Here is a 115,343-nt window from a genome sequence, read left to right as displayed (position 1 = left end):
GGACGCCGCAGTTCGCGCAATCACGCGTTCTGGGAGAACTGGTCTCGTACCTCTATCAAACATGTGTCGTTCGCAAACGTGCGGATCTGCCTCACTCGTTCGTCAGCCAAATTCGACGAACCAGAACCGAGATGTATGGCCGTCAATTGGTGTCCACCGACGAAGCATTTCGAAAGATCTACGATTCGAGTGCCGACTATTCGCAGCAGTGGATTCCGATTCGCTTGGCGAACGCAATGATGCGAGGGAATGGTGATGCCTCTGCCCAATGGATCCTGGACAAAACCGGAGCGGTGTCGAAACATGGTGGCAGCCACAATGAATACTTGGCTTTCACGACACCCTTGCAAGGTGACTATGGCATCGAAGTGGATCTGAGGGTCAACGATCCCGGACAAGTCTTAGCGGCGGGAAGGATTGTAGGTCCTAGCTATCGAAACAATCGCTTCCGCAGCGGAATCTTGACTTGGGGAATCGAAGACGTCGAACTGAGCCAACCTTTCACGAAGCTTGATCGATGGATTCACTACCGTTCGACGCTTTCGGGCAACACTCAAACAGTCCATTTGAATGGTCGACACGTCCAACAGGAATCGGTCGCACCCAACGCAGCACCTTGGATCGCAATGCGAAGTTGGCATCAAGCCACCGCAGAGTTCCGGAACGTTCACATTGGAGACACACCGGAAATACCAAGCGAAGTTTCCTTGTTGACCTCGCATGGGCTGTCGGGTTGGACTGACTACTACGGTGGCTCTCTTGCTCAGTACAAAGGCCAATGGAAACGCGTCGACACCGGACGTGGGGACACGATGATCGTGAGCCCGGAACGCGAAGATTTGGATCAGTCGTATCACGAAAGTCTGCTTCGATATTTCCGGCCGCTGATGGCCGGCGATCGAGTGGAGTTCGAATTCTACTATGACCCCGGAAAGGTGAGTGCACATCCGGCGCTCGATCGACTTGCGTTTCTCATCACCAGCGACGGCGTGGCTGAGCACTGGATCACCGACGGTCCCTTCGATCGTAGCAAGCTGCGGCCCGACAACATCACGGTCGTGTCCGACTACCAACGTCACGAAGGAAAACTCCCGCTGAAACCGTCCCAGTGGAATCACCTTGAACTGCAGTTGGTCAACGACGCAGTCCAGATTTCACTGAATGATCAGCTCGTCTACGAACGACCTTTGGACAGTGAAAGCGACCGCACGTTTGGATTGTTTCACTTTGCCGATCGCGAAGAGCTCAGAGCAAAAGCACTGACTCTACGTGGCAACTGGCCGACACAGTTGCCGGAAACGCAGTCACTCGCCGACCCTATCCCTCATCGGCTGCAGATGGAGCTTGCTGATCTGGCCTCCGTGTTCTCGCATGATTTTCGGGACGAAGCGGGCACGAACCGATACTTCAATGCCAAGACGCTTCAAAACAGCGGAAATGCCAACACCACTGGTGAAGGCTTGCGGCTATCGGCTACTTCGCTCGGACCTTGGAAACAGCTCGGCGCAAATCCTCAATTCTCGATGCGTGGTGACTTCGATGTGGTTGCGGAGTTTAGCCAAGCGATCGTTCCTGAGTCGGGTGAGCTCGCGCGTGCTGCGGTCACCATCACGCTCGATGACCCGCTCTCACGAAAACTGATGATGGCGAGTGGGTATTCGATGGATCACGGCAAGAATTTGTTAGGTTCGATCAATCTCAATTACCCGGACGGGACCAGACGTTATTCGTCGGGAAGAAGTTCGTGTGAGTCAAACTCTGGCAAACTCCGAATCGCTCGACGAAAGGAACAGATTTACTTTCTATTTGCGGAAAAAGGCAGCAATACCTGGCGACTAATTCACCAAGAGAAGGGCTCGACCGGAGACGTCCCGCTTGGCGGAATCCAGCTCATTTGCATCATCAAAGGCAAAGCGACCACGTCGGCAACATGGAACAACATTTCGTTGCGAGCCGAGGAAATGATGGTTTCGCCATCGCCTGACCTCAAGCCAGTCCTATCGGTCGTTCGCGTCGACGGAACGGAACTGCGCGATCTGGCCAAACCCTCTGAAGCACTGTTGCACGTCGGATCGCCAGTTTGGTCGCCCGACGGAACACAGATCGCCTACGATCAGCAAGCCGGAACCACACTGACGGCTCGGTTGATGCGAGTTGAAAAGTCGGGCGGCGATCCGGTTGATTTGGGTTTCGGTTCGATGCCGACATTCTCACCCGACGGAACGCAAATTGCCTTTTCGGCTGCTCGACAGGGCGTTGGGATCATGGACGCCGACGGTACCAATCGAACGATCCTTGATCCGAGTGGTTGGGGAATTCAGTGGTCACCAGTTCCGAATCGACTCGCCTACAGCAAAGGAGGCAGCCTGTTCGTTTGGGACCTCAACAAGTCGACGAGCAAGTCCATTCTGCAGGGACCGGATGCCACTCGATACAGCTACGTTTACTGGAACATGAGCTGGTCACCGGACGGGAAAAAGATCGCGATCAAAGGAAGACGTCGCGACAATTCGGGCGATGAGATCGCGGTTGTCACGTTGTCCAGTCCGGCCCGGCTTCGTGTCATCGACACGCCGGCAAAGGTTGGCGGTGACATGAGCTGGTCTTCGGACAGTCGCCACCTGCTGTTTCCAATGCAAGTCATCGAATCGAAGCGGAACCAGTTGCATTTTGTGGACGTGGAATCCCCTGGCGTGCCAAAGATTTGGCCCAATCAACCAATCGATCGACAAATTTCTGGAGTCGATCTTTCACGCGATGGAAAGTGGCTCGCCATCACCGCGAGACCCGACCCACGCGTCGTCCCCTGGCAAAATCAGTCGGAACCTTCATCGAACCCGCTCTCCTCCCGCTGAAGCAAGGCATATTCGTCCTTCGTGGTGACTCGCATCCTGCCCCAAAGTGTCGAGATTCAAGGTCGCGGATCGAGCACAGCAGCTGCGAGGTAGCCCATCCCAGCTGCAACACTTCCGAATACTGGACCAATCGGAAAGATGAATGCCATCGCAGCCATAGCCGGGTTGCCGCATCTCGGTACATTCGAAGGAAGTGTCGCAGCGTACTGAGCGTCAACGTAGAGTCCATATCCACCGAAGCCGACACACGCGAGAAAGACGATCGCAAAACTGGCCAAAGCCCATCGCCGTCGGTTGATGCGTGGCTGAGCAATTTGGTCGAGGCAGTGGCGAGTTGTCTTGTATGGGTTGGTGGAACTCATGTGACTCAATCCTGAACGAGGCTTTGAGAATCGCGGCTGATACGCCAGCCGACCATTCGTCAATTCTATCATCATGCTGCAAGACGAGATGAACCTGAACTGAACAAATTCTCGCGCCTCAAATCTGAGTTCATCCCAATTCATCTGTGGAAAAAGACTTATTGAAGACTGCCAGGAATATTGGCCACAAATGAATGACGATGAACACAGATGACCGACGATGAATTCAACACGCTGACAGAGGGGATCATGTTGTTTCGCAACTCGCGTTTTCGACGTTGTCCTCGTGCCGTTTCCAGGCCGATCTCAGGTATCGTTGCGTCTGTTTGTACAACACCGCAGCGGGCACGGATGTGTACAGACAAGACCAGACCCCCGAGATGAGCTTCGCAAGAAAGTCTTGTGAATCGCCAATCCAGATCAGCGACGCGAAAACAGAGAAGAACACCATCGGGCCGAAAAGCAACCACACACCGACCAAGGTCAAGCGAGTTGGCGGGGCAGACGCGAGAACACTGTATCTTGGAACAAAATTGTCGTGCCAGACGTCTTGGTTGAGACGTTCGCCAATCGGAACGTAGCCTTTCCTAGTGGGCAGTAACGGCAGATCTGCCGCTTCGGTGCTCTCAGTGTCAACGTTCATGAATGCTCTTCGGCCTTTTTTCTGTCTGTCCTGCCCCGCAAAGACCGTTCAATCACTTGCCGCTCTCGGTCCAATTTCAATCTCCAGGCGATAAAGTCCGGCAGCGTCACGATTGCGTAGACTACCACGGTGGACATCAGAATGGCGACCGCCAAATTGCAAGCGAGCCCGATTGAATGGTAGGTGGAATCGTACTCGCAAGGTCCGGTTCTATGACGAGGATGGTTGGTTGATCGATCTGTGCGAGAAAAGACAGGCCAGCCATAGTGGATTGTCTGCGGCTCCCGCAAGCATCGATTCGGCAATGGGCCAAGGTAGCGAACCAACTGATGTACAGGCGATGCAACCTGATTGAGCGCAAGCACGAATGCAGTCAGCGTCGTACACAGCAACAGCATCCGAAGTGAATAGCTTTTTCGCTTCATTCCTCACCCTCGCGAGACTCAAAATTCAGGCGTTCGTTTTCGCGAAGGAATGATCTTAGAATGCTTGCCCAACCCGCAAAGATTCCAAGCAATCCACCGATGTAGCTGGCGTTGTGAAGCGAGGCAGTTCGACGGAACGCGATTGGATCGGTGATCATCGCTTCACGTAGCATTGAGTCAACGTCAGGGTTGGATCCGGCGAAGACAAAGGCTAGGAGCAACCCGAGTGCTCCGACCAGCATTGTCGTTGACAGGACGACTACGAATGAGCGGAGCACCGCGAACACATAGCCAATATCACTGCGGACAAGCATCCCGGCCGGAATCAGAAAGAGTCCGATGAACGCGCCCATCCACCAAGACGCGTGCCATCCAACGATTGCCGCTCCGAGTCGTTCAGGAGTTTCCGGCGAGATGCCAAACTGATCGAATTTGAATTTGGTGAAGTATTCTCCTGAGATGGAATACGAAACCTGATTGTGCAGCATTCCGTAGGCACCTGAAAGCAAGCAGGCCAACAACAGGAACGCCGGCACGGACAGCGATCGAATCACTTTGCCTCCTGCTTCAAGTCGATCGAAACCGACCGATCACCGCGTCCTTTGGGTATCGGAACGAGAGTTCGGAGTGTCTCTCTTTGCCCAAGAGTTGCTACTCGATCGTACTGCAGAACAAGAGTTTCTGGCTGGTGGTAGGTGTCGAAGATTCGAAGAGCACTGGACTTCCCACCGGTCGACACAACGACGATGTCGCGATTTGTCGTGCGCTGCGATGGTGGCTCGAATCCTTCTTTCACTTGGTTGCCAGGCGTGCAGAGCCAGTCGGCGATTTGTTCATCCCAGCATTCCATGTAGACAAGCGATTCCCGTTCGACATCCGGTGGCAATTCAATGTCGATCTGCAGCATGAAGCGACCGCTCCAACGGGCCGATGTAAGCAGAATTGCCGACACGACGAATGTGGCGATGCAAATGAAGCCCGCATTCACGGTCCAGACAAAGAGGCGTCGTCTATCAAATTGGATCATGACGCAAGTAAACGACCGTACGAGAACAGCTCTTCACCGTAAAACAGGAATTGACTGATTCGCGATCGCCATTGAAGTACCTTTCCGACTCATGTTCGGACATCGGACGGAATACAACTCCCGAACCGACAGAGTTTGCGAAACGAAAGTCAGTGGCAAACGGTATGCTGACAATGATAGGAGTTTACACTCGCAAGAACTGCTGGATGAATCGAAACACAAGAACCAAGATTGTGACCGCAGCGACCACGAGCCCCGCAGTCGATCCGAAAAGTAGGTAGGCGATGCCGCCGCTGGCGACCACGACAGTCTGACTCACGTAAGAACGACTGATGTCTCGAAGCAGCATGAGTTTGGTCTTCTTTTCGGCTCGGATAGCGTTTCCTGCAGAGAGGCTCGCATTAGATGTTCATTTTAAGATGTCAGCTCTGCGGGCGTTTGTATTCTACGAAACCTTCGATGGCTTGGTACTGTGCCAATCCGAGTTGATCGTAGGTGCGAGCGGTGGATGCGTTGCGGGCTTCTGCGCGTTGCCAAAACTCACGTGCGTCGGCGCCGGGGAACAAGGCTCGGTCCTTCTGTGATTCGTGCTTGAAAATCGCCGCCCGTTTTCGGTCGACTTCCTGCGGACTCAGTGGCACAGCCATCTCAATTTCGTGCGGTGCCCATTCTTGCCAAGCACCGCGGTACAGCCAAACGACGCAATGGCTCATCCATTCGTCGTCCTGGCATCGCTCGCACGCAGCCAACAAAATCTCGAGGCAGGTTCGATGCGTCCCGTGCGGGTCACTGAGGTCGCCGGCTGCGTAGATTTGATGCGGCTGGACCTCGCGAAGCAGGTCGACCGTGATTTGAATATCAGCGTCGCTAATCGCGCTCTTTCGAACGACACCCGTTTCGTAAAACGGCAACTCCAGGAAGTGCAACCGCTCGGCAGGAACACCGCAAACGATCGCGCCCTCTTCGGCTTCTCCTCGACGGATCAATCCCTTGAGTCGTTGCATTTCGGGGATGTCAACTTCTCCGTGGTCCTTGTCGCCCAGGAACTCGATCATCCGTTTGGTCAGTTCAACCACCGGAGGAGTCAGCAAGTCGAACTCTTTGCAAAACTCACGAGCGAATTTGGCGAAGCGGATTGCGTCGCCGTCGAAGACCGCGATGTTACCGGACGTTTGGTAGGCAACGTGAACCTCGTGACCTTGATCGGCGAGCCGGGTCAGGGTTCCTCCCATTGAAATGACATCGTCATCGGGGTGAGGTGAGAACAGGACAATGCGTTTCGGAAAGACAACATCGGGCTGGTTCGGCTTCCCGGCAGGCCATCCCGTGATCGTGCTTTGCAAATGCCGGAAGACACGGAGATTGATCTCGTAGGCCGATCCATGTTCGGCCAACAAATCTTGCAGACCGTTTTCGTTGTAGTCTCCGTCGACCAGCATCAAGACGGGTTTCTGCAACGCTTGCGAAAGATCGATCACGGCGCGGCGGACCATCGTGTCATCCCAGATGACTTTGTCGACCAGCCATGGTGACTGAATAACCGTCAACTGAGCCGCGGCGGCTCGATCGAGGATCAGTTCTGTGTCGGGGTGCTGCTGCAAAGACGTGGCGGGAACCGAAGGTGCGAGCTCGCCCTCGATCGTACGAGCGATGATCGATGATTTGCCTTCGCCAAACGCCAGCAAGAAAATCTTACGAGCTTGCAGGATCGTGGCGACTCCCATTGTGATGGCGCGTCGCGGCACATTCTCGACACCAAAGAAATGGCTGGCCGAATCGATCCGAGTCATGCCGTCCAGCGTGATCATTCGCGTCCGTGAATCGGTGCCTGATCCGGGTTCATTGAACCCAATGTGCCCGGTCCGACCAATCCCCAGCAATTGAATGTCGATCCCGCCGGCATCCAGCATCTTTTGGTCGTACGCCGAGCAGCTCTCCGCGATGCTTTCGACGGGCTCGGTTCCATCGGGCAGATGAATGTTCTCGGGACGGATGTCGACATGATCAAATAAATGTTCATGCATGAACCGCGAGTGGCTCTGCAAGCAAGCCGGCTGCATCGGGTAGTACTCGTCCAAGTTGAACGTGACCACGTTCGCCAACGACAAGTTCTCTTCTCGATGCAAGCGAATGAGCTCAGCATAAACATTGACCGGAGAGGAACCAGCAACCAGGCCCAACACGGCTGTTTTCGATTCGGCGGCTCGCGAACGGATCAGATCGGCGATCTCACGAGCAACAGCTGCACTCGCGTCAGTTGATTCGGGGTAAACCCGGTAGGCAATTTTGTTCTTGGGCGATTGCGGAACCAGGTGCGTGGCGTCCGTTCCAGACATGATGTTTCTCTTGGTCGATTCAACGAAAGACAATTCGGCGTGGCTATCTTATAGCGGTTCCGGGCCGGGAGGTCTCGTCGGCGACTTGCCGTGCGTAGTGAGCCGCACCCACGATGCCGGCATCGTTCCCCAAGGTTGCGAATTCGATCTTCAGATGCGAGCTGATTTGCACCAACGTGCGAGGAAAGCATTCTTCCCGAATCGATTTTAGGAATTGCTTGCCGGTGTCGGTTCCGGGGCCTCCGAACGTCATCGCGCCACCCAGAAGCACGACGTCGGGATCGACCACGTGGGCGAACATCGCGATCGCTCGACCAATCAGGATCCCGGTTTGCTCGATCACTTCGCTCGCGATCGTGTCACCGTCCGCCGCCGCATTCGCGATCGACAGTGGGGTGAGCGCCTGCATGTTGCGGAGCGAGCTCTGGGCGTCACTCGTTGCCAGCCTATCGTTCGCCGTCAGAATGACACCCGCCGAGCCAGCGTAGGCTTCCAAATGCCCCGGGAATCCGCAACCGCACATGCGAGCGTCAGCGGCAAAGTCGATCGTGGCATGACCGATTTCCCCGCCACATCCGTTCGCTCCACGAATCGGCCGTCCATCTAGAATGACTCCTCCACCCACGCCGGTGCCAAGCGTCAGCAAGACCAGTGAGTTGGCACGGCACAACCCGTGAGCGGCTTCAGCCAGCGCGGCCGCGTCGGCATCGTTCAGTAGCGCAACCGGTTTTTGAAAGACATCCGAGATTTGTTGACGGAAGTTCAGGTGATGCCAACGATGCAAGTTGGCGGTTTCCGCAAGTGCTTCGGCTTTGGGATCGAGCACGCCAGCCATCGCCAATCCGATCGCGTGCAAATCTTCGATTGAGTGCGACGATTCTTTGAGCGTATCTTCGACGCTGTCGCGGCAGGACTGAAACGCAGAGCCGAGCGATTCGAAGTCCGCCGTGCGAAGGTGATTGCGCCAAATCAACTTGTCGCCACGAAACAAGCCGAATTTGATCGTCGTTCCGCCCAAATCGATTCCGAGCACCCAAGAGCCATCGCCCGATTCGTCGCCGTTCTTTTGGTTGGATCCGTTGGTCGACGCGAAGTTCATGGGCAGTGGTGTGAGACCAGACGGAAGACGAGCGGATGAAGTGAGCGAAGCGAATGGAGCGACCTCTTCACGCAACAGTCTAATTGAAGGAGCGGATGGTTCAGAACGTTTTGCGTGGACTACAATCGTGGGCCCCTCCCTTACCCCACCTTTTCATGGAACTTTGATGAGCTTTTTCACTCGATCGTCAGCGTTGTCCCCGCTATTCATGGCCGCCGCCTTCTTGCTGAGTCTGGGATTCGCGTCCCCGAGCTTCGCCGACCAGCATCCGAAGAAGATTCCATTGTGGAAGGATGGTGCACCTGGTTCAGAAGACCGAATGCACGAACCGGAGGTGTTGACTGGAACGAACGTGTCCAACGTCCACCATCCTTCGATCACCCCCTATCTGCCATCCAAGGCGGACTCGACCGGAACAGCGATTTTGATCGCGCCGGGCGGTGGTCACAGCAAACTGTGTCTGGGACACGAAGGTGATACACTCGCTCAGTGGTTTGCCGAACGTGGGATCGCCGCGTTTGTAATGCGTTACCGACTTTGCCGTGAACCGGATTCGGGATACACGCTCGAAGGCCACGCGATGGACGACACTCGGAGAGCCATTCGTATGATTCGGTCCAAAGCAAAGGAGTGGAATCTGGATGCAAACCGCATCGGCATCCTTGGTTTTTCCGCGGGAGGCGAACTGACCGCATACTCCGCCATGCATCCGCAACCGGGCAATGCCAAGTCCGATGATCCGATCGAACAAGTCAGCAGCCGTCCGGATTTTCAGGGGCTGATCTACCCAGGCAAATCGGACACCTTCACCGTATCAGAAGGGATGCCGCCCGCCTTCATCGCGTTTGGATATCACGATCGAGAAGACATCGCAGTTGGAATGGCGAAGGTCTATCTCAAGTACAAGGAGGCCGACGTTCCGTGCGAGATGCATGTCTACAGTGAAGCCGGTCACGGATTCGGTTTTCGCGACAACAGCACCAGCGCCGCAGGGCGATGGCCAGAACGAATGCTGGAGTGGCTTGTCGATCGCGATCTGTTGAATCAGAAATGAGCCCAGTTGTGGTCACTCAGCGAGAGCGTTTCAGTTGGCTAGGCGGAACTCCGTAGACACGCTTGAACGCTCGAGAGAATTGGAACGCGTCAGCGAACTGAAGCATTTCCGCCACATCGCGAACCTTCATTCCTTGCGTGAACAGCAAGTCCGCCGCGTAGTTCATTCGCAATCGCAACAAGTATTGGTACGCACCGCGTGCGGCGTACCGTTTGAACAGACGCGAAACGTAGACGGTTGTGTAGCCGCACTGTTCAGCGACCTGTGCGATCGACGTCAGATCGCGAAAGTTGTCTTCCATGTACTGGCGAATGTCTTCGTAGACTTCAAACGCCTTGGGTGAATCACCCTCGGTCGTTGATTTTCGTTGAGCGATCTTGATGATCATGGCGCGAGTCATCAAAGAAACGATGTCACGCGAACGGAATTGGTCGTCTTTTCCTTCCGTCGAGATGATCGAAAACAAATCGGTCAGTTCTTTCACGTTCCTGACTTGCAGCGGGTAGCCACGAAGCAGATTGGCCTCCAGCAACAGACTTTTTGCGTCGGTTCCGTACATGTCCAAGTAGTACTTGCGCATTCCGGTCTTCGAACTGTTTTCGATTCGGTGCCGAACACCTGGTCCGTAGGCGAAAACGGTGCCGCGTTTAAGGTCAAACCACTCGTTTTCAAGCTGCAATTTGCCTTCGCCTTGATCGACGAATTCCAAACCCCAGAATGGGAAATTGCTGCGTTCGATCACGTAATCCAACGACGTCCGCTCCATTCCGCCACAGACAACTGTGAACCGACTCGCGCGATCTGGATCGAGATCCAAATAGAAATGAGAGGCCTCAACGGTTTGTTTGGAGACGAACTCCGGCGCCTGAATATCTTCCATCACGTTGCCCCAGGATGATCGAGACACTTGCGATTCTTGTGTTTCGCCATCCAACTTGTGTAGAAATTAGGTGTATAGATTTGTCGCAGCTAATTCTTCAATCTTCATTCTGTCCAATCAATCGCAGGGTCTGGGATCAATTGAACGCGAAAACGGATGCCGAAACAACCGGAGCACGAGTTTAATTCCTGCTATCAGAAACCCATCGTAACTGCTCAAACACCGCAATGCTATGCAAGTTTCGTTAGAGGTACAAAAATTCACAGTGGCCAGGGGTTCCAGTATCGCTCGCTGGAGGTGATCCATGCTCAGGCAACACGACAATGAAGCTTTGGCCTCGTAATCCGCCGGGAAATATTGGTCAGACTCTTCAGTCGACCACTCCATCTGACTTGCTCCTAGCAGACTCTGGCTCGCCAAACGATAGCAGAACTTGCTGATGAAAGCAGAGCCGATCGCCCCCACCTCCGTGACCGCCAGTTTAAGAATGTGCCAGGTTAAGAATGTGCACATCGAAACGGCTGTCGGTTCGATCTAACGGGCGATCGCCGGACTCTATGGACACCCAAGAACGGCTTAGTGACCGTAGGCTCTAAGGAATATCTCGAAAGTGTTTAAGAAAAGCTATCTGTGATCAGGATGGCTATGGCCGATTGTTAACTTCAAGGCAGAATAGACCCCGTTGATCGCCGTCTGCCGAGGGTTGCCCGCCTTAAACAGCCCGCAACCGGATGGTGTCGGCCGCCACGCGTTGTCTTGCACGTGGTCGTCCCTGAGCAGCACCCTTTTCCATCTGGATTTGTTTCCAAATCCTCATCCGTTCTCGATTGGAGTATTTCTTCATGCTTAAGTCCCCTTCGCAACGCACAGGCTTCACGCTTGTCGAGCTGCTGGTCGTGATCGCGATCATCGGTGTCCTCGTTGGTTTGTTGCTTCCCGCCGTGCAGGCCGCTCGTGAAGCTGCCCGCCGCATGAGTTGTAGCAACAACTTCAAACAAATCGGTTTGGCGATCCACAATTACCACAGCGCCTACAACCAATTGCCGATTCATGGTGGCGGTACCACCGATCCTCACTCAGCACAAATCTGGCGACCTTCGGAAGTCTCCAACAACGGTCGTTTGAGCTGGTTGGTCGGCTTGACGCCGTTCATCGAACAACAGGGGCTTTGGGAAATGATCTCAAACCCATTGAACGTGGATTCGCGTGGTGCCAGCCCACCAGCCGCAAGCGGCAACGGTGGAGTCAGTGGCGGAGCGACGCGCAATGGTGGTCCATTCAGCGCAATGGGCCCGACTCCCGATGAGATTCTTTACACGCCATGGGTCACGCAAATGCCCACGTTCCGTTGCCCAAGCGATCCAGGTGTTGGCCTGCCGTCGCTCGGACGTACGAACTACGCAGCCAACTTGGGTGATTCCGCCGAACGTGCTCACCAAGGTGATTGGAACAACAGCGCCCCAATCGGGTACGGCAATATCAGCTCCGGTTTGGCGAACGAGATCCAAGGTGCAGGACGTGGATTCTTCACGGTGCACAAGAGCCGACGTTTTCGCGATGTTCTGGACGGCTTGTCCAACACGATTGCCGCTGGTGAGATCGCAACAGACTTGGGCGACAAAGACGCCCGCACCGCTGCCCTCAACCGAGGTTGGTCGTTCGTTCGCAACTACCCACCAAATGACTGCGACAACTTAGTCGATCCGGCTCGTCCTCAATTCTGGGATGCGTCGCAGAACACCGTCAGCGGTGTCGATGGTCGTGGATTCCGTTGGGCTGAACACTTGCCCAACTTCAGCGGATTCTTCACTGCCCAACCACCAAACAGCCCCATCTGCAACGAGCAGAACGCTGGCAACTCGGGTTGGTACTCCGCTTCGAGTCGTCACCAAGGTGGTGTTCATGTCTTGATGGGTGATGGAGCCGTGAAGTTCCTGACCGACTCGATCGAAGCTGGCAATCAAAGCCAACTTGGCATCAACGCTTACCGATCTGCCGGATCGAAGAGCCCCTACGGCGTTTGGGGTGCTTTGGGCACACGTTCGGCGAAGGAAATCATCGAAGACGTCTTTTGATCAAAACTAACCTTCACGTGCGTCCGCTTCAGTTGCAGGCGGACGCACGTTCTTCCAAACATCCTTCCCACAACAGAACCATGAAATATCGATTCGCTTTGTTTGCCTGCCTTGTCGCTTTTTCCCTGACCGTCGGTTGTGACAGCGGTGAACCTACCAACCTCGCCGGCGAAGTGAGCGACAGCGAGATTGAAGAGTACAACCGCATGCTCCAAGAGTCACAAAAGCAAATGGTTGAATCGGACGAAGCAATGAAAAAGGAAATGAAGTCCAAACGCTAACGGAGACTTCTGTTTTGCTGGCCGCTTTCGCCATCACCCCCACATATCGCTCTGAGTTCGGCACCACCGGTGTCGTGCTCAGAGTTTTTTTATGCGTCCTCGGATGTTGTGTCTTCTTCGGTTGCAAACCAACGTCCGAGCCAAGCCCAAACGCTGCGTCATCCACCGCACTTTCGACTGCGAACGACGTTGCAAACACCGAATCAACCGGTCCGCTGAATGGGCCAATCGAACCGGAACAGATTTTGGCCGCCGGTCAACGAAACGGTTGGCCAGCGGCAGAACGATTGGCCTCCGAGGCGTTGATTCAGTCGCCCGGTGAGATGGAGATCTTGGTTGCAACCGCCGAAGTGAAACAACACTTGGGCAAGAGCGACGAAGTGGCGAGTCTTCTGATTGAGGCTACCGTTGTCGACCAATTTGAGAATGAAGCCTTGGTGCTGCGAGCGGTTGCCGGATTGATGTCGAACGGGCAACTCTTCGAGGCCATTGATCTGCTCACCAAAGTCGTCGAGACGCATCCCGAGCGGAGTGAGACGCGTCGGTGGCTGTTTGATTGCTTGGTCAACTCCGAACAAATTGAGACTGCGCTTCCGCATGGTCGCCGTCTGATTCGCGAGCGACACTTCGATTCAGTTCTTTTGTTTTCGATGGGGCAGAACGAACAACGCGATCGGGAGGTTCAATCGCTGACCGTTCTCTCCCAACGGAATCCGGATGACGCTCGACTAAAGGTTGGCTTAGCACGGATCGCGTTGGACCGCGGTGATTTCGCGAAGGCGGGCGAGTTGCTTCAAACGATTTTTCAGCAACACCCCACGTTCACACCCGCTTGGTCGCTGGAAGCAGAACGCTTGTTCTTGGCTGGCGAACCTGACGCTTTGAAGAGTTGGCTGGACGACGTCCCCATTGAGGTCAAACAATCCGCCTGGAAGTACTGGGCGATCGTCGGGAACCTCGCGATGCAGAATGCTCAACCGTCCGTCGCTGCTCACGCCTACTGGGAAGCGGTCCGAAGAAACGACAGCGTCGGAAAGACTCATGCGAAGCTGGCTCGTTCACTGCAGCTCATCGAAGACGAGCATGAATGGATCACGCTGGAACTGCTCGACGATCTGACTTTGCGTGCGGAGTTACTGGAACGATTGGTACAAGAGAAGGATCGCTTCTACCGGTCGGATATGGAGTCAGCGGAAATCTCAACATCGATCGCTGATTTGCTTGCTCAACTCGGTCGCTACTGGGAAGCAGAAGCTTGGCTGGCCAATGCCATTCGCGAATCGAATGGTGACACAGCTAAGGCAACGAAGCTGCGAGCTCAAATTGTCAGCAAACTGCGAACGGACCTTCCTTGGCAAACAAACGTCCGCTCGTTCGGCGTTCTGAAGTCGTATGCCACCGCGAATCTGCCTTCTCCTTCGCTGGATAGCTTTGCCGGTCCGCAAGAAGCAACTGTCTCGCAGCACACGACGATTCTCGGGGATGACCACCGCAATTCTGCTGACTTCTATCGCTTGGTGGACGAGAGCCGCGAGTTCGGCCTTGCTGGGGCTTCGAATGAACCCGTTATGTTGTCGAACGGAATGATACCGCTCCATTCCCAGTTGGGGTCGGGCGGAGCATCCTTGGACTTTGACTTGGATGGTTGGCCGGATGTATTCCTCGCCGGGTCTTATGAAACAGTCAACGACAGCGATCCCGATTTCACCGAAAGTGATTTCTACAGGAACGAATCTGGACAACTGCGGCCTGTGCGATTGGCGGCGGGGCTGATGAATCGCGGTTTCGCTCAAGGCACGGTGACGGGGGATCTGAACGCGGACGGATTTGTGGATCTCGTCCAGCTGAACTACGGCGCCGACCAATTGTTCTTGAACAACGGAGACGGAACCTTCTCAGAATCGAACGATTGGCTGGATCAAAACGAGATGGCTTGGTCGACCAGTGGAGCCATCGCGGATCTGGACGCCGATGGTATCTCGGACATGATCGTTCTTCGATACTGCGAACCCGATGGACCGATTCGACAGAGATGTCGCGGTCCCGACGGAACGGTCCAGTACTGCCCGCCAACCCACTTCAACGCTGACATAGACCAATTTTTTCGAGGGATGCCGGACGGAGGATTCGAAAGTGCGACGGAGCATTGGGGCACGATCCCGACCAATCCAGGACGTGGTCTGGGGTTAATTGTCGGTCAGCTAGATGAGACCCCATCGACCGACATCTTTGTCGCGAATGACATGACCAGCAATCACTTCTGGTCACGTTCATTGGTCGACAAATCAAAGTTCGCCGAGAGTGGAACACTGTGCGGGTTGGCTCTCAATTGGCGTTCGCGACCTCAGGCCAGCATGGGAATCGCCGCGGCTGATTTGGATGGGGATCACGACCTGGATTTCTATGTCACCAACTTTGAGCAGGAACACAACACTCTGTATCTGCAGCAGAGCCCAGGGATCTGGTCCGACCAAACCCATTCCGCCGATTTGTACGACGCAACTTTCGACTCGCTCGGATTTGGGACGGTCGCCATCGACCTCGACAACGACACATCCGACGAGGTGATGGTTTGCAATGGTCATGTCCACCACGACTCGCCGGCAGGCTACACACAACATCCACAACTTTGGAGGCGATCAAAGCGTGGCTTCGAGTTCTTGCCGAGGCGAAAGCTATCAACGTACTTTCAGGAAAAGCACGTCGGGCGAGCTGTTTGGAAGCTGGACGTTGATCGTGATCGGAATGTCGATCTTATTGTCACTCATCAAGGTGAACCGCCGAGCCTGTTGTGCAATCGAACCGACAAAGCTTCGCTCAATCGTTCGTTGAAACTTCGGTTGGTCGGTACCATCTCCGCACGAGACGCGATCGGTTCGGTGGTGACGGTAACTTGTGGATCCTTTTCTCGCACACAGTGGTTGGTGGCGGGTGATGGCTACATGAGCTCCAGCGACAAAGTCTTGTCGTTTGGATTGGGAGCGATCGATGCCGAAGAATCAATCGAACTTTCGATCACCTGGCCTGATGGCACCACGCAATCGGTTCATACCGAACCTGATCTCGAGTTGTTGATGGTGCAGAACCAAACAACCGCCTTTGTGTTGTCGAGTGACTCAGACGCCCCAATGATAGCTCGCTTGACGAACGAATCCCTTGATTTCGATCGTGCCGTCAGCCTGAATGTCCATCACTGAGTATCCGTTGCTTTCCGGGCCAGATCCCTCGACCATTGCCGCCATCGTGCAGTAATGAATTCCGCCGATCTCATTCAGATCGTTCTGGTGGCTGTGGCCTTGAAAAACCGCTTTCACGTTGCCGGACTCTTCAAGTGCTTTCCTGACATCGACGCAGTTCTTGACCCCGTGGTGGTTGCTGACATCGAGCCGCTGATGAGCAAAGACCACTGTCGGTTTGGAGTTCGATTTCAGGTCGCCACGCAACCACTCCATTTCCTCCGCCGAAACGTTCGGGTCGGTCCATTGGAAGTTTCTTCGTTGATAGGGTTCGCCGTCGCTTCGGAAACAGGAATCCAACACGATGAAGTGAATCCCTTCGCGGTCGAAAGAGTAGTAGGAACGTTCTTGACCAACGCCGCCAAGAAACTCTTCTTTCGTCAGCGTGTCGACGCAGTGATTGCCGAGCACATAGTGTCGATCATCGCAAATCGCTGAGAACTGCTTGTTGATGGTCTTCAGATAACCTTGCTCAACATCGACAGAATCCGCCGCGTCAATCAGGTCGCCCAACTCGACGACAAAGTCCGGGCGATCGGCGGCGAATTGCTGACTGGCCGCCTGCAATTTGTCCAGCGTCTCACGATAGTGACGCGAGCCAGCGGGCGATTTGTCGGCGTAGTGTAAGTCGGTGATCAGACCAACGCGAACTGACTTGGCATGTTCGCTGGCTGTTTCATCTGAGAACAGTTGGTGCTTGGTAAGTGCAGCTCCGGCCAATACCAGCGTTCCGTTTCGTAAGAGTGCTCGTCTTCCCACCAACTTCTGCATCAAATCGTTGTTCGGTTGGCTAGTCGTCGTGGGGTGATTTGAAACGCTATTCATGGCCGGCAATTGCTCGTCGAAAGTCGTGATTGGGACTGCTGCGACAATCTACTGATTTTGCGCTTCCGCGAAAGTGAATCTCTGGTCATCCGAAAGAAACTATTCGTTCCTTGTGGAAAACGACCAACGAACCGCTAAGAAACGAAGTGGATTCGATGAAGCGATCCCTCGGCCAGCTGATTGCTTGGATCCGTCAGCACTACTCGTCAAGAACATCCTCAGGATTGATGGGCTCTTCACGGCCTTGGTGCACGTAAACCTCTCCACCCGACTGAGTCACTTCGTTGATTGTCAATTGCCCGGTCCGTCCCCCCGGAACCTCCGCGTCTGCGAAAACTCGATTCACGAATTCGCGGACACTTGTCCACACACGACCGAGCGTGCTTTTGGTCGTCTGCTCCGTTGCTTCATCCAGATAGCGTGTGTTGGTGTCCCGCACATTCTGGCTCAATGACTCCTGAATGATGTCAGTTTGCTCGACAGAACGATAACGCCCAAAATCGACCTGGCCATCAATGTCGCTGACATCAATGGTTCTCCCGTCCACGTTCACGATATCTCGGAATTGATTGTTTGCGTTGGCAAGCAAGATGTCAGCAGGTAAGCCGACGCTTCGAGCGGTGAATGATGCTTCGCCTACTGATTCGATCGTCGTGGAAGCGTCTTGCAAGATCGCACCACCACTCGTCACGACGTCCAATTCTCCGCCAGCCAACAGCTGCCCAAGGTTCAGGTCGCCCGAGTTATCGGTGATGCGGATGTCACGACCCGTTGCCTGAACAATCCCTTGGAAGTCATTGGCAACATTATCAAGGATGACATCAGCAGCAGTTCCCGCGGATTCAGCCACAACGTTGGTCAGCCCACCGGCTTCGATACGCCCGCCAGCGATTTGCGAAATTACCCCGCCAAACGATTGAGCAATGAAGTCAACGATGGACTGAACGTTACCCAACTCCAATCCACCAACTCCGTCTTGCAGTGTCACGGCGAGTGCATTGACGCTGACGCTTCCTCGGAAGTCGTTGCCGGCTTCATCGAGCGTCACCAATGCGTTAGCGTCGAGTGTGGTCGCACCGTCGACAATCAAGGCTGATCCTGCCAGTTGTTCAATGCCTCCATTGTTCGCAATGATATCCAATCCGTTGGAAGCACTCAGAGCTCCAACGTGAACGTTGCCCGTCGTCGAGGTCAAATCAACATGGTTCCCGCTCAGATTATGGATGTTGAGGTCGCCGGTCGTTTGGGTGACGTCGACGTTCCCCACTGCGTCAATCACGCTCCCGATTGTTTGAGTGAAATCACGGAGGACTGACAGCGTACCTCCCAGATTGAGCGTTCCGCCCTGTTGATCCAGGATGTCCGTTGCTAGATTGCCGTCGAGTTGAAGTTGCCCTCCTGTTTGAGCGAGTTGTTCTAACTCCGCATTTTCACGAATCCGTAAGGTACCCGAGTTGACCAACAGGTTGTCTCCGGTGATGGAATCAACATCAACGGGGCCGCCGACCGAGTTGTCAAACGTGGGCGAGACGCCTGCCGGAAGGATGACATTGGCAACGTTGTTCAGATCAGGGATCGCTCCCCCCGCCCAGTTGTTCGGGTCGCTCCAATCACCCGCGGTGCCGCCAACCCACTGGACGCTGTCCAACCGTTCAATCGTGGCTCCAGAGTTCGCGTTGTAGGTGAGGTTGTAGTTTGCTCCACTATTTCCATCGAGAATCGTTGCGTTGGAAATAGCGAGAGTCTTTCCAGTACCGACGTTTTTATTATTAAAGTCCAACGTCACCCAATCAACAAAGTCTCCCGCAACACCGAGTTGTCCGGACAACGCGGACAGTTGATCTTGCGTCGGTGTCAACGACGTGTTTCCGTCATAGGTCTTCGTTCCCGCCGGTGCAGTCAACGAGATATTTTTGGCAGTGATGATTCCATCGGTACCCGACAGCGAACTGCCGCTGGCCAGGAAGTAGTTGCTGGCGTCATCACCCGACAAAGTCAGCCCATCAATCGTATAGGACAATCCGGTGCCCGCATTCTTTGTCAAGTATTCGCCAATTCCGCTGAGTGAGAGCGAATCGCCCGATACGTTGCCGGTCAAACTCATTCCACTGAGGTCGAACGCAACCGTGCCGTCGTAGACTTTGCTGGCGTTCGACAAGGTGGTGTTTAACGGGGCCGCGGCGACCGAGTGGCTGCCCATCACACTGATCTGATCAGAAAAGTTAGCACTGGTTTCGCTAACACTCGAAGCGATCAGGTCGTAGCTACCAACCGTCAACGCCCCACCTGCTCCAAAGGAAGCTGTGCCAGCTGCGATCGTCAATTCGGCGGTCCCGCCTGCTCCATCATCGAACGTGTAGGTGTTTCCGTTCTGGTTGGGAGCTGCTAAGTCATGAATGACGTTGCCCCCGTCCATGTACTGGGCCGAGAGGAAACTGAAATTGTCTGAGTCGCCGTAGACCGACTCGCTGTTTCCAAACCGAACGAGCAATTCTTCCGCTGGAACGATCTTAAAATCACCTGCCTCGTAGCTGATGTCGTAGTTGCCAGACGCGTATCCGCTTGGGGTGAGCACACCTGAATAGTCACCTGCGGATTCGTCCACGCCAACGCCGGTGCGAGAAACCGCCAAGGATCCACTCAGATCCGATGCCGTTTCACCCCCGACAAAACCAATGATATTGACACCCGCGAAGGTAGCCGAATCGGCATTGCCAACGAACTTGGCGTCATGATTTGCCCGAACGGTCAATGGTGCAGCGGAGATACTGCCGGTCAAGCCAACGGGTGATTGCAATTCGTAGTTGTTCGAATCAAGGCCTTGCAGATGAAGACCGCTGACACCGATTGCAATATCGGCCCCTGCGTCTTTGGAGGCGTAGTTTCCGATCGCAGTTCCACTGAGTGTCACATCATCGCCCGTCAGCGTTGTGACGGCCGCGGAGCCATTGAGTATTGCCAGTGTCGTGGCATCATACGTTTTGTCTGATCCCGTCAGCCCCGTCAGGAGAACGGACAATGGAGTGATATTGGCGGTCGCACTGGCCTGATCGGTGATCAGGTAGTTGCCAACATCCGTGCCTCCATAGATCGTGTCGGTCAACAGGACGGACTTTCCGGTGCCAACGTGTTTATTGACAAAGTTGCCGATCGTTCCGCTCGCGGTCAGATTGTCACCGGCAATCATGCCATCAAACGAGAGACCACTGGTGTCGACGGCCGTGTCCGTCTCACTGTCGTAGACTCTGTTGGCGGCGGTGATTCCGGAAACACTGATCGCCAGTGGCGTGATGCTGGCTGTCGTGAACGCTTGGTCAACAAAGCTGTAGTTGCCAACGTCAACTCCACCATAGTTGACTCCCGAGATAGCGACCTGCTTGGCTGTTCCAGCATTTTTGTCGGCGAAGGATCCTGCTGCCGAAGCAATGCTGAGGTCGTCACCGCCGATCATTCCAGCAAACGCCGCCCCCGAAACATCCAGCACAGCCGATGTGGCCCCATCGTAGATCTTGTCAGCAGCGGCGATCCCGCTAACCGTCAAGCCTTTCTGACTGATCGTCGCCAACGCCGATGCTTGATCGGTGATCGCGTAGTTTCCGACGTCAACTCCGTTGTAGCTGCTGCCCGTCAAGTTCACTGTCTTGTTTGCGGCAGCATTCTTGTCGGTGAAAGTGCCGGTGACTGATGCAATGCTCAAGTCATCTCCGCCAACCAAACCGGTGAAGCTGATCCCCGAGGTATCCAACGTTGCGTTGGTCGTCCCGTCATAGACTTTGTCGCCGGCGGTGATTCCACTGACCGACAACGCTTTCGCGGTGATGTCAGCTGCTGCAGTTGCTTGATCAGTGATCGCGTAGTTGCCTACGTCCGAGCCGCCGTAAGTCGTCCCTGAGAGGGCGACGGACTTCGCTGTGCCAGCGTTTTTGTCAGCGAAAGTGCCAACCGTTCCCGAGCCGGTGAGATCATCGCCACCGACCAGACCATTGAATGTCAAACCACTCAGGTCGACAGTTCCGTTTGTTGTTCCGTCGTAGACCTTGTCACCGACTGCGATGCCACTAACCGTGATCGCCTTGGCTGTGATGTCAGCAATTGCGTTGGATTGGTCCGTGATCGCATAGTTGCCGGCGTCCGCTCCACCGAAGGTTGTTCCGGTGATGTTGACTGTTTTGTCCGTGCCGACATTCTTGTTCGTGAATGCACCGCTTGTTCCGGATGTGGTGATTTCATCGCCGGAGATCAATCCAAAGAGAGTCAGGCCGCTGAGGTCCAACGCTGCGTTCGTTGTTCCATCGTAAACCTTGTCAGCAGCGGCGATCCCGCTAACCGTCAAGGCCTTCTGACTGATCGTCGCCAATGCGGACGCCTGATCGGTGATCGCGTAGTTTCCGACGTCAACTCCGTTGTAGCTGCTGCCCGTCAGGTTCACAGTCTTGTTTGCGGCGGCGTTCTTGTCGGTGAACGTGCCTGTGACCGTGGCAATGCTCAGTTCATCTCCGCCAACCAAACCGGTGAAGGTGATCCCCGAGGTATCCAACGTTGCGTTGGTCGTCCCGTCATAGACTTTGTCGCCGGCGGTGATTCCACTGATCGTCAACGCTTTCGCGGTGATGTCAGCTGCTGCAGTTGCTTGATCAGTGATGGCGTAGTTACCTACGTCCGAACCGCCGTAAGTCGTTCCCGAGAGTGCGACGGACTTCGCTGTGCCAACGTTTTTGTCAGCGAATGTACCAACTGTTCCCGATCCGGTGAGATCATCGCCACCGACCAGACCATTGAATGTCAAACCACTCAGGTCGACAGTTCCGGTTGTTGTTCCGTCGTAGACCTTGTCACCGACTGCGATGCCACTAACCGTGATCGCCTTGGCTGTGATGTCTGCAATTGCGTTGGATTGGTCCGTGATCGCATAGTTGCCGGCGTCCGCTCCACCGAAGGTTGTTCCGGTGATGTTGACTGTTTTGTCCGTGCCGACATTCTTGTTCGTGAATGCACCGCTTGTTCCCGATGTGGTGATTTCATCGCCGGAAATCAATCCAAAGAGAGTCAGGCCGCTGAGGTCCAACGCTGCGTTCGTTGTTCCATCGTAAACCTTATCAGCAGCGGAAATTCCGCTGACCGTCAAGGCTTTTTGACTGATCGTCGCCAACGCCGAGGCTTGATCGGTGATCTCGTAGTTTCCGACGTCAACTCCGTTGTAGCTGCTGCCGGTCAAGTTCACTGTCTTGTTTGCGGCGGCATTCTTGTCGGTGAAAGTGCCTGTGACTGAGGCAATGCTCAAGTCATCTCCGCCTACCAAACCGGTGAAGCCGATCCCCGAGGTATCCAACGTTGCGTTGGTCGTCCCGTCATAGACTTTGTCGCCGGCGGTGATTCCACTGACCGACAACGCTTTCGCGGTGATGTCAGCGGTCGAGGCTACTTGATCTGTGATGGCGTAGTTACCTACGTCCGAACCGCCGTAAGTCGTTCCCGAGAGTGCGACGGACTTCGCTGTGCCAACGTTTTTGTCAGCGAAAGTTCCAACCGTTCCCGATCCGGTGAGATCATCGCCACCAACCAGACCATTGAATGTCAAACCACTCAGGTCGACAGTTCCGTTTGTTGTTCCGTCGTAGATCTTGTCACCGACCGCGATGCCACTGACCGTGATCGCCTTGGCTGTGATGTCAGCAATCGCGTTGGATTGGTCCGTGATCGCATAGTTGCCAACGTCCGAACCGCCGAAGGTTGTTCCGGAGAGAGTCACGGTCTTGTTGGTCCCAGCGTGTTTGTCCGCAAAGGTGCCGGTCGTCCCGGATGCAGTCAGATCGTCTCCGGAAATCAGCCCATTGAAAGTGATGCCATTCAAGTCAATGATCGCCGACGTGGTTCCATCATAGACCTTGTCGCCCGATGAGATCCCATTGACGGTCAAACTGCGTGCCGTGATGTCCGCGGAACTGGTGTTCTGATCCGAGATTGCATAGTTGCCGACGTCTGCTCCGCCGTAGACAGCGTCTGTGAGAGTAACCGTTTTGCTTGTTCCAACGTTCTTGTCATTGAACGTTCCGGTGATGCTTGTTACTGAGAGATCGTCTCCGACGACCATTCCATTGAAAACTGCTCCCGCCAGCGGCGTGGTGGCGACGGTTGTGCCGTCGTAGACTTTGTCCGACGATGCCAGCCCGCTCACGCTAATCAATTTTGCAGTGATGTCACCTGTTGTGTTGGCAGTGCTGACACCGCCGAGCGAATAGTTCGTAGCATCAGTTCCGGATAGGGCTAGCCCATTCACCGTGACTGTTTTATTGGTTCCGACATTTTTGTCGCTGAATGAGGCTCCCGTATTGCTCATCGTTACAAGATCCCCGAGCTCAATCCCAGTGAGCACTCCGCTGGCTGCAAGAGCGGAATCCGTCGTGCCGTCATAGACCTTCGTGGATGCGGCGAAGCCACTTGGAGTCAGCAACTTTTGATCCACAGTGATTGCGTCAAGATCGTCGACGACGTTGTATCCGAGTGCAGTGAGCGACGCATCTGTTACGTCATAGCTGCCCGCCTCTAGCTTGCTGGCACCGGAATAGGTCGGTGAAACAATAGCGAGCGTTCCAATTGCGTCGCCGTTTACCAAGCCGGTAGCCGAACCAGTTGGCGTCGGAGCATCGACGCCGTAGGTCGTTGTTGCGTCATTGGCGACGATCGTCGCCGTGGGTTGCTCACGGTAGATCGCCTGCATCCCCGCCGTCAGCGGAGTGCTAAAGTTGGATGCGGATTCATCGCTGTTGTACCGAAAATCACCTGTACCAGATCCGACGAGGCTGGTGAGTCCCGTGCTATCGTCAATGCTTCCGGTAAACAAACTGGCTTGTCCGGCAACTCCAGTTGTGATCGCAGGGGAACTGTTGATGATCAGGTTGCCTCCGGTTGCAGTCCCCGCGTCCGCATCTCGTCCGGCGTTCAAAACGATTGCTGACACCGTGGTGTTGGTCGTTGCAACATCCTGACTGACCGTTAAATCACCTGCGAGCGTCTCCACAGCGACAAGTCCCGAGGCTGTGATTCCATCCGCCAAGACGCTACCGATCTCGACTGCATTGCTGTCCACGTAGTGCAAGTCACCCACGCCGCTGGCGGCGATCGTTGCGACATCGTTCGTCAACTGATTCAATTCGAAATCACCGCCACCGGACAATTCAAGTTCACGTGAAAGCAGAGTTCCGGCGATGTTCTGAGTGACATCATTGGCGGCATGGAGATAGATCGCGTTGTCATTGGAGTTGACACCAGCATGTAAATTCAGGTCGCCACCGAATAAGCTAATATCACCTTGGATCGATAGACTGGACCCAATGGTGATGTTGGCTGTGTTGCCAAGTTTGCCAATGGTCAACCCTGCCAGCGATCCTCCAAATGTCGTTCCCGTTGTATCGAGTGCCGACGAGAAGCTCGTGTTAAGCGGTTCGAGGAAGACCGAACCTGTGCCAATATAGCTGGTCGAGGAAAGACTCAATTGGTCGGTTCGCAAACGTAACGAACCATCAACCGCTGTGGTTCCGGTGTAAGTGTTCAGCCCCGAAAGCACCAGTTCGCCACTGCCTTGTTTGACTAGGTTGCCCGATCCAGAGATCACGCCGGCGAGCGCCCCTGATGAGTTGTCGCCAAATGCGGTCAGTGTGCCGGCACCCAGGGTGATGTTCCCGAATCCACCGAACGAGGTCACGGTTTCATTGAATCCGGCAAGGTCCCAGGCGGCGCCCGAATCAATGGTGACCGCCACCGCGTCATGAATTGCACCACTTTGGTTTTGCGTCAATGTTCCGCCGGAAATCTGCAAAGCACCGGTGAACGAATTGGCCGCTTGCAGTGAGAGCGTTCCGCTGCCCTGTTTGATCAATCCCCCTTCTCCAGTGATGACACTTTGCCAGATTGAAGTTTCATCCAAATTCAGAATCAAAGATCGGGACGCGGCCAGCGACATCGACTGAGTGCTGAGATACCGCAACTGACCGGCGGCATCAATGTTGACATCACCATCCAGCACGCTCATCTCATGGTTTGCGCCCCAAAAGATAGAGTATTGGTCCGCTACGGTTGCCGCGTTTCCGGTCAACGACAAACCACCGAACGCTTGGAGACTGGTGTTGTTTGGCGAGACACCTCCATCGGCCAAGATTCCAAATCGGGTTGTCGTTCCACCCGTGTGCGTCACGCTACCCAGAACATCGATTTGGTTTCCAAACAGCTGGCTGGCATAAAGCAAAACGCCACTTGCATTGTCCGCTCCCGTGTAGGTGCTGATACCACGCAGAGTGATGTCGCCAGCGGTCCCGTCAAGAACACCTGCGATTCGAGTGTCTAGGATCGCGTTGTGCAGTGAAACACCTGAATGGAATCGACCGGAATCATCCACCAAAGCTTGCCCCGAAGCAAAGCCGTCTGGTGTTTGGTCAAAGTTTGAATCCAGACCACCAGCGATCTGCAAGTCTCCACCTTCGGTCGATATAGTCGCACCGGATTGAATGTCGATGTGGCCGACTCCGTCAGCATCACTGTCGGACCAATAGGTCACCTTCCCGCCATCGGTTTCAACATCAACGTTCGCGGATTGCACAATGGCTCCGGTCGATCGGGCGATGAAGTCGCCGCCGTTCGTGTTGACATTGTCTAGCAGCGTGACGTCACCGCCGACCATCTCAGCATCACCGTTGATTATCAAATCGCCATCTAAAGTGATGTTGGCCGTGTTGCCGTCCTTTCCAACTAACAAACCAGTCAGGTTTGTTGAGAGTGTCAATGTTTCTAGTGGCAAGGTGAATGGTGCCGCGAAGGACGTGTTCAGCGGTTCGATGGTCAATTCGCCAGTCGTGTCGATTGACACGGCCTGTGGAAGCGATAGCGAGTCGGTTCGCAATAGGATGTCGCCCGCGAGGTTCGCCGTCAGATCACTCGCAAGAGTCAGTGTGGTTCCTTCCAGGTGAATGTCTCCATCTGCCGACAGACCTGAGCTCGAAATGTTCAGATCCAAAGTGCTGGTCGCGACAAAGCCTGAATCGTAGGTCTGCGTGCCAGTTGTAATCAGCGAGTCACCGCTGATCGTTACTCCGGCACTGGTCACATCCAGCGAGGCGAGTGCCTTTCCAGCCCCGATTCCGCCCATCGTCACCAAACCGGTTGTCCCAGCGTCGATGGTGACAGCGGCGGGCGCCGAGTTCGTTTCTCGAACGTAGCCAAGAACGTCGTAGTCACCGGTTTGGGTCGCGGCAAAAGTGGTGCTGGAACTGAGGTCATTCCAAAGCCCCGAATTGCCGTAGAGTTGCCCGACTGATTCACCCGCAACGGAAGGACCTCCGTTGGGCTCGCCAGGACCAAAGTTCGCAAACGCTCCCGGTTCAGCGGAACCACCCCCAGCGTCAACTTCCGTCCAGAAGTGTTGGCCGGATTCCGGGCCGTCAGCCCATTTCCAATCCAGCGGCGTTGCGGTATCTCGGTACGCACCAATCCACGCACCCTGATATCCCGCTTCGATGCCAGCGATTGCGTTCTCCAATCGAGATGTGATCGTGACGAGGTAGCTTTCACCAAGCAGACTTCCGCCAGCGGTTCCATTCCTCGCGTCGGTACGAGCCCAATCCCAGGAGCCAGCCCCATCGGGGCCATCAACGAAGTCGTATTGGTTCCCCGAATTCAGCAGACCTGAAAAGTCGATGTCTCCGCCTTTCGAGTCGAAGGTGACTCCAGCAACGGACGCGTTGGCGATGATCGTTTCGCCTTGAATCGCGATGTCACCACCATCCGTGTCGAACGTCTGAGCCGCAGCATTGGTGATGTAGATATCGCCCCCGACTTGTACATTCACTCCATTCAGTTCCGCAACGTTTCCATTTCCGGTCGTGAAGTTCCCGCCTGCCGTGACGAGCGATTCTGCCCGAAAGATGTTGATACCATCACCGGAATCATCGGCGTCGGCCCACAACTGGACGTTTTGCGAACCTGCCACCGTGTCGATGTTTCCATCCAAAACGATGTGACGGTCTGCTTTCAAAGTTATGTCGGTGTTTGCACTACCAACGCGAGCGATCAAGCCTCCCAAGTTGATGTCATTTCCACCGGTGATCGTTAAATCACCACCCAGCGTGATTGCACCGTTGATGTTGACGTCAGCTGACGCATCCACCAACAAACTTCCAAGCGAACCAGCGGAACTCAGATCCAATGTCGCACCCGATTCGACCGTGATGTTACGACCGAACAACTCCAATCCACCGTCAATCGCCAGCGAATCGTAAAGCCGTATGTCTTGCGACAAACCCGCCTTCCCAAGAGACAGTCCGCCGAGCAAGTTGAGGTTCGAAATCACCAACCAATCAATGTCCGCGTTGACACCAGTGAAAGTGTTTGCACTCACACTTCCATCAAAGTCCAGTTGTGAACCAATATTGGCCCATATGTCGTTCGGGCAAATTCGCAAATGACCATACAAATCGACATTCAAAGTGCCTCCATCGAAGTCGTCGCCTATGAGCGTGATGTCACCAGCGCCGCCGTTCAACAAGCGGGTCCCGCTAAGTCCAATCCCATCGATGCCTGTATCGAAACCCAAACCAGCCCACAACAGGATGTCTCCACCACCGCTGTTGATGTCGCCAAATAGGTCCAACGCATTGTGGTTGAATCCGCTCGCACCAACCGAGGCTCCGTCACCCACGGTCAACCCATTCCAATCTTGACTGCCTCCGTCGCTACCACTTCCGCCAGCCCAGAAGTGTCCACCACCAGTCGTGATGTTTCCCAAAATGGACGTCCCACCGGATCCGGTGTTGTGATAGTCCGACCAAAGAATCGTATCCAGCAATGCGCCTCCGCTGCTGGTAATGCTTCCAACGACTTGAACGCGACCATCGGCCTGCGCGGTCAGGATCGAACGATCACCACCGGTTTTGTAGATATCACCCAACAACTGAATGGAATTGTTGGTCGCAAGATTGGATTTAAAGAGCAAATCGCCGGTTGAAGTGCTGGTCAGATCGTCGTTAAGAGTCAACTCACCCCCCAAGGCGGAAAAGCCACCAGCAAGCGTGAGAGGGTCATTGAATGTCAGGTTCGCGGTGTTGTTGATCTTGCCAAATACCATCGAACCGAAGGTTGCACCGAAGTTCCAGTCGTCGTCGAACACCATTGCTTTGGTGAAAGAAGAACCCACCGATTCAATCGTTAGTCCACCGAGACCTTGGATTGAGATCGAACCGTTGCCCGCGTTGGTGAAGTGTTGCGAAATCGAGTTGGCTTGGATCAGAATGTCGCCGCTGAACGGGTTGATACCGTCGTATCCGATCGTAATATCACCCGCCACGTTGTCGGCTGCGAAGCGAATTGCATTCTCATCGGCGGCGGCTTCTTGCGAATTGACGCCACGAAGAGTGATATCGCCGGTTTGCGATGTGACCAACAACGCTCCAGCCGAACCAGGTTGCAATTGCAATCCGGAAGAGTCACTTGTCGCGCCGTCACGGAAGGTCGCAGTGCCGTCCAACGTGATGTTTCCACCAACCGTCGCAATGTTGATCTCGTCGGATCCGTTGCTCGTCATCAGTGCCAAACCGTGTCGCCACCCAGAACCGGAGTTGTCGGCACCAATACCAATGATATCGATGTCGCCGTCTCCAGTTGTGATGCTGACATCACCACTGGCGGTCAACACGTTGTCGATCTCTCGCCCAATCCAAACACCTGATCCGTTGACAAATTCGCTCGTATTCGCGAGCTCACCAGTGATCGATATATCTCCGGTAGAACTGGTCAGCGACGAACCGCCTGCCAAGTGAACTCCCACCGCGTTGTCGACGTTGAGCCCAAGCTGATCTTCAACCAAACCATCCAACGTGATGGAACCGGAGCCGGTTGAAATGCTGGTGCCATTCAATTCGATCCCAAACACTTCGTCGAAGATTGACAAGGATCCTGACGAACCAGCGCGAATGAGAACGTTCCCGCCATCGGTATCGATGTCGGTGTTGAGGATCTCAGCTCCGTTTAGCAACCCCAACAGATCTCCAGCCATCGCTCGTCCAGATCCGATTGCGATGTCAGGCTCTCCGTCCGATGGTGTCCATGTCGTGGCTGATCCACCGGTGATTGCCAAGCCGCCACCGTTTGTGTGAATTGTCGTTCCGACAAGACCGCTACCGATTCGAACGGTTCCGGTGCCCGAATTGTCTTGGTCCGCCCAAAGCACCACATTCAGTTTGTTCGCATTCGAATTTTGCGTGGCATCAATGGTGACGCCCGCATCGAGAATGATGTTTTGGTGCGCCTTCAAGCTCAGCGTTGCATCGCCCGACATCGCACCAGTGATCAAATCACTGGTCAGCGTGATGTCGCCCAATTCCAGATCACTGCCCAAGCCGCCTAGTAACGGCAGATCGACGGTTGTATCCACCGTGACATTTGTTCCGGAGTCCAACGCCCCAACCAAAGTGACCGAAGCGGCAAGGTCGATGATGAAGTTGTACGGATCAATCAGCCAATCGCCGCCCTCACCATTGGGAGCCCCCGCGTCGACACGAACTCCGGTCGTGTCGACTTGTGCCCCTGACGTTTCAATCTGCCCGCCACTGCCTGACAACTGTCCGGCTCGAGCGATCAAGTTTCCAAACGCCCGAGTCACAGAATCCTTGTTGAATACATCAGACCAAAGAACGATCGTTCCGCCGTCACCATCCTCGGTTGCCGATGCATCAATCGTTGCTCCCGTCTCCATCGCGACGGATGTCGCCTGCGTCATCGTCCCGGAACCCTGCCATTCACCGCCGACCAGAACGGTGCCGCCGCCATGTGATCCGGTGGCATCGACTACAGAGTTCTCCTGCAACGTGATTCGGTCCGCCTCCAGATGCACCTTTCCACCTTGCTCGCCACTTGCGAGTTGGCTTTCAATGGTTCCATCGTGCAGAATCTCACCACCGGGATTGACCAAGTACACTTCCCCGCCAACCGAAGCTGCACCCGTGGCTCGAATGGTCCCCGTATTCTGAATCAATCCGGCCGCAGGGCTGATGCCGCTTGCGAGAGTGTCCATTGACGCTTGGACATAGGTGACTCCGTTGTCCAAGGTCACCGTTCCACCAGCCGAAAGCGTGATGTTGCCGCCATCCGATGCGATCATTCCATCATTCGCGATTTCGTTCGCAATCAGATGTGCTCCACCGGAACCAGTTTGAATGGAACCTTCGTTGACGATGGATGCATCGCTTCCGTCGTTGGTGAATACAAGCGGTCCACCATTCAAGAAGGATTCATTCGTCACGTCGAACGTTGACGCCGTGAATCCGTTGGTGTTCACCATTCCAGACGAATTGACCATGATGCCTGAAGGATTCACCAGCATCACATTGCCATTCGAATGAATCGCACCTGCGATGGTCGACGGCATGTCAGGTGTCGTCACTCGATTCAAAATCGCAGCACTGGAATTGGGCAGATTGAAATTGGCAACGTTGCCAGCACCGACGTTGAATGAATCCCAATTCACGATGGTGCGAGATGAGGTTGCATTGACATCCATCATTCCCGCGGCCTGGGAGATCGCGGCTTGACCGGCCACGACATTGGCTCCAGTAGGCAACGCGGGTGCCTGAGCAACGATGCTGCTACCATGCCCGGCTACGAGCCCTAAGATTGCCAGTCGCAGTGCGTTGCGGCGTGAACGTGCGGATGTTATTCGGCGGCGCGCAGCCTTCTTCCCAAGAATCATTCTTTTGCCCCAAGTTAGTTCCACCGAAGAAATCTCTGCTCGATGCCCTTGAGCAATTTCTTCGATGGCAGTTTCGTGCCCTTCATTTGGTGCCCGACGCAGCCTCTGCAGCGGGAACCAACCTAGAGAATTTTCGCCGTTTTTTGGTGACTTGCTCAATTTGATAAGCTATGAACCGCAGGAAAACGTTGCCTAACAGGTACTTTGTCCAGCCTGATGCGGTTGCGCGGTCTCTCCTTCGACCGACCGGGGCCCGAACAATCCATACAAACGGATCAATAGCTAGAACACGATCTTGATTTGCAGCGAGCAGCTGTTTCCGAAAGAGAAGGTTGATCCGGTCCTTTCGGTTAATGCGATATCCCTGAAAGAAGGGGAAGTGAGTCGTGGGGGTACACGACTCATAGAACGGGCTATACAAGGAAGTTGCGTTGTGGGGCAAACACAGCATTCCGTGTCGATCGATCGGCGCGCAGTCATTCGGGCAGTTTTCACCGTTAGCATGGTGTTATTTGGTGGCGTTCAATCGTCCGCTCAAAACTACGAACGGTACGCACCGCGTGCAGCAACCGAAGCGGACAATCTGCTTCGGCAGACACCGCCGGCCGAACTGCCAGAGCAAGACGAGCCGGATGTCAAAGGTGATGACCGCGTCCTAGTCCAATCCTGGGATGCGGTCCGGTTCGTCAACTCAGCCGACAAGATCATCAAAGACAAGTCCATCGATTCGCTCGAAGGCATTCACTACGACTTCGATGTCTGTCGATCGGTGTTGTACGGCGAGGGGACTCGCCAAATTGTTCAACGCTATCTCGGCGGCACGATCACACTTCGTAAGCTGAACTTGCTTGCCAAAGACCTCATCCTGCACTATCGCGAATGCAAGTTCCCGATTGTTGATGTGCAAATCCCTGAGCAACGCATCACCGGCGGCACCGTCCATTTGGTAGTCATCGAATCCAGGGTTGGTGACATCAGGATCCAACCCGGTTGCTATTTCGATCGCGAGGAACTCTCCCGATGGATTGAATGCACACGCATTGGCGATCGCATCTATGAGCCGCCGATTGAAAATGACTTGTTGTGGCTCAACCAAAATCCGTTTCGACGTGTCACGGTCGATTTCGACAAAGGGACTCAGCCTGGAACAACCGACGTCATTTTCGAAAGTCATGATGTTCGACCAATCCGCGGATACGTCGGAGCAGATGACACTGGTGTGGAAACGCTGAACTACGGACGGCTCTACACTGGCTTCACCATGGGCAACATGTTCGGCAAAGGCGGCATCTTAGGCTACCAATACACATCCGACCAAGAGTTCCGATACTTGCACGCTCACTCGTTGAGCTACTCTCAACCCATCAGTCGCAGATGGTCCGCGAACACTTTCGGTAGCTTGGCAAATGTTTCGCCAAAGTTGGGCGGTGGCCTCAATCAAGACGGCCAGAGCTGGCAGTTGGGAGGCGGGATCACTCGGCACCTGATTCGAACTCGAAAAGACATCGCCAATCTTCAACTCGGGTTCGACTTCAAGAGCACGGACAATAACTTAGAATTCGCTGGTTCCACAGTCTCTGACTCAGCCGCTGATTTGTTCCAAATCAGCCTGAAGTTCGATCGTATCGTCCGGGGTGAACAACCTGAGGAGTACGCGGTTCTCAGATTGGAGAGCTTTTTTGGTCCCGGCGGAGGAATGTCCGGACCTCACTCCTCAGAAGCGTTCAACACGATCCGTCCGGGCACCTCACCCGACTACGCCTACGGGCGGTTGCGTCTAGAAGAATCTCGTTTTGTGGGACGCAACTACCAATTACTCAGTCGATTGACCGGCCAGGTAGCATCGGAGCGATTGCTATTTAGCGAGATGCTTGGCATCGGTGGCTATGACTCGCTGCGTGGTTTTGATCAACGTGAGTTCAATGCCGATCATGGGTGGATCGCGAACTTCGAGTTCGGTCCGCGTACGAAACGCTGGGGATGCGAACGACAACCACGGATTCTGAGAACGTACGCATTCGCCGACCTGGCCAACGGCTACTTGGTCGATCCAATCGCTGGTGAAAACGCTTACGAATTTGCAATGAGCACCGGCGTTGGAGCACGCTTCCAAATCAGCGACGTCCTGATCGCTCGAGGAGACTACGGCGTTGGATTGGTCGACCTCGACAGTTCAGGCCGCTCCAACCGATTCCATTTCGGCGTGACCTGGGTTCCCGGCCCTCGTCCCTGATTGCAACCTCGACCGACGTTTCAGTCGGCTGATACAGACGTCTCAGCCGGTTGTGCGAGGGTCAATCCCGGCGGCGTACTCGGCATCTCGATGCGTTCATCGGACACATCAAGACGGTACATCAATTGGTTGTAGTTGTACCGGGGAACGGGAACCGTCGTTCCCGAGAATGTATTGACGAACGTTCCTTCAAAGAAAATCGTTCGTCCGCCATCCCGCATCAACTCGGGATGTTGCTTGGGATTGTAGAAGTCCATGTTCTGTCCTGGTCTGGCATGAGTCGCCACCTTCCGGCAATGAACCCACGGACCTTCGGGTGCATTCGCCGTCGCAAACCAGACCTCACCCAAGAAGCTATCACCGCCTTGCTCGCAGAAGAGCATCGTCCAACGCTTCAAGAAAGGATTCCAGGCAACCGACCCATTCGCCACACGAACCGGATTGTTTGAGGCGACGTCTCGCAATGCAAACAGTGCTTCTTCCGGTTCGAGCAATCCTTCGCGAATCAGCGTATCGATCTGCTTTTGCGAGATTGGTTGCTGTCCTCGTTTCCAACTGAAGCGAATCCTCCCACCTTCATCACGTTCGATCGAACCATCGGCAGCGTAGCAAGTCAAACCTTCGTATTCGCTCGGATTTGTCACCGATTCAAAATCAGCGTGCACGCGAACAGTTGGTGGAGCGCCAATGTAAAAGTATTCCGTCCCATTGGCTGTCACTCGTATCGGATGATCTCGAGGGTACAGGCGTGACTCAGTGGGTAGCGGCAAACGACGGTGTTCGACGAAGACATCTTCGGCATCGTCGTAGACCATCAATCCGGTCTGAGCGACTGAGAAATCCTTGCGAGCGGCCACGTAGCGAGCAACCAGCCGCTCCCGTTGGTTGCCGTCACGCACGACCATCAAACCATCGACCCAAATTGGATGGCTGCCATCTTGTTCCACACGAGCCATTGGGTGAACGAATCCGCCAGGCTGACGCAGAAAGTAGGTGAAAGGGATGCCAATGTTCGCATCCAAGTCAGACGGCAATGGCGACGTCGCACCCGTCATGCTGTAATTGCCCAAGGCAAACTTCACTTGGTTCGTGTCCTGCCAGAACCAACGCATTTTGCCGTTATAGATCACGGTCTGGACCGAGTCAGATCCCGCCACTTGCCCGTTGAGCAACGGAACATCCAGGGGCGGCGCTTTGCCAAGCAACATAGTATCTCGGTAGATACCGACTCCGGTTTGTCGGTACAACCGCTCCGCGACATTTGTCCGTTGGAGTTCCACGACGGATTCGCTGCCGGGTGTGGTTGTTAGTGCGACGCCGCTTGTCCCATACGGACCAACCGGACTTTCGTATCCCCAACTGCTGACATCAAACCAAACCTGCTGGCTCATCAAACCAGGTTCACGATACGCGACATAACCGTTGCTATCGGTGAAATATCGAGTCTGGTCCGTCGTTCGCAGTTCGACCAACGGGATGCCGCGACCGGTTTCGCGATCCACAACACGAATGGCGAAATACTTTTCCGGTTCCGCCTGAGCGTTCTGAATCGAGATCAGGCTGAAAAGAACCCACGTCCCGGTGCCCATCATTGCGGCGAAATGGCGAGGCGACGTGAACATCAACTAAAGCTCGGTGACGAACGATTTGAGCTTCTGCAGACGGTCTTCGTTGATGCAGTAACACACCTTCGGGCCATCCACCTCGCCCTGGATCAATCCAGACTCTTTCAGGATCTTTAAATGCTGTGAGACGGTCGACTGTGCAAGTGGCAACTGATTCACAATCTCGCCGCACATACACGCTTCTCGACCGATCAGAAACCGAACGATCTGCACGCGAGCCGGATGAGCGATCGCCCATGCGAGCTTGGCGAAATCCTCCGCCGTGGGATCGCTTTTCAGCTTCACCGGAGTTGAATCGCAGGATTTCTTCTTCGTTGTCTTTGCCAAACCGTTGCCTCACTGTTCTTTATCGTTGATCTGCGATCGATGCTAGCTGGAGCAGCCGCAGCGGTCAACGGTTTGGAGGGCACAAATTGCGTTCAAGCCAAGCTTTCGAGAAAATTCCAACGTGCTTGCTGGATAGAAATGACTACGGAAGATATGGCCAATAGGTGAGCTTTCCATTGTGGTGAGCGACGAATCGAACGTCGCCATCTTGCGAAACCACCACGGCAATCGACTGGTTCAGCCCATTGACCAACCGGTAGGCAGAGCGATGTCGCGTGCCGGCCGAATCGGCTCGTTCAGCAACGGTCTGGTGCCCCTCGATGTCAGTCGCTCGATGAATCGTTTGGACTGGCGTGTCACCAAGGATCTCTCCGCCGAATCCGATCAATCGAAAGCTATGGTCAAGAATCAAAGCTCCATCAACCGTCATCATGTCCGCCAGAAAGTGGCTGAAGTCGATCAACTGATCGTCAAAGCGTCGCAACTCCGCATCGCGGAATTGCTGGTAGTCGCTCCAAGTCAAAATGGCCAGCTGCCGCGTTTTCGCGACCTCCAAAGCTCTTGCCATCAGTCGCACCATCATGCCGTGGTAGAGCAGCGTCGAATCATCGGACTGAAACTGTACGCGAAAACGCAACCATTGCTCGCACGTTCCATCTTCGTGTGCCCCGTTTGGCAGCACGACCATCAATCCGCCGTGCCGTCGATTGCGGACCAATCGAAGCACCCGCCGAACAACACTTTGAGCCAAATCTCGTACAAACGATTCGCAAACCTTGGTGGTGACAGAGTTGTTGACATGGTCCTCCGGAAGCCGACTGAGCATCGCCTCCCGTACGCTTGAGAATCGGCCCGAGATCCATGTCGATCGAAACGGATCAAATCCATCGATCAACAACTGGCCTTGGTTGGTCTCGAGAACTCGCATGTACCCCGAGGATGCAACCAAGTGCCCAGGCCGGATCGCTTGGACAACCAAATTGGGAGGCAGCGAAACACCGTCAAAACGACTGCCTTCAACTCGGTTGACCCATTCGGTTCCGGTCACCACCAAGCCCCAAATCACCAACACGCCCGACTCATCCGTCGTGACGGCGAGCGCGGCACGATAGAAGTCCGCCGCAGCATACAGCTTTCTTAAATTGTGCGGGCTTAGGATCGCTGGTTCCGCAAATGACAACACATGAGGCTGAGGTTCCTGGATCGCCATGCCTCGCAATTGCGTGGGGCTCGCGTAAATCACGCGACAACGAACCGGCGTGTCTTCCTCCCGCAACAAGCTTGCTTGATAGCAAACATCCAACAAAGAAACCATGGACGCTGTCGACGGAAGCAACTCCAACGGGAACCCACGGGATTCCCATTGTTTCGCTAGCACCGCCGCCATTTCGGCGGGGTAAGAAGAGAACTGATCCATGCTTTTCGCGGTCCCCGACAAGACATTTTCAACTGAATGGCATCCATGCTGCTGCGTGCCTTCGTTGACAATGTCCAGATCGACCGAGCTTCCACCGTCAACACGCAGCAAAAGACTGCATCAAACGGAATGGAAAAGTCAGGCCAGTCGCAGCAGGCAGCTTCGTTCGAGGGGGCACAAACGCAGCGATTTGTCACAAGCAATCGCTGGGGCGTCGACTTTCAAGGAAGACAGCGATTTACTCGCAACTCGAAATCGTGCAGGTAGTCTTCCCGCCAACGATTGACCGTTTTCGCACCGCGATGAGGCCCCTCCGAGGCCCCCATGGCTGGGTCGTCCGTCCACCAATTCGGTAAGTCCGCGGATGGTTGATTGGCGAGCTTTGGTGACGGGTTCGCAACCGTGATTGATCCGCGTTGACCGTCCAGCACTGTTGAGTCGCTCTCGATTCGAAAGTCGTATCGATTGGCGGCCTTGGGACAAAACCGAAATCGAACCATCGAGTCATCACCAAGGTGACCTTCCAAACGCTGGTTCTCAACCACCAAGACTGCCCTCGATGGACGATCGCTTGAATCGATCGCTAGCCCCAACTCCAAAACGCCAAAGATCTCCATTCGATCTTCTTCGACTGGCATACGGTCAAGACGAAGCATCGGTCGTTCCCAGGCTCGGACAAAGCGTCCACCCCAACTGGGCCTGGATGGATCAGAAGGATTTCCGTGCAACAACCAAGCGACCGTGGGTGTGTCACCCATTTTGATGTCGGCCATTTGACGCACAAAGAATTCACCGAGCTTTCCTCGGCCTTCGATTTTCGATGCGACGAAGCCTTTGTTGCTCCAGTCACCCGATTGATTCCCGCCGACAAACCAACCTCGGTAAGTCGAGTTCGATTCGATCATCCACAATTGCGGATGGTTGGCAACAATGTACTGGTACGCGTCGGCCGACCACTTCTTATTGGGGCCACCAATCCAGTGCACACGCAACTTCGGCAAGATGTCGGGCGAGTCATGCAGTGCCTGAGCCAGATCTTCCAAACCGCCCCATACCAACACATGCAGCGGACGCGAATCCTCGCGATTTGCACACTTGATGATCCAGCGAGACCCTTCGGTTGACTTCCGGAAACCCGCGTACGGAGCCCGCTCGATTTCACCTTGCTTGGTGATTCCGCGGAGTTGATCTGCCGTCGGATAGCCATCGGAATGCTTCCGCAGATTTCGATAGTCCGCTTCATAGCAATCGATCACTCGCAGGAGATCGCTCTTTCGCCCATCACCAAAAGGCGAAGCAATGAGACCTTCGATGTCCAGCACATCCGCATACAACAACAAGTGCACCATCGACTGAAAGTCATCCGGGTCCGTCCCGCCAATATCAGTCGAAACGATGACTCGATGCCGCTCGCCGACGTCTGACACCAAAGCATCTTGCGCCGCTACAGGCCGACTAACACCGGCCAGGACACACAAAGCAAGCAGACATCTCACCAAACGGTTGGTCATTTCACAACATCCACGATCACACGAGCGTAGCGGGTCAGCCGAGGCGAACCATGATCCGTGACCGCCACGATGAAATGCATGGTACCAGTGCCCGGCGGCATCACTGTTCGCGTCGGAACGGTGAACGAAGCTGTCTCGTTGTCAAAGCCATTGATTGCGACTGGACGAGCATTCGTGCTACTCGAGCAAAGAAAGCTTCCCGCTTCTGGGTAGTAGAACCATTCATACGACAGAAGATCACCATCCGGATCGCTGGATCCCTTCGCACTCAATTCAACGACGTCGCCCTTCTTCGCGGTCAGACGATTCGCGTGCGCCAAATTCACGACCGGAGGATGATTTGCATCTTCCACGGATTTGATCGTCCAGTCCATTCGTGCGGCGAAATCGTTTTGGTAAGCCTCTCGCCATCTCCAGATCGTTTCGTGGTTGCCGCGATGCCAACGGCCGTCCATTCCCAACACTTCGTCCTCGGCGTTGGACCAGAACGGACGAGTCTCGGCCTGCAAAAACCACTTCTGCATTCGCGGTGTGTACAACTCGTAGCGTCCGCCCCATCCACCCCAATCCGGGTGTTCCGATTCGTTCAAACCATTGTCGATCAGATTCAAAAAGGACGGCGTGTCACCCTCCATCAAGTATTCCCAATGCGGGTACTCCTCGCCGAGTGGCCCTTTGCGACGAATGTTCTTGTCGAGCCATTCGTTGGTCACCAACGAGAAATCCGCTCCGTCACAACGGGCGTGAAAGTAGTCACCGCTGATCCCACTCCAAGTCGCATGCTGATAGGCGCCTCCCGGATAGAACCCTGGGCTGGCCACATAGAATAGATCCGGGAACTGCTCGCGGATCCAGGGACCGCTGTCGTCCTGGTCCGAGATTGTATAAACGCGAATTTTCTGGATGAACGCTTTCAGTTCATCGGCGGTGCGGGTTTCTCGAACTTTCCACAATGCCTGAGCTAGCACGCTTGGCCCGCCCCAGGCCGTCACCCAAATTGGACGAGAGTCTTCGCGATCGACGGCCTGAATCAAGTCGTCGGATGCTTCGGAATCCTTGCCCGCACCGACGCCTTGCATGCCATAAACAGCAAGACCTTCCGTCACGCGGTCAAGAAGTTCGTCCGCAGTCGGAAACCCCGGTTCGTGCTTTTCCAAGTTGTCACGAACTTCACCGTAAGCCTTGACGATTCGGCGAATCCGATCCGGTGCCGTCCGCCGTTGCTGGTGCACCGAAGTCGTCGCGGCCAGCCCCTCGATGTCGATCTGGTTGGCGTAGGTCAGCAATCGAACCAACGACATCGCATCGTCGGGCTCATTTTCGATGTCGGTCAAAACATACAGACGAGGCTTGTCTGCATTTGCAACGCCAGCGATCGCGAGGGTCACGCAAAGAACAAGGAAAGAAAGTTGACGGTTTAATCTCGGCACGGGAACGTACTTTCAAATTTGGAGATGGGTGATGAACTATTGACGAAGCGAGGTGTGAACTGCGGTTGGAAAATCCTCTGGAACCTTTTGGGTCACTGTTCCGGTGGCTGCCCACTCCGTGCCACGCTGGAGAGTCGTGATGAACCCGACACACTGCAGCGAGTCGACCGGTTCCGTTTGATTGGGACCGACGTGCGCAAGCGTGGTGTGAAAGACACGGCCCTTTCCGTACTGGATCGTCATCAAGATAGGCTCGTTCTCGCCGGTTCCGTTACGCATCGACGTGACTGCCGACGCGGTCGCCAGCACAGTCAAATCATTCGCGGGTCCGCGAAGTTGCGAATACAGCTCGTCGTTTGCATGCATCCACATTGATGGCAACCCCTTCATGATCGGATGATCCGGTGCACGGGAGACGACAGGAAAGTCATGACGGGACGGGTGCACGGCGGTACCTGAAGACATGTCCAAGACAGTCTTTCCGTCCCGCCAACGAACCTTCGGCCCCCACTCTTCCGTCCGTCCACCCCAGCCGCCCAACCCGGTCATTTCAAGGAAGGCTTGCCACTGAGGGAATGCGTTATTGGTTGCGTGAACGACGACCAAGCCACCTCCCTGTTTCATGTACTCTTCAAACGACTTCTTCGTGGCATCGGGCCAATCGTCGCCTTCGTAGTCCAGCAACACCGCATCGAAGTCGCTCCACACCGGATCAAACCCTGACATGTCTTCGCCTGATGCGGGGGGCGTCAGCGTTTTCACTTCAAACAACCCAGCGTCCTTGAGGATTCGTTCGAATGCCGTGCTTTGGACTTGCCAGTTGTGGTACTTGGACGATTGGCCCGTGATCAACAACACGTCAATCTTCTCTTGCCCAACCGCCGACCTCCCCCACAGCAACGTCACCAACATGCACGAAAGAGTGACGAAACAAAAACGGAATGCTCTGTTCATGATGCGATGACCTGTAGTTGAAAAGGATAGGGAAGAACTGAGAGTAAAATCATCACGCGTTTCGCCAGCGTGATTGCGGTGAGAATCCCAGCATCTCTTTTGCCTTGTCGATGGAATAGAACGTTTCGAATTCACCAAGTTCCCGTCGCTGAGGGACATCGGCGTAGAAATTCTTGATCACTTCGGCGCTCGACATTCCCACCGAAGAATCTTCGTTGGCAACGTTGAATACCTGATACCCAAGTCCATCGGTCGCCAAAGCACGTTCCACAAAGTGGCTCAGGTCACGCGTGTCGATGTACGCGAAGATGTTGCGACGTCGGCATGAAGCATCGCTGTTCCATTGAGGAACCAATTCCTCGTACTCATGAGGTTCAATCATGTTGTTGATTCGCAAGGCATAGATGTCCATACCCGAACGAGCTTGGAAGCTACGACCGCACGCTTCATTGCAAACCTTTGACATTGCGTAAGCGTCGTGCGGCACCGTCGGATGCTGTTCGTCCACCGGAACATAGTTCGGCTTGACTTCGCCCTGAGCGAAGCAGACTCCGTAGGTCGTTTCCGAAGACGCGAACAGAATCTTGGGAATCCCCAACTTCACTGCCGCTTCAAGAACGTTGTAAGCCGAAGTCGTGTTGATCCGGAAACACTCCGAATCAGGACGCAGCAAGATCCGAGCGATCGCAGCAAAATGAATGACCGCATCGAATCGAAGACTTCCCGGATCCGCATCCAAATCGTCCAATTTTGTCAGCCCCGAGAAAGCGGAGAAGACTTGCCCGGCATCGGTTAAGTCAACCGTGATATCAGACACACCGTCGACGTTGGAAGGAACAAGGTCGAGATTCAAAACTCGGTGCCCCTGTTTGACCAAATGAGCAACGACGTGACGTCCGGCTTTGCCCGACCCACCAGTAAACAGAATCCGCATCATTCTCCCTTAGGTTGTAAAACTATATTCATTTGAGAATTCACACGACCAAACGTGAGCTTCCTCGTCAACTCAATTGGCAAGGGGTCCCGAAGGAATGCCTTCCAATCGTTGCACTCACAGCGAAACCAGACGAATCGCCGTGTATGGAATTTCGGTCGTGAATTTGAACTCGCCGCCATCGACTACCTTCTCTGAGACCCGTTTCATGTTCCAGGTGTCAAAGACTTCGAAACGATACTTCTTGCCGGGCGGAAGATCCAATTCAATCGCTTGGCCAGCGTCCTGCGTGTACGCGAGGTAGTGGACGCCCTCTTCACTGAAGACAAACACGTTGTTGTTCAATTCATTCAGGATGCTTCGATCCATCCGATCCGGAATCTCGTCAGGAATCGGTTTCGAACTCAACTTCACCAAACGAGGTGACATCTTGGTGACGGGAGCCTGCTCCATGATCTCGCGAAAGAATGCGATTCGATCCGGGCTTTTTCCTGGCAACGTTCCTCCCTTTGCCCACCAACGGACTTCGGTCTCACTATCGGAATCATTTCGGAATGTGTCGCCGTGCGTGCCATATCCGCCGCTCAATCCGGCTTTCCAAAAGTAGCTCGTCATCTCCTCAGCCGACATGTTGCCCCAACTGCTGGCAACGTCACCTTCGTATCGCATCTCGTCGAACATCAGCGGTTTGCCATACTTCTTTCGCCACGGAATCGCGTTGAAAAAGAAGAACGTTTGCGCACTGACATGGGTCACCCATGGTTGAGAGTGATCGTAAAAGTGACTCTCGGAATAGTACCAGTTGTGGATGCCTCGCAGTCGTTGATGCGGATCCTCTTTCTGCAGCAGAGTTCCGATGCCCTCCCAATCAATGGCATCCTTGATACGTGGAATATCCCATTCATTAGCGAGCGACCACCAAACATTCCGGTACGCAGACAGCCGAGCGATCAAGTAACGGACATACCGTGCGTTGTTCTCAGCACCCATCTCCTGATATCCCCAGCGATCGTAGGGATGAAAGAGAATGACATCGGCCTGGATCCCCAGATCACGAAGTTCGCGTACCCGTTGATCCAAATTCTGAAAAAACTCAACATTTGGCTTTTCAAAGTCTGATTTCGATTCAAAGGGATATTGCCAAGGCTCTGTGTCGTTTCCATAGCTATACGATTTTGGGAAGACGCACATCCGAATTTTGTTAAACGGCGATGTCGCGAGCGTCTCAACCGTCTTCTCTTGGACACTCTGCTTGACGCTGGTCCACTGATAAGCCGTGGTACCAACCAAGTACACGGGTTCGCCATCCGCATATTCAAAGTAGTGCGTGTTGACAATCTTGACCGGACCATGGTTGTCGCCCACGGCTTCTTTGCAATCAAATGCCCCCGTCTGTCCGTTGAGGTCACTTGCACCACTTTTGGTGAGATAGCTCCACTCACCGACTTCATCGGGAGAGAAGCGGATCTTGAAGACGCCATCTCCGTCGTAGAAACCAGGCACCGTGACGCTTCGAGAGCCTTTCGAAAACTCTGCTTCAAATTCGACATCAATGTATGGGTTGCCCGTCGTTGGTCCCTTGAGCTCCAACTCAAACGTGTCCCAGCGTTCGACAGACGGGCGTTCTTGGCCGACGCCTGTGCCGGCAAAGCAGGCGATTTGCAGAACCAACGTCACTGCGGCGATGGCATTCGTAAACGATATTGGAAGGTGATACATGGCTTCCCTCATAGAAATCAGTAATAGTGAGCAGGTTTGAATCGGTCAAAGAAGAGAATTGCAGTGTCGATTTGGATGCACGGCGATTGGTTGGATCTACCAACGCGTCAACTGGAGGACGTTGTCCGCGGTTGTTGGTGGAGCGAACTGGGGCTTACGCCCAGCGGTTAACGTGCTTCCATCTGCACTTTCACCGCCAGATAGTAGGACATACATCAACGCCCTCCTTCACAAGAAACAATCAGGCGTCTGTAACGAGTCAACGACGGTGTTCCGTCATCGGACACGATCAGCAAAACATGGGTTGATGTCCCCGCCGCATCTTCGGGAACGATGAAGTGCGCAGACATTTGGTTTGCGTCCTGGATCTTGATCACACCTCGATAAGTCCCGGCTTCCGGGTAAACGCGCCATTGATACGACAATGCGTCTCCATCGATGTCCGTGCTGCCCGTCGCGTCCAGTTCGACGCGTTCTCCTGGCTTCGCAACAATCTCGATTGCCTTCCGTGAGGCGTCTCCGGAAAGCGTGGGACTGGGGGGATGGTTCGCATCGTCAAATTCCTTCACGCACCAATCCATTCTGGCCTGATAGTCGTTTTGGAAGTGCGGAGCCCAACGACTGATCGTGTGGCCGAGTTGGCTTGGCAATCGGTTCGATGGAATGTCGGCCCATTGCTTGCGCGTGTTCGAGGTTGGACGCAGGCGACCGCCCCATCCGCCCCAGTCAGGATGCTCCATGGCGCTGAGACCGTTTGGAATCAGGCCCAAGAAGGTTTGTGAGTCGGCTTCTCCAAGCTTGCCGTGACGTAGCGGGCAGAGCTCACCAAAGGCACCATGTTGAAACCGGACATGAGTATTGAGCCATTCCGCCGTGTGCAGTTCGGGGGGAGCCGAGTAGACGATGCCGCCCGTTGAAACGAGATAGAACAGGTCTGGAAAGTTCTCCTGTATCCAGAGTCCCGTCGCATCCTGGTGCCCCCAAGTGTAGACGCGGAGCTTCGCAACAAAACGTTTTACGGCATCTTCATCGCGATCATTGCGGACACGCCAAAGAGCCTGTGCCAACTCGGCCGTCCCTCCCCAAACGGGGATCCACACCGGACGAGAATCATCGCGATCGACCACGTCGATGATGAGGCGAGAAGCGTCCGTGTCACAACTCTTCCCAATCAACTCCTCCAGCGGATAGTGCCCGCTGCCCGTGCTGGCTCTCCCCGTCCGAATGTTGAACGGTGCGTCTCGCCCAGTCTTCACGCCCTTGCGGATAACTCGCAACAGATCCTCGGCCGATGGCCACCCAAAACTGTGTTTGAGAAGATTGGGGCGAACCGTCGCATACGCCTGAATCCCCCTCACCAAATACTCCGGTTGCGGATCGCCATCGATCGGTCGATGTGTTTCCTTCGGGAAGATTCGGATGGACGTCGCGATCAGCCCTTCGATATCAAATTGGTCCGCGTACATCATGAACCGCGTGAACGATTGCTCATCGTCGCGATCGCCACCAATGTCGGTTAGCAACACGACTCGATGCTTTTCGTTCGTTTCTAACATCGGGATCTGCGCAACCGCCGAAGAGGTTGAAACGAAGCAACCAAATATGACCACCAAAGATCGCAGTGGCTTCTTCCAATGGTTCATAAGACAAACTTGAGTGCGGAGAAGGATGATTTGGGCCATGATCGACAGATGAGAGCCAGCAACGTTTCACACGACGCAGCCAGTAGGCTGCATCTGAAACGATGTTTGACAACCATCTTCGATCCCTCGAGATCTTTGCCATTCCCTGGCCAATTCAAGTCAGCGATCCGTCCACCTCAAGCTCACAAGAAGTGAGTTCTGGGCGCGACGCTCCAGCCGGCTTTGCAGCCGGTGCGTCAATGCTGAGAGACGTTCATTGGTTCAGACAGATCCTGTCATGAGCCGTACACGGCGTCGCGAAACGCCTTGTGCAATCCAACCTTGTCAAATGGTCTGAGTTGAACGAACAACACCACAGCCAGTTCGTTCTGCGGATCCACCCAGAACAGCGTGCTAGCGGCTCCGTCCCAAAAGAATTCGCCCACCACACCTTTGTTCTCTTCGTTTGAAGCAGGTGGCTGCAAGCGAACCGCCAAATCAATGCCGAACCCAACTTGTCCTTTGCTTGGAAGCCAAGAACGTTCGGTGACTTCGTTTGAAAGCTGGTTCGTCGCCATCGCTTGAACTGTCTCGGCCTTCAAGATTCGAACCCCCTCGAGTTCACCCTCATTCAAAAGCGTGCGAGCGAAACGCATGTAATTGTCGATCGTCGAGGTCAAACCCCAACCGCCTGGTGTCAGTGGCCAGGGTTTCGCATTGAATTCTTCGTCACCCGACTTCTTCGAAAGTTCCCCCGTTTGATTGTCCCGCCAGTAGACCGCTGCCAATCGATCTCGATCCATTTCGGGGACCACGTACCGAGTCTCGTTCATCTTCAGCGGGCGGAGAACATTCTGGTCGAGGTAGTCTGCGAAGTTCATCTCCGACAGTCGTTCCACAATGTGGGCCTGCACATCGACCGATGGTCCGTACGCCCACTGCTCCCCCGGATGAAACATCAAAGGAAGCTGACTGAACTTCTCGACAGCATCGGCCAAGCGGTTGTCACGGTTCAATGGGTCCAGCTCTTTCAACTGCGTTCCGACGATCGGGTGATCAACGCTATTCGCCAGCCCCGATGTATGCCGAGTCAAGTCGCGGATTGTCATGGGACGCTTCGGCGATTCGAGGAGAAAGTCCCCGGAATCGTCCACCCCCGTCGCAACGATCAAATTGCCAAAAGACGGAATGACTTTGGCAACGTCATCGTCCAACTCAAAGAGGCCTCGTTCCTGCAACTGCATCAGCGCCACGCCGGTGATTGGCTTGGTCATCGAAAAGATCTGCACGATCGTATCGCGAGACATCGGCAAACCGGCTTCTTCGTCGGCCATCCCAAAGGCACCGAAATAAACCTCGTCGCCATCCTCGTAGATAAGCGCGGAGACGCCGACAACGGCTCCAGCTTCCACGAACGAATCCAGCGTCACGTTGATACGAGTCACCGCTTCGCCGTCGATCACAGGTTCACTTGCGGTAACCGAAAGGCCCACTACCAAAACGGACGCCAAAGAACAGGCAGCCCTGGATGCAGTCACAAAGAAACGCATGAGCCCTACTCCTTCGAGCCTGACGCGTCCGAACCATCACCTCGTTCAACGCACCAATCGGCTCGTTCTTTGAACTCCGCTTGGTAGTCTTTTCGCCATCGCGAAATACTCGAACCACCGGGACCGTCGACATAGTGGTTTGTTCCCGGCTTACGTTTGTATTGGCCGCCCCAACTGGGCTGCGTTGGGTCTTCGGAATCGTTCAGCCCACGGAGTTCGCTGATCAAGTGCATGAACGCTGGCGAATCACCTTCGCAGACACCCGTGCAGCCCATGCCTTCGTGCGGGTAGACATCGCAGAGTGGTCCGTGGTCATGGCGAATGTGTTTGTTGACCCAATCGAGATTTGAAAGCGGGTCGCGACCTCCAAACATGCCTTGGTACGTCTTGCGAGAATCGATGATGAACAGATCAGGAAACTCGTCCATCAACCAACCGTGCGTCGCGTCTTGATAAGCAATCAGAAAGATCCGAAGCTTGCTGATGAACTTCTTGAGCTCAGCTTCGCTGCGTGTGTTTTTCACGTCCCAGATCGCTTGAGCCACTTCGCGGGGGCCACCCCAAACGCTGATCCAAACCGGCCGCGGATCGGGACGGTCCACGATCTTGATGATCGCGTTGGAAGCCTCGCTATCGAGCCCCTCGCCCATGATGTCTGACCAAGGTTGTTTGTTGCGTCCCCATTTAACGTTGACACCGTGGTTGTTTGCCTTGCCCTCGAACGTGATCGAGCGCAGATGATCAGCGGTTGGGTAGTCGGCATCGTGAGTTTTTAGATTTGCGTAAACTTTTTCGTACTCATCCAGCACCTCAAGTATGTTTTTCTTGTGTGCCTCCATCGCGAACGTGCCAGCGGATGCGATCAGTGCCTCGACTTCCAACTCGTTTGAATACAGCAGGAAACGAACGATCGACTGCATGTCATCAGGATCGCTCTTCATCGTGTTCGGCACGTTGCCGCCTTTGACAACACCGATCGGCGGAAAGTCGGACATCATGACAACGCGTGGCTTTGTCGAATCGACATCTTCATCGTCCACGTCGGCATCGGAAGATTCACCGTGAGGCAAGCAGTTGCCCGCGCCGCGATTCGGGTCAGTGACCAGTCCTTTCACGTCGTTTACATTGTCTGCTTGAAAGACGTAGGCAGGTTTGAAAACAGGAAACTTGTTTTCGATGTAGGTGGGTACCTCGCAACCTTGGAAGGCTAGGTTTTGCCAGCCAATTTCGCCGTCGCTTTCGAGGGCACCGATCTTCTGCTCTCGCCATGGCGTTTTCACTTCTTCAAAACAGGAATTCTCCAGCCGAATGTGGCATTCAAAGCCGGTTCCGATGCAGTATCCGCTGTCTGGACTGTTGTAGTAGTTGTTGTATATGTGAACGTGTCCGAAGCGGACTCTTGGCATCCTCCCTCGCACTCCTTCGGCATACCAATTGTGGTGCATCGTGACGTGCAACTTTCCCCGGTCCGATTCACGGTCGTCGCGGTTGCCGATCAGCCCGCCGAACGCATGACTGTGAGTCTCGTCGAAATAGAATTTGCACCAAGAGATCGTTACGAAGTCGGACTCTCGAACCACGGAACAAAGCTCATCGCTGCTGTCGTGAAATGCGCACTTGGTGATGAAGACGTTCTTAGCCCCCGACACTTCCATGGCGTCACCATCAGACGGCCCAAACGTCAAATTCTGGATGATGACGTTGTCTTCTTTGATCTTCAGTGTTCCGCCAGAAAGCCCAGCGTTCACGTCGGCGCCCATGATCGTTTTGTTTGGCCCAACGTTGACGCTTCCAATTTCGAATTGTCCTTCGACCACGACGACTGCAGGCTTTTCACCTGAGACAGCCGATTTGAATGCTTCAGCGGTCGACACCGTGATCGGTTGCGCCTCGCCACCACCGGTGGTTCCGCCGTTCTGCGTCGCGTAGCCATCGGGCGTCGCAACGGACAATGGAGCTCCGCTCGATTCTTTTGTCGTGTCCTGTGCAGCAAGCGGCATTGCCAAGAATACGATCGCGATGCTGGACGAAGCCAATTGCCGCAACGAAGTTGAAACATTCATGGTAGAAATCTCTTAGTGGGCGAATAGGGACTATTTGACGTTGAGGATCATTCGGCGATATGCGTAGAGGTTTGGCGTTCCGTCGTCGTGAACTTCCAGGATGACATGGATATTTTTGCCACTCGCATCTGCCGGAACGGAGATTCTGGCTGTCGGGTCGGAAGGTCCGTCGATCGCAACGGCGCCCTTGTACGTGGCGGGTTCTTCGTAGATCGACCACGAATAGGTGAGCGAATCGTTGTCGGGATCGTCGGTACCCGCGGCGCTCAGCGAGACTGATTCACCCGACGCGACAGATAGTTTCAGCACGTCTCGTGTCGTGTCACCATTCAGGATGGCGACTGGATGATGGTTTGCTTCGGAGAATTTGCTTGTGATGCTCCAGTCCATGCGAGCAGCGAAATCGTTGTTGTATCCTTTGCTCCAGCGTTTGATCGCCCCCGTTCCGTCGGATGTGTTGCCCCACATTTCGTAGGGATCAAACTTTCGTTCCTCGCCTTTGACTCCGGACATGCTCTTGATGCCGGTCTTCTTTTTGAAGCTGAATCGACCGCCCCAGCCACCTTGGTCGATCTGATCAGGATCGTTCAGGCCGGTTGGGTAGATGTGCATGTACGCCGGCGTGTCACCTTCGGTCGCCCATTTGGTATCGGGGTAGAGAGCACCGAGCGGACCATGACTTTGGATGTCGTTCTTTTGGTAATCGCCGTTCTTGGGTGGTTGCCAGCCGTAGACTTTGGTCGCTCGGATGTAGAACACTTGCGGATAGTTCTTCGCGATCCAAGCACCGGCATCGTCTTGGCCTAGGATGTCGTAGACGCGAAGTTTGGCGAGGAATTTTTCCAGGTCCTCCTTCGACCGAGTCTTGCTGACTGTCCAGATCGCTTGGGCCACATTGTTCGTGCCGCCCCAACCGCCGACCCATATCGGACGCGGGTCGTCCTTATCGGCCGATGCGATAATCATGTCGGAACCGAGTGAGTCTTTGCCGTCGCCCACATCGCTCATGCCATAGCCAAGCTGTCCCATCACGGAAATCGAACGCAAGTATTCGGGCGTTGGAAACCCTTCGGCGTGAACTTTCAAGTTGTCGTAGCATTCGCCGTAGGCATCGACGATCTTGTCCAGCATGTTGGTATTGCTCTGCTTCTTTTTCCAACAGCCCGTCGACACGACTAAGCCTTCGATGTCGAACTCATTCGCACAGACAAGCATCCGCACCAGAGATTGTTCGTCGTCCGGATCGGCTCCCAGGTCCGTGGTGACGATCATTCGCCGTTTCGTGTAAGTGCTTCCAGATGCACTTGAGGCACCGGCATTCGCGGGCGCCGGGTTGGCTTTAGCGCTGGGAGCCGCAAACGGTGATTCGAGACGCGATTCGATGAAGCTGGCGATGTGCTCGTGCGATCCCTTTGGTTGAAATCCGAACACGCAAACCGCGTCGGTTCCGGTGTAAGCTCGTTTGTCTTCGTCGCGACCGAAACTGAAGATCACCATGTTGCTGCCTTGACGCCAGCCTTCGTCGCCGGCCGACTCGGGGCCCGCGTTCTTGACGCCGGCGTACCAAACTTGCGTGTCTTTCGGATCGCTGTCTTCGAGGTAAAAGAACGGTGATGGAAACTTGTTGCCGAACTCCGATTCCAGGTAACCCAATCCCCCTTCTTTGCATTCGCGGTGCTTGCCGTCTTTGAGAACGTAGAAGTCCTTCTCGACCGAAGCATCTTGCTCGCCACCAATCGGACCCTCGTACAGAAACGCGTATTTGTCGGCGGCCTTCAGAACTTTGATCGCGGCGTGCGACGGGAAAAAGTGATACTCAACGTCGTACTTGGCGTTAGACGATCGCATGATCAGGTGATCGCCTTCAAGCTTTTCATCGAATGCGACCGCGTTTCCGCTCGCGTCGACCCACCAAGATTTGGAGCCACTGCTACGTTGCGGGTGATTGAAGTTTCCATTGCCAAAGTTTGGCCAGCCTCGGTACTCGTGTCGTCCGCCGCTCGCGGACGATTTGTTGTAACCACGGTCGGCGTCGTTCCCGATCCAATCGTTGCCAGCTTGGTCAAACGCGCTGCTGAAACCTGTCTTTCCGCCGGCTTCGCCGTTCTCGAAGTACCACGTTCCGCCAGCGGCAGCGATCTTCCAGCACATGTTGTCGAAGTGTTTGACTTTCGTTACGACGACGTTGGAAGGGAAGGGCGAGTAAGGCGTGCCTGCCGAGGGCTCTCCACTGGGTTCTTTCGTTTGCGAGGCTTTCGATGGGACGGGGGTGGATTTCGCATCTCCCGACCAACCCTCGGCGATCGTCTTCGCTACGTCACTCGAATCACCATCGAACTGAATCACGGACAGCCCTTTGCCATCCCATTCTCCCATCGTGGCGGGGTCGTAGCCCGAAATGTAGTAACCGGCTCCCTCGTAGTAGGTGACATTTGGGTTGTCAGCCCAATCTTGTTTCTTGTTGCCTTTTTGCTCGATGAACATCGACTTGCCAGCCGTCAGATTGTGAGCTTCCATGGCCTTCAACGTCGAATCGATATCTGTCCATTCGGTCCAGTTCACGGAGATGCCATTGCCGATTTTTCCTTGCAACCAATAAGTGTGGTCGATCATTTCCGCGTTGGGATACTGCGTCGGAAGGTACTCGTACAACCATTGTTTGAAGGAAACGCTCTCTTTCGCCGGCGCAGGTTTCGGTGCAGCGGCGGAATTGTCTGCTTTCGCTTCCGCCATCTCTGCGACAAACGTGTCCGACTCGCCTGTGAACTGAATGATCGTCCTCTTAGCGACGTCCCATCCGGACATGGCTGAGGCTTCGTAGCCATCGATGTAGTAGCCCACTCCATCGTAGAAAGTCACGTTGGCATGGTCTGCCCAATCGGACGCCTCTGTCTTGTCAACAAAGATGGACTCGCCTTCGGTCAGGCTGTGTGCCTCCACGTCCTTCAATGAAAGAACTTCTTCTTTCCAGTCCGCCCAGCTGACGATCAATTTCGGCTCATCGATCTTTGCCTGGAACCACGCTCCACCACCGTGGGCAATGACTTCGGCATCCGCGTGTTTCTCTGGGATGTAGTTTTTCAGCCAGTCCGCAAGTTTTGTGTCGTCGGATTGCTTGTCTACGCTTTTTGGAACCGGTGCAGTAAACGATCCTTCTGCTTTCGCTTCCGCCATCTCTGCGACAAACGTGTCCGAGTCGCCTGTGAACTGAATGATCGTGCTCTTAGCGACGTCCCATCCGGACATGGCTGAGGCTTCGTAGCCATCGATGTAGTAGCCCACTCCATCGTAGAAAGTCACGTTGGCATGGTCTGCCCAATCGGACGCCTCTGTCTTGTCAACAAAGATGGACTCGCCTTCGGTCAGGCTGTGTGCTTCCACGTCCTTCAAAGAAAGGACTTCTTCTTTCCAGTTCGCCCAGCTGACGATCAATTTCGGCTCATCGATCTTTGCCTGGAACCACGCTCCACCACCGTGGGCAACGATGTCCGTGCCCGGGTAAGCGTCAGGGATGTAGGTTCTCAGCCAGTCGGCAAGCGAAGTGTTTTTCTGGTTGGTGGTCGCAACCATGTCGCCCGTCGGTTGGAAGACGACGCGTCGATAGCTACTCAGGTTGTGAGTCCCATCGTCGGTGACTTCGCAGATGACATGAAAGCTGCGTCCGGCAGCGTCGGCGGGAATCTGGATTGTTGCCGCGCTTGACGTACTGTCGGCGATTTCGATTTCGCCCTCGTAGGTTCCCGCGTCGCTTTGAACCCACCATTTGAATTGCAAGTTGTCTCCGTCGGGATCCGTGGTTTTTGAGGCGTCGAGCGTTACTGAGGAGCCTGGACCAGGCGTCTTTCTTAGGACGTTCAGCCCGGCATCTCCATCGAGAACGAGATTTGGATTGCGGTTGCCTTTGCCTTCCTTTGCCCAGTCCATCCGTGCGGCGAAGTTATTGAATGCCGCCGGATACGTTTGCTCGAAGTTCGACGCACAAGTGCTCGCTTCACGCCACAGCCCGCCGTCCTTCTTCACAAAGTTCCCGCCCCAACTCGATTGCGTTGAATCTTCAGGATCATTGAGCCCGTTGGGCATGAGATACAGGAACGCGGGCGTGTCGCCTTCGACTCCGAACTTGTATTTCGGGTACTGACTGCCAAGGTTGCCGTGACCCTGAATGTGTTTCGCGTACTCGCCCCAATTGCTCTTTCCGATTGAGTTGTGTCCCTTCCAAGCGGCTTCGTCCCAGATGAACAGCAAGTCATCACCGGTTTGTTCGTAGATCCAACCGTGTGAACTCACCTCGAGCCCTTCGCCTTTGTAGTTGCGATCTTGATCCGTGATCGCGTACGCACGCAGTTTGTTCAGGAACGTTTTGGCCTCTTCTGCTGACCGATTTTTTTGGACTTGATAGATCGATTGGGCCAGGGTGTTTCCCCCGCCCCAAATTCCGATCCACAATGGACGATCGTCCTCTTCGTCGGCTTGCGCGATCAGCAACTCACTTCCGGGTGAACCGTTGTCATCGCCGATGAACTTCTTTCCGCGATTCATGCTGCCCAACATGATGCGTTCGCGAAGGTACTGCGCACTTGGCCAGTATCCGATCGCCTGTTTTCCGCCGTCGTGCTCGTGGCCGGTTTGACCGGAACGCTTCATCAGATTGGGCAAGTCCTTTTCGTAGGCATCAACGACGCCACGTGCGATGTCGATGAAGCCGTTCTCAGGTGACTTGTTCAGCGTTTTGACGCTGTAACCGGTCGAGATAACGATCCCTTCGATTTCGAAAAGATCCGCGTGTGCCATCAGGCGATTCAGTGACTCGTGGTCGTCGGTCTCCCACGTGGACACGTCCGTGAGGACAAGCATGCGTGGCTTGAGTTGTTCGGCTTGCGTTTGGGAACTGAGTCCGAAGACCAGAAGAATCGCAAACACTCGAGAAAGTGTGGACTGGTTCATGTGTGTTTTCACTGTGTGGGGAAAGTGGGAAAACTACTTCGATGGCTGAACGGTCACGATGACTCGCTTGTAACGAGTCAACGGCGGCAATCCTTTGTCAGTGACTTTTAAGATGAAGTGCATCGTTTCTGTATCGCTCACCTCTGGAGCAACACGGTTCACTTGGTAGACGTTCTCGGGAAAGATTCCAAAGTCGACTTTGATGTCGGACGACGAACCCGCTTCGGGGTACTGCATCCAGGTGAAGCTCAAGCTGTCACCGTCCGGGTCCGTCGTTCCGCCGGCGTCGAGCCTGAATGCTTCGCCGGAATCAACGGTGAATGTTTCTGGATGAGAGAGCGCAGGGACGGGCGGATGGTTGGCGTCTTCGTAGCTTGATAGACACCAATCCATGCGAGCCGCGAAATCGTTCTGGAAATCGTCGCGCCATCGCCACAAGGTGACCCGATTGCCCGTGTGAGCCTCGTCGTCGGGACGTTCGCCACGCCCGTACTCGCGAAAAACGCGAGGTCGATACGTATCGTCGGCGTTCGTCCAAATCGTTCGTGTTTCTGGATTGATCGGAACGCCGCCCTGAACTTCGCGGCCGACTTGGATTTCTTCATCGGTTGGTTGGGACAGTTCATACCGTCCGCCCCACCCGCCCCAATCCGGCCGCTCGGGAACATTCAGTCCGTTGGGAATCAGGCCGAGATAGGCTGGCGTATCGCCTTCGACTCCCCAAGCGACGTCAGGGTAGGCGGCTCCGAGGGGACCGTGAGATTGCTGGATATTGGTGGCGAACCATTCGTTGCTAATCGTTGTATTGTCGATCCCGTCAATGACTTGATTGATTGCTCCCCAAGTCGAACGCTCGTAACGCCCAGGGCTGACGATGTATTGCAGATTGGGAAATTCGTTCCGCAACCAGATGCCCGAATCGTCTTGATCGGAAATCGTGTACACACGCAACTTCTTCACCAGCCGGACAGTTTGCTCCGGCGAACGTGTTTCGCGAATTCGGAACAATGCCTGAGCCAGCGTATTCGGGCCGCCCCAAACGGAGATCCATAGCGGTCGATCGTCATCTTTATCCAGCAGTTCGATGATGCGGCTCGACCCAGGCGAATCCTTGTCGTCGCCGACGCCCTTCATTCCGTAAAGTGGTAACCCTTCGGTAACCAGGTCGAGCAACGAATGGGCTGTGGGGAAGTCGGCCTCGTGCTTCAACAGGTTGAGTTGGATGTTGGCGTAAGCTTCGATGACGCGCCGAATGGACTCTGGCGCGATGCGATCTTTCTGGTGGACGGAAGTCGTGGCAACGATCGCTTCGATATCGATCAAGTTTGAGTACAACAGCAGACGGACGAGCGACTGAGTGTCATCGGGATCGGCTTCGATGTCGGTCAACACGACCATTCGCGCTTTCGGCGGCGATTCCGCACCGGCAAAGGCACACGGCAATGCAAAGGCGGCGGTAAGGAGGATTCTCAAAGCGATGTTCATTTGGTCTCCTCGGGTTGATTCCAACCATTGACTTCATCGAGCGACGGAAAGGATGTTTGCGTCCCGATGCGTGTCACCGAGATGGCAGCAACGATTGCCGCGCGGCTGGCAGCGTCGGACAAAGGCAAACCTTCGGCGAGCGAGACTGCCAATGCACCGGTGAAGGCATCGCCTGCGCCGGTCGTGTCGACCGCTTTGACCTGCGTCGCCGGAATTCGAGACATCCCAGAATGGTCGAGAGTCAGAACGCCCTCGCCGCCCATCGTCAGTGCAACCTGCCGAACGCCTCGCTGCATCAGTGTTTGGGCGGCCAAAACACAATCAGCTTCTGTCTCGACCGCTTTGCCCGTGATTGCGGCAATCTCCGTTTTGTTGGGAACGCATGCATCACTCAACGCGAGCAATTCATCTGTGACAAGCTTGGCTGGTGCCGGTGTAAGCATCGTCAGCACGTTGGCCGCACGAGCGATCTTGAACGCTTCGATCGCAGCCTCCACCGGCGTCTCCAACTGACAGATCACAACGTCGGCTGCTTCGATCGCTGTCTTGGCGGAGCGGACGTCATCCGCGCACAACTCCGCGTTGGCGCCCGCGACCACGATGATGCAATTCTCTGCCTCATCATCTACAAGAATGGCAGCCGTGCCAGTCGGTTGGTCTTTGGAGTGACGAATGAACTTGGTGTTGATACCGTCGTTCTTGTACGCATCAATGGCCTGAGTTGCGAAACCATCGTTCCCAACTCGAGCGACAAATGAAACGTCCGCACCGAGTCGCGCTGCAACGACAGCTTGGTTGGCACCTTTGCCACCCATTCCTTGATGCAACGAATGTCCCGCGAACGTTTCACCAGGAACGGGAAGCCGTGGCGTGCGGAAAGTGAGATCGACGTTGGCGGATCCGACGACGGTGATTTTCGGTCGAGTGGTTTGGGCGTTGTTCATGCTAGCGATCCCTTTGACTCATGCGGTCGACGGCAACGGCGGCAAGGATCACAAAGCCCTTGACCACTTGTTGCCAAAAAGGGGAAACGTTTAGCAGAAACAAACCGTTGTTCAACACACCGATGATCAGACAACCAAGAACCGTGCCCATCACGCTGCCTCGGCCGCCCGACAGCGATGTTCCACCGATTACGACGGCGGCGATGGAATCGAGTTCGTACCCCAATCCAGCGTTGGGTTGTGCCGAATCCAAGCGAGCCGTGACGATCAGTCCTGCCACGCCGGCCAGCAAGCCTCCGAGCGTGTACACAGCAATTTTGATCCGATCGACGGGCAAACCAGTCAACAAAGACGCCCTTTCGTTGCCACCCACGGCGTACACATGGCGTCCAAAGCGAGTTGTCCGTGTCAGAGCCACAAACACGCCGACCAATCCGCCGGTGATCCAGACGGGCACCGGGATTCCAAGAAGCACTCCCGTACCGATGTAACCGAACGATGAACCAAGCCCTGTGACCGGAAATCCCCCGGTCCACAGCATGGTCAATCCGCGAGCGATGCTGAACATGCCCAGAGTCGCCACAAACGGCGGCAGCTTGAATCGCGTCACCGCGACTCCGTTGAACAATCCCGCTGCGGATCCAACCAATAGCCCGGACACGATCGAACCTATAACGGTGAACTGCAGCTTCACGCCGAGCGGTTCAATCACGATACCGTTCTTCAGCAACCCAGCGGCGACGGCACCGGACAAAGCCAGGATCGCTCCGACGGACAAGTCGATTCCGCCGGTCAAGATGATCAAAGTCATCCCAATGGAAAGACTCAGGTTGACTGAAATTTGCCGCAGGATATTCAGCCCGTTGTCGGGCGTGAAGAAGCTATCGGATAACAAACTCATCGCGATCAGCATCACGGCCAATGCGATCAGCGACTGAAATTTCGCGAGGTGTTCTCGTTTGTTCTCTAACATGGAATCGACGTCCTTTTCGGCAGAGCGGCTTGCAGGATGGCCTCCTCGGTGGCCTCCGCCCGATCGAATTCTTGTGTCGCACGTCCTTCGCACATCACCAAAATCCGGTCCGAAACCGCCATCACTTCGGGCAGCTCCGACGAAACCATGATCACAGCCAATCCGTCCGTCGTCAGTTCATCAATCAAAGTGTAAATCTCGTTCTTCGCATGGATATCGATTCCTCGTGTGGGCTCGTCCAACATCAACACGGCGGGTCCGGTCGCCAACCATTTCGCCAAGATGACCTTCTGCTGATTCCCGCCACTCAAGTTGACAATTTTCTCTCGTAACGATGGCGTTTTCACGCGAAAACGTTCGACGAAGCGCCGAGTGTGCTCGCGTTCTTTCGCTCGGTCGATGAAGCCAAACTTCTCCGCCTGTTTCAGACTTGCAAGACTCGCGTTTTCAGCGACGCTCATCGACAGTACCAATCCGTCGTGCTTGCGATCCTCTGGGACCAGAGCCAAACCATGTGCAATCGCATCGGCGGGACATTTCAGGCGAACGCATTCGTCGTGAATGCTCACGTTTCCGCTCGAAGTCTTCGGATGCAAACCGAACAGACACTCCAGCAATTCGGTTCGACCGGCACCCATCAATCCAAAGATGCCGAGCACTTCCCCTTTGCAAACGTGCAAGTCAACTTCATTGACCAAGAAGTCCCCAGGGCGTGTCGGGTGCTTCAGCGAAATGTTGCCCGCGCTCAGTACCGGGTATTTGTTGGTGGATGATTCTTTGGAAAGAACCTTCACCTCTCGGCCGACCATCATGCGGACCATTTCGTCGTGACTCAACTCGCCGAACTCAGCTGTTCCGATCAAACAACCATCACGCATCACAACGATGTCGTCGGCGATCTGCTCGAGCTCTTCCAAACGATGTGTGATGTAGACAATCGCAACGCCTTGCTTCTTCAGGTCAGCGATGCAGCGAAACAAGACTTCCGTTTCGCGATCAGTGATCGCAGACGTGGGTTCGTCCATGATCAGGATGCGAACATTCCCCGCCAACGCTCGGGCGATCTCCACCAGTTGTTGTTGTCCAACGCGAAGTCGGCGTACGGGCGTCGTTGGTGAGACATCCAGTTCCAACCGTTTCAGCCACTGCGAGGCTTGCCGATTGAGTTCCGAATAGTCAATCAGCGTTTCGAATCGAAGTGGTTCGCGTCCGAGAAAGATGTTTTCAGCAACACTCAAGTCCGGCACCAAGCTCAACTCTTGGTGGATCATCGCGATTCCGTGATCGTGAGCATGCCGCGGACCGGTGAATTGGACCGGCTCGCGATCCACCAACAATTCTCCTTCATCGGGCGGTTGAACTCCCGCCAAGATTTTCATCAGCGTCGACTTGCCCGCACCATTTTCGCCGAGCAGCGCGGTCAAACGTCCTGACCTCAAATTCAAGTCAACTCCATCCAAGGCTTTCACGCCCGGAAAAAGCTTGGAAATCTTCTTGGCTTCGAGAACCAAATCACCGGAGACAGTCATTTTGCCTCCACGAAGAATGGGACCACTCGCAGAGGATTCAGATCCGTGGCTTCATCGCTGACTTGCGCGCAACCGGAGAATTCGATTTCGGTGCCTGACGTGGCAATGTCTCGCAACGTTGGCAGCACATCCGCTTCGATCCGCCGATTCAATTCCGTTGAAATCGAATTGAAGTCTTGTGTGTTTTGGAATTCATTGACATCCAACAAACCCGTCCCGTCTCGGACCGTGTTGCCGAACAGAATACCCGATTCCAAAACCACCTCCGCTTCATCTGATTGATCAGTGATTGCAAGCCCGACAGAGTTCTTTTCGACCGAGACAACTCGCCCGACACCGGTGACAGTCAAAAAATACGATTGACTCAAACCCACCTGCCGGCCGCGTGCTTGACGGACTTTGCCGGGGTTGGCTTGTATTTCATTGACCAACTCCAACGCATCGACCGCGTTTGCTTTCGACGCCAGCAATTTGTCGTTCCAGAACTGATCGACGAACACGATCGGATCGAACTTCGCCGCCGATGCTTTCGCAGACGCCTCGTTCGCATCATCCAGGGAAACGACGCGAAATAGTGGGAACAGGTACAAGAGCACCAAGATTCCAATTGCGACTGCGAAGCGGGAGATCCATATTTTTTGACGGGAAATCACTCGGAACCTTCTTCGTCAAAGTCACCAAACTTTGATGCATTCCCTTGGTGAACCAACTCAACGGCAACCGGTACCTTTTGCAAAAGGTCGTGGTCTCCCTTGAGATATCGATCGGCGTACTCCGCCGCGGTTTTCGCCATCAGCTTTGGAAACTGCATCCCCGTTGCGGTGATCTTTCCTTCGTGAATCATGGCGACCACATCATCGGCACCGTCAAAACCAAAGATTTTGACTTGCTCTGCTTTGTTGGCGGCTAGCAACGCTTGATAGGCCCCCATCGCCATTGCGTCGTTCCCGCAAAAGACAGCCTTGATGTCTGGGTTCGCTTGCAAAATGGCTTCCATGACTTCCAGCGCCTTAGCGCGATCAAAGTCTGCACTTTGTTGGGCAACCATTTTCAGATCGGGATAGCGATCGACCACACTGTGGAAACCGTCGGAGCGATTCCTCGTGTTGTTGTCCCCCACCAAACCGAGCAATTCTGCATATTCGCCGGACTCACCGACCTCTTTGACGAAGTGCTGTCCAATCGCGACGCAACCGGAATAGTTGTCCGACAGAATTTGCGAAGCCGCAACGTCCGTCGCGTTGATTTCTCGGTCCATGCAAAAGACCGGAACGCCAGCCTCTTTCGCTCGACGCACATTCGCGACCGAACCGTCCGCGTCGGTTGGATTGAAAAGGACAGCGGAATAGCCCGAAGCGATCACGTTGTCGAAATGGGCCGTCTCTTTCGCGGGGTCGTTCTGCGAGTCAAACACCACCGCGTCATATCCCAACTCAATCGCACTGTCGCGGGCTGACTCAGCGAGCACAACAAACCACGGGTTGTTTAGCGTCGAGACAATCACCGCAACCCTCTTGGGAGCATCGGAGTCAGCCGAACCATCAGCGTTTTTCGTTTCATTGCGACATCCACCGATCAGCAGTGCGAACACGCACAATAAACATTTCGCGAATCGGTTGGGTTGCTTGCCTGGGCTCATCGATGAAGTCTCACTGGAAGGTTGATGGGAATGATTGCGGTGTCAAAACACAACGCCGGATTTCAGGATCACGTTCGCATAGGGCGTGCATTCTCCTGTGCGAACAACCGCCTCACTGTCCTCTGTTCGTTGCTTGAATTCGACATGAGAAACCTCGGTGATCTTCGGTGCCATGAGATGAGCTTCGAAGAGTTTCATCATCTGCTCAAACAACAATTGGTTGCGGTCATGCATCTCACTAGCAATCACGATCTCCTCCACCTTCAGCTCGCTCAAGATTGCATCCAACGTTCGCAGGAAGGTCGGATAGCCGTCCTCGATTGCTAAATCAATCCGCTTCACACCCGAAGGGATCGGCAAACCAGCATCGCAAAGCGTGATCGATGCAGTATGCCCGAGCCGGCTGATTTCATAGCACAGCTCGCTGTTGAGTAATCGGGTGCGTTTCATGAAGTTCGCGAAAGATGGAGTGGGTTTGAAAGGTGGAGATGATGCAACAAACGCATTGCAGCGATGCGAAACCACACGACGAATCTCGTCGCGAACTTCGCAAGAAAGCAACGACAAAGGTTTGATTCAGCCGGCGAGGATTCGCGAAGTGACCTCAGCTTTTGTGCGGAATCACTTCGATTTTACAGCATTCATCAAAGTCAGTGACCGTTCCAAACTTGTCGACGAGTTCGTCCAGACTGAAGCGATGCGTGATCAAGGATGCAAAGTCGTAACGATTTGATTGCTGATGCAAAATGTTCAGCACGGGCCGCCAATCGGTTCCGCAGTGGAACACGGAATGAATGTGCAAGTTCTTGGAACTGATATGGCGCATGACATCCAAAGCGACTGGCTTGCCGAGGTCGACCCAGTTGCCGACTTCGATGACTGTGCCGCCCTTTCGAACCATTCGAAGTGCTTCAATGAACGCTTCGGGTTCGCCCGCCGATTCAATCACCAAGTCGGGGCCGACGCCTTCCGTCATCTCTTGGACCTGAGCGATCCGTTCGTCAGTCGAAACCTTTGATGCGTTGATCGTCACGTCTGCGTAAAGGTTCTTGGCTTTCTCCAAACGCAAATCAGACAAGTCAGTCGCGATTCGCAAACCGGCACCGTGAATGCTCGCCATGATCCCGTGAAGGATTCCGAGTGGACCGTTGCCGAGCACCGCGACGGAGCAACCAGGACCAAAGCCTTCGTTGACCGGAGCAAACGGGCCGGCGGCTCTTGCCAAACTGTGATACGCGACGGCCATCTCTTCCACGAATACGGCAACGTCAGTCGACATTTCGTCGGGGACTTTGAACAGGTGTGTGCCAGGCCGAATGAAGATGTACTCCGCAAACCCACCTCGCAAGTAAGGAAGCGTGTCCGCGTTGGGATGCAACCCGTAGGCTTGAATTTGGTTCAGGCACGTTGTGTTGTTGTAGTGTTTGCGGCAGTAGTAGCAATGCCCGCAATTGACCTCGACGGCGATCGCGACGCGGTCACCGACCTGCAAAACTTGCTTGTCGTAGTCCAAAACCTTCGCGGCGTTGTCGCCGATCTCGACGATCGTGCCGATCACTTCGTGACCACCAACGTATGGAAAGATCGACTTTCCGCGAATCTCGGATGCTTCGCCTTTGAAGATGTGCCGATCCGTCCCGCAGATTCCGGACATGTCGACTTTCAAGATGGCCGAGTCGTGATCCACCGTGGGATAGGGATAGGTCCGCATTTCGGTGGCACCAGGCGCTGTCATCGCAACGGCACGCACGGACTCGGGTTTCACTACGCTCATCAATGAGGTCCTAACTGATATCTGAAGAGGAGTACTTTATCGGGGGCGCGCCGATCGATTCCGCCAGCAGGTCGGATGATCGACGATCATGAAGTCGAATAGCTGAAAAGCGAAAATGGGCTCTCGTTGCAAATCAATTTCAGGATTAACAATACACCAGGAATTCGCACATTCTCCCTCGAAAGCTCGCCAGACTTGCACTATCCTTAGACTATGCAACATTTTGACACACAAAGACCTGAGTTCGCCCCCTACGGTTTCACCTGTGAACTGTGGGAACCGGTACCGATGCCGCGTCCGGACCGTCACGACGAGATCGAGATCAACTTTCTCGACTCTGGGTCACTGACGTATTTGATTGGTGGCAATCGGATCACGGTGGACGCGCACACTCTCACGCTGTTCTGGGCCGCGGTTCCGCATCAAATCGTCGAGTTTCGCGATGTGACGCACTACTACGTCATCACGATTCCATTCGGATGGTTCCTGCAATGGGGATTGCCCGAGAGCCTTCAAACGCAACTGATTTTGGGAAACGTGTTGTCAGGCGACTGTGATTCAACCACAGCGACTCGCGACAAGTTCCTGTTTCAACAGTGGCATTCGGACGTATCGAACGATGCGGAGAACACGCGTGAATTCGTGTTGCTCGAACTCAAAGCCAGGCTGCTGCGTTTGGCTCGATCGTACAGCAAGAATCCCGTGCTCTCGTCGGACGCACGAGACGCGAGCCTAAAAAACTCGTCACCGAACCTTGCCAAAGCCGAATTGATGGCGTGTCACATCGCTCGCAATTTCAAATCCCGATTGCAAATCAAGGACATCGCCGAATGCGTTGACCTTCATCCCGACTACGCATCGACTCTGTTTCGAAAGACATTTGGATTGACGCTGAATGGATTGATCACACGTCATCGCGTCGCCGAAGCTCAACGATTGCTGATCTCGAGCAACGACCAAATCATCGACATCGCATTCGCTGCCGGCTTTGATTCGCTGAGTCGGTTCAATCGCGCATTCAAAGAAGTCACCAGCATGACACCTCGCGGTTTCCGAAAGGAATGCCGTCTCAACAATCGATGACGCGGAGACTTCGCGTGGCGACAACCATTCGGCCAGTGCACTAGCCGTTTGGAGTTGGCCACGATTCCTTGAACAAAACCGTGGCTAAGAACAGAAACCGTGGCTAACGCCAAGCGGCTAGTTCTTGAATTCACTGTCTCGTTAGAGACTGGTGCTGCTTTTGAGGACGGGCACGAGCAACGCCATCACGACGGCGAGAACCAAAATCGCCATCACGAGCAACATGATCGGCTCGAGCAATCGCACGAACAAATCCAATCGCCGGAACGTTCGTTTTTCCAACGAATCAGCGATTTCGGGAAGCACTCGGTCGAGCGAGTTGCTTTCTTCGCCGACGCTGATCATTTCCACCACGGAGATGGGGAAATAGCCCGACTGACGAAGCGGTTTCGCGAGGCTTTCACCACTGCGGATGTTTTCGCTGGCGTCCGCGATGGATTGGCTGAGCAATCGATTGCCGGTTGCGGTCCGGCTGATGTCCAGCGATTTTAGAATGGGTACACCGTTGGCAAGCAGCGTTCCAAGCACGCGGCAGAACCGCGCAACGGAAAGGTTCATCAAAATGTCGCCGAGCACCGGCACCTTCAGCTTGATCTTGTCGAAGAGGTCTTGCCCTTTATCGGTTTGCAACTGTTGGCGGAAGAAGATGATCAGACCGATGGCCAGAACAATCAGGATCCATCCGTAACCTTGCAGGAAGTTGCTGAAACCGAGCAAGGCTTCCGTCATCGCAGGCATTTCGCCCTTTTGACGCAGCCGATCAAACAGCATGTCGAATTTGGGAACGAAGAACACCAACAATGCGGAGATGACAACGCTGCCGATCGTGAACAGAAAGACCGGGTAAGCCATCGCGCTGACGGTGCGTCCCTTCAAATCTTCTTGTAATTCGGTGAACACACCGACTCGGTCCAAAGCGTCTTCCAGGAACCCACCTTCGGTACCGGCGCGAACCATGTTCACCGCCATGTCACTGAAAACACCGGGATAGCGTCCCATCGTGTCGCCGATTGGTTCACCGTCTTCGACTCGACCGCGAATTTCGGCGAGAACTTCACCGAGCACGGGCGTGCTGGATTGTTCGCCGAGAATGGTCAACGAACGGATCATCGGCACGCCACTGCGAAGCAACGAAGCGAGTTGGCCGTAGAAGGTGGCCATGACCTGGCCTTTCACCTTCTTGCGTTTCTTGCCAAAGATCGACAAACCTGCTCCGGATGCTTGTTCCGCAATTTTGGTTGGGAACAAGTCTCGCCCGGTGAGCAACGACGTGGCTTCACGCTGCGACGCCGCTTCGAGCGATCCTTGAACGCTCTTTCCGGTCATGTCTCGGGCGGTGTATTGAAACGTTGGCATGGTTGTCGAACGGCGGGAAGCAGGCGGGCTTGATGGGGAGGGCGCTGGGAGCGTTTCTTAGGTTGGACTCGAAGAACGACGCGTTAAAGAGCTTCGCCCTTGGTGACGCGAAGGACTTCATCGACGCTGGTCACGCCAGCGACAACTTTGTCCCAGGCATCCATTCGAAGTGTTCTCATGCCTTCCTTGACCGCTTGGCGACGAATGTCCCAACTGCTGGCGCGGTTTTGAGCCATCTCGCGAATTTGTTCGCTGCTGACGAGAAGCTCGTAGATACCCAATCGCCCCGAGTAGCCAACGTTGCGGCATTCGCGACAGCCGACGCTACGATAGATTTCGCGACCGGCGATCTCTTCCCAAGGGAAATCCTTCGGCAGATCGTCTTGCTCAGGAATGAACGATTCCTTGCAATGTTGGCACAAACGGCGAAGCAGACGCTGAGCCATGACGGCTTCCACCGTGCCGGCGACCAAGAACGGTTCCACGCCCATGTCGACCATCCGCGTGAAAGCTCCGGCAGCATCGTTGGTGTGCAAAGTGCTGAAAACCATGTGACCGGTCAACGAAGCTTGCGTCGCATTCTCGGCGGTTTCCAAGTCACGAATTTCCCCGACCAGCACGATGTCTGGGTCGTGACGCAAGATACTTCGAAGCGATGCAGCGAAGGTCAGACCAATCTTCGAGTGGACCTGAATTTGGTTGATCCCATCGAGCTGATACTCGACCGGATCTTCGGTTGTGATGATCTTGTTTTCCGGGCTGCGGATTTCCAACAGACTGCTGTACAGCGTCGTCGTTTTACCACTACCGGTCGGACCGGTGACCAGCACAATTCCGTGCGGCAACTTGATCAGTTGACTGAATCGATCGTAGATCTCCTTGGACATGCCGAGTCCCTGCAGATCGAACACCATCGACGATTTGTCGAGGACACGCATGACCAGGCCTTCGCCGTGGATCATGGGGATCACGCTGAGACGAATGTCAACTTCGCGACCGTGCACGCGGAGTTTGATCCGACCGTCCTGCGGCAATCGCTTCTCAGCGATGTTCAGCCGAGCCATAATTTTCAGACGGCTGATGATGGCCGCTTGAAAACGGTTGATTTCAGGCGGCACCGGTTGCGGGTGCAAAATCCCGTCGATCCGATACCGAATCACCAGACCGTCGGATTGCGATTCGATGTGAATGTCACTGGCACGCGAATCAACGGCTTCGATCAAGATTTCATTGACCAGCCGAACGACCGAGGCTTCTTGAGCCATCTCGGACAATTCGCTGCCATCGGTCTCGATGCCGTCGAGCAGTTCGACTTCTTCGTCACCCGCAGCCGCGACCAATCCTTCGACGGTTTCACTGCCGACGCCGAGGTGCTTCTTTACCAAGCGACTGATTTCGGCACGCTCGGCGACGACCGGCACAACGGTTTTTCCCGTTGTTGCGCACGCTTCGTCGAGCGGGTACAGATCAAACGGGTCCGCGGTCGCAACCAGCAACGCGCCGTCATCCCAACCGATGGGGAACATGGAATGGCGATAGATCAGCTTTTGCGGGAACCCTTCGAGTGCCGACAGATCAATCTCGGACGTGCGAAGGTCGCGAAATTCCAGCCCAACCTCATCGGCGATCGCTGACAAGGCATCTCGCGCGGAGACGTATCCCAACGTGACCGCGTTGTCGACGACCGATTGAGGGTCGCCGTTGCGGCTTTGTTCCAATTGTTGGGACGTCAGCAATCCGCGTCGTTGCAGAATTTCACCAGCATGCATAATCATCGACCTCTTCCTCCGCCTCCGCCTGCTTGTCCGCCGCGACCACCGCGACCGGTATCTCCTCCACCGCGACCAGTTCCACCGCCACCGCGGCCTGTGTCGCCTCCGCCTCCACGTCCGCCAAAGCCACCTGGGGCTCCGCCACCGCCGCCGAATCGCGAACGGAAGAACTCAATTCGTCGCTGAACATCTTCAGCGGATGAGCCCGTTGGTGCGGAACTCGATGATCCAGTGCTGGAACCACCCGAGGTGGAAGTCGCCGTGGTGGCTTTCACACCAAGCATCGACTCGAGCGCCTGTTGTAACACTTCTGCGCGGACGCCGCCTGCGATCGGCATGACGACGGTCTGTTCCTCTTGTTCCATTCCCTGTTGATCCAGGATGGCGACCAGTTCTTCGACCTGTTGGAAATCTTGCGGAGTGGCCGTCACGACCAACGCGTTGCTGCGTTCATCAACCGCAACAATGATCTTTGTCGGCTCACTTTTAGGCGTTTCTGCTCCTCCGCCACCACCTCCACGTCCACCTCGGCCACCGCCCCGAAACGCGTTGATGATGTCTTCGGGGGAAGGTTGGCGACCACCGCCTCCACCTCCGCTGCTTTGCTCTTGGAACATTTTTTCTGCGAAGACAGCTTTGACGATCGCGGAAACGTCCGATGCTTCCTGATAGATCACCGGGATCAACCTGGGTTGAGGCACGGTGCGAACCAGTTCCGGACTTTCTTCTTGATCGATTTCGCGAATCACCAACCGGATGAATTCGAGATCCGCGGGGCTGGCCTGAATGATCAACGAGTTCAAGTGGCCATCGGCAACGATGTTGACACTGCCGCGACTGGTCAGAATGGAACGACTGCTGGAGACTTCCTCGCCGCCTCCGCCGCCCATACCAAGCAGGCCGCCGAGCATTCCGCCACCGAGTCCGCCCATCACGGATTCAGTCAGCGACCCCGACGATGATTCTGAACCACCGAGCACGCTTGCGATCAATTCGGACGCCACATCGGCTTTGATGTATTTCAAACGAAAGATGGTCGGCAAATCGTTCGCCATCCCCGAGGAAGTGCTGATGGAACTGAGCAATTGCTCAAACGCATCGAGTGCTTCGCTGTCTTTCGACGCGATCACCAGACCCGCGGGAGTCATCTGGACGACGATTTCAGCACCAGCGTGCGGATTCGCGGAACCGTCCTGCAGCAACTTTGGTCCAGCGGTCTCGACTTCCGAATCATCGGATGACGTTTCGGATTCAGCCGAGTCGTTGACGTCCGTCTCATCGAAGGCACGAACGAGATATTCGCCGTCCGCGTTGGAATCGCGTTGATTGAATGAGGCTTCTTGATCCAAGTCCCGTCGGAAAGGCTGACGAATCGGCTGCGCACCGCGTCCATCCTCCTGCAATTGATCGTCCTCATTCGAGGTTGGCACGATCACTCGCAATCGATTTTCACGACCGGTCATCGGCCACAAGCTTTCCAGTTGCCGAAGCGTTTGATCAGCGGAAGATCCTGTCATTGGTAGCACGCGAACGTTCTCGCCCAAGCCACCTGCCAAGGGATCGTTCTCGAGTTCGTCGATCAGTCGTTTGACCGTTTCGATTTGGGCCGACGTCCCTCGAACCCACAAGCGACCGGTTTCAGGATCACCATCGACGGTCGGACCTTGGCCACCGTCCTCGGTCACACCAAAGAACTTGTTGATCGTCAACAACGCATTGGCGGGTTCCAAGCGTCGAAGGTTAATGATCGCGAAATTGTCGCCATCGCCTTCCAGCTCAGCGATCGTTTCAGCGATCATTTGCTGTGTCTCTGGACGAGCCGAAGCGACGATGACGCCCCGCTTGGTATCCAGGGCGATTCTCGTTTCCGGTGTTCCGGCCAACATGGTTTGCAGAACATCGAACGCAGTTTGCATGTTCGCCGAAGCAACCGAGTGGGTCTTCAAAACGGGTGTGATGATCTCGACTTCTTCCGCGTCTTCGCTGCCGGGCATCGCCTTGTCGGCTTTGGTGAAGATGCTCTTCAGCAACGACAACTTGGCGGGGGATCCAGTCGCGAAAACTCGGTCACCGTAGAACGAGACCGAAATGCGTAGATCGTCGCCGAGGTTCACGCCCGGTTCTAGACCGACCAACGGACGAGCGACTTCGAGGATCTCTTCGGCGGCGCGGTGAACCAGCGAAATCTCAACGACGCTCGATTGAGCTTCTTCGGCGGCGGACAAAACCGTCTCAATTGTTCGCAGCTTGCCAACGGTCTCGGTCACGACGACTTGGCGAGCTCCCGCCAAGACATTGATACGCCCCCAAGGCCCAATGATTTGTGCCAATTCTTCGCGAGCTTCATCGGGTGAAAGTCCGCCCAATGGGAAGACACAGCGAACAATGTCGCTGTTGCCGCGTTGGTCGAATGTGTCCGGCGTGACCAACTCAGCCATCTCGCTGATCAGTTTTTCGGCGTTTTCAGCTTCCAAGTCGACGAGCAAGAGCATCCGTCCGCGACGAACCACCGCCCAACCACGATCGAGCAGCAAGCGGTTGATCAGATCCAAACCTTCGCCGATCGAATACGTTTGAGTCGGGTCGCTGAAGTTCACCGTTCCGGCCGGAGAGGCGTCCATTTGCAAGGACAAGTCAGCCTGTTCGGAGAACCAACGAAGAACGTCGCCCCAGGGGGCGCCCGAGAAATTGAATCGCAGTTCTTTGTCGACGTTCGGGACCGTTGTGGACTCGGCGGGCTCACTCGATGCCGCGTTTTCAGGCGATGGCGCATCCTGGGCCGCGGCGTATTGCGATCCGGCCGTCAGGACCATCAATCCGGCAAACGCGGCACCACAAAACGCCATTCTGGCGCGTCGAGCTCTGCCTCGATCGTTGGGAAGATGGAAATCCTCCGCCTGAACGGGGTTGCACCCTTGATTTGACGAAGCGTTCGCGGCTTGCATCGCGTTGGAGACAGTTCGATTCATTTCGATAGATAAGATGTGGGACCGAGCTGGGCGAAGTGAAAATCGTTTGCCTGGACTCGGAGGCCAGGATAGTTGCCAGAAAAGCGATCGGACGAGCAAATGGTCTCGTTCCGTATCGAACTAACCCTTCCTGGCCACAAAAGTTCCGACTGGGAGCGTTCCTGATTGACCGAATCAGCTGATTGTCCCAATCATTCCGGCTCGGATCCCTCACTTGGCCGGGAACCAGGGGCAGTTTGGGTTTGCCAAGATCACAAACCTGCTATGCTGGCAGCCTGCCTTTTGTGGCCCCAATCCATCCGAACTGACACCATCTAGCAGCATGCTGACCAAGCAAAAGAAACTGATCCTTTCCGAATTCCAACGCGACATGATGCGGGCCGCTGGCCAGGCAAACGCGACGCTCTTGGACTACATTCGGCCGCATGTGAAACCGGGGATCACGACGGGGAAAATCGACCAGATGATCCATGACTGGACCTATGGTCACGGTTATCGCGCCGCGACGCTTGGATATCAAAAGTATCCCAAGAGTTGTTGCACGAGCGTCAACGAAGTCATCTGCCACGGCATTCCGGATGACTACGAGCTACAAGATGGTGACATCATCAACGTCGACATCACCACGGTGGTCGATGGATGGCACGGCGATCAAAGCGAAACGTTCCTCCTGGGCGAAGTCAGCGAAGAGAAACGAGCGGTCACGCAGTGTGCGTTCGACTGCATGCACTTGGCCATCGACGCTTTGACTCCCGGTTGCCGCGTCGCGACGATCGGTGAGGCCGTTGTTCCGGAAGCGGAAGGCCGCGGATTCTCGGTCGTTCGTGAATACGTTGGGCACGGGCTTGGGAAACAGTTCCACTTGGACCCATCGATCCCTCACTTCCCGAATCGCCAGAGCCGGATCGATCGTCTGTTCCCGGGCATGTGTTTCACGATCGAGCCCATGATCAACGCGGGCTCACGTTACGCCCAGTGCGACAAGGCTGACGGATGGACAGTCCGCACACGCGACGGACGTCCGTCGGCTCAATTCGAACACTCAATCCTCATGACAGAGACTGGCCCGGAGATTCTCACGAAGACCCAGGACGGTCCTCAAAAGGGACACCAGTTCTAAGAGATTGGTGTTTCCGAGCGGTTGGCTCGCAAGCGATCGGCGCTTGAGCGATTGATTCAGACCGCATCGGCAGTCACGCGGACTCTCAACGAATCGTTGCGAGTTTCGGCTTCCGCGCGCAGACCGAGGCTAGTTCTCGTCCGCTGTTTGTGATGGCGGTTCGAATGCGAACTCTTGCCACTTGATCGCTTTGTCCATCGGGACAATCTGCAGAATCAAGAACCCATTTTGGTACAGCCGCACCGTTCCGGTGGACTGGCTGACCACAACCGAGACCGCTTTGGTCTTTCGAGTGATCGCGGCGGCGGCCCAGTGTCGCGAACCGAGACCCTTGGTCATCTTGAGGTCTTCGTGCGAAACCTCCAGCATCTGGCGACTGCGTTCGATGATGCCTTCCGAGGTGACCACAAACGCTCCGTCGAGCTGGGCGATTTCCTTCGCATCTTCTTGAACCTTGGGATCCAAGATGTTGCGGTGTTTTTTGTTGTACCCGCGAAACGGGTCCGCACCGCTGTCGCTGGCGTGATCGAGGACCCGACGTGTGTCACCGACGACGAACATCGTTCCGACAGCTTTACCCTCACGGCCTTCTCGACCGATCTGCGATGCCAAATCGACGACCGCTTTGATCGTTTTCAGGGGCACGCTGCTCTCGAGCGTCTGCAGGTCGCGAACGGTGAATCTTCGCATCCGCTCGTCTAGCTGCAGGTGACTGATCGAATCCAGACGCCCTTGTTGAAAGCCACTGTAGACCGCAACCACTTCGCCGTTCGTCTTGATCAGTTCATCTGCGGCGGCTTCCAACAAAGCTTCCTGCAATCGTTCCAGCAGTGGAGCTTTCTCTTTGTTCAATGCCAGCGGTTTCAAACCCGCCTCGGCGGCACCGTCCAAATCCTCGATCGTGTCGACGGCGACGATGACCACGTTGTCGTTGGATTCGGTCAGCTCTGAAATTCGCTTCCAATCGGTGCTGCCATCGAGCAACAGTAGCAACGCGTCAGCATTCCGGTCGGCTCGAAGCGCAACAGCAGCCGAAATCATGGCGGCATTCTGTTTGGTCAAACGTTGCGTGGCCATCGAGTCTTAAGCAGCTCCGGATTCAATATGGTCGACCAGGGGGAACGATCATTGCTTCCCTACTTTAGTCCAACCGTGTCTTCATCCAAAGAGGACCGGGACCCCTTGAGGCCCGTTTTAGCCCGACTTTTGCAACATTTTTGCTCGTGGACCAAAGGTGCATTCAGCGATGCTGCTACGCGAATTCAATCGCCGAGTCGCGTGCTGCGTCGCCTTGAGTCGCCTCAGCCGATTCACTGTGTTCAATCAAACCACACTGTTTCAACACGATCGTCATATGAGCGTCGTGACGGCGGCTGACCTTCAACAACACGACCGCATCGTCGTCCGACTCAGCGTGAATCGAATGAGTCAACCAACCTCGAACCAGCTTTGGTGACGAACCACATTGCAACACGTGCCCATCTCCGCTCAATCCCCAAGACAGCGGCGACCAAGGCGTGGCAGGCGTCAGCAACCAACCATCGTCGCCACGCCGTAAACGCAAGCAACTCTTGGCGGGAAAGGGACCCACGGCGTTTTGAGCGAACACGATCACACCGCGTGGATCGGGTGTCGCGAAACCAGGCCAAAGGCGAGCCAAAACGGGATCGAGCAACATCGTTCGGTAGAACTTGACCCGGCGACCAGCCCAGCGAAAAATCAATGCAGCAACAAACAGAATCGCGAAATTGAAGACCGTCGCAAGCGTTGGACTGAAGGCATACACGGCCATCAAAGCCGCACAAAGTGATTTGTTGCAAACCTCAAAGATTGCGTCGACCGTCGGAAACGGTGTCAACCAAACGAGAAACTCGAAGAAGAATTTGACGCTGTTGATCACCAACATGTTGACCGCCATCGCTATCAGCAACAGCGTGTTGGCGGTGAAGCTGAAGATCCCCGCCGTGTACACCGGCACCGCTTCCGCTGCCAACTGAGCCTCGTCGGTGCCAACCGAATCCGCCGTCATCGAAGCGGTGATCTTGATCGCCAGCAGAATCACGATCACCGAATACGCCTCCAGCTGATCCATCGCCTGGGCAAACGGTTTGCTGACCTTTGACAACCTGGGGACGCTGGTCAGAACGGCCAGCACGGCAAAGATCGCAAACAGAGGAACGCTTCTTAGCGGGCCTGATGATCCAAGCAATGCGTTGTCGGTGATCCAATCCGGTCCCCACAAGGAAAGTCCCGACAGACAAGCGACGCCGAAGAAGGGCGACAAAGCCAAAGGAGCAAGCGGTCCCATCCAGTCCGCCAGGTTCAATTGGTCCGCCCAAGCCGTCGCTGCCGCGATGTCTCGCGTGTCGAAGTCGCCTTCGAGAGCGTCGGGAACATCGTCTGGACTCACGGCCGACTGAGTTCGAACGGGCGACGCTGTCTCCGGATTCGATTGCGTGGATCCACCGGTTGGCTCGGCGGGCAGATTCCCTTGGCCGGTCGCTTGGACTGCCAGCCCCATGAACAGCACCATGGCCAGAGTCGTCTTTGCAATCCAATTCATCTCATTCCCTTCGGACTTCTCAATCAAACCGTGGGCTGGTAGCGTTTCGCATCATGAACAACGACGAAGTGAAACCTCAGCACCTCTATTTGACCGGCTACCGCGGGTGCGGCAAAAGTACGCTTGCGAAACTTTTAGCGCAAAGGCTGTCGCTGCCAGTCGTCGACTTGGACGATGTGATCGAATCGACCGCAGGAAAATCAATCACCGAGATCTTCGCAGACGAATCCGAATCCGGTTTTCGCGACCGAGAAGAATCGGCTTTGGTGGAAGTCTCCAAGCGACCAACGCATGTGATCGCACTCGGTGGAGGCGCGATCCTTCGAGAATCGAATCGCAATCGGATCGCTGAATCCGGATGGTGCGTTTGGTTGGATGCGGAACCAGATGTCTTGGTCGCGCGATTGGCCGGCGATGAGACCACCGCCGATCGAAGGCCTTCGCTGACGGATCAATCGGTTTTCGATGAAGTCAAAACGGTGATGAGTAAACGCGAACCGCTCTATCGTGCCTCATCCGATCTGCGTGTCGACACGAGTCACCGCACCATGGACGAGATCGTCGAGGAAGTCTTGAAGGCGTGCCCGCCGAGCATCGGACGAGCCCCGAACTAGACCCAGATCGACGGTCTTGGAAGACCATCGTACGAGGCGGGCTTGTACGATGGTCTTCCAAGACCGTCGCTGGAGCGTGGATTCGACGGGTTTGGGAACCCATCCTACGGTCTAGACGTCGATTTCGCTGGCGTCTTCGGCGCGGTCCATGATGAATCGGAAACGAGCCGATGCGTCGCGGCCCATCAAATCGCTGATGGTGCGATCGGTTTCCAAGTGGTCATCGATCTCAACCTTCAGCAGCGTCCGATTGGTTGGATCGAGCGTCGTGTTCCAAAGCACCTTAGGCATCATCTCGCCCAAACCTTTGAAGCGGGTGATCTCAGGGTTCGCACGCCCAGTGTGCTTCGCCAAGATCCGTTCGCGATCTTCTTCGTCCGCTGCCCAGAACGTTTCTTTGCCGATGTCGATCCGGTACAGCGGCGGTACGGCGATGAACAACCGCCCATCCGCAATCAGCGCTGGCATATGCCGGTAAAAAAACGTCAGCAGAAGCGTGGTGATGTGGTGACCATCGCTGTCCGCATCGGCCAACAAGATGATCCGGTCGTAACGCAAATTCGCCAAGTTGATTGACGGTCCAATGCCGCAGCCCAGCGACGCGATCATGTCCTGGATTTCTTTGTTGTCGAGAATCTTCTTCAGCGTGGCGGATTCGGTGTTCAGAACCTTTCCGCGCAGAGGAAGGATCGCTTGGCAATTTCGATCGCGTCCTTGCTTGGCACTCCCGCCGGCCGAGTCACCTTCGACGATGAACAGTTCCGACTTGCCTTTGCCACCGGACACGCAATCCGACAACTTGCCGGGCAGCAACGTGCGCTTCGAGCCACCTTTTCGCGAAACGGCTTCGCTGGCGGCACGCGATGCGGCGCGAGCTCGCGCGGCGGCGACAATTCTCGCGATCACCGCATCGGCAACCGAGGGATTGTTGTTCAGCCACTGCTCCATCGCACTCCGAACGCCCGACTCGACCAACCCGTGAGCTTCGGAGTTGTTCAGCCGATCTTTCGTTTGACCCTGAAACTGAGGTTCGGCGACAAAGATCGAAACGATCGCGATCAATCCTTCGCGAATATCCTCGTGAGTGATTTTGACCCCGCGAGGCGTCAGGCTGTGAGTGTCGATGTGGTTTCGAACGGCTTTGACCACACCGCCTCGGAACCCATTTTCGTGTGTGCCGCCGCTGCCCGTTGGAATCCCGTTGACGTAGCTGCGGACGTGTTCATCGGTCGATTCGGTCCACTGGAGCGTAACCTCCACGCGGTCCTCATCATCGACTCGGTAGGTGAACGGCGACTCGTGAATCGTGCGAGCTTCGCGTTCCTTGACGACTTTTCCGAGGTAGTCAACGATCCCGTTCTCATGCAAAAACGTGTCGCGGGTTTTCGCGACTTCATCGACGTAGGTGACCTTCACACCGCGATGCAAGAAGCTGGCCGTTTCCAAACGCTGCTTGATCGTTTCGCCGTTGAACGTCGTGCGTGGAAAGATCGTTGGATCAGGCGTGAACGTGATCGCGGTGCCAGTTCCGCGAACGGTGCCGCGAAGTTTTTGCAACTTTGAAGTTGCATGACCACGGCTGAACGCCATTCGATATTGGGCCCCGTTGCGTTTGACAACGGCGACGAGTTCTTTGCTGAGTGCGTTGACGACCGACGCACCGACACCGTGCAAACCGCCGGACGTTTTGTAGTTGTCACCTTCAAATTTGCCGCCGGCGTGCAGCACCGTCAGCACCATCTCCAATGCAGACTTTTTCGTCTTGGGATGCTTGTCGACGGGAATGCCACGACCATTGTCGCTGACCGAGACCGTTTCACCGTCCTTGTGCAACGTGACCGTGATCTCGGACGCATGACCGTTCATCGCCTCGTCGACTGAGTTGTCGACAATTTCCCAAATCAAGTGATGCAAACCGGCGGAGCCAACACCACCGATGTACATGCCGGGACGCTTGCGGACAGGCTCGAGGCCTTCCAGCGCGGTGATGTTTTTGGCGTTGTATTCTTTCGGTGCAACGGACATGGAGAGAAGACGTTGGAAGTCGAAGGATGAATTGGATGAGTGCGTTCGTGCGATTTGCCCAAGCGGCGTTCACTTGCGCGATCGCGGGGCTAGTCTTCGAAGACGGGTGGCGGTTCGATCGGGTCGCGAACGATTTCGGCGATCTTGCCGTTCTTCTGCAATTCGATGCCACGTCCGCCACGCGATGTCGTTCGGTACTTCGCAGTCGACACCGTTTTCTTGGCACCTCGGTTGGTCACCACGTTCAACAGATCGCGGTCTCCAGTCGAAGGTTTGAACCCGAGCAGTTTGTCGCTCGCCGCCAATTTCAACAGCAGCACGCCTTTACCGGCACCGGACAAGTAGTTGATTTCATCGGCAGGACACACCATCGCTCTTGCGTCCGCCGATACAGCGAGCACGGTTTCCGTTCCGGTGATTGGAACGACATCCACGATGCTGGCACCGGGTTTGACCCGAGCGAACTTACGACCAGCGCGCGTCGTTGGTTCAGCGAATGGCTGCAAACCAAACCGCAACGCATACCCGTCCGTCGACGCGGCGAGAGCGTGCGTCGCGGGGTAGTAGGTGCCCTTCGGATCTTCGCTGATGTCACCCAAAATTCGCGGGTCCATCGAAAGCGCCGCAATGATCCTTTCGCCGTCTTTGAACTTGAATAGCTTTTGAATCGGTTCGCCAAAGCCCGTTGACGCCGGGATGTCGATCATCCGCGCGGTGTAGCAAACGCCGAGGCTGCTAAACAAAGCAATCGTGGATCGCGTGTTGCCTGACACGCACGCCAGCACGGCATCGCCCTGTCGCAGGCGGCTTTTCGAGGGATCAGCGATCTGTTTTTGCCGTTTGACCCAGCCATCCACCGTGACCATGACGTGGCAATCTTCCGCGACGATGAAGTCCTCTTCGGTGTACTCGACTTCTTCGGTTGGCACGACGATGGTGCTTCGTCGTCGTCCAGCGGGAGTGTTTCCGTAGTCCGAAATCAGTGACTGCAGCTCTTCTTTGATGATCGCCCAACGGCCGGACGATGTGTAATCGTCGCGGTCATCGGCCAAGAGTTTGTTGATCTCGTCGACGCGTTTGCGTTTCTTCTTCAGCTCGTCCAGCACGACGTTGATTTCCAAGCGTGCCAAACGATACAGCTTCAATTCCAAGATCGCATCGGTTTGCTCCGCGTCCAATCCATTCGAGGCTTTTACTTTGCGACGAGATTGGGCCGGCGTGAGTTCCTTGACTGGGAACCGCTTCATGATCTTTTCCGCGGCGTCGGCTTTGCCTTCGCTGCTGCGGATGATTTTGATGATCTCGTCGAGAGCATCGAAGATCAACGCGAAGCCTTCGAGGATGTGAATCCGCTTCTCAAGGGCTCGAAGTTCGTTCGTCAGTCGTGCGGTCAGCACATCCAAACGGAAGTGCAGGAAGTACCACAGGATCTCTTTCAACCCGAGCCGTTTGGGCGCGCCGACTTCCGGGTTTTCGGTGGGCGTCAAACAAGTCAGGTTGACGTTGAAGTTGGTTTGCAACGGCGTGTGCTTGTAGAGATACGCGAGCACCTTGTCGGCGTCAGCGTTCTTCTTTAGGAGCAAGTCCACGCGAATGTCTTCGGTCGACAAGTCGCGAACTTCTTGCACGAGAGGCAGCTTGCTGCTGTAAACCAATTCCGCGATGCGTTCGACCATCGCAGCTTTGTTGACACCAAACGGGATCTCCGTGATCCGAAGCGTGTCGCCGGTTCGAGACTTCTCCGCGACTTCGGCGACGCCACGCAGCTTGATCGTGCCGGTGCCCGTCGCGTAGATCTCGCGTAGCTCTTCCTTTGTGTTGGTGATATGCCCGCCGGTCGGGAAGTCAGGACCTTGGATCGCATCACCGGCGACCAATTGGTAGTCCTTGATTTCTGGATTGCCCAGCAACTTCAGCAGCGCGTTGCAAACTTCCTTCAAATTGTGAGGCGGGATGTTCGTGGCCATACCGACCGCGATGCCGGTGGCTCCGTTAACCAGCAAACTGGGAACGCGCGATGGCAACACGACGGGTTCTTCTCGCGTGCCGTCGTAGTTGGGTTTGAACGCAACCGTGCGGCTGGCGAGATCCGCCAAGACCTCTGATGCGATCGGCGTCATCCGGCATTCGGTGTATCGCATCGCAGCGGCATTGTCGCCGTCGATGCTGCCGAAGTTGCCGCTGCCGTCGATCATCGGCGCCCGCAACGAGAACGACTGGCTCATCCGCACGAGCGCTTCGTAGATCGAACTGTCACCGTGGGGGTGGTAGTTACCCATCACGTCACCAACGACCTTCGCACACTTCCGGTGCTTGGCCGTCGCGTCGAGCCGCTGCTGCGACATCGTGTAGAGAATCCGCCTCTGAACCGGTTTCAATCCATCCCGGACATCGGGCAACGCTCGGCTGGTGATGACCGACAACGAGTAGTTCAGGTAGCGATCTTGGGCCGCGAATCGCAGCGGGATGTTTTGAATCTCCGCCAAAAGCGATTCGTCAAACGGATCGACTTTGCCCCGTTTGGAGCGACTGGATGCGGAACTGGAGGTTTTGCGACGTTTCGCCACGCGGAATCAACCTAAATCGTTGGGGACGTTCGTTGTGAAGAGGAGAGCTGTGTCGAGCAGTGAACAGATCGGAACGAAAAAGTGGACTCGCTGATCATTTTGCGAGTTTGGGGGTTATAGCGACCGCGGGGTTGTTAGCGAAACCGCGGATTGCTGCGTTTGATTCACATCGGTCGCCGATTTGGGTTGGAAAGGCTCGTCCGAGTTGGGCGAATCGTGCCTGCTGGGCCGACTTCCCCGTCTTTCGCGATCATCACGCCGCAACTGTATCGGCTGATTTTCCTTCCGATTCCCGTCGAAACCAAATGCCAGACAACTGGTCCGTCGTCGTTCGAGGAGGAACGCGAGATGAAGCGAAATTTGAAAGCAACCGTGGCGATGGCCCGATCAATCACCACTCAAATCACCCGCCGCTCACGCACCATGGCTGCGATTGCCATCGGTACCGCCAGCGTCGCTTTGCTAGCACCCGCCGCAATGGCTCAAGGCGAACACATCGTCAGCTCGCAAGTCATCAGCGACACGGTCGTCGGCTCCAGCGAATCCGGCGGATGTGCCAGTGGTGACTGCGGCGGAGCATCCGGTGCGGTGGGCGTTCAAGGCCGCGAGTATGGACAGCCTGATCTGTTCTACAACTACTACACGCAAGGCCCAGCCAACGCAGCGAACGCACAAATGTACGTGTCGCCTGTGCCGGTTCCTCCCAATGTCGGGCAGACCTACCTGACATATCAGCCTTTGTACCCGCACGAAATGCTTTATTGGCACAAAGACCGCTACCACAACTATTATGACAATGGTCGTGGTATGAACCGCACGCGAGCAATCTATTACAGCCCGCCAGTTCGCCAAGCGGCCAGCAATTTCTACTGGAACACGCTGCGTTTGCCTCGCTGATCCAGCCCACGGCGACGTGATCATTTCGCGAAACTGACTCCCCCCGTCCGTTGTTCACAGCGGAATGTTGTTGCCAAATCCACCGACCTCGAGGATCCCCGAGCTATGAAACGCATCGTCCTTTGTCTCGCCGCCTTGGCCGCTTTCAGCGGCTTGGCCGGTTCGTCCGAAGAAGCCCAAGCAGCTGATCCGTACGCGGTGACCCAAGTTTGGAACCACAACTTCGCTCAAACACGAGCGTGGCACGGCAACTACTACTACGCCCCGTACGGTCAGCCAACCGCACTGGTCGTTCCGCCAACCGCTCACCTGCGTCAAACATATTCGTGGGGCGTCAGCCAGAACACGAATCACCCGATCTACCACCAATACGGTCGCAACGCGAGCTCGCCAGGAGCAGCCGCTCCCGGTCGCTTCCAAGCGACACCGAACTGGCCGAGCCACACCGACCAATTCGGCGTGTACTACGTCCGAGGCCCCTGGTGAACAATCACCGGGTGTCGACGAAAACTCACTGAGTCATTCGAACGCGTTCTCGTGTGCGAATGACCGGCAAACGGATGACCTCGGTCGAATCCGTAACAAAACATGACGACATTTCGGGACGGTGTTCCCGCCGAGCCGCCTCGTCCGGGGGTGGTTTGGCGGAGACACCGTCTCGTTTTTTTGTGCGCGGGCTCTATGAACTTTCTGCTTCATGCTTGCGGCGTGGAACTCGATTGCGATTGGGATTCGAACTCGCCGGATTGCCGCTTCACACAAACAGCGGATCCGAACTCTGCCGCTGAATCCGGAACAATCGCTCCATTCCCCGTCGTCCGCGTGTCTTTTGGCCCTCACCGGACGGTTGTTCACCGACGAGCCGGCTCGGTCCGATTCAGCGACCTAAGTTTCAGGGTCACAATCCAGCGATTGCGCAAACGACCGGCAACTCAGCCAGAATCAAAATGAACTCAACGCACGTTTTCAGCCTTTGGAACGTCTGTTCATTTGAGACACAGTCCGAGCATCGAAAAGTGGACCGAACAGGCCGACTTTGCCGATAAGAAGCTTGCTGGATTGAGACGAAAGCATTTTTCCGTCTCACAAATCAAATCTTCTTTGGTGCGTCATGGCTCGCTTGCAATCATCGATCGGATTAGTCACCGGAACCGACATCGTCGGGACTGTCGACCAATTGATGGCGATCAGCGCGCAACCCCGCGACCGGATTCTCGCCAAAACCGAGGAACTGCTCGGGCAACAAAACCAAATTGCTTCGCTGACCGCATCCGTGATCGGTGTGCAGTTGGCTGGCGATGCGCTCGGTTCGTCGGCGTTGTTCAGCAGCAAGAACGCAAGCTCGTCGAATGAAGACGCGCTGTCGGTCTCGACTCGCGACGAAGTCACCAACGGCAGCCACCTCGTTCGTACGCTTCGCACCGCGGCCACGCACAGCGTTTCATCGGCACAAACATTCAGCTCGACCGACGAGGCATTGAGCCTGGCGGGATCGTTGACGCTGAAACCCAGCGGCTTCGTCGACACCAAAGTCAGCCTGTCGCAACTCAACAACGGATTGGGTGTGGAAGGCGGTTCTATCCGGCTGACCGACCGCAGCGGGAACTCCGCCGAAGTGGACTTGTCACAAGCGCGAACGGTCGACGATGTCTTGCAAGCGATCAACGACGCCGATGTTGGCATTCAGGCAACGACATCGGGCGGGAAGATCAAACTGATCGATCAAACCGGCCAAACCTTCAGCAATCTAAAAGTCGAACAACTTGGCACCGCGGAAACGGCGGCCGATCTTGGTTTGCACGGCATCGATGTCGCGGCAAACAGCGTTGATGGGAACGACATTCCGTTGCCCGATGGCGTGGATTCTTTGAACGGAGCCAGCCTCTCGCAATTGGGCGGCGGGAATGGTCTCGGCACACTGACGTCGCTCGACATCGAAACCGGAGACGGCACGTCCGCTAGCATCGACGTATCCGGTGCGACATCGCTCAATGAAGTCATCGACGCGATCAACGGCAGTGGCCTCGACGTCATCGCACGAATCAACGACGCCGGAAATGGCCTTCGAATTCGCGATGTATCCGGAGGTCCCGGCACGTTCGAGATCAGCTCAGCCGACGACACCGCTGACAGCCTTGGTATCGCAGCCTCAACGACCGACGATATCGTGGTCGGCGAAGATCTAAATTTGCAATCGGTGACGCTGGAAACCAAACTCTCCGAGCTCAATTCGGGTGATGGGGTCGGCACAGGCAGCTTCACGATCCGTGACAGCAATGGTGCCGTGGGCGCTATCAACCTGACCGTTGATGAGATTGAAACCGTCGGCGACTTGATCGACCAAATCAATGGACTCGACATTGGCGTCGAAGCAGCGCTCAACGAGAGCGGCGACGGTGTTGTCATCACCGACAATGCTGGTGGAGCAACTTCTCTAAAGATCACCGACACCGGCGAAGGCACGGTGGCTGCGAACTTGGGACTGGCCGGAACAGCGGATGCCGGATCCAGTCTTACTGGTAGTGAATCGCTGACGATCGATATCACCGAAGACGACACCCTGGAATCGATCGTCGAAAAGATCAACGAAGCAGATCGCTACGCGGACGCTTCGATTGTTGCGAACTCCGACGGTACCTTTGGACTGCAGATCCGCAGCAAAAAGGGCGGAGAAGCCGGACGTATCTCGGTGAATTTGGAAGGCGTCGACTTGAATCTTCGGACCAATTCGAAAGGCCAGGACGCACTGATTTCGATCGCGACTGATGGAGGCACAGAACGTTTCCTCACATCGACCGACGGTGTCTTTGAGGATGAGATCAGTGGGCTGAACCTGACCATCAAAGAAGTGTCGGATGAACCGATCACCGTCAACGTCGAAGACGATCCAGACACGATCGTTTCCGCGATCAAACGTTTTGCGGATCAATACAACAAATTGATCGACAACATCGAAGAGGTCACGTTCTTCGACGCCGAAGCGAATGAAGTCGGATTGTTGTTCGGATCAACCGAGACGTTGCGAATCCAAAACGGATATTCGCGACTTTTGACTGGGACGCTTCCGTTGAGCAGCGGCGACTCGATTCGTTCACTCAGCCAAATCGGCGTCCGAATGGATGAGAACGGTGAATTGCAGGTCGACGAAACGAAGCTGAAGTCCGCTCTTGCGACCGACTCCGCTGCCGTGGAAGAGTTCTTCAACAAGACCAATGACGATGACGAAAACATCGGAATGGTTGGGCAACTGAAGCAACTGGCCGACACATACGCCGGTGCTGACGGCGGCATGTTGATTCGCAAGACGCAAACTCTGAGTGCCCACATCGAACGCAACGACGATCGCGTCGATTCGATGAATGATCTGTTGGAGTCTCAGCGAGAACGACTGCTGAAGCAGTACTACGACATGGAACAAGCCATCGCCAAAATCCAGGCGAACACTTCGTCCATCGGCGCGATTGAATACATCGGACCGGTTGGTTCCGAGTGATCCACGCTTCGTCGCGTTCTAGCGACGAGTCAGCATCACAACTACCCGCGCAGCGATTGCTTCGCTACGCCCGACCGCGTCGACTCCTTCGCCGGTCTTCGCTTTCAAACCGATTTGACCAACATCGGTTTGCAGCATCTCAGCGACCACCTCTCGCATCGTGTCGATGTGCGACGCCATCTTCGGCTTTTGAGCCAGAATCACCGCATCGAGATTGTTGATCTCGTAACCAGCTTCCTGCACGCGGCGAAGAGCTTCGACGACAAAGTCGCGACTATCCCGGTCGCGATTGACTTCGGCATCGTCCGGGAACAATCGCCCAATGTCAGGTCCCGCGATCGCGCCCATCAGAGCATCCGTGACCGCGTGCAACAAAACGTCCGCGTCGCTGTGACCGATCGCGTGAAATTCACCGGGAATGTCCACGCCGCCAACTCGCAGCGGCCCGCCTTCGCCCAGTCGATGCGAGTCGTAACCCAGTCCAATTCGAAAAAGGAGCGGTTGAGAAGTGGTCATCGATGGAACCGTCAAAGAGTCAGGATCGAGTGAATTGACGCTGAATCAGCCAGCTTGCAGCTTTCGCAGCTTGTCGATTTTGTCGTCAAAGACCTTTTCGGCATGTTGGATGGGCACGCTGGCCCGTCAGAGTCATGGATGTCGGCCAAGAATGGCCAAACTACAACAAAGTCAACAAGCCGTTCGACGGCAATCAACGTAATGTTTGGACCAGAACAAACCATCCCCCGGTTTCTTGCGTACGTGCCGGACAAGGAACCTCCTGGACCAACTTTCGGATGGGGCCCCGCCCTTTCGCGATCGCTTCCAATTTGGTGTGCTTTCTCGCTCCTCCGCACGTTTTCTCTCCTCGGCTTTTCGAATGCTCGCTTTCTCGAACCTACATTTTCGACGGTCGCGCCGCCTCGCTGCCGTGCCTGCTTTGACAGCGGCAATGCTGGTAGCTGGATTGAACTTCGCCGGCCCGAATGCACAAGTCTCGGCGCAGCCACCTGGGACCGATGCCGTTGATGCATCGGGGGCGGACGCTGGAACGGGTGCCCCGGCCGCCGAAGCGGCGCAGCCCCCCAGCCAGAACGTCGATGGCGGACGGGTCAAAGATGATCCCAAAATGATTGCGGAAACTTTGGCGGAGATGCCAGAAGACGTTCGCAAAGAAGCGGAGGAGACCTACGCGAAGTTCAAAGCGACTCATGAAAAGCTGCTCGAGTCGATGCTGCAACTTCGCCAGTTGCACATTCGATTCAACAACGACATCGACCGCAGCCGCGAAGCCGCGAAAGCCTTCCGGGCGCAGCAGCACGAGACATGGGATCTGATGCAGGAACAAATGGAGAACTCGGTCAAGGTTTTCCGATTGCTTCCCAGTCCCGAAGCGGCCAGCTACATGGTCACGATGGTTCAGCATCACTTCGACAATGACATCTACAGCGCCACGTCCTACGAAGCCGCGGCCAGATTGATCGACATCGGCCAGAACTATCGCTATCTCTTCCTCACCGCCGCTCGCGCCGGGATCTCCAACGGTGAGTTCGCCACAGCTCGCAAGGTCTACGAGACGCTCAAGCCGGACGAGTTGGAAAAGGTCGACATGGCGAACAAGCACTTCTTGGATGAGCTGGAGCGGCAATACAAAGAAGAAATGGAGCTGATGGAAACGATCGATCGGGACGCCTTGCCCCAAGTTCGATTCAAAACCACCCGCGGCGATGTGTTGATGGAACTCTATCCCGGCGAAGCACCATCAACGGTTGCCAACTTCTTGAAGTTGGTCGAAGAAGGCTTCTACGATGGACTGGACTTTTCGCAAGTCGTTTCCAACATGCTCGCCTTGTCGGGAGATTCGACCGGTGACGGACGCGGCAACAGCGGCAAGTTCCTGATGGACGAACATGACCAAGAGAAATCGCATCACGCCCTTCGCGGATCCGTGGTGATGGCAAAGATTCCAATGGGCGAAGGCCGGTTCATCGAAAACTCCGCCAGCTCACAATTTGCGATCTTCTTTCTACCCGTCGCGGGAGCATCCAGTCAGCAAACGATTTTTGGACGTGTGATCGACGGAATGGATCGCGTCAGTGCGATGCGGCGAAAGGACCCGTCGGAGTCCGATGAGAAGAAGCTTCAGCTGCCACCCGATGCGATCATCTCCGCAGAAATCGTTCGCAAAGGACCGGAATTGCCCGAACCGAACTACGTCGACGTCCAAGCTGAACTGAAGAAGGCCGAAGAAGCGGGCCTGATCAAGCTGAAAAAACCGGCGGAATGACCTCACTTTTGCCAGTTTCGCGACTCGCAGACCACCAATTGTTGGTCCGTTCTTTGCAACGGGGTTAGACTGGACGCACCAAACGGCGGCAACAGACGGCCCCGTTCCCACCTCGACGACATCCCACCCTCGCGAACACTTCATGCCCAAACGCACCTCTGCTCGCAATGAGAACGCGCCATCAAGCCAGACGGACGGCGGCCAAGATGCCGTTTCCGAACAGTCGGTTGTGATGAACCAGCGTGCAAGTCGTCGAACTTTTATCCAAAGTGGCGGCATCATGCTCGCCGGCGGCAGCGTCCTGGGGACCAATCTCAGCGTCGCCCGCGGTGCCCATGCTTACGGTGACGATACGCTAAAAATCGGTCTGATCGGCTGCGGCAGTCGCGGTACGAATGCGGTGATCCAGGCGATGAACACCGACGGCGCAACTCGCTTGGTCGCGATGGCGGACGTCTTCGAAAGCAACGTTCAGTCTTCCTACCGAGCCATCAAAAGCAAGCACGGAAAGAGTGATTCGCATGGCCAACGCGTCGATGTCGAGGGAGCTCGATTCATCGGCCTGGACGGCTGGAAGCACGTGCTGCAAAGCGATGCCGACATCGTTTTCCTGACGACTCCTCCTGGCTTTCGCCCATTGCACTTCGAAAAGGCTGTCGAAGCTGGCAAGCACGTCTTCATGGAAAAGCCAGTCGCGACGGACGCCCCCGGAGTACGCCGTGTGCTCGCCGCCAACGAAATCGCTCAGCAAAAGGGTTTGGCAGTCGCCGTTGGTTTGCAGCGTCATCACGAAGCTCGCTATCGCGAATGCATTGAACAACTGCATGAAGGAGCGATCGGCGACCCGATCTTCGCACGTGCCTACTGGAACGGTGCCGGATCCAAACTTCGCCCGCGTCCAAACAACGTTTCCGAGCTGGAATATCAGCTGCGTCAGTGGCAACACTTCAATTGGATCGGCGGAGACCACATCGCGGAACAACACGTTCACAATTTGGACGTGATCAACTGGTTGCTGGGCGAGCACCCCGCAACGGCTCAAGGCCAAGGTGGGCGTGACACGCGATCTGACCAGACGCTTGGTGAAACGTTCGATCACCACATGGTCGAGTTCACTTACTCCAATGACGTTCGGCTGCTCAGCCAGTGCCGGCACGTTCGAGGATGTTGGAACAGTGTCAGCGAACACGTCCATGGCACAAAGGGCAGTTGTGACGTCAGTGCCGCGATCATTCGCGACACGACCGGAAAGATCGTCTGGCAGAGTTCGCAAAAGAACTCCAAGGACAAAGGTTGCCAACAAGCTCAGAACGATTTATTCGCGTCACTTCGAAATGGCGAGATTCCCAACGAAGGCGACTACGGAGCAACCAGCACCATGACCGCGATCATGGGGCGAATGGCGAGCTACTCGGGCAAGATCGTGCGTTGGAACGAGGCCCTGCAGAGCGAGCAATGGCTGGCCGATGTGGACGCGATGCATTCCCTGCGAGACATCGCTCCGGTTCAGCCACTCCCCAATGGCAACTATGAAGTTGCAATCCCAGGCCAAACCAAAGTCATTTAGAAGACGCACCGATCCGAATCGGTGCGATTTTGTTGGAAGTCATCGGCCTGATGACGCTGGCCCACGTCTCTATGGGCAATGTCTTCTACGGAAGACTCGCGACAAACCGGGTCAGCCGGTTGCTGAAGTCTCGCACGTCGGTCCCAACCACTCGTTCGAAATCGATCATTCGTTGACCGGATCGATAGGTTTCAAATGGTGGACGCGTGGCCGTGAAGTTCAGGACATCCGCGAAAGCTTCGGTGTCTCGTTCGGCCAAGTAGAACATCATCGACCATGCCAACGCGTACGCGGTGTGAATGGTCGTTGGATTGCGAAACAGATCGTCGCTCCGAATCATGCGATCGACCCATCGAGCCACCTCGTTGGGGTCGTCCATGTCGATTGTGTCGCGAAGTTGCCGGACGGAATCTGTGTTCACTCGTTCGACCAATCGGGTTCCGGATCGCCCGGAACTCATCGCATCGGGTTCAAACATTTGCCCGATGCCTTCGGTCACCCAGCTCGGCGTGTCGTTCACGCGGCTGTGCACACCGCAATTGAATGCGGATTGATGGGCGGCTTCGTGACGAACGGTGGCGGCAATCATGCTGATCGCCCCGCCGTCATGGGTCATCACTCGATTGCACTTATTTGCGTACAGTCCCGCGACACGAGAAACATCGATTCCCAAACGAGCGATCTCGTCATACATCGCTCTCGCGTCCGGCAAAACAACCGCGACCATCGGGAATCGGCCTTGGCGGACTTTCACGCCGCGACGTTCCATGTACGTGACAAACGATCGATGGCATTGCTCGAACATTTTGGGCCAACGGTTTCCGCGGCCTTTGGGTTGCACCACCAAGAAATTCTGTGTGGCGATGACTTCAAACTCTCGACCAAATTCAGCTCGCAATCGATTGCGGAGCTCGACCGAGGATGTGGGGTGAAATTGCCCGCCAATCGACCGCATCGCCTGCGACTTGTCCGCTCGACTGATCGTGTGCAGCCATCCGTCTCGACCAATGACCAGTGACTCGGTCTGCGACTCGATCAGATGCAGACCGCTTTGCCAGCTGTTTCCAACTCGAAACTCAACCAACCCGGGCCGAATGGAAGGAGTCACCGATTTCGATGACACCAAGTGCTTGGCAGGTTCAGGCGAAGCCGGTGCGACGGGTTCACCAATGGCGTCGCCGGCTGACATTCCGCCCAAAACGATGGCAGCAATCAACGCGACCGCTCGCTTCTGAGACGAACGAACCCCAGTGAAAGGCGTGAGGCATCGATGTTGGGTGCCAGAGGGCCCGATACTCAACATTTTCGCGACGGTGGTGAAAGTCATCGACATGATGGAAATCAACGGCGAGGAACAACGCAGGAATACAACCGAACCGTTGATGCCCCGCAACACCCACGCGATCTACTCAAGCCTAGGTTAAGATTGAAGGAGCGGGCGGACGGTCAACCTTTTTGAACGGAAGGTTCCTCATACCCTCGCGGTTGTAACGCCGACTGTTTGATATTCAGTTCAAAACTTATCTCGAAAGCTTGACATGCACCGTTTTTACATCGCGTTCCAACGGCTTGTTCCGATTGCGGTGACCTTCCTGGCACTCTTGCTGCCCGCCTCCGTTGGATCCGTTGTGCTTGCACAGGACGCTTCCGATGCGACGGACCTGGAACTGGAGGTTCCACTTTGGATCGCGGAATTGGATGCTGACGAAGCGCAGACGCGAAGAGCTGCCGAGCAGAAGCTGATCAAAGCGGGTCCGAATGCTTCCGACTATCTCCCCGCGATCCTTGATGACCTGTCCATTGAAGCTCGCGAACGCCTCAATCGAGTCCGTGCGGAATGGGCGAAACGGAAAGCGGAGACGCATGTCGAAGCTCAACTGATTCGGATGCAAAACGCCAAAACGCTCGGTGAAGCTTTGGAAGCGATCTCAACCGTCAGTGAAGTTGAATTCGATCTCGAATCCGCCGGCCCGGGAGTGGATCCCAATCAATCGATTCAAGCTCCGCGTTCGCCGTTGAACTTTTGGCACGCGGTCGATCATGTGCTCGATCAAGCCAACTTGGACATCAATTTCTACGGCGGCGATCGAACGAAGTTGATGCTGATCCCGCGGAAGGAAAACCGCCCGTCTCGTGTCGAGTCGGCCGCGTACATCGGGATCTACCGACTTGAACCCACGGTGGTAACCGCCCGACGTGTTTTGCGTTCGCCAGAACTGAGTGGGTTGAACTTGAATTTATCCATCGAGTGGCAACCCAACCGAACTCCCATTGGCCTGTCACTGCCAATCAGCGCCGTCAATGGAAAACTCGATTCGGGCGAAGCATTGGTTCCTCAAACAAGCGGCGAGACCATCGACATCGCGACGAACAGCGAGATGGCCCAGAGCGAATTCTTCCTGCCGTTGCAACTTCCAAACCTTCCGGCCGAACGAATCGATCGCCTGTCCGGAACTCTCACTGCGATGATCCCCGGTCGACGGGAAGAGTTCGCGTTGGATTTGAATGAGACCGCCGCGTCCCATACCGAAGACCAAATGACGGTTTCCATCGAGGCCGTCCGCGATGCTGATCCGCTTCGCGAAATTCGCGTCGGTGTTGAACTTGACTCCGCTGGCCGATCGCTTGAAAGCCATCGACAATGGATCTTTGAGAATGAAGCCTATGTCTTGTTGGAAGACGAAACGCGACTGGATCACTTGGGATACGAAGTGTTTCGTCAAACCGACTCAGGCGTCGGCATCGGATACCTGTTCGACTTTGGTGCCGCTGGATCACCGCCACCGGGATCCAAATTGATCTACGAATCACCGACGTCCGTTGCCCAAGATGCCGTCGACTTCATCCTCAACGACATTCCTACACCTTAGCAATGAGCATGAAACAAGTGCCGGTTCGACACACCGCCAACCAACTCCCATCATTTTGCGAGGCGGATGCACTTGCTACCTAATAATTGGCCGGTGAGAAGCGTTAGTTCGGTGAGGAATGCCCGTTCGTTTCACATCGTGCTTTGCACCGATCAGTGATCCGTCGATACCCGTCCAACCAAAACATGACCAATGACGATCAACATGGAACATTTTCGCAACGGTCTTCTTCTTATCTTGCTTTCCATCGCAGGATGCGGTCAGCAGTCCAGTCAATTCTCTACCAAGCTTGACTTGGTGAGCGAGCAAGCCGTTCAGGAACGAACGGCAGCAGCTTTCTCAGTTGCTCAAACTCCGAACCGAAGTTCGGAGATTGATGAGGCTGACTCTGGGGCATTGGAAGACGATCAAACAAGCAAGGTTGCAAAATCAAATCGCCGAATCGTCTACAACACGCATCTTTCTCTGGTCGTGAAAGAATACGCGATCTTCGAATCAGAATTGCCGGACCTTGTCGATCAGCATGGGGGTTTCATTTCCAATAGCGAAACGAATCGCCGCTACAACAATCGACAGTCTGGACTGTGGGTTGCTCGGATACCAGTCGCAAACTACGTGGACTTCCTTCAAGGCGTCACCGGATTGGGATTCGCCGAATCTCGCACCGAAGACGCTCAAGATGTCACTGCGGAGTTCGTCGACGTTGAGGCGAGAATCCGAAACAACAAGAAGCTGGAAGAACGCATCATCACCATGCTCGAGGAACGAACCGGAAAGCTTTCCGATGTCTTGGAGATCGAACGTGAACTATCACGTGTTCGCGAAGAAGTCGAACGCATGGAAGGACGCTTGCGAGTACTAGCGGATCGTTCTTCTTTGGCGACCATCACGATCAAGTGCCGCGAAGAAAAGGAGTACGTTCCTCCGGCGTCACCAACATTCAGCTCACGGATCCAAATGTCATGGTCGGAATCCATCAACGCGATGAAGCAGACCGGTGAAAACATAGCCATCGCCGCAATCGCGGTCCTGCCGTGGTTGTTCGTGTTCGCCGTTCCGATTCTGGTGAGCGTTGCCGTGGGCAGACGCATCCTTCGCAAGCGATCGAAGTAGCAGCGAACACGAGCCCATGGTCACCGGATGGTGGGTGGCGACATCCGACCATCCGGCACGCTGATCCTCAACCACATCCCGACTATGAAACCGCGAGTTTGCTACGCCAAAACTTCGCGAATCAGATGGCCTTCGACGTTCGTCAAGCGTCGCTCGATGCCGTTGTGTTCGAAAGTCAAACGCTCGTGGTCGAGCCCCAACAGGTGCAGAATCGTGGCGTTCAAATCATAGAGCGGGTGAATGTCCTCGACCGCTTTCTGACCTAGTTCGTCCGTCATCCCGTGACTGACACCTGGCTTCACCCCGGCCCCCGTCATCCAACACGTGAATCCATCCGGGTTGTGATCACGACCTTTGGCACCTTTTTGAAAGAACGGCATCCGTCCGAACTCGGTGCACCATACGATCAGCGTGTCGTCCAAGAGCCCACGGGCTTTCATGTCTTTGATCATCGCCGCGGTGGGCTGGTCCAAAATCTCAGCGTGTGTGTCGTACTGTTCCTTCAACTTGCCGTGCCCGTCCCAGTTCAGAGCCCCACCGCTGGCGTAGGCTCCATTGAACAACTGGACAAATCGCACGCCGCTTTCAATCAAGCGTCGAGCCAGAATGCAGTTTTTCGCGTAAGCGGCACGGTTTGGATTGGACTCGTCATCCGCCCCATAACTCTTCAGCACATGTGCGGGTTCGGAGCTCAAGTCCGTGATCTCGGGGACACTCAACTGCATCCGCGCGGCCAACTCATAGCTCGCGATTCGAGCCGCCAGTTTGCTGTCACCGGGATGTTGATCCAGATGGCGTTCATTCATTCGTTGGAGCAACGATCGGCTCGCTTCGTCCGCCGCGTCGGAGATACCTGGGGCCTGGAGGTGCCGGATCGGTGATTTGGAACTGACGGTTGTCCCTTGAAACGCAGCGGGCAGAAAGCCAGGTCCCCAGTTATTGGAACCGTTCTGCGGCACACCTCGCGGATCCGGAATTGCCACATAAGCGGGCAGGTTCTGGTTCTCCGTTCCCAATGCATAGCTGGTCCATGCACCCAGGCTCGGGAAACCATCCAGTTGGCTGCCCGTCGACAAAAAGTTTTCGGCTGGTCCGTGGGTGTTGGTGATGCTGGTTAGCGAATGAATGAACGCGATGTCATCCGTCAACTCCGCCAGGTGCGGAATCATGTCACTGACCCATTTTCCAGTTTGTCCGCGTTGGCGAAATTTGTATTGCGGACGTGCCAAGTCGCCCGCCGGTCCTTGAAAGGTGACCGCGGGGCCTCCTTCCAATGGGCGTCCGTCAAGTTCGATCAGTTTGGGTTTGTATTCCCATGTTTCCAACTGGCTGACACCGCCCGCGCAGAAGATCACAAGAACATTCTTGGCCTTTGCAGGGAGGTGACTGGTCCGCGTCGCGAAAGGACGGGCTGGATCGATCTGTGGCTGATCAGCCAAAAGGCAATCTTTCGACAGCAAGTCCAACAGTGCGATGGATCCCAAACCTGTCGCCGCGTTTCCAAGGAACCCGCGACGATTCAAGAAGTGCCGACCGCTCGTGGAAAGGTTGGGAGTGGACATCGAGGAAAGGCTTTTGAGAAAGGGCAGGATGAACGACGAGGGATGGAAGTGTCGAACTTCAAGGAACGAACAAGAACTCGTTGCAGTTGAACAAGGCTCGACAGAACGTCTCGAGCCCGAATTCTTCCACGACGCTGACCGCGTCCGTCAATTCTTCACTGGTTGGCTCGCGGTTCAGTCCCAACCAGTAGGCTTGCTCAACCTGTTCGTCAACATCGTACCCAGCCCGCTCGTGCAGGGCATCGGCGAACGCCTTTGCTTGTTCGATGACGAAGGGACTGTTGAACAAGTTGAGAGCCTGGATCGGCGTTGTGGATTCGATCCGACGCGCCGCACTCTGTCCTCCGTCGGGGCAGTCAAACGCACCGAACACCGCGTCGCGTTCCCGCCGTACTTTGTGTGCATAGATCATTCGCCTCAGGCCGTCATCTTTGAATGATTCCACCGGAACAAACCCAGACAAACCACCTCGCTTGTTGAACTGACTGAAACCACGTCCACCCATCTTCAAGTTCAGCCGACCATTGACAGCCAAAATCGAATCGCGAATTGCCTCGCCGTCCAAGCGTCGCGATGGGTAACGCCAAAACAACCGCACGTCCGCGTCTCGCGCCGCGAATGTTTCGTTCTGCTGCGTGGACTGACGATAGGTCGATGACAAAACGATCACGCGGTGCAAGTGTTTGATCGACCACTCACCTCGAATCAACTCCAATGCCAACCAATCCAACAGTTCGGGATGCGTCGGTAGAGAACCATTGCGGCCAAAGTCATTGGGGGTGTCGACGAAACCTACACCAAAGTGCCATTGCCAGATGCGATTCGCCATCACCCGGGCCGTCAGTGGGTTGTCAGGATTCGCGATCCAATTGGCCAAGGCTTGTCGGCGTTCTTGTTCAGGCGTGTCGATGGAAAGCTGGACATTGCCCAGTGATCGCAGCACGGCGGGAACCACCTGTTCCTTGGGCTGCTCGGGATCACCTCGATTCAAAAGATGGATGTCATCGGGTTCGCGAAAAACTCCAGCGAACACCTTCGGCCCATTTTGGCTTTGTCGGATCTTCCGTTCGAGTTTAAGTTTCTCATCCTGGAGCGGACTCGCCACACGCATCTCATCCGGCGTCAGTCCAGCGAGTCGGAATTCAGTTGAAGGCTCGGTGTCCGCGTCCCATGCATCGCGATCCGTGGAGTCAGCGAGTCTTCGCCAGCCTTGGTCCGTTGCTGCTTCGATGATGTATTCGATCGGTAAGCGATCATCAAACTTTCCGTTTCGATCGCGGCCCCAAATGACCCGTTCGATTTTCTGCTCGGTCGCGAATTCCAGTTCCACCCAACCCTTCCCGTCTTCGTTGGACATCCAAGAACTCGAGTTGCCGTAGCGGCCGTCATTGATGAAACTCGGATCGTGCCGATTCGCGACGAGGCTGTCGCCGGATGTTTTCACTGTGGTTCCCACGCTCGCCAAAGCGACATTCTGGCCCTCTACGTTGAAGACTTCCAACTCATCGAGGCATGGTTCCAACCGATTGGTCGCCAAGACAGTGAAACGTAGCCGCTTCGCACGCACTGGTGCAATGCGATCAGTGTTGACGGTCGCTTGAACCGTTTTGCGTGGCGGCGGGAGGTGCGTTAGTGTCGTGAGGTGGTCCTTCGAGACACCCGCTTCCAAGGTGTAGGAGGTCGCAAGACGATCCGTGAACTCTTGTTCGCGATCGCGGCTCCAAACCACTTTTCCGATCCGCATTGCTTCGGGCAATTCAAACATCACCCAACCGGTGCCCTTGGTGTTGGACATCCAACTGCGAGCGTTCCCGTACTCACCATCGTTGATGTGCTCTAGTTTGTGCTTGCCTGATTCCGAGCTGCCCGAAGCTGTGACTTGAGTTCCCAGCGAAGCCAATGCGACGTTTCGCGGTTCCGCTTCGTCGGTGAAGATTTCAAACTCATCGATGCAAGGAGCAATCAACCCAAGCTTGGGATGCAGATTGGAATGGTGGATGGTGAACCGAACAAACTTAGCCTGCAACGGTTCAAACGATTCGGTGTTTTCCTTAGCATTTGTGCTGCGTACCGGAGCATCCTCGCTCAGCCTCGGTCTAGCGAGCGGAACGAACCGAGAGAGTGTGCCATCGATCTCAGCAACGCGTTTCCTCCAATTCTTCGCCTGCAGTTTGCGTGCTTCGGATTCGGGCGTCTTCAATTCGCGATCCTTGTACTCGACTCCCGCCACAAACGCTTGCATGCTGTAGTAATCCTTCGCCGAGATCGGATCAAACTTGTGGTCGTGACACCGGGCGCATCCGACGCTCAAACCGAGGAACGTTTGCGACACGTTGTTGACAATTTCATCCAGCGAATCCTGGCGGGCCAACCGTTTGGAAGGCTCGTCGGCGCCGATTTGTCCGGGCAACAAAACTGAGGCGGTGACCAGGAAACCGGTTGCCCGATCTCGCCCCATCGCATCGCCCACAATTTGTTCTTTGATGAATCGATCGTATGGCGTGTCTCGGTTCATTGATTCAATGACGTAGTCACGATACGGCCAAGCATTGGGGCGTTCCGTGTTGACCTCAAAGCCGTGCGTGTCTGCGTAGCGAACGACATCCAGCCAGTGCTGGGCCCAGCGTTCACCGTACCGAGGGGAATTCAGAAGTCGCTCAACAACCTCGCTGTACGCTTCTTCGCCGAATTCGACACGTCTTAGAAAGTCATCGACCTCATGCGGAGTCGGTGGCAATCCCGTCAAATCAAATGTCACCCGGCGTAACCAGATCACCGGATCGGCCGGCGGCGAAGGTGTCATTCCTTCTTGTTCCAACCGCGAAAGCACAAAACGATCGACTGGACCGCGGGGCCAGCCTTCATTCGAGACTTGCGGGATGTTGGGCGTCACAACTGGTTTGAACGACCAGTGATCCATCCGGTCTTCCAAGACCGCCAAATCAACTCCTTCCGGCCAATCGGCTCCCTGCTTGATCCAGCTTGTCAGTGTCTGAATCTCCGCCGACGACAATGGGGCGCCCTCCGGTGGCATTCGCGAATCTTCGTCGTCGCTCGTCACCAGCTCAATCAACGGGCTTTCATCGGGCTGGCCTTCGATCACCAACGGCCCCCATCCATCGCCGCCCTTGAACGCTTCGGACTTGATGTCCACTCGCAAACCGCTCTGCTGCTTTTCCTCGCCGTGACAAGAGTAGCAATGCTGTTGCAAAATCGGCCGCACGTCGCGAACGAAATCCACTTCGTCAGCTGATAACAGACGAGGAGTCACACTTCCGATCGCGAGAACGAGAAGAGGCAGGACGAACAGGCGTGAGAGGCGGGGCATGGAATTCCTACAGGACACTCATCGCGGGGACGACAACCGGCGTGGTGTTTCTCAAACTCCAATCAATTCGTCACGTAAGCAGAATCGGAGGTGAAACAAGTGCGGTCTGGTTGGGGAGGGTCGTTGGGTGGGACCGTCAAGTGTAGCTGATCTTCTATGTCGCAGTTGCTCCTCCATGGAGTCCCCGCTAGACCGAACGGGCACTTCGGTTCGACCTTGGCGTGATAGCGGCGTCTCCTTCTCTTCGGTTGGAAGTTGCTTTACCCGAGGTTCATATTTTTGCTGTCGGAAAGCAGCAAACGCAGATCGAACGCTTGCAATCGCACCGTCAAACTTTACTTTCGCGGCATGGGTCGCAATCTGAATCTGGCAGCGATCTATCCAGTCGAGATGATTCCGTATTGTGATCGCCTTGCGAAGATCATTGGTGACTACCCGAGCATCAAACGATGCGGTTCGATCTGGGCTTGGTCCCGCGTCCAACCTCTGCGTCGACCACGATGCATTACGACTTGGATGTGCCTGCCGGCGCCCCTCGTCATTCTGTTGATGATGCTCATTCCAATTGATTGGGCGTAGCAGGTCTCTTAATGAACAGTTCGGCCTGCGGAGTCCTTGCGGACTGCCGCGGTGGCTTGTGTGATCAGGCGATCCGACGCGACGCAGGTCATCTTGGACGTCCGATGCAAACCTCTCTACTGCGATTCTTCTCCGCGGCAGCAGTAGCCATGCTGTTGCTGGATCGAACGAGCGTCGCGAACGAAGTCGACTTTGCCAGCGGATTCGTTCACGGGTTGTCAGTTCATGGCGGAACGAGTGACAATCACGCAAAACCATAGCAAGGCAGGGCGTGTTTGGATCCGGCACCACTGCTTTCCTGTTCAGTCCACGTTCAACAAGCAAGGTTCTCGCGGTGGCCTCGAAATCCAAGAAGAAAAAGAAGGGCCAGCGAGGCTTGAAGGCTTCCAACGGCCCCACCCGAGTCATCGACGTGCGACAAGCGATGACGCAACATCTGCATGACGCCGCGTTCATCAGATTGGACCAACTTCTCGGTTCGGAAGCGGGAGCGACTCATCTGGCACTTGCCGCCGACGTGTTCACGCTTGGATCCAAAGCGGCCGAATCGTTTGTCTTCGTTCCCAAAGATCCAGATGCACTGTTGGCCAGGATCGACTCAATCCTTGAACGTCTGAAGATCAACGATTCGTTCACAACCGGCGAATCGGATCGCGTCGATGCCATTCACGAATCAGCCAAACGTTTGCGGAACATCTTCGGTGGGGAAGCGATTGCGGATCCCGATCTGCTAAGCGTGATGGCGGATCAAGCGATCGCCAAGCCCGAACTCAGAGAACGGTTGCCAAACGAACTGGCCGAAGAAACACGGCTTGTCGTGGAAGCTCTCGAACACGTCGAGGCGGGCCGGGATGAAGAAGCGTTGTCCGTCCTCAAACCGATCGGATTCCGCTCGGTGATGGCGCCCTGGCGTCTCCTCATTCGCGGCATGGTTCACTTCTACGGGGACCGAAGGGACGAAGCGTTGGAAGCGTGGAAACGGTTGCCCGCGGACCGTTTGCCCCATGCCATGGCTCGTGCGATTCTAGGAACCGTGAATGTTGCGTTGCCGGGTCAGGCCAAGGTCGACAAACGAAATTTGGCAGGTCTGACAAAGAACAAGCAGCCCGATTTGCGGGACGTCCGAAACGACTTGCAAGAATTGTTCGAGGTAGCACTGTTCCACGAAATCTTTCAGAAGATCAAAACTTGGGAGAAAGAAGGGTGGATCTCACCGGCCACTCGCAATGCTCTGCACGACGCCATCTACACCCAATTGTTGATCGTGAGCACTCCCGATCAGGCCGGTGCGATCTACGCCAAACTTCGCCCACCGGCTTGGGACCCCAAGCTGGCATTGCCCAAGGCAATCGGACAGTTCTTTTCCAGCGATCCGGCCGACCCTCATACTGATGCCCAGATTGACCGGTTCGTCGAGTCGACTCAAAGCAATCCGAACCTATCGGATTCCGATCGGACCGCGATCAAAGCCGTGGTGAACGCCAACATCGCATTCTTCCTCGGCATGTTGGTGAAACGCTTCCATGATGAAGTTCTGCCTGATGCCGAGGGGGACTCGAATTCCCTGAAAACCATCCAAGTCATTGGACGACGATATCTGGAGCGATTGTTGAATGCCGTCCAAGCGTGCCCGCAATGGGACGCGCCGCTTGAGCACGCCCCCTTTGCGGGCATCGATCCCATTCTGCTTCCCCAAGAATTGATCTGCGAGATACACGAAACCCGTTTGAAAGCTCGGGGGGACGATCTCGGAGTCCTCTTTTCCGCCGCCGAATCCTATATCCAAACCGACCTGCAACGCACTCGTCCCCTGGTGCAGCAGTTGATTCAGATCGCACCGCGTGACCAGCGCACGATCCGTCTCGCATGGAATCTGAGCACACTGTCCTTCATCGCCGCGATCCAAAATGGGAACACGGATGAAGCTGAACAGCACCTCGAGTTGCTCAGCTCAAACGTGCCTTCCGATCAGCCGGACGGTTTGCTGGAACTGTACCGTGCCATCTGCCAGTTGGCGCAAGACCCCGACACCGATGTGGAAACTTGTCTCGTTAAAAACGATGAGTTGAAGGTGCCTCGCTTTGCATCGTTGCTTCTGTTGGAGGCGATCTCCGCCAGGTGTGGGTTGCCTGCCAAAACCCGCAAAAGACTTCGCGACGCGCGCAAGCCGCTTTCGAAATCACCATCGTTGCAAGCAGTTTCGTCCGCCTGTGACAGGGTGGGTCGTATGTTGGTGAACGAAAAGCTTGACTTCCCTGGCCGTGCAGGCATGAAGAAGGAGCTGATCACCGTAACCAAACGAGCGTTGACCCAATCGAAAATCGATGCCTACGACATCGAAACGGCGAACACCATCGGCGTCTTTGTCGTTCTCGCCCAAGATGACGTTCTGTGCCGACGATTTTTGCAAGCCACCCGTCACCACATCGATTGGCACATCGTCAGCTTGGTCCGAGCGTTAGGAGTCGATTTGGAGCTCGCTTCGTCCATCCTTTCCGATGTGGTGTACGCGGATCCCGATGCCTCCAACAGCCTGCCCGCTGAACTGCGTCCAATTGCCCTGCGACTCTATGAAGCCAGCGAGGAGCATTACAACGAAGGCATGTACTCGGATGACGACGACATGGACTTCGAATTTCTAGACGTTGACGACATCCCGGATGACGTTATGAATTCGATCCCGCCCGAGATGCTGTTGGCGTATATGCAGGACCCGGAGGCGATGGAAGCGCAGATGAAACAGATGATGCCGGGCAAACTTGCTGACGCTTTGCTCGAGGTGCTCGCGCGGCGTGTGCGAGGTTGATTCCACTCCAACGCTTCCTACCGTCTTCTCGACCTCTCTCGCTTAAAAATCAATTCACTGTTTGACAGACAAGAACATCGTCATGAGCCCCTCGAATCAAGATCCCTTCGAAGTCCTTGGCCTGGACGCGAAGGCAACGACCGCTGAGATTCGCGCCCGGTACTTGGAACTGGTGCGTCAACATCCACCCGAACGTGACGCCGATCGGTTTGCTGAAATTCACGATGCGTACACAGCCGTTGGAGATCCAATTCGAGTTTGGTCCAGCCGACTGTTCGCCCCTGAACTCCCCCATTTCAGTGACGTAATTGACCAGTTTCAATTTCAACCTCAACGCTTGCCCACCGATGCGTTGCTTCGTTGTGCTCAACGACTCCATCAATCCAGCCGTGGACCAGCGAAGTGAACATTCCCGAAGAAGACGACTGGCCCCAAACGCGAGCGGCAATCAAAGACAGGTTGCTCGAATGGATTGACACCGCAGGCGAAACCGACCACGGGCGACAACAACTGGCCAGGATGCTGGCGGAACTGGACCATCAAGAGAATTCCGATGAGCCTGCCCCGCCACACGCTGCCCTTCCGAATGCACCCGCCGCAGCCTCGCTTCATGGCCTGGGGCAAATCACTCGCGACCTGACCGCACTGCGGCATGAACTGAAGCTCAACACGAAACAAAACCGGTCACTTTCCGATACGCTCGCCAGTGACGCGGAACGAATCGTTGCTGCCAGCGACGCGTTGCTGGAACAACTCCGCGAAAACTCGACTCGGACAACAGCCGGCCAATCGCCCACGGGGCAACAAGTGTCACCCGCAGATGCGTCGATGTCGGAAACGACTCGTTCAGCGATCACCGCCATCGTAGAAGTCGACGAAGCGCTCTCGCGGCTCACACAAGCTTTCGAAGCCGCGGTGCGAGATTGCCCGGAGCCGCCCACCACGGCGGCCACCGGATGGTTTGGTCGTCGCAAACTCGAACAGCACGAACAACTCTGGCAAACCGCTTGGCAATCCAGAAATCAATCCCTCAACGGGCTGGCGGAAGGCCTGAGATTGACCACGCAACGAATGAGTCAACAATTGGCATCACTGAATATCCAACGTGTGGGAGCCGCCGGGGACGCCTTTGATCCGCAAACGATGCAGGTGTTGGAAGTCCAACCCTCTTCGGAACATCCCGTTGGCACTGTTCTGCGGGTTCTGCGAACCGGGTATCAACAAGCAACATGGTTGATTCGTCCCGCACAAGTCGTCACGGCCCAGGCCGTCACCACAAATTCTTGAACCGAACTCTTCCAATCGATGCGTTCCACGCGTCACCCTTCAACGACTGACCATCCATTCAAGGAAACAGAATGCAACCGACGATCGGGATCGATTTAGGGACGACCAACAGCGTGGTCGCTGTCGTTGAAAACGGCACTCCCCGAGTGATCAAGAACCCGGAAACGGGTGAGGCTGTCCTTCCCAGTGTCGTTGGGCTGGATCCGTCCGGCAATATGTTGGTTGGTCAACCTGCACTCAATCAAGCCGCCTTGTTCCCTGAATCGACGATTCGCAGCGTCAAGCGAAAGATGGGTGAGCATGTCCAACTCACTCTCGGTGAAAAACAACTTTCGCCGCCTGAAGTTTCCGCCGTGATCCTGGGACGCCTTCGTCAGTGGGCGGAACAAGACCTCGGATGCGAAGTCAACCGCGCCGTGATCACCGTGCCCGCCTACTTCGATGATGGCCAACGGGAAGCCACCCGCCACGCCGGCGAACTGGCGGGTTTGGAAGTGTTGAGGATTGTGAACGAACCGACCGCTGCCGCCTTGGTTTACGATTCGCAAAGTCACGATCCGCACAAGGTGCTCGTTTATGACTTGGGCGGTGGCACGTTTGATGTTTCGATCGTTGCCATCGAATCCGGCGTCGTCGAAGTCCTGGCCACGTTTGGCGACACGCACCTCGGCGGGGACGACTTTGACGCTCTCCTGTGCAACCAATTGGTGAACGCAACGGGGGATTTGCAGGAATCCGTACTTGCTGATGTCGGTGCGATGGCACGTTTGTCCTTGTCAGCCGAAGCGGCCAAGCGACGCCTGAGCTTCGACACATTCACCGAGGTCGCGGAAGAGTTCTTGCTGCCCGGGAATCCCTCCAGCCACCTGGAAACGACGCTGGAACGGAATGACTACGAACAGTCCATCGAGCCACTTTTGGATCGAACGATCTCGTGTGTCGATTCCGCTCTCAAAGATGCTGGTTTGCATGCCGGACAACTCGACAAAGTGATCCTCGTTGGCGGCAGCACCCGGACACCTCTGGTCGAACAACTATTGACTCAGAAACTGGGGCACCGACCATCGGCAGAAATTGATCCCGATCTTTGCGTGGCTTTGGGCGCGGCCGTGCAGGGTGCTCTGTTGTCGGGACAAGACGTCGACCGAGTCTTGATCGAAATCACGCCTCACACGCTTGGGGTTCGCTGTGCCGAGACTCGCGATCCGCTGGGGCCCGCGAATGCTTTCGCGCCCATCATTCCCCGCGGTAGCGCTCTTCCCTGTAAACGATCGCAAACCTTCTACACCATGGTCCCAGGTCAGACAGAGGTTTCGACGGAGGTCTTCCAAGGAGAAGCCGCGGTCGTGACCGAAAACATCTTTGTTGGGGAAGTCGAACTGGCCGACCTGGATCCCGACTCGCCCGCTGACAGTCCCATCTCGGTGACATTCACGATGAATCTGAACGGGATGCTGGAGGTCCGCGCTGTCGACCGACGAACGGGCAAAGAGGCTTCCGCTGAGATCAAGCGTTTGAACGAATCATCGAAACAGGCGGGATCACAAACCGAGTTCGGTTCGGTTTCGGCGGACGAGATCTCAGAGATGCTCGGACGCGTCCCTGCAGGCCAACCGTCTCAAATAGACGAGGCCCAGTCGTCTCAAACCGACGAGGCACTGGAAGCTGAATCCAAACCCAGCAACACTCTGACGCGGCGACTCGATGAATTGATGCCATCGATCCACGCGACCCGCCAGAACGCTGACGAACAAGATGCAGAGGAGATCGATGACTTGGTGGATCAGTTGAAAGTCGCCGCTATCAGCAACAATTCCGAAGCGTTTGCCGAAAAAGTCGAAGCGCTCGAAGACCTCCTTTTCTATCTCAACGATGCCTGATCTCAGCGACACCGCCGCCGGCGAACTCCCAACAAGCCCAACCCCGTTGTCATTGACCTGCCCCGTTTGCCGTGCCAAACAGGTTGTCTCGGACCAATGTCGACGCTGCCGAGCCGACTTGTCGTCCATCAACACACTGCGGCGCAGCGAGGCGGTCGCGTCCCTGGCTGCGCTAGCGAATTTGGTGGCAGGCAATCCATCGGACGCCAAGCAATCATTGCGAACCGTCGAGATGCTGGCTCCGCAAAACGCGAAAGCCCTGCAACACCTGCTCGCGACGCAGTCGGCTGATTGAAATCCAATGCGTGCGAGCGATTCAAATGAAGTCAGCCTCACGCGTTTGCGGCCGATGCATCCATCTCATTTCGACGAGGATGCAAACCTTCCCAGAGGTGATTCCACGACTCGCATGCGTTTCATCGCCACGCCTTCCTCGAGCAGTCGTTGCTCTTGCAGCGAAGGGTTCACTGGCGGCAATCGCCCATCGTTGTAGACCACACGCCACCAGGGCAACGCATCGAACGATGCACCGAGCAATTGCCCCACCGCTCGGTGCCGACGTGGGTAGCCGGCTCGCGCGGCGACGTCACCATAGCTGACCACTTCGCCCGGACGCAGGTTCTCGATCGTGCGAACAAACGCGGCTCGCATCGGATCGGATTCCGATTCTCTGGCGGTCCAATCGGAAGATTTTTGGGGCTTCGAAGTCATGGGCTCAGAATTCCACTCGGTTTTCGTTTCGCGGCCGCGAACCTGATTTCAGTTGCATGCGTCTTGACTACCGACGATCATGTCGTCAACGGGTTGCGATTCCGCGTCGCAACGAAACTTCCGCACGTTCGCTTGTCTGTTCTGGTTGGCACCTGGGCAAGTGGCGTCGAACCAAATTTTCAAAGGAGGTGATCAAGTGGATTATTGCTGTACTAGCCAACGGGGTGGAAACCCTTGACGAAAGTCGGCGGGCTGACGCCAGGGTCAGCCACCCCACTCGCGATCACTTTCTAGAACGCGAGCATCGCCCGTTTGCTGAGATGGTTACCTTGGTCTCAGCAGACGGGTTTTTTCATGCGTACTCGGCAATGAATGCCCGCTGCAATTGAGTGGCGTGCAATCTGATGGATCAGTTCACGCTGAACGGAGGCGGAAAGTCTTTCCGTGAACGCGACGATTCAGCCAGATCAACGTTGCCTTCTTCCACACTGACCGATTGCAAATCCAAGCCACCTTTTTGGATCAGACGAATCAAAGCCTCGGCTCGTTCGTCGACGTCCGACATCGCCAGCAATCTGATCTTGTCTTCCGGATCAAACGGCAACGTGTAAGCGATGATGTCGGTGATCGGACCGACTCCCATCTGCCCCGCCATTAGATCGTGCAAGGACTTCTGAGATCCTTCGCTGACAGGAATGATCTTCCCGAACGCCTCAAGCAGGCGTTTCTTCAGATCCGCTCGCTTCTTCGTTCCCGCAGGCAAGTAAAAGTCGTCAATCAAATCGACGCGAGCGGTTCGGAACGATCGCCCGGTTTCCAGTTCGTGCCGCACCGTTGCGCGGCGAGTCCCAACGATCAGAATGTTGTGACGATCGCCTTCTAGTTCCGCGTGCGAGATGATCTTGCCAACACAGACGGTTGGCGAGATGGGCGGCAACATGTTCAGCGGCACCTTCAGCTTCGTCACTTCATCGATGGCGACGTTTCCCTGCTGATTGGTCAGCGTCGCCATCGTGATCAGATGATCGGTCGACAATGCTTCTTGCAACATGTCGACGTAGCGAGGTTCGAACACGTGCAAGGGTTGCATCGCGTGAGGGAACAAGACCATTCCCGGAAGCGGAAACAACCGGACCAGTCCGTCGAAATCATCCGGCAGACTGGTCACTCCTGTGATCGAATCGAAACTCATGAATCAGTCGTTGCTGGAGAAGGCAATCAGGATTCGCAGCACGTAGTAGAACAGCAACGCGACGGAAGCGAACAACGCCAAAGAAGCGGCGACGTGCTGACGCGTGTCGTAGTGATGCAAGACGTTGGAGGTGTCATACAAGATATAGCCACATGCCAAGGCCACCATCGCCGCGCTGAAGAACAATCCCAGCGAGAATCCAAACAACACGCCGCAAACGACGATCCCCATCGCGATCAAACCGCCCACGAACAGATACGTGCCCCACGATGCCAAATCGACTCGCGTGAACATCACAAATCCGGTCAATCCCGCAAACGTAAGCGTCGTGATGATCCCGGCCAAGATTGGAATCTGCGGTTGCCCCATCACCCGAATGGCGAGGTACATCATCGGCAGCATGATCACCGCTTCGGCAACGACATACAGCCCCAGCCCCGCATACTGCAGGCCGCGAGATTGTCCACTGCTGGCCCACGATCGAGCCATCCAGCTCACGGCCATGAAGGCACCGAGAACCAGAAGCCACCCGTAGCCACCCATCATCCGCTGGACCAAAGCGTCCATCGTCGCCGCGGGCACCATCGTGAACAGCACGACTTCCAGGGCCAGGAACGCGAAGACGGCTCCGGACAGGTGCGTGTAGGTTCGGCGAATGAACGCTAGACGGTCCGTTTCGTCAGCGTAGATCGCTGCGTTGCCATAAGTGACACCGTCAACTCCGGAGGAGTAAGGATTCATGTTGCTCATGAGGTCGCTCGTTTCAGTTGAAAAGCGGATTCATAGTTGGAGGCAAAAACGCCTGTCAGACAATTTGTGCGGTTCAAACCGGTTCTACGGAGCAAATCGGTTGTTGCTCGCGATGAACATTCGGCTTTCCAGAAATATACCCCAATGCGAGTTCACGGGGATCAACCGCAAGCCGGATGTGGTTAAATTGCCAGAAGCGGCCCACTCAACAAACCGCTTATTCCAACGCAACCCTCGCACCTCCCCCCGATCGCCGTCACAGCGTTCCCGGGGAACCACTTCGTTCGAGTTGATCGCCTGATTCTCGGCCCATTCCGCACCTCGACACGTTCCGTGAAGGAAACACAGATCATGATCCTTTCCGGTCAAGACATCCAACAGCGGCAGGGCAACGACATTTTGATTGATCCGTTTGATCCGTCGCGGTTGTCACCTAACAGCTACAACCTCACGCTTCACAACGAGTTGTTGGTCTACGAAGAAGTCGTCTTGGACGCCGCGTCGCCGAACCGATATCGACGCCTGACCATTCCCGAGGAAGGCCTGACCCTGCAACCCGGCACACTTTATTTAGGCAGAACCGCGGAACACACCGAAACGCATGGCCTGGTCCCAATCATTCAAGGTCGTTCGTCGCTTGGACGATTGGGGCTGTTTCTGAATCCAGGTGGAAGCCTAGGCCACGCCGGATACCGCGGGACCTGGACATTGGAACTGCATTGCGTCCAACCCGTCCGGATCTACCCTCACATTCAAATCTGCCAGATCACGTACTGGGAAGTCAGCGGAGACAGCCCGGAAGAAGCCAGCGAAAAATATCAAAACAGCAACGACATTCAGCCGTCGCTGATGCATCGGGAACTAGGGTTCGACGATCGCGACACGCAGCTCGAATTAGGTTTTGATGAAACCATTCGAAGCCAACCGTGAAGTTTGGCGGCAAAGCTGAATCGCAAGACGCGACCAAATGTCGCTGCCGCGATTGATTTGCGTTGATTGGGCCAGCTTTTAGGCAATCCCGGTCAGAAGAAGCTGCTCAACCGGCCATCGCAATCCACCGTGCAGAGGGGTGCGTTCAGTGACAATGGCCGCGAAAAAAAACTTTCGGACGGGCCAACGGGGGTCAACTCGACCAACTGTCCAGTGAAGGAGGAACAGGCAATTCCGGTTCGCTTCCTAACCTTGCTGAAAACAGGCAAGAACCGCTAAACTACGTGGTCTGACTCAAAAACTCGACCTATCTGATCCAAACGTCCGCGAGCCCGGAGTTCTCTACTCTCTATGTCCGAATCAAAATCCGTCGCTCAAGCCGAAATTTCACAAAACCTCGGCGAATTGCAGCACTCGCCGGATGTCGATGTCGACGCCGCCGAAACCCAAGAGTGGATTTCATCCCTCGAATATGTCCTTCAAAGCAAAGGCCCCGAACGGGTCAAGTTCCTGATCGACCAACTGCGTGACCGAGCCGCCGAAGAAGGCGTGCCCCTTTCCTCGGACACCTCCACCCCGTACGTCAACACGATCCCACCTCACGAGCAGCCCGCTTACCCCGGCAATCGTGAACTCGAACGCCGAATCAAGTCGATCATTCGCTGGAATGCGATGGCGATGGTCGTCCGAGCCAACAAGCGGCCCGGCGGCGTCGGCGGACACATCAGCACGTTTGCCAGCTCCGCGACTCTCTACGAAGTCGCCTTCAACCACTTCTTCCAAGGCCGCGGTGAAGACGGTTACTCCGGTGACTCGATCTACTTCCAAGGTCACGCCTCCCCCGGCATGTACTCACGTGCCTACCTCGAAGGCCGCTTGTCCGACGAGAACCTCGACAACTTCCGTCGTGAGCTCGCACCCGGTGGCGGACTTTCCAGCTACCCACACCCTTGGTTGATGCCCGGTTTTTGGGAATACCCGACCGTCTCGATGGGCCTCGGGCCAATCATGGCGATCTACCAAGCCCGCTTCAACGAATACCTGAACGATCGCGGCATCAAAGACACCAAGGGCCAAAAGGTTTGGGCGTTCCTCGGTGACGGCGAATGCGACGAACCGGAAACACTCGGTGCGATCGGTTTGGCTTCGCGTGAGAAGCTCGACAATCTGATCTTCGTCATCAACTGCAACCTGCAACGACTCGACGGTCCCGTCCGCGGCAACAGCAAGATCATTCAAGAACTGGAATCGATTTTCCACGGTGCCGGATGGAACGTTATCAAAGTCGTCTGGGGCGGCGAATGGGACGAACTGCTTGCTCGTGACACGACCGGCTTGCTAGCCAAACGCATGAACGAAGTCGTCGACGGTCAGTACCAGAAGTACACCTCGATGCCCGGCAGCTACATTCGCGAACACTTCTTCGGCAAGTACCCCGAGTTGCTCGAGTTGGTCAAACACCTGTCGGACGAGAAGCTCGAGAAGATCCGTCGCGGCGGACACGACCCTGAAAAGGTCTACGCGGCGTATCACCGAGCCACCACGCTGAACAACGGCAAACCGACCGTGATCCTGGCGAAAACGGTCAAGGGTTACGGACTTGGCGAAGCCGGTGAAGGCCGCAACGTGGCCCACAACCAAAAGAAGATGAACGAAGCCGAGTTGCTGGAATTCCGGACTCGCTTTGGCATTCCAATCAGCGACGAAACCGTAGGCGACGCTCCTTTTTACAAGCCACCCGCCAACAGCAACGAGATCAAGTATCTGCAGACTCGCCGCGATACGCTTGGCGGTCCCGTTCCAAGTCGTCCGACGGAACACCCGAAGTTGGAAATCCCAGCTCTGGATGTGTTCCAGAAGTTTGTTGCCAAACGGACGGACAACAAGGAAGTCAGCACCACGTTCGCCGCCGTGCAAATGTTGGTCGCAATGTGCCGCGACAAGTCGATCGGCAAATTCGTCGTTCCCATCGTGCCGGATGAGTCGCGAACGTTCGGCATGGAAGGCATGTTCAAACAGTTCGGTATCTACGCCCACGCGGGTCAGCTCTACGAGCCAATGGATTCCGACCAGGTCGCTTTCTACAAGGAAGCACAAGACGGTCAAATATTGGAAGAAGGCATCACCGAATGCGGTTCGATGTCCAGCTTCAACGCTGCTGGCACCGCCTACAGCTGCCACGGTGTGAACATGATTCCGTTCTACATCTACTACAGCATGTTCGGTTTCCAACGGATCGGCGATTCGATTTGGGCCGCCGCTGACATGCGAGCCAAGGGCTTCCTCGTCGGTGGTACTGCCGGCCGAACAACGCTCAACGGCGAAGGTCTGCAGCACCAGGACGGACACAGCCTGCTCAACGCAATCGCGTTCCCAACCGTGCGTGCTTACGACCCCGCATTTGCTTACGAAGTCACCGTGATTGTTCACGAAGGCTTGAAACGGATGTATGAACAGGGCGAAGAATGCCTGTACTACATCACCGCAGAGAACGATCCATACAACCAACCTGAAATGCCCGAAGGTTGCGAAGATGGCATCGTGAAGGGGATGTACAAGTTCAAGAGCCGCGATGTCGATGGTGCCAAAGCACGCGTGCAACTGTTCGGCAGCGGTGCGATCCTGAACTGTGCGTTGAAGGCCCAAGAAATCTTGGCCGAGAAGTACAACATTGCCAGCGATGTTTGGTCCGTGACCAGCTACACGTTGCTGCGTCGTGACGCTCATGCGGTTGAACGTTGGAACCGTCTGCACCCGACCGAAACGCCTCGCAAGAGCTACCTCGAGGAAGTACTCGAAGGAGTCGAAGGTCCGTTCATCTCGGCCAGCGATTACGTGCGTGCTCTCGGCGAACAGCTCACCCCTTGGATCCCAGGCGACTACTACGTTCTGGGCACCGACGGCATGGGCCGCAGCGAAACCCGCGAAGCCCTGCGTCGACACTTCGAAGTCGATGCCGAGTCGATCACGATCGCTACCCTCGGACGTTTGGCAAAGGCCGGAACGTTCGAAGCCACAGATGTGGCCCAAGCAATCAAAGACTTGGACTACGATGCCGACAAAATCGATCCGTACTTCGCCTGATCTTGCCGGACAAACGCGAGCGTCGTTTGCTTCGAGCGGCATTGAATTCAATCGTTCCCGGTTGCCGGGAACATCGCCGCCAGCGAACGACCGAGCGTCTCAAACTTCTCAAATCACACTCCTGACATATCTTTCCCATGACTGAAGTCAAACTTCCCGAACTCGGCGATGGCATCGAATCTGGCGATGTCCTTGAAATTTTTGTTGCCGTCGGTGACGTGATCACCGAAGGCCAGGACATCGTGGAAATGGAAACGGACAAAGCGACCGTTCCCGTGGCCAGCGATGTGGGTGGCAAAGTCACCAAGATCTCGGTCGGCGAAGGTGACACCGTTCCAATTGGCGGTGTGTTGATCGAAGTCGAAGCTGCCGCAGGAGCTGAATCGGCTCCCGCCCCGGCCGCTCCCGCTGAGCCCGAAAAGAAGCCTGAGCCAACACCGGAACCGGCTGCCGCTGCACCGACCCCGGAACCACCAGCTCCGAAGCCAGCCGCGCCAGCTGCACCACCGGTCGCTCAACCTGCCGCAACACCAGCTGCTCAGACTCCGGCCGTCGCGGACGAACCCGATGCACCTGCTGATGCGGGCGGATCGATTCCCGCGGGTCCAGCCATTCGTCGTTTCGCTCGCGAAACGGGTGTGAACTTGGCCAGCGTCACCGGAACCGGTGCTGGCGGTCGCATCACCCGTGATGACGTGTTGGCCGTTGTTCGTTCGGCCAGTCAAAAAGCAGCCGCTCCGGCCGCCAAAGCAGCTCCCGCTGCCGGCAAAGCCGCACCTCGAACCAACGTCACCTCCGGCGATTTGCCTGGAACCCCCGACTCAGACGACTACGGTCCGATTCGTGTCGAGCGAATGAGCAAGATCCGAAAAACGATCTCGGCTCAAATGCATTTGTCTTGGTCCACCGTTCCACGCGTGACCAACTTCGACGATGCGGACATCACGGACCTCGAACGACTTCGCCAGAGCAGCAAAGAGGATTACGCCGCTCAAGGCTTGAAACTGACCACCATGCCGTTCCTAGTCAAAGCCGTCGCGACCGCGCTTCGTCATCACCCATCGCTCAACGCGGTGATCGATTCCGAAAACCAACAAGTGATCTACAAGGATTACGTCAACGTCGGTATCGCAGTGGACACGGACAACGGCCTGGTCGTTCCCGTGATGCACAACGCTGATCAAATGGGCATCCCCGACACGGCTCGCAACATCGCCGAAATGGCAGGTAAAGTTCGTGGCGGCAAGTTCGGCGTCAACGACCTGCGTGGAGGTTCGTTCACGATCAGCAACCTCGGTGCAATCGGTGGCCAATACAGCACGCCAATCGTTAACGTTCCCGAAGTCGCGATTCTGTTGGTCGGCCGTTCACGAAAGTTGCCCGTTGTCATGCCCGACGATTCGATCCAACCTCGCCTGATGATGCCGCTCAGCCTCTCGTACGACCACCGCTTGGTCGACGGCGGAACCGCGGCTCGCTTCCTCAACGATGTGATCGGATACCTGCAAGCCCCAAGTCGCTTGCTGTTGGCTCTCTAATCCTCCAAAGAACAACGGTCGGCTTCTCGGTCAACCGTTCATGGTTTGGTGAAACCCGCCAAACCAACATGAAATGCGAACAGGCCGAGTCAACCCGACTCGGCCTGTCTTTCTGCGCGGCCCCAAACCAAATGCAACAACCGCGGTCATAAACCCTTCGACGACAGAATCGTTTGCGGCATGTCGCGGTCAAAACGCTTCGTCGAAGGTAGCTGGGCTTATAAACTGATGAGCGTCATCGCTTTCTGAATGGTTCAGAGAGCATCGTTGGCGGATTTTGGAACTCGAAGACAATCACTTCACGATCGGTCTGTCAGTTGATCGATGTTGCTCCCTTTCTTCGTCGAGATCAACCATGACCTATCCCCGCACATTTTCCCACATCGGTCTTTCGGTGACTGACTTGGATGCAGCCGTTAAGTTTTATACCGAGACACTGGGTTGGTACGTCATCATGCCACCGACCGAAATCGTTGCGGATGAGTCTGCGATTGGGGTGATGTGCAACGACGTCTTCGGCGAAGGATGGGAACGGTTCCGAATCGCTCACCTGTCCACCGGTGACAAGATCGGCGTTGAGATCTTCGAGTTCAAGAATGCCGAGAAGCCCAAAGACAATTTCGAATATTGGAAGACGGGCGTCTTTCACTTCTGCGTCCAAGACCCGGATGTGGAGGGACTCGCCAAACGCATCGTTGCCAATGGTGGCAAGCAAAGGATGCCTGTCCGTGAATATTTCCCGGGCGAGAAACCCTACCGGATGGTCTACTGTGAAGACCCCTTCGGCAACATCATCGAAATCTACTCGCACAGCTACGAACTGACCTACTCGGCTGGCGCGTACCAAGGCGATGCAAACTAACTCTGTGGCGTTTGTCGAACTCGATTCAGTGGAATGGTGTTCCACAGATCGCAAGCCATGCATCAAGCTTCACAGTCGCTATCACGCTCCGTGGATCATCAAAGAAAACTATTTTGTTGATGGGTCGCAAGTCTTGGAAGCGATACGCCGTCTCCGCCCTTCAATGAAGACACTTGTCGACGGCGAACTCTCGACACAGCCGGACGAGCCAGCTATTGCGGACTCGATGACGTTGGCATCGGCCCCGGCGGAAGATTCTCTAGCAGGTAGCGGGTGATGAGCATTCGAACGTGCACCTCCGTGCCTTTTCCTTCGCGAAGTCCGTGGTCGCGGTTTGGGTACACCATGTAGTCGAAAGGCTTGCCCAGTTCGATCAACCGATCGACCAAACCTTCGATGATTTGAATGTGCGTGTTGGTTTCGCCTGATCCGGTGACAATCAACAGCTTGCCTTTCAGCCCGTCTGCAAATCCCAGTGGAGCAGAACGAGCGTATCCGTCAGCATTCACCTCCGGAGTACGCATGTAGATCTCTTGGAACCAAGCGTTGTAGAGATGCGGTTGCGGCTTGGGAACAACCGCAATCCCGAGCTGATACACATCGGGTTTGCGAAACAACGCGTTGAGCGTATTTGATCCACCACCGCTCCAACCCCAAATTCCAACGCGCGAAAGATCCACGTAGGAACGAGTGCGTGCCAGTTCTTGTATGGCGGCCGCCTGCTCCTCAGTCGACAAAGGACCGAGGCTGCCGAAGATGCTTCTTCGCCAGGCGGCACCCTTGGGCGAGGGTGTGCCACGGTTGTCGATCGACACGACAATGTATCCCAGGTCAGCGATCGTGCGATGAAAGTCAACTTGAGCGGCACCCCAACGATCGAGCACCGTCTGCAAGTAGGGTTCCCCATAGACGTAAACGAACACGGGGTAGCGTTTCGTCTCATCAAAGTCGCGAGGTTTGATCATGCTCGCGTCGACGGTCACGTCTTTTGTAATTTGTAGTTGAATGAACTCCGCCGGACGGGCAATGACCTCATCAGCCCTTGCCCGCAGTTCGCTGTTTTCCTCCAGCGTCCGAATCGAGCGGTGTTCCGGTATGGTGACCAAATCCACAACCGGCGGCGTGTTCAACGTCGAATATGTGTGAAACGCCCACTTCCGGTCAGGAGAAAACTGATACTCATGCCAACCGGGTTGGTCACCCGGAGTGATTCGTTCCAGAGTTCCTGATCCATCCAGAGGAACGCGGTGCAGATACCGTTGCGTGCCGTTTTCAGGCGACGCATAGAAGTAGTACCAACCGTTTGCTTCATCGACGACATCGCCCGGTGCCGCACGATCGATGATGTCGTATTCGCCAGGTGTCAGGAGCTGAATCATCTTTCCATCACCTGTGATCGTGAAAGCCTGACGCCATCCATCCTTTTCGCTCAAGAAGAGAAACCGCTTGCCTCCATCGAGCCATTGGATCCCCGAATTGATCCCGTGACTTCCGACAGCCCAAGCCTCATTTGTTTCTTCGAAAATGGGAAACACGGGTCCGCCAACCTTCGCCAGCAAAACCTCGCGTTTGTCACGAAAGCGACTGAGTCGTTCCACCAAGACTTCGGCCGAATTCTCCGGCCAGGAGACTTCGCCGAGGTAGCCACCGTCCTCAGGGAATTCGATTGCCAGCCAAGTGATGGAACCGGCGTCATCACCGATCACATCGACCACCCCCACTCGCAGCTTCGGGATCTTTGTCCCCACGCGAGCGAATTGATTCTGCTGCACGCTGGGATACGAGGGGTCATCGGGAACCAGCACGTTCCGCAAGCGAACCTCACTCGAGTCCGATTCGACGAACAAAACTCGCTGTCCGTCAGGACTCCAACTGATGTCCTGGTATGACACATCAGGTTGCATGGACTCTGCAGTCAGTTTTCGCTTCTCGCCGGACTGCAGGTCGAGCACATTCCAACTTCGGCCGTCTTTTTGCAAGCGCTTTGTACCATCCGGTGACAGTAGATGATTGGAAACGCCGACTTGTTCATTTCCGTCGGCGATGCGTTGCTTGCCTGAGGCGGCATCGTAGACAACTCGAATCGCCTTTCCCGTTTCCTCATCCAATTCGCGTACTAGATAGCCCGAACTGTCCAACAACCATTCCGCTCGGAAGGGCTTGGCACGCATCTCGCCTCTCTCATAGATCGCCTCGAGTCGAGGACGAGACCTCTCTAGCAAATCAGCGGTGGAAACCGACTGGGTAAAACCTTTGTTTGTACCGAGTGCAACCAAAGTCGCGGCGAGGAGGAAAAAGGCGGAAACATGGAAGCGGCGCATCATATGTGTTCTCATCGTGATGTCGTACTGGATAGCAAGACCGCGTCCTGGTCTCGCATGAACGACCTGCAACCGCCAAATCCAATCAGGTCGATTGCAGTTTGGCAAAAGGCCAGCGAAGTGAAAGGGGGGCGTCGCATTTCAAAGGGAGCGCGACGCAAACGTTCACGACCAGGCATCGTACCGTTATCACTCGCTCAGAACGCGAGGGCTCAACTGAAGCCACTCAATGCCGCCGCTGAAACGGCATGGTGATTAGGAGCAGACAAATTCGCCCCAAAGTTTATCAGCTTTGGAATGTCATTGAACTTGATGGAAACAAACGCTCGCGCCGAACGGGCGACGCGAGCGTTCGAGCAAACTGGATCAGCGACCACCCATGCTGGATTCAATCTGTTTTTGGATCTTCTCCAGATTGAACGAACCAGGTGTTTGGCTCGGCGGGAACTCCTTCATTGTCATCAGGAACTTCCCTGCAAACTGCTGCATCGGAGCCAACACAAACACTCGCGACAAGAACCAATCGTTGTACATCGTTGCGTTGTGCTGTGCCTTTTCAAAGGGATCGCGACGCAAGTTGAACAACAACGGAACACGAAGTTCGGTGAAAGGCTCACGCCAAACTTCAAAGGCCATTCCGCGATTTTCAAGGAAGACGGCTTTCCAGTCTTCGTAGCGGATTGCAACGATCTGTCCGTCGTCGTTCACGTACATGAACTCTTTACGAGGCGACTCGTCGGTCTTCCCGGTCAAGTAGTCCAGCTGGTTGTAACCATCGATATGGTTCTTGTAGCTGCGACCGTTTAGCTCGACCCCCTTGAGCAGTTGCTCCTTGATGTCGGTTGAACCAGCGGCAGCGGCGAAGGTTGGCAACCAATCTTCGTGTGCGAGGACACCGTTCAGAACAGTTCCGGGTTTGAACTTGCCGGGCCAACGAACGTAACAAGGCACACGGTAAGCACCTTCCCAATTCGAATTCTTTTCGTTGCGGAACGGAGTCGTGCCAGCATCGGGCCAAGTGTTGTAGTGAGGACCATTGTCGGTCGAGTACTGAACGATCGTGTTGTCAGCAATTCCGAGCTCATCCAACAAGTCAAGCAACTCGCCGACTTGCATGTCGTGCTCGATCATTCCGTCGGTGTATTCGTCATTCCCTTTGTGACGATGTTCTTCCTTGACGTGTGTGCGGAAGTGCATTCGCGTTCCATTCCACCAGCAAAAGAATGGCTTGTCAGCCTTGTGTTGACGAGTGATGAAATCCTTCGCCGCAGCGATCGTTTCTTCGTCGATCGTTTCCATTCGCTTCTTCGTGAGAGGCCCGGTGTCTTCGATTTTGCCATCAGCCGTGGCTTTGATCACGCCGCGAGGGCCGAACGCTTGGATGAACGTCCGTCCGTCTGCCATCTTCATGTCAGCCGGGTAGTCTTCGTTCTCTGGTTCTTCTTCGGCGTTGAGGTGATATAGATTGCCGAGGAATTCATCGAAACCATGTTGAGTCGGCAAGTGTTCGTCGCGGTCGCCTTGGTGGTTCTTGCCGAATTGGCCGGTTGAATATCCGAGACTCTTCATGACAGTCGCCATGGTGACATCAGTCTTCTGCCAACCTTCTTTTGCACCGGGCAGTCCAACCTTGGTCATCCCGCTGCGGACCGGAACGCTGCCGCTGATAAAAGCGGCTCGACCAGCGGTACATGATTGCTGGCCGTAGTAGTCGGTAAAGAAGATTCCTTCCTTCGCGACACGATCGATGTTGGGTGTCTTGTAGCCCATCATCCCACGGTTGTAGTGGCTGATGTTTTCAGTGCCGATATCATCGCCCCAGATAACGAGGACATTCGGCTTGTCTTGAGCTTCAGCCGAGAGGCATAGCCCCACGGTCAAAAGACAAAACTGAAGGAGAAGAGCGTTGGACTTCATTGGGACGGTTCCTAACCAGAAGGGGCGGAGTGCGAAACACGGTTCGAAAGAAAAATTCATGGCCTGGCAAATCCACTTGTTTTTTCAGCAAATCAAATGGACGCCTGAAGCACTTCAGTTTACCCGCCTATCCCCAATACATGCTGACGTCAATGGTCATTGAGATCACTGCTCAGGCAAAATCACATAATCCTTGGCGAAGAACATGCTGCCACATCCGTCGCCTTTTGGTATGTGCATGACGCAACCGTATAGACAACGTCCATCTCCCGGGTGAGGCGGGAGTTTGATTCGCGAAATCCCGAAAGAAGGAAATTCACTAAAAACACGCAATAATGCATGTCAGAAAAACCTGAATGGCAGAGCGTTATGCCGTGCCGTCCGACAGACGCAAAATAGTTGACGTTTCGATGAGTCTCGGACTCACCTCAGAACATTTGTGCAGCAAAGTGGTGTCCGAGTCAGAATGACATCACTTCACTGACGTTCACGTCATACCCGGATTCATGCTTGTTCGATGAGCTGGATCTTTTGCCTCACTTGATTGGCTTCAATGCCACGACCCTCATGCTCCAAAAGACGGAGTTCATTTTCCAGCGACTGCAACAAGGCGCCTCTTTCGCCGTTTTGCTCGAAGACCGTTTGAGCAGCGTGGAGTGCATCGAGGCCGAACTCCGTTTCGCCAAGGATTAAGAGTCCCAGGCAATAGCCCGCATTATTCACCAAGAACTTGTTGAATAGAGAAACCATCGCGTGAACCACTGCGTTTAACGGTTAACCACAACCAACTCAAACGCAAC

At 55.3% G+C, this 115,343-nt stretch carries 72 protein-coding genes (1 of these 72 running past the window's edge); 25 read left to right on the top strand and 47 right to left on the bottom strand.

The window, feature by feature from the left end:
* On the top strand, window positions 1-2,855 hold the 3' portion of the coding sequence (locus CEE69_RS24610) for a DUF1583 domain-containing protein (protein WP_099263251.1). Its footprint begins 670 nt before the window's first position; the window shows 2,855 of its 3,525 coding nt (coding positions 671-3,525); its start codon lies off the left edge, out of view; it ends in the stop codon at window positions 2,853-2,855.
* Window positions 2,856-2,911: 56 nt separating this feature from the next.
* On the opposite strand, the gene CEE69_RS24605 is transcribed toward CEE69_RS24610, so the two are convergent.
* The 7 genes from CEE69_RS24605 to CEE69_RS24575 all read right to left on the bottom strand — a co-directional run bounded on the left by CEE69_RS24605 (window position 2,912) and on the right by CEE69_RS24575 (window position 8,747).
* The gene (locus CEE69_RS24605) at window positions 2,912-3,217 is read right to left on the bottom strand and encodes a hypothetical protein (protein WP_143549327.1); all 306 of its coding nucleotides are present in this window, start codon (window positions 3,215-3,217) and stop codon (window positions 2,912-2,914) included.
* A 247-nt stretch (window positions 3,218-3,464) separates the two neighbouring features.
* Window positions 3,465-3,860 carry a hypothetical protein gene (locus CEE69_RS24600; protein WP_099263249.1) on the bottom strand — a complete coding sequence of 132 codons (396 nt, stop codon included), beginning with the start codon at window positions 3,858-3,860 and terminating at the stop codon, window positions 3,465-3,467.
* Between the two features lie 421 nt (window positions 3,861-4,281).
* Window positions 4,282-4,839, bottom strand: a complete 558-nt coding sequence (locus tag CEE69_RS24590; protein ID WP_099263247.1) for a hypothetical protein — start codon at window positions 4,837-4,839, stop codon at window positions 4,282-4,284.
* Window positions 4,836-5,192 carry a hypothetical protein gene (locus tag CEE69_RS24585; protein WP_233215602.1) on the bottom strand — a complete coding sequence of 119 codons (357 nt, stop codon included), beginning with the start codon at window positions 5,190-5,192 and terminating at the stop codon, window positions 4,836-4,838. Before CEE69_RS24585 ends, CEE69_RS24590 begins: the two co-directional genes overlap by 4 nt.
* A 304-nt stretch (window positions 5,193-5,496) precedes the next feature.
* A complete protein-coding gene (locus CEE69_RS32920; RefSeq protein WP_199169935.1) occupies window positions 5,497-5,661 on the bottom strand; it encodes a hypothetical protein in 165 nt (54 codons plus the stop codon).
* Between the two features lie 73 nt (window positions 5,662-5,734).
* Window positions 5,735-7,648 carry a glucosamine-6-phosphate deaminase gene (locus tag CEE69_RS24580; protein WP_099263245.1) on the bottom strand — a complete coding sequence of 638 codons (1,914 nt, stop codon included), beginning with the start codon at window positions 7,646-7,648 and terminating at the stop codon, window positions 5,735-5,737.
* A 43-nt stretch (window positions 7,649-7,691) separates the two neighbouring features.
* On the bottom strand, window positions 7,692-8,747 hold the full coding sequence (locus tag CEE69_RS24575; protein WP_099263264.1) for an ROK family protein: 1,056 nt from the start codon (window positions 8,745-8,747) through the stop codon (window positions 7,692-7,694).
* A 208-nt stretch (window positions 8,748-8,955) separates the two neighbouring features.
* Here CEE69_RS24575 and CEE69_RS24570 point away from each other — a divergent pair, with 208 nt between their 5' ends.
* Window positions 8,956-9,801 (top strand): alpha/beta hydrolase, encoded by an 846-nt coding sequence (locus tag CEE69_RS24570; RefSeq protein ID WP_233215604.1) that lies wholly within the window; start codon window positions 8,956-8,958, stop codon window positions 9,799-9,801.
* Window positions 9,802-9,817: 16 nt separating this feature from the next.
* On the opposite strand, the gene CEE69_RS24565 is transcribed toward CEE69_RS24570, so the two are convergent.
* Entirely contained in the window at window positions 9,818-10,681 is an 864-nt protein-coding gene (locus CEE69_RS24565; protein WP_099263263.1) for an AraC family transcriptional regulator, read from the bottom strand.
* Window positions 10,682-11,523: 842 nt separating this feature from the next.
* On the opposite strand from CEE69_RS24565, the gene CEE69_RS24555 reads away from it, so the two are divergent.
* The 3 genes from CEE69_RS24555 (at window position 11,524) to CEE69_RS24545 (ending at window position 16,234) form a co-directional block, all read left to right on the top strand.
* On the top strand, window positions 11,524-12,756 hold the full coding sequence (locus CEE69_RS24555; protein ID WP_099263242.1) for a DUF1559 domain-containing protein: 1,233 nt from the start codon (window positions 11,524-11,526) through the stop codon (window positions 12,754-12,756).
* Window positions 12,757-12,836: 80 nt separating this feature from the next.
* Window positions 12,837-13,037 carry a hypothetical protein gene (locus CEE69_RS24550; protein ID WP_008660822.1) on the top strand — a complete coding sequence of 67 codons (201 nt, stop codon included), beginning with the start codon at window positions 12,837-12,839 and terminating at the stop codon, window positions 13,035-13,037.
* A gap of 14 nt (window positions 13,038-13,051) precedes the next feature.
* Window positions 13,052-16,234: an FG-GAP-like repeat-containing protein gene (locus CEE69_RS24545; protein WP_233215600.1), complete on the top strand. Its 3,183-nt coding sequence runs from the start codon at window positions 13,052-13,054 to the stop codon at window positions 16,232-16,234.
* Here CEE69_RS24545 and CEE69_RS24540 read toward each other — a convergent pair.
* Together CEE69_RS24540 and CEE69_RS24535 are read right to left on the bottom strand one after the other, a co-directional pair.
* Window positions 16,154-17,044 carry a metallophosphoesterase family protein gene (locus tag CEE69_RS24540; RefSeq protein ID WP_390180002.1) on the bottom strand — a complete coding sequence of 297 codons (891 nt, stop codon included), beginning with the start codon at window positions 17,042-17,044 and terminating at the stop codon, window positions 16,154-16,156. The two genes, CEE69_RS24545 and CEE69_RS24540, sit on opposite strands and share 81 nt — an antisense overlap.
* A 253-nt stretch (window positions 17,045-17,297) precedes the next feature.
* Entirely contained in the window at window positions 17,298-30,680 is a 13,383-nt protein-coding gene (locus tag CEE69_RS24535; RefSeq protein ID WP_233215599.1) for a YDG domain-containing protein, read from the bottom strand.
* Window positions 30,681-31,263: 583 nt separating this feature from the next.
* On the opposite strand from CEE69_RS24535, the gene CEE69_RS24525 reads away from it, so the two are divergent.
* Entirely contained in the window at window positions 31,264-33,063 is a 1,800-nt protein-coding gene (locus CEE69_RS24525) for a ShlB/FhaC/HecB family hemolysin secretion/activation protein (RefSeq protein ID WP_099263238.1), read from the top strand.
* Window positions 33,064-33,083: 20 nt separating this feature from the next.
* Here CEE69_RS24525 and CEE69_RS24520 read toward each other — a convergent pair whose 3' ends face one another.
* The 20 genes from CEE69_RS24520 to CEE69_RS24410 form a co-directional block, all read right to left on the bottom strand.
* On the bottom strand, window positions 33,084-34,685 hold the full coding sequence (locus CEE69_RS24520; RefSeq protein WP_099263237.1) for a hypothetical protein: 1,602 nt from the start codon (window positions 34,683-34,685) through the stop codon (window positions 33,084-33,086).
* A gap of 3 nt (window positions 34,686-34,688) precedes the next feature.
* Complete coding sequence (locus tag CEE69_RS24515) at window positions 34,689-34,973, bottom strand: ArsR/SmtB family transcription factor (protein WP_008660829.1); 285 nt, start codon at window positions 34,971-34,973, stop codon at window positions 34,689-34,691.
* A gap of 184 nt (window positions 34,974-35,157) precedes the next feature.
* The gene (locus CEE69_RS24510; RefSeq protein WP_099263236.1) at window positions 35,158-36,543 is read right to left on the bottom strand and encodes a putative sensor domain DACNV-containing protein; all 1,386 of its coding nucleotides are present in this window, start codon (window positions 36,541-36,543) and stop codon (window positions 35,158-35,160) included.
* A 110-nt stretch (window positions 36,544-36,653) separates the two neighbouring features.
* Window positions 36,654-37,943 carry a DUF1593 domain-containing protein gene (locus tag CEE69_RS24505; protein WP_099263235.1) on the bottom strand — a complete coding sequence of 430 codons (1,290 nt, stop codon included), beginning with the start codon at window positions 37,941-37,943 and terminating at the stop codon, window positions 36,654-36,656.
* On the bottom strand, window positions 37,940-39,331 hold the full coding sequence (locus CEE69_RS24500) for a DUF1593 domain-containing protein (RefSeq protein ID WP_099263234.1): 1,392 nt from the start codon (window positions 39,329-39,331) through the stop codon (window positions 37,940-37,942). Before CEE69_RS24500 ends, CEE69_RS24505 begins: the two co-directional genes overlap by 4 nt.
* 78 nt (window positions 39,332-39,409) lie before the next feature.
* Window positions 39,410-40,327: a ThuA domain-containing protein gene (locus tag CEE69_RS24495; RefSeq protein WP_099263233.1), complete on the bottom strand. Its 918-nt coding sequence runs from the start codon at window positions 40,325-40,327 to the stop codon at window positions 39,410-39,412.
* A gap of 52 nt (window positions 40,328-40,379) precedes the next feature.
* Window positions 40,380-41,264, bottom strand: a complete 885-nt coding sequence (locus CEE69_RS24490; RefSeq protein ID WP_233215598.1) for an NAD-dependent epimerase/dehydratase family protein — start codon at window positions 41,262-41,264, stop codon at window positions 40,380-40,382.
* A 114-nt stretch (window positions 41,265-41,378) separates the two neighbouring features.
* Window positions 41,379-42,980, bottom strand: a complete 1,602-nt coding sequence (locus CEE69_RS24485) for a DUF5060 domain-containing protein (RefSeq protein WP_233215597.1) — start codon at window positions 42,978-42,980, stop codon at window positions 41,379-41,381.
* A 215-nt stretch (window positions 42,981-43,195) separates the two neighbouring features.
* Window positions 43,196-44,536 carry a nucleoside hydrolase-like domain-containing protein gene (locus tag CEE69_RS24480; protein ID WP_233215596.1) on the bottom strand — a complete coding sequence of 447 codons (1,341 nt, stop codon included), beginning with the start codon at window positions 44,534-44,536 and terminating at the stop codon, window positions 43,196-43,198.
* A 362-nt stretch (window positions 44,537-44,898) separates the two neighbouring features.
* The gene (locus CEE69_RS24470; RefSeq protein WP_233215595.1) at window positions 44,899-46,152 is read right to left on the bottom strand and encodes a serine hydrolase domain-containing protein; all 1,254 of its coding nucleotides are present in this window, start codon (window positions 46,150-46,152) and stop codon (window positions 44,899-44,901) included.
* Between the two features lie 5 nt (window positions 46,153-46,157).
* A complete protein-coding gene (locus CEE69_RS24465) occupies window positions 46,158-48,215 on the bottom strand; it encodes a nucleoside hydrolase-like domain-containing protein (protein ID WP_099263229.1) in 2,058 nt (685 codons plus the stop codon).
* A 30-nt stretch (window positions 48,216-48,245) separates the two neighbouring features.
* Entirely contained in the window at window positions 48,246-53,159 is a 4,914-nt protein-coding gene (locus CEE69_RS32915) for a nucleoside hydrolase-like domain-containing protein (RefSeq protein ID WP_199169934.1), read from the bottom strand.
* A gap of 33 nt (window positions 53,160-53,192) precedes the next feature.
* A complete protein-coding gene (locus tag CEE69_RS24445) occupies window positions 53,193-54,644 on the bottom strand; it encodes a DUF1593 domain-containing protein (protein WP_099263228.1) in 1,452 nt (483 codons plus the stop codon).
* Window positions 54,641-55,588 (bottom strand): ribokinase, encoded by a 948-nt coding sequence (gene rbsK, locus CEE69_RS24440; protein ID WP_099263227.1) that lies wholly within the window; start codon window positions 55,586-55,588, stop codon window positions 54,641-54,643. The genes CEE69_RS24445 and rbsK overlap by 4 nt, the downstream gene beginning before the upstream one ends.
* Before the next feature lies 1 nt (window position 55,589).
* Window positions 55,590-56,561, bottom strand: coding sequence for an ABC transporter permease (locus CEE69_RS24435; RefSeq protein WP_099263226.1), 972 nt, complete (start codon window positions 56,559-56,561; stop codon window positions 55,590-55,592).
* Entirely contained in the window at window positions 56,555-58,090 is a 1,536-nt protein-coding gene (locus tag CEE69_RS24430; protein WP_099263225.1) for a sugar ABC transporter ATP-binding protein, read from the bottom strand. Before CEE69_RS24430 ends, CEE69_RS24435 begins: the two co-directional genes overlap by 7 nt.
* The gene (locus tag CEE69_RS24425; RefSeq protein ID WP_233215594.1) at window positions 58,087-58,686 is read right to left on the bottom strand and encodes a DUF2291 family protein; all 600 of its coding nucleotides are present in this window, start codon (window positions 58,684-58,686) and stop codon (window positions 58,087-58,089) included. The genes CEE69_RS24430 and CEE69_RS24425 overlap by 4 nt, the downstream gene beginning before the upstream one ends.
* Before the next feature lie 53 nt (window positions 58,687-58,739).
* Window positions 58,740-59,729, bottom strand: coding sequence for a D-ribose ABC transporter substrate-binding protein (locus CEE69_RS24420; protein ID WP_099263223.1), 990 nt, complete (start codon window positions 59,727-59,729; stop codon window positions 58,740-58,742).
* Window positions 59,730-59,771: 42 nt separating this feature from the next.
* On the bottom strand, window positions 59,772-60,179 hold the full coding sequence (rbsD, locus tag CEE69_RS24415; protein WP_099263258.1) for a D-ribose pyranase: 408 nt from the start codon (window positions 60,177-60,179) through the stop codon (window positions 59,772-59,774).
* A 154-nt stretch (window positions 60,180-60,333) separates the two neighbouring features.
* Window positions 60,334-61,503: a zinc-dependent alcohol dehydrogenase gene (locus CEE69_RS24410; RefSeq protein WP_099263222.1), complete on the bottom strand. Its 1,170-nt coding sequence runs from the start codon at window positions 61,501-61,503 to the stop codon at window positions 60,334-60,336.
* A 288-nt stretch (window positions 61,504-61,791) separates the two neighbouring features.
* Here CEE69_RS24410 and CEE69_RS24405 point away from each other — a divergent pair, with 288 nt between their 5' ends.
* A complete protein-coding gene (locus CEE69_RS24405; RefSeq protein ID WP_233215593.1) occupies window positions 61,792-62,586 on the top strand; it encodes a helix-turn-helix domain-containing protein in 795 nt (264 codons plus the stop codon).
* Between the two features lie 141 nt (window positions 62,587-62,727).
* Here the strand turns inward: CEE69_RS24405 and CEE69_RS24400 are convergent, their stop codons facing one another.
* The 3 genes from CEE69_RS24400 to CEE69_RS24390 all read right to left on the bottom strand — a co-directional run bounded on the left by CEE69_RS24400 (window position 62,728) and on the right by CEE69_RS24390 (window position 68,683).
* Window positions 62,728-63,942 carry a type II secretion system F family protein gene (locus CEE69_RS24400; RefSeq protein ID WP_008669271.1) on the bottom strand — a complete coding sequence of 405 codons (1,215 nt, stop codon included), beginning with the start codon at window positions 63,940-63,942 and terminating at the stop codon, window positions 62,728-62,730.
* A gap of 83 nt (window positions 63,943-64,025) precedes the next feature.
* Window positions 64,026-65,717 carry a GspE/PulE family protein gene (locus CEE69_RS24395; protein WP_099263220.1) on the bottom strand — a complete coding sequence of 564 codons (1,692 nt, stop codon included), beginning with the start codon at window positions 65,715-65,717 and terminating at the stop codon, window positions 64,026-64,028.
* Window positions 65,714-68,683, bottom strand: a complete 2,970-nt coding sequence (locus CEE69_RS24390) for a secretin N-terminal domain-containing protein (RefSeq protein WP_099263219.1) — start codon at window positions 68,681-68,683, stop codon at window positions 65,714-65,716. The genes CEE69_RS24395 and CEE69_RS24390 overlap by 4 nt, the downstream gene beginning before the upstream one ends.
* A 322-nt stretch (window positions 68,684-69,005) precedes the next feature.
* Between CEE69_RS24390 and map the strand changes: the two genes are divergently transcribed.
* Complete coding sequence (map, locus tag CEE69_RS24385) at window positions 69,006-69,803, top strand: type I methionyl aminopeptidase (protein ID WP_099263218.1); 798 nt, start codon at window positions 69,006-69,008, stop codon at window positions 69,801-69,803.
* 129 nt (window positions 69,804-69,932) lie between these two features.
* Here map and CEE69_RS24380 read toward each other — a convergent pair whose 3' ends face one another.
* Together CEE69_RS24380 and CEE69_RS24375 are read right to left on the bottom strand one after the other, a co-directional pair.
* Window positions 69,933-70,844 (bottom strand): DNA integrity scanning protein DisA nucleotide-binding domain protein, encoded by a 912-nt coding sequence (locus CEE69_RS24380; RefSeq protein ID WP_233215592.1) that lies wholly within the window; start codon window positions 70,842-70,844, stop codon window positions 69,933-69,935.
* Window positions 70,845-71,055: 211 nt separating this feature from the next.
* Window positions 71,056-72,366 (bottom strand): hypothetical protein, encoded by a 1,311-nt coding sequence (locus CEE69_RS24375; RefSeq protein ID WP_233215591.1) that lies wholly within the window; start codon window positions 72,364-72,366, stop codon window positions 71,056-71,058.
* A gap of 53 nt (window positions 72,367-72,419) precedes the next feature.
* Between CEE69_RS24375 and CEE69_RS24370 the strand changes: the two genes are divergently transcribed.
* A complete protein-coding gene (locus CEE69_RS24370) occupies window positions 72,420-72,980 on the top strand; it encodes a shikimate kinase (RefSeq protein ID WP_099263215.1) in 561 nt (186 codons plus the stop codon).
* A gap of 111 nt (window positions 72,981-73,091) precedes the next feature.
* Here CEE69_RS24370 and CEE69_RS24365 read toward each other — a convergent pair whose 3' ends face one another.
* A complete protein-coding gene (locus CEE69_RS24365) occupies window positions 73,092-75,005 on the bottom strand; it encodes a DNA gyrase/topoisomerase IV subunit B (RefSeq protein WP_099263214.1) in 1,914 nt (637 codons plus the stop codon).
* A gap of 89 nt (window positions 75,006-75,094) precedes the next feature.
* Window positions 75,095-77,572: a DNA gyrase/topoisomerase IV subunit A gene (locus tag CEE69_RS24360; protein WP_099263213.1), complete on the bottom strand. Its 2,478-nt coding sequence runs from the start codon at window positions 77,570-77,572 to the stop codon at window positions 75,095-75,097.
* 150 nt (window positions 77,573-77,722) lie between these two features.
* Here CEE69_RS24360 and CEE69_RS24355 point away from each other — a divergent pair, with 150 nt between their 5' ends.
* The 3 genes from CEE69_RS24355 to fliD all read left to right on the top strand — a co-directional run bounded on the left by CEE69_RS24355 (window position 77,723) and on the right by fliD (window position 81,962).
* A complete protein-coding gene (locus CEE69_RS24355) occupies window positions 77,723-78,469 on the top strand; it encodes a hypothetical protein (protein ID WP_233215590.1) in 747 nt (248 codons plus the stop codon).
* 105 nt (window positions 78,470-78,574) lie between these two features.
* Window positions 78,575-78,955, top strand: coding sequence for a hypothetical protein (locus tag CEE69_RS24350; RefSeq protein WP_099263212.1), 381 nt, complete (start codon window positions 78,575-78,577; stop codon window positions 78,953-78,955).
* A 625-nt stretch (window positions 78,956-79,580) separates the two neighbouring features.
* Complete coding sequence (fliD, locus tag CEE69_RS24340; protein ID WP_099263210.1) at window positions 79,581-81,962, top strand: flagellar filament capping protein FliD; 2,382 nt, start codon at window positions 79,581-79,583, stop codon at window positions 81,960-81,962.
* A gap of 18 nt (window positions 81,963-81,980) precedes the next feature.
* Here fliD and ispF read toward each other — a convergent pair whose 3' ends face one another.
* On the bottom strand, window positions 81,981-82,478 hold the full coding sequence (gene ispF / locus CEE69_RS24335; protein WP_099263209.1) for a 2-C-methyl-D-erythritol 2,4-cyclodiphosphate synthase: 498 nt from the start codon (window positions 82,476-82,478) through the stop codon (window positions 81,981-81,983).
* A 433-nt stretch (window positions 82,479-82,911) separates the two neighbouring features.
* On the opposite strand from ispF, the gene CEE69_RS24325 reads away from it, so the two are divergent.
* Both CEE69_RS24325 and CEE69_RS24320 read left to right on the top strand, forming a co-directional pair.
* Complete coding sequence (locus CEE69_RS24325; protein ID WP_233215589.1) at window positions 82,912-84,246, top strand: peptidylprolyl isomerase; 1,335 nt, start codon at window positions 82,912-82,914, stop codon at window positions 84,244-84,246.
* Window positions 84,247-84,388: 142 nt separating this feature from the next.
* Window positions 84,389-85,813 (top strand): Gfo/Idh/MocA family protein, encoded by a 1,425-nt coding sequence (locus tag CEE69_RS24320; RefSeq protein ID WP_099263207.1) that lies wholly within the window; start codon window positions 84,389-84,391, stop codon window positions 85,811-85,813.
* A gap of 85 nt (window positions 85,814-85,898) precedes the next feature.
* On the opposite strand, the gene CEE69_RS24315 is transcribed toward CEE69_RS24320, so the two are convergent.
* Complete coding sequence (locus CEE69_RS24315) at window positions 85,899-87,209, bottom strand: DUF1570 domain-containing protein (protein ID WP_099263206.1); 1,311 nt, start codon at window positions 87,207-87,209, stop codon at window positions 85,899-85,901.
* 142 nt (window positions 87,210-87,351) lie between these two features.
* On the opposite strand from CEE69_RS24315, the gene CEE69_RS24310 reads away from it, so the two are divergent.
* Window positions 87,352-88,683: a hypothetical protein gene (locus tag CEE69_RS24310; protein ID WP_099263205.1), complete on the top strand. Its 1,332-nt coding sequence runs from the start codon at window positions 87,352-87,354 to the stop codon at window positions 88,681-88,683.
* Between the two features lie 204 nt (window positions 88,684-88,887).
* Window positions 88,888-89,796: a DUF4349 domain-containing protein gene (locus tag CEE69_RS24305; protein ID WP_233215587.1), complete on the top strand. Its 909-nt coding sequence runs from the start codon at window positions 88,888-88,890 to the stop codon at window positions 89,794-89,796.
* Window positions 89,797-89,897: 101 nt separating this feature from the next.
* Here CEE69_RS24305 and CEE69_RS24300 read toward each other — a convergent pair whose 3' ends face one another.
* Together CEE69_RS24300 and CEE69_RS33345 are read right to left on the bottom strand one after the other, a co-directional pair.
* Window positions 89,898-91,358: a DUF1501 domain-containing protein gene (locus CEE69_RS24300; protein WP_099263204.1), complete on the bottom strand. Its 1,461-nt coding sequence runs from the start codon at window positions 91,356-91,358 to the stop codon at window positions 89,898-89,900.
* A gap of 58 nt (window positions 91,359-91,416) precedes the next feature.
* Window positions 91,417-94,686, bottom strand: coding sequence for a PSD1 and planctomycete cytochrome C domain-containing protein (locus tag CEE69_RS33345; protein WP_099263203.1), 3,270 nt, complete (start codon window positions 94,684-94,686; stop codon window positions 91,417-91,419).
* 913 nt (window positions 94,687-95,599) lie between these two features.
* On the opposite strand from CEE69_RS33345, the gene CEE69_RS24280 reads away from it, so the two are divergent.
* The 5 genes from CEE69_RS24280 to CEE69_RS24260 all read left to right on the top strand — a co-directional run bounded on the left by CEE69_RS24280 (window position 95,600) and on the right by CEE69_RS24260 (window position 101,533).
* A complete protein-coding gene (locus CEE69_RS24280; RefSeq protein ID WP_099263254.1) occupies window positions 95,600-98,071 on the top strand; it encodes a hypothetical protein in 2,472 nt (823 codons plus the stop codon).
* A gap of 82 nt (window positions 98,072-98,153) precedes the next feature.
* Complete coding sequence (locus CEE69_RS24275) at window positions 98,154-98,477, top strand: J domain-containing protein (protein WP_233215586.1); 324 nt, start codon at window positions 98,154-98,156, stop codon at window positions 98,475-98,477.
* On the top strand, window positions 98,474-99,358 hold the full coding sequence (locus CEE69_RS24270) for a nucleotide exchange factor GrpE (protein ID WP_099263200.1): 885 nt from the start codon (window positions 98,474-98,476) through the stop codon (window positions 99,356-99,358). Before CEE69_RS24275 ends, CEE69_RS24270 begins: the two co-directional genes overlap by 4 nt.
* A 71-nt stretch (window positions 99,359-99,429) precedes the next feature.
* On the top strand, window positions 99,430-101,238 hold the full coding sequence (locus CEE69_RS24265) for an Hsp70 family protein (RefSeq protein ID WP_099263199.1): 1,809 nt from the start codon (window positions 99,430-99,432) through the stop codon (window positions 101,236-101,238).
* Window positions 101,231-101,533 carry a hypothetical protein gene (locus CEE69_RS24260; RefSeq protein ID WP_099263198.1) on the top strand — a complete coding sequence of 101 codons (303 nt, stop codon included), beginning with the start codon at window positions 101,231-101,233 and terminating at the stop codon, window positions 101,531-101,533. Before CEE69_RS24265 ends, CEE69_RS24260 begins: the two co-directional genes overlap by 8 nt.
* 65 nt (window positions 101,534-101,598) lie before the next feature.
* Here CEE69_RS24260 and CEE69_RS24255 read toward each other — a convergent pair whose 3' ends face one another.
* The 3 genes from CEE69_RS24255 to CEE69_RS24245 all read right to left on the bottom strand — a co-directional run bounded on the left by CEE69_RS24255 (window position 101,599) and on the right by CEE69_RS24245 (window position 103,891).
* Window positions 101,599-101,949, bottom strand: a complete 351-nt coding sequence (locus CEE69_RS24255) for an MGMT family protein (protein ID WP_099263197.1) — start codon at window positions 101,947-101,949, stop codon at window positions 101,599-101,601.
* A gap of 409 nt (window positions 101,950-102,358) precedes the next feature.
* Window positions 102,359-103,141 carry an LON peptidase substrate-binding domain-containing protein gene (locus CEE69_RS24250; protein WP_099263196.1) on the bottom strand — a complete coding sequence of 261 codons (783 nt, stop codon included), beginning with the start codon at window positions 103,139-103,141 and terminating at the stop codon, window positions 102,359-102,361.
* 3 nt (window positions 103,142-103,144) lie between these two features.
* Entirely contained in the window at window positions 103,145-103,891 is a 747-nt protein-coding gene (locus tag CEE69_RS24245) for a Bax inhibitor-1/YccA family protein (protein ID WP_099263195.1), read from the bottom strand.
* Window positions 103,892-104,224: 333 nt separating this feature from the next.
* Between CEE69_RS24245 and CEE69_RS24240 the strand changes: the two genes are divergently transcribed.
* From CEE69_RS24240 to CEE69_RS24220, 4 genes are all read left to right on the top strand, one after another.
* A complete protein-coding gene (locus CEE69_RS24240) occupies window positions 104,225-104,821 on the top strand; it encodes a dCTP deaminase (protein WP_099263194.1) in 597 nt (198 codons plus the stop codon).
* A 351-nt stretch (window positions 104,822-105,172) separates the two neighbouring features.
* Complete coding sequence (gene aceE, locus CEE69_RS24230) at window positions 105,173-107,905, top strand: pyruvate dehydrogenase (acetyl-transferring), homodimeric type (RefSeq protein WP_099263192.1); 2,733 nt, start codon at window positions 105,173-105,175, stop codon at window positions 107,903-107,905.
* A 137-nt stretch (window positions 107,906-108,042) separates the two neighbouring features.
* Complete coding sequence (locus CEE69_RS24225) at window positions 108,043-109,443, top strand: 2-oxo acid dehydrogenase subunit E2 (protein ID WP_099263191.1); 1,401 nt, start codon at window positions 108,043-108,045, stop codon at window positions 109,441-109,443.
* A 355-nt stretch (window positions 109,444-109,798) separates the two neighbouring features.
* The gene (locus CEE69_RS24220) at window positions 109,799-110,305 is read left to right on the top strand and encodes a lactoylglutathione lyase family protein (protein ID WP_099263253.1); all 507 of its coding nucleotides are present in this window, start codon (window positions 109,799-109,801) and stop codon (window positions 110,303-110,305) included.
* Between the two features lie 212 nt (window positions 110,306-110,517).
* On the opposite strand, the gene CEE69_RS24215 is transcribed toward CEE69_RS24220, so the two are convergent.
* The 3 genes from CEE69_RS24215 to CEE69_RS24205 all read right to left on the bottom strand — a co-directional run bounded on the left by CEE69_RS24215 (window position 110,518) and on the right by CEE69_RS24205 (window position 115,293).
* Window positions 110,518-112,476 (bottom strand): S9 family peptidase, encoded by a 1,959-nt coding sequence (locus tag CEE69_RS24215; RefSeq protein WP_233215585.1) that lies wholly within the window; start codon window positions 112,474-112,476, stop codon window positions 110,518-110,520.
* Between the two features lie 516 nt (window positions 112,477-112,992).
* Window positions 112,993-114,543, bottom strand: a complete 1,551-nt coding sequence (locus CEE69_RS24210) for an arylsulfatase (RefSeq protein ID WP_099263190.1) — start codon at window positions 114,541-114,543, stop codon at window positions 112,993-112,995.
* A gap of 504 nt (window positions 114,544-115,047) precedes the next feature.
* Window positions 115,048-115,293, bottom strand: coding sequence for a hypothetical protein (locus CEE69_RS24205; RefSeq protein WP_143549326.1), 246 nt, complete (start codon window positions 115,291-115,293; stop codon window positions 115,048-115,050).
* Between the last annotated feature and the right edge of the window lie 50 nt (window positions 115,294-115,343).

This window comes from Rhodopirellula bahusiensis, assembly GCF_002727185.1.
In the GTDB taxonomy this organism is placed as follows: domain Bacteria; phylum Planctomycetota; class Planctomycetia; order Pirellulales; family Pirellulaceae; genus Rhodopirellula; species Rhodopirellula bahusiensis.
The sequence above is the reverse complement of the archived record's forward strand: the minus strand, read 5'-3'. Positions and strand labels throughout refer to the sequence as shown.

What these genes read in the sequence shown, in the direction of transcription:
- CEE69_RS24605 (WP_143549327.1), bottom strand. Translation starts at nt 3,217, where the DNA reads ATGAGTTCCACCAACCCATACAAGACAACTCGCCACTGCCTCGACCAA.
- CEE69_RS24600 (WP_099263249.1), bottom strand. Translation starts at nt 3,860, where the DNA reads ATGAACGTTGACACTGAGAGCACCGAAGCGGCAGATCTGCCGTTACTG.
- CEE69_RS24585 (WP_233215602.1), bottom strand. Translation starts at nt 5,192, where the DNA reads ATGCTGCAGATCGACATTGAATTGCCACCGGATGTCGAACGGGAATCG.
- CEE69_RS32920 (WP_199169935.1), bottom strand. Translation starts at nt 5,661, where the DNA reads ATGCTGCTTCGAGACATCAGTCGTTCTTACGTGAGTCAGACTGTCGTG.
- CEE69_RS24580 (WP_099263245.1), bottom strand. Translation starts at nt 7,648, where the DNA reads ATGTCTGGAACGGACGCCACGCACCTGGTTCCGCAATCGCCCAAGAAC.
- CEE69_RS24575 (WP_099263264.1), bottom strand. Translation starts at nt 8,747, where the DNA reads ATGAACTTCGCGTCGACCAACGGATCCAACCAAAAGAACGGCGACGAA.
- CEE69_RS24570 (WP_233215604.1), top strand. Translation starts at nt 8,956, where the DNA reads ATGGCCGCCGCCTTCTTGCTGAGTCTGGGATTCGCGTCCCCGAGCTTC.
- CEE69_RS24565 (WP_099263263.1), bottom strand. Translation starts at nt 10,681, where the DNA reads ATGGAAGATATTCAGGCGCCGGAGTTCGTCTCCAAACAAACCGTTGAG.
- CEE69_RS24555 (WP_099263242.1), top strand. Translation starts at nt 11,524, where the DNA reads ATGCTTAAGTCCCCTTCGCAACGCACAGGCTTCACGCTTGTCGAGCTG.
- CEE69_RS24550 (WP_008660822.1), top strand. Translation starts at nt 12,837, where the DNA reads ATGAAATATCGATTCGCTTTGTTTGCCTGCCTTGTCGCTTTTTCCCTG.
- CEE69_RS24540 (WP_390180002.1), bottom strand. Translation starts at nt 17,044, where the DNA reads ATGCAGAAGTTGGTGGGAAGACGAGCACTCTTACGAAACGGAACGCTG.
- CEE69_RS24520 (WP_099263237.1), bottom strand. Translation starts at nt 34,685, where the DNA reads ATGTTCACGTCGCCTCGCCATTTCGCCGCAATGATGGGCACCGGGACG.
- CEE69_RS24505 (WP_099263235.1), bottom strand. Translation starts at nt 37,943, where the DNA reads ATGACCAACCGTTTGGTGAGATGTCTGCTTGCTTTGTGTGTCCTGGCC.
- CEE69_RS24495 (WP_099263233.1), bottom strand. Translation starts at nt 40,327, where the DNA reads ATGAACAGAGCATTCCGTTTTTGTTTCGTCACTCTTTCGTGCATGTTG.
- CEE69_RS24490 (WP_233215598.1), bottom strand. Translation starts at nt 41,264, where the DNA reads ATGATGCGGATTCTGTTTACTGGTGGGTCGGGCAAAGCCGGACGTCAC.
- CEE69_RS24485 (WP_233215597.1), bottom strand. Translation starts at nt 42,980, where the DNA reads ATGTATCACCTTCCAATATCGTTTACGAATGCCATCGCCGCAGTGACG.
- CEE69_RS24480 (WP_233215596.1), bottom strand. Translation starts at nt 44,536, where the DNA reads ATGTTAGAAACGAACGAAAAGCATCGAGTCGTGTTGCTAACCGACATT.
- CEE69_RS24470 (WP_233215595.1), bottom strand. Translation starts at nt 46,152, where the DNA reads ATGCGTTTCTTTGTGACTGCATCCAGGGCTGCCTGTTCTTTGGCGTCC.
- CEE69_RS24465 (WP_099263229.1), bottom strand. Translation starts at nt 48,215, where the DNA reads ATGAATGTTTCAACTTCGTTGCGGCAATTGGCTTCGTCCAGCATCGCG.
- CEE69_RS32915 (WP_199169934.1), bottom strand. Translation starts at nt 53,159, where the DNA reads ATGAACCAGTCCACACTTTCTCGAGTGTTTGCGATTCTTCTGGTCTTC.
- CEE69_RS24445 (WP_099263228.1), bottom strand. Translation starts at nt 54,644, where the DNA reads ATGAACATCGCTTTGAGAATCCTCCTTACCGCCGCCTTTGCATTGCCG.
- rbsK (WP_099263227.1), bottom strand. Translation starts at nt 55,588, where the DNA reads ATGAACAACGCCCAAACCACTCGACCGAAAATCACCGTCGTCGGATCC.
- CEE69_RS24435 (WP_099263226.1), bottom strand. Translation starts at nt 56,561, where the DNA reads ATGTTAGAGAACAAACGAGAACACCTCGCGAAATTTCAGTCGCTGATC.
- CEE69_RS24430 (WP_099263225.1), bottom strand. Translation starts at nt 58,090, where the DNA reads ATGACTGTCTCCGGTGATTTGGTTCTCGAAGCCAAGAAGATTTCCAAG.
- CEE69_RS24420 (WP_099263223.1), bottom strand. Translation starts at nt 59,729, where the DNA reads ATGAGCCCAGGCAAGCAACCCAACCGATTCGCGAAATGTTTATTGTGC.
- rbsD (WP_099263258.1), bottom strand. Translation starts at nt 60,179, where the DNA reads ATGAAACGCACCCGATTACTCAACAGCGAGCTGTGCTATGAAATCAGC.
- CEE69_RS24410 (WP_099263222.1), bottom strand. Translation starts at nt 61,503, where the DNA reads ATGAGCGTAGTGAAACCCGAGTCCGTGCGTGCCGTTGCGATGACAGCG.
- CEE69_RS24405 (WP_233215593.1), top strand. Translation starts at nt 61,792, where the DNA reads ATGCCGCGTCCGGACCGTCACGACGAGATCGAGATCAACTTTCTCGAC.
- CEE69_RS24400 (WP_008669271.1), bottom strand. Translation starts at nt 63,942, where the DNA reads ATGCCAACGTTTCAATACACCGCCCGAGACATGACCGGAAAGAGCGTT.
- CEE69_RS24395 (WP_099263220.1), bottom strand. Translation starts at nt 65,717, where the DNA reads ATGATTATGCATGCTGGTGAAATTCTGCAACGACGCGGATTGCTGACG.
- CEE69_RS24390 (WP_099263219.1), bottom strand. Translation starts at nt 68,683, where the DNA reads ATGAATCGAACTGTCTCCAACGCGATGCAAGCCGCGAACGCTTCGTCA.
- map (WP_099263218.1), top strand. Translation starts at nt 69,006, where the DNA reads ATGCTGACCAAGCAAAAGAAACTGATCCTTTCCGAATTCCAACGCGAC.
- CEE69_RS24380 (WP_233215592.1), bottom strand. Translation starts at nt 70,844, where the DNA reads ATGATTTCGGCTGCTGTTGCGCTTCGAGCCGACCGGAATGCTGACGCG.
- CEE69_RS24375 (WP_233215591.1), bottom strand. Translation starts at nt 72,366, where the DNA reads ATGAATTGGATTGCAAAGACGACTCTGGCCATGGTGCTGTTCATGGGG.
- CEE69_RS24370 (WP_099263215.1), top strand. Translation starts at nt 72,420, where the DNA reads ATGAACAACGACGAAGTGAAACCTCAGCACCTCTATTTGACCGGCTAC.
- CEE69_RS24365 (WP_099263214.1), bottom strand. Translation starts at nt 75,005, where the DNA reads ATGTCCGTTGCACCGAAAGAATACAACGCCAAAAACATCACCGCGCTG.
- CEE69_RS24350 (WP_099263212.1), top strand. Translation starts at nt 78,575, where the DNA reads ATGAAACGCATCGTCCTTTGTCTCGCCGCCTTGGCCGCTTTCAGCGGC.
- fliD (WP_099263210.1), top strand. Translation starts at nt 79,581, where the DNA reads ATGGCTCGCTTGCAATCATCGATCGGATTAGTCACCGGAACCGACATC.
- ispF (WP_099263209.1), bottom strand. Translation starts at nt 82,478, where the DNA reads ATGACCACTTCTCAACCGCTCCTTTTTCGAATTGGACTGGGTTACGAC.
- CEE69_RS24325 (WP_233215589.1), top strand. Translation starts at nt 82,912, where the DNA reads ATGCTGGTAGCTGGATTGAACTTCGCCGGCCCGAATGCACAAGTCTCG.
- CEE69_RS24320 (WP_099263207.1), top strand. Translation starts at nt 84,389, where the DNA reads ATGCCCAAACGCACCTCTGCTCGCAATGAGAACGCGCCATCAAGCCAG.
- CEE69_RS24310 (WP_099263205.1), top strand. Translation starts at nt 87,352, where the DNA reads ATGCACCGTTTTTACATCGCGTTCCAACGGCTTGTTCCGATTGCGGTG.
- CEE69_RS24305 (WP_233215587.1), top strand. Translation starts at nt 88,888, where the DNA reads ATGGAACATTTTCGCAACGGTCTTCTTCTTATCTTGCTTTCCATCGCA.
- CEE69_RS24300 (WP_099263204.1), bottom strand. Translation starts at nt 91,358, where the DNA reads ATGTCCACTCCCAACCTTTCCACGAGCGGTCGGCACTTCTTGAATCGT.
- CEE69_RS33345 (WP_099263203.1), bottom strand. Translation starts at nt 94,686, where the DNA reads ATGCCCCGCCTCTCACGCCTGTTCGTCCTGCCTCTTCTCGTTCTCGCG.
- CEE69_RS24275 (WP_233215586.1), top strand. Translation starts at nt 98,154, where the DNA reads ATGAGCCCCTCGAATCAAGATCCCTTCGAAGTCCTTGGCCTGGACGCG.
- CEE69_RS24265 (WP_099263199.1), top strand. Translation starts at nt 99,430, where the DNA reads ATGCAACCGACGATCGGGATCGATTTAGGGACGACCAACAGCGTGGTC.
- CEE69_RS24260 (WP_099263198.1), top strand. Translation starts at nt 101,231, where the DNA reads ATGCCTGATCTCAGCGACACCGCCGCCGGCGAACTCCCAACAAGCCCA.
- CEE69_RS24255 (WP_099263197.1), bottom strand. Translation starts at nt 101,949, where the DNA reads ATGACTTCGAAGCCCCAAAAATCTTCCGATTGGACCGCCAGAGAATCG.
- CEE69_RS24250 (WP_099263196.1), bottom strand. Translation starts at nt 103,141, where the DNA reads ATGAGTTTCGATTCGATCACAGGAGTGACCAGTCTGCCGGATGATTTC.
- CEE69_RS24245 (WP_099263195.1), bottom strand. Translation starts at nt 103,891, where the DNA reads ATGAGCAACATGAATCCTTACTCCTCCGGAGTTGACGGTGTCACTTAT.
- aceE (WP_099263192.1), top strand. Translation starts at nt 105,173, where the DNA reads ATGTCCGAATCAAAATCCGTCGCTCAAGCCGAAATTTCACAAAACCTC.
- CEE69_RS24225 (WP_099263191.1), top strand. Translation starts at nt 108,043, where the DNA reads ATGACTGAAGTCAAACTTCCCGAACTCGGCGATGGCATCGAATCTGGC.
- CEE69_RS24220 (WP_099263253.1), top strand. Translation starts at nt 109,799, where the DNA reads ATGACCTATCCCCGCACATTTTCCCACATCGGTCTTTCGGTGACTGAC.
- CEE69_RS24215 (WP_233215585.1), bottom strand. Translation starts at nt 112,476, where the DNA reads ATGCGTGCCAAGCCCTTCCGAGCGGAATGGTTGTTGGACAGTTCGGGC.
- CEE69_RS24210 (WP_099263190.1), bottom strand. Translation starts at nt 114,543, where the DNA reads ATGAAGTCCAACGCTCTTCTCCTTCAGTTTTGTCTTTTGACCGTGGGG.
- CEE69_RS24205 (WP_143549326.1), bottom strand. Translation starts at nt 115,293, where the DNA reads ATGGTTTCTCTATTCAACAAGTTCTTGGTGAATAATGCGGGCTATTGC.